This window comes from Mesorhizobium sp. M7A.F.Ce.TU.012.03.2.1, from assembly GCF_004006095.1.
Taxonomy (GTDB): domain Bacteria; phylum Pseudomonadota; class Alphaproteobacteria; order Rhizobiales; family Rhizobiaceae; genus Mesorhizobium.
Genome location: NZ_CP034779.1, coordinates 1 through 82,548 on the forward strand (window position 1 = coordinate 1; position 82,548 = coordinate 82,548).

82 protein-coding genes and 1 pseudogene are annotated in these 82,548 nt (G+C 60.6%); 30 read left to right on the forward strand and 53 right to left on the reverse strand.

Annotated elements, in window-relative coordinates; translation table 11 throughout:
- Positions 1-936 precede the first annotated feature (936 nt).
- From EJ079_RS00005 to EJ079_RS00050, 10 genes are read left to right on the forward strand one after another with little or no spacing between them, the layout of a single operon-like run.
- A complete protein-coding gene (locus EJ079_RS00005; RefSeq protein ID WP_127811240.1) occupies positions 937-1,641 on the forward strand; it encodes a heme-binding protein in 705 nt (234 codons plus the stop codon).
- Positions 1,638-3,518, forward strand: a complete 1,881-nt coding sequence (locus tag EJ079_RS00010) for a methanol/ethanol family PQQ-dependent dehydrogenase (protein ID WP_127807723.1) — start codon at positions 1,638-1,640, stop codon at positions 3,516-3,518. Before EJ079_RS00005 ends, EJ079_RS00010 begins: the two co-directional genes overlap by 4 nt.
- Positions 3,499-4,368 (forward strand): substrate-binding domain-containing protein, encoded by an 870-nt coding sequence (locus EJ079_RS00015; RefSeq protein WP_127807724.1) that lies wholly within the window; start codon positions 3,499-3,501, stop codon positions 4,366-4,368. The genes EJ079_RS00010 and EJ079_RS00015 overlap by 20 nt, the downstream gene beginning before the upstream one ends.
- Positions 4,365-4,898 (forward strand): c-type cytochrome, encoded by a 534-nt coding sequence (locus EJ079_RS00020; RefSeq protein WP_127268117.1) that lies wholly within the window; start codon positions 4,365-4,367, stop codon positions 4,896-4,898. The genes EJ079_RS00015 and EJ079_RS00020 overlap by 4 nt, the downstream gene beginning before the upstream one ends.
- A gap of 14 nt (positions 4,899-4,912) precedes the next feature.
- On the forward strand, positions 4,913-5,905 hold the full coding sequence (coxB, locus tag EJ079_RS00025) for a cytochrome c oxidase subunit II (RefSeq protein WP_127807725.1): 993 nt from the start codon (positions 4,913-4,915) through the stop codon (positions 5,903-5,905).
- On the forward strand, positions 5,902-7,872 hold the full coding sequence (gene ctaD, locus EJ079_RS00030) for a cytochrome c oxidase subunit I (protein ID WP_127396340.1): 1,971 nt from the start codon (positions 5,902-5,904) through the stop codon (positions 7,870-7,872). The genes coxB and ctaD overlap by 4 nt, the downstream gene beginning before the upstream one ends.
- On the forward strand, positions 7,869-8,474 hold the full coding sequence (locus tag EJ079_RS00035) for a cytochrome c oxidase subunit 3 (protein WP_127331648.1): 606 nt from the start codon (positions 7,869-7,871) through the stop codon (positions 8,472-8,474). The genes ctaD and EJ079_RS00035 overlap by 4 nt, the downstream gene beginning before the upstream one ends.
- Before the next feature lies 1 nt (position 8,475).
- Positions 8,476-8,817, forward strand: coding sequence for a hypothetical protein (locus EJ079_RS00040; protein WP_127396341.1), 342 nt, complete (start codon positions 8,476-8,478; stop codon positions 8,815-8,817).
- The gene (locus EJ079_RS00045) at positions 8,814-9,692 is read left to right on the forward strand and encodes a cytochrome c oxidase assembly protein (RefSeq protein ID WP_127807726.1); all 879 of its coding nucleotides are present in this window, start codon (positions 8,814-8,816) and stop codon (positions 9,690-9,692) included. Before EJ079_RS00040 ends, EJ079_RS00045 begins: the two co-directional genes overlap by 4 nt.
- Entirely contained in the window at positions 9,673-10,089 is a 417-nt protein-coding gene (locus tag EJ079_RS00050) for a c-type cytochrome (protein ID WP_127318947.1), read from the forward strand. Before EJ079_RS00045 ends, EJ079_RS00050 begins: the two co-directional genes overlap by 20 nt.
- 78 nt (positions 10,090-10,167) lie before the next feature.
- On the opposite strand, the gene EJ079_RS00055 is transcribed toward EJ079_RS00050, so the two are convergent.
- From EJ079_RS00055 to EJ079_RS00070, 4 genes are all read right to left on the reverse strand, one after another.
- Positions 10,168-11,007: a DUF3618 domain-containing protein gene (locus EJ079_RS00055; protein ID WP_127807727.1), complete on the reverse strand. Its 840-nt coding sequence runs from the start codon at positions 11,005-11,007 to the stop codon at positions 10,168-10,170.
- On the reverse strand, positions 11,004-11,396 hold the full coding sequence (locus EJ079_RS00060) for a phage holin family protein (protein WP_127396344.1): 393 nt from the start codon (positions 11,394-11,396) through the stop codon (positions 11,004-11,006). Before EJ079_RS00060 ends, EJ079_RS00055 begins: the two co-directional genes overlap by 4 nt.
- The gene (locus EJ079_RS00065) at positions 11,393-12,001 is read right to left on the reverse strand and encodes a DUF1206 domain-containing protein (protein WP_127396345.1); all 609 of its coding nucleotides are present in this window, start codon (positions 11,999-12,001) and stop codon (positions 11,393-11,395) included. The genes EJ079_RS00060 and EJ079_RS00065 overlap by 4 nt, the downstream gene beginning before the upstream one ends.
- A 548-nt stretch (positions 12,002-12,549) precedes the next feature.
- Positions 12,550-13,467, reverse strand: a complete 918-nt coding sequence (locus tag EJ079_RS00070) for a hypothetical protein (RefSeq protein ID WP_164873692.1) — start codon at positions 13,465-13,467, stop codon at positions 12,550-12,552.
- A 356-nt stretch (positions 13,468-13,823) separates the two neighbouring features.
- Between EJ079_RS00070 and EJ079_RS00075 the strand changes: the two genes are divergently transcribed.
- Positions 13,824-14,996: a glycosyltransferase family 1 protein gene (locus EJ079_RS00075; protein ID WP_127807728.1), complete on the forward strand. Its 1,173-nt coding sequence runs from the start codon at positions 13,824-13,826 to the stop codon at positions 14,994-14,996.
- Positions 14,997-14,998: 2 nt separating this feature from the next.
- Positions 14,999-16,141 carry a UDP-galactopyranose mutase gene (gene glf / locus EJ079_RS00080; RefSeq protein ID WP_127807729.1) on the forward strand — a complete coding sequence of 381 codons (1,143 nt, stop codon included), beginning with the start codon at positions 14,999-15,001 and terminating at the stop codon, positions 16,139-16,141.
- A gap of 72 nt (positions 16,142-16,213) precedes the next feature.
- Here the strand turns inward: glf and EJ079_RS00085 are convergent, their stop codons facing one another.
- On the reverse strand, positions 16,214-17,380 hold the full coding sequence (locus EJ079_RS00085) for a beta-glucosidase (protein ID WP_127807730.1): 1,167 nt from the start codon (positions 17,378-17,380) through the stop codon (positions 16,214-16,216).
- 466 nt (positions 17,381-17,846) lie between these two features.
- Here EJ079_RS00085 and EJ079_RS00090 point away from each other — a divergent pair, with 466 nt between their 5' ends.
- Positions 17,847-18,227 (forward strand): hypothetical protein, encoded by a 381-nt coding sequence (locus tag EJ079_RS00090; RefSeq protein ID WP_164873693.1) that lies wholly within the window; start codon positions 17,847-17,849, stop codon positions 18,225-18,227.
- Positions 18,228-18,368: 141 nt separating this feature from the next.
- On the opposite strand, the gene EJ079_RS00095 is transcribed toward EJ079_RS00090, so the two are convergent.
- From EJ079_RS00095 to EJ079_RS00110, 4 genes are all read right to left on the reverse strand, one after another.
- The gene (locus tag EJ079_RS00095; RefSeq protein ID WP_127807731.1) at positions 18,369-19,202 is read right to left on the reverse strand and encodes a Ku protein; all 834 of its coding nucleotides are present in this window, start codon (positions 19,200-19,202) and stop codon (positions 18,369-18,371) included.
- Positions 19,203-19,775: 573 nt separating this feature from the next.
- Entirely contained in the window at positions 19,776-19,985 is a 210-nt protein-coding gene (locus EJ079_RS00100; protein WP_127807732.1) for a hypothetical protein, read from the reverse strand.
- A gap of 139 nt (positions 19,986-20,124) precedes the next feature.
- Positions 20,125-20,298: a hypothetical protein gene (locus tag EJ079_RS00105; protein ID WP_127266475.1), complete on the reverse strand. Its 174-nt coding sequence runs from the start codon at positions 20,296-20,298 to the stop codon at positions 20,125-20,127.
- A gap of 339 nt (positions 20,299-20,637) precedes the next feature.
- Complete coding sequence (locus EJ079_RS00110; protein WP_127807733.1) at positions 20,638-20,943, reverse strand: hypothetical protein; 306 nt, start codon at positions 20,941-20,943, stop codon at positions 20,638-20,640.
- 1,107 nt (positions 20,944-22,050) lie between these two features.
- Here EJ079_RS00110 and EJ079_RS00115 point away from each other — a divergent pair.
- From EJ079_RS00115 to EJ079_RS00125, 3 genes are all read left to right on the forward strand, one after another.
- On the forward strand, positions 22,051-22,785 hold the full coding sequence (locus EJ079_RS00115) for a Crp/Fnr family transcriptional regulator (protein ID WP_127807734.1): 735 nt from the start codon (positions 22,051-22,053) through the stop codon (positions 22,783-22,785).
- Positions 22,786-22,804: 19 nt separating this feature from the next.
- Positions 22,805-23,041 carry a hypothetical protein gene (locus EJ079_RS00120; protein WP_127395628.1) on the forward strand — a complete coding sequence of 79 codons (237 nt, stop codon included), beginning with the start codon at positions 22,805-22,807 and terminating at the stop codon, positions 23,039-23,041.
- 231 nt (positions 23,042-23,272) lie between these two features.
- Positions 23,273-23,512 carry a hypothetical protein gene (locus EJ079_RS00125; RefSeq protein WP_164873685.1) on the forward strand — a complete coding sequence of 80 codons (240 nt, stop codon included), beginning with the start codon at positions 23,273-23,275 and terminating at the stop codon, positions 23,510-23,512.
- Between the two features lie 3 nt (positions 23,513-23,515).
- Here the strand turns inward: EJ079_RS00125 and EJ079_RS00130 are convergent, their stop codons facing one another.
- The 7 genes from EJ079_RS00130 to EJ079_RS00170 form a co-directional block, all read right to left on the reverse strand.
- Positions 23,516-23,704: a hypothetical protein gene (locus EJ079_RS00130; RefSeq protein ID WP_127296097.1), complete on the reverse strand. Its 189-nt coding sequence runs from the start codon at positions 23,702-23,704 to the stop codon at positions 23,516-23,518.
- A gap of 607 nt (positions 23,705-24,311) precedes the next feature.
- Positions 24,312-25,268, reverse strand: a complete 957-nt coding sequence (locus EJ079_RS00135) for an NAD(P)/FAD-dependent oxidoreductase (protein WP_245481776.1) — start codon at positions 25,266-25,268, stop codon at positions 24,312-24,314.
- Between the two features lie 97 nt (positions 25,269-25,365).
- Complete coding sequence (locus EJ079_RS00140; protein ID WP_127395629.1) at positions 25,366-25,650, reverse strand: hypothetical protein; 285 nt, start codon at positions 25,648-25,650, stop codon at positions 25,366-25,368.
- Between the two features lie 298 nt (positions 25,651-25,948).
- Positions 25,949-26,182, reverse strand: coding sequence for a hypothetical protein (locus tag EJ079_RS00145; RefSeq protein WP_127395630.1), 234 nt, complete (start codon positions 26,180-26,182; stop codon positions 25,949-25,951).
- A gap of 485 nt (positions 26,183-26,667) precedes the next feature.
- Complete coding sequence (locus tag EJ079_RS00155) at positions 26,668-26,868, reverse strand: hypothetical protein (RefSeq protein ID WP_127395631.1); 201 nt, start codon at positions 26,866-26,868, stop codon at positions 26,668-26,670.
- Positions 26,869-27,592: 724 nt separating this feature from the next.
- Positions 27,593-28,084 carry a hypothetical protein gene (locus EJ079_RS33630; RefSeq protein ID WP_245463550.1) on the reverse strand — a complete coding sequence of 164 codons (492 nt, stop codon included), beginning with the start codon at positions 28,082-28,084 and terminating at the stop codon, positions 27,593-27,595.
- Positions 28,085-28,168: 84 nt separating this feature from the next.
- Positions 28,169-28,414 (reverse strand): hypothetical protein, encoded by a 246-nt coding sequence (locus tag EJ079_RS00170; protein WP_127331622.1) that lies wholly within the window; start codon positions 28,412-28,414, stop codon positions 28,169-28,171.
- A 723-nt stretch (positions 28,415-29,137) separates the two neighbouring features.
- Here EJ079_RS00170 and EJ079_RS00180 point away from each other — a divergent pair.
- On the forward strand, positions 29,138-29,647 hold the full coding sequence (locus tag EJ079_RS00180) for a DUF892 family protein (protein WP_127395633.1): 510 nt from the start codon (positions 29,138-29,140) through the stop codon (positions 29,645-29,647).
- A gap of 245 nt (positions 29,648-29,892) precedes the next feature.
- Here the strand turns inward: EJ079_RS00180 and EJ079_RS00185 are convergent, their stop codons facing one another.
- Together EJ079_RS00185 and EJ079_RS00190 are read right to left on the reverse strand one after the other, a co-directional pair.
- A complete protein-coding gene (locus EJ079_RS00185) occupies positions 29,893-30,738 on the reverse strand; it encodes an SIR2 family protein (RefSeq protein WP_127266463.1) in 846 nt (281 codons plus the stop codon).
- Between the two features lie 41 nt (positions 30,739-30,779).
- Positions 30,780-31,088: a hypothetical protein gene (locus tag EJ079_RS00190; protein ID WP_127266462.1), complete on the reverse strand. Its 309-nt coding sequence runs from the start codon at positions 31,086-31,088 to the stop codon at positions 30,780-30,782.
- Between the two features lie 592 nt (positions 31,089-31,680).
- Here EJ079_RS00190 and EJ079_RS00195 point away from each other — a divergent pair.
- Together EJ079_RS00195 and EJ079_RS00200 are read left to right on the forward strand one after the other, a co-directional pair.
- Positions 31,681-31,854: a hypothetical protein gene (locus EJ079_RS00195; protein ID WP_127395634.1), complete on the forward strand. Its 174-nt coding sequence runs from the start codon at positions 31,681-31,683 to the stop codon at positions 31,852-31,854.
- Positions 31,855-31,893: 39 nt separating this feature from the next.
- Positions 31,894-32,391, forward strand: coding sequence for a metallophosphoesterase family protein (locus tag EJ079_RS00200; RefSeq protein ID WP_127266460.1), 498 nt, complete (start codon positions 31,894-31,896; stop codon positions 32,389-32,391).
- A 259-nt stretch (positions 32,392-32,650) separates the two neighbouring features.
- On the opposite strand, the gene EJ079_RS00205 is transcribed toward EJ079_RS00200, so the two are convergent.
- Positions 32,651-33,082, reverse strand: a complete 432-nt coding sequence (locus EJ079_RS00205; protein ID WP_127807737.1) for a hypothetical protein — start codon at positions 33,080-33,082, stop codon at positions 32,651-32,653.
- Positions 33,083-33,367: 285 nt separating this feature from the next.
- Between EJ079_RS00205 and EJ079_RS00210 the strand changes: the two genes are divergently transcribed.
- The 3 genes from EJ079_RS00210 to EJ079_RS00220 are packed head-to-tail and all read left to right on the forward strand — an operon-like array spanning position 33,368 to position 35,514.
- Positions 33,368-34,405 (forward strand): glycosyltransferase family 2 protein, encoded by a 1,038-nt coding sequence (locus EJ079_RS00210; protein WP_164873906.1) that lies wholly within the window; start codon positions 33,368-33,370, stop codon positions 34,403-34,405.
- The gene (locus EJ079_RS00215; protein ID WP_127396519.1) at positions 34,380-35,072 is read left to right on the forward strand and encodes a class I SAM-dependent methyltransferase; all 693 of its coding nucleotides are present in this window, start codon (positions 34,380-34,382) and stop codon (positions 35,070-35,072) included. Before EJ079_RS00210 ends, EJ079_RS00215 begins: the two co-directional genes overlap by 26 nt.
- Positions 35,050-35,514 carry a GtrA family protein gene (locus tag EJ079_RS00220; RefSeq protein ID WP_127396518.1) on the forward strand — a complete coding sequence of 155 codons (465 nt, stop codon included), beginning with the start codon at positions 35,050-35,052 and terminating at the stop codon, positions 35,512-35,514. Before EJ079_RS00215 ends, EJ079_RS00220 begins: the two co-directional genes overlap by 23 nt.
- 4 nt (positions 35,515-35,518) lie before the next feature.
- Here EJ079_RS00220 and EJ079_RS00225 read toward each other — a convergent pair whose 3' ends face one another.
- The 4 genes from EJ079_RS00225 to EJ079_RS33635 all read right to left on the reverse strand — a co-directional run bounded on the left by EJ079_RS00225 (position 35,519) and on the right by EJ079_RS33635 (position 38,444).
- Positions 35,519-36,064 (reverse strand): hypothetical protein, encoded by a 546-nt coding sequence (locus tag EJ079_RS00225; protein WP_245481777.1) that lies wholly within the window; start codon positions 36,062-36,064, stop codon positions 35,519-35,521.
- 64 nt (positions 36,065-36,128) lie between these two features.
- Positions 36,129-37,376, reverse strand: a complete 1,248-nt coding sequence (locus tag EJ079_RS00230; RefSeq protein ID WP_127396516.1) for a hypothetical protein — start codon at positions 37,374-37,376, stop codon at positions 36,129-36,131.
- Positions 37,373-37,660: a hypothetical protein gene (locus tag EJ079_RS00235; protein ID WP_127807738.1), complete on the reverse strand. Its 288-nt coding sequence runs from the start codon at positions 37,658-37,660 to the stop codon at positions 37,373-37,375. The genes EJ079_RS00230 and EJ079_RS00235 overlap by 4 nt, the downstream gene beginning before the upstream one ends.
- Before the next feature lie 223 nt (positions 37,661-37,883).
- The gene (locus EJ079_RS33635) at positions 37,884-38,444 is read right to left on the reverse strand and encodes a hypothetical protein (protein WP_245481778.1); all 561 of its coding nucleotides are present in this window, start codon (positions 38,442-38,444) and stop codon (positions 37,884-37,886) included.
- Between the two features lie 606 nt (positions 38,445-39,050).
- Here EJ079_RS33635 and EJ079_RS00245 point away from each other — a divergent pair.
- Positions 39,051-40,169, forward strand: coding sequence for an aldehyde reductase (locus tag EJ079_RS00245; protein ID WP_127807739.1), 1,119 nt, complete (start codon positions 39,051-39,053; stop codon positions 40,167-40,169).
- Here the strand turns inward: EJ079_RS00245 and EJ079_RS00250 are convergent.
- From EJ079_RS00250 to EJ079_RS00285, 8 genes and pseudogenes are all read right to left on the reverse strand, one after another.
- On the reverse strand, positions 40,067-40,579 hold the full coding sequence (locus EJ079_RS00250; RefSeq protein WP_127807740.1) for an OmpA family protein: 513 nt from the start codon (positions 40,577-40,579) through the stop codon (positions 40,067-40,069). The two genes, EJ079_RS00245 and EJ079_RS00250, sit on opposite strands and share 103 nt — an antisense overlap.
- Before the next feature lie 10 nt (positions 40,580-40,589).
- On the reverse strand, positions 40,590-41,249 hold the full coding sequence (locus tag EJ079_RS00255) for a L,D-transpeptidase (RefSeq protein WP_127807741.1): 660 nt from the start codon (positions 41,247-41,249) through the stop codon (positions 40,590-40,592).
- Positions 41,250-41,421: 172 nt separating this feature from the next.
- Positions 41,422-41,925, reverse strand: coding sequence for a hypothetical protein (locus EJ079_RS00260; protein ID WP_127807742.1), 504 nt, complete (start codon positions 41,923-41,925; stop codon positions 41,422-41,424).
- 285 nt (positions 41,926-42,210) lie between these two features.
- A pseudogene (locus EJ079_RS33640) lies at positions 42,211-42,309 on the reverse strand (integrase); the annotation flags it as partial.
- 260 nt (positions 42,310-42,569) lie between these two features.
- Positions 42,570-44,513 carry an adenylate/guanylate cyclase domain-containing protein gene (locus EJ079_RS00270; RefSeq protein WP_164873694.1) on the reverse strand — a complete coding sequence of 648 codons (1,944 nt, stop codon included), beginning with the start codon at positions 44,511-44,513 and terminating at the stop codon, positions 42,570-42,572.
- 87 nt (positions 44,514-44,600) lie between these two features.
- The gene (locus tag EJ079_RS00275) at positions 44,601-45,326 is read right to left on the reverse strand and encodes a FecR domain-containing protein (protein WP_164873695.1); all 726 of its coding nucleotides are present in this window, start codon (positions 45,324-45,326) and stop codon (positions 44,601-44,603) included.
- A gap of 89 nt (positions 45,327-45,415) precedes the next feature.
- Positions 45,416-46,630, reverse strand: coding sequence for a tetratricopeptide repeat protein (locus EJ079_RS00280; RefSeq protein ID WP_164873696.1), 1,215 nt, complete (start codon positions 46,628-46,630; stop codon positions 45,416-45,418).
- Between the two features lie 521 nt (positions 46,631-47,151).
- Positions 47,152-48,339, reverse strand: a complete 1,188-nt coding sequence (locus EJ079_RS00285; RefSeq protein ID WP_127332122.1) for a magnesium transporter — start codon at positions 48,337-48,339, stop codon at positions 47,152-47,154.
- 795 nt (positions 48,340-49,134) lie between these two features.
- Between EJ079_RS00285 and EJ079_RS00290 the strand changes: the two genes are divergently transcribed.
- Positions 49,135-50,196 carry an aromatic ring-hydroxylating dioxygenase subunit alpha gene (locus EJ079_RS00290; protein ID WP_127807746.1) on the forward strand — a complete coding sequence of 354 codons (1,062 nt, stop codon included), beginning with the start codon at positions 49,135-49,137 and terminating at the stop codon, positions 50,194-50,196.
- Between the two features lie 455 nt (positions 50,197-50,651).
- Here EJ079_RS00290 and EJ079_RS00295 read toward each other — a convergent pair whose 3' ends face one another.
- The 4 genes from EJ079_RS00295 to EJ079_RS00310 all read right to left on the reverse strand — a co-directional run bounded on the left by EJ079_RS00295 (position 50,652) and on the right by EJ079_RS00310 (position 53,128).
- Positions 50,652-51,560, reverse strand: coding sequence for a LysR family transcriptional regulator (locus EJ079_RS00295; RefSeq protein ID WP_127322614.1), 909 nt, complete (start codon positions 51,558-51,560; stop codon positions 50,652-50,654).
- Positions 51,561-51,575: 15 nt separating this feature from the next.
- On the reverse strand, positions 51,576-51,758 hold the full coding sequence (locus tag EJ079_RS00300; RefSeq protein WP_127322615.1) for a hypothetical protein: 183 nt from the start codon (positions 51,756-51,758) through the stop codon (positions 51,576-51,578).
- 477 nt (positions 51,759-52,235) lie between these two features.
- Positions 52,236-52,664, reverse strand: coding sequence for a hypothetical protein (locus tag EJ079_RS00305; protein ID WP_245466439.1), 429 nt, complete (start codon positions 52,662-52,664; stop codon positions 52,236-52,238).
- 275 nt (positions 52,665-52,939) lie between these two features.
- The gene (locus EJ079_RS00310) at positions 52,940-53,128 is read right to left on the reverse strand and encodes a hypothetical protein (protein WP_127322616.1); all 189 of its coding nucleotides are present in this window, start codon (positions 53,126-53,128) and stop codon (positions 52,940-52,942) included.
- Between the two features lie 437 nt (positions 53,129-53,565).
- Here EJ079_RS00310 and EJ079_RS00315 point away from each other — a divergent pair, with 437 nt between their 5' ends.
- The gene (locus EJ079_RS00315) at positions 53,566-55,290 is read left to right on the forward strand and encodes a hypothetical protein (RefSeq protein ID WP_127807747.1); all 1,725 of its coding nucleotides are present in this window, start codon (positions 53,566-53,568) and stop codon (positions 55,288-55,290) included.
- Positions 55,291-55,516: 226 nt separating this feature from the next.
- Here EJ079_RS00315 and atzF read toward each other — a convergent pair whose 3' ends face one another.
- From atzF to EJ079_RS00355, 8 genes are read right to left on the reverse strand one after another with little or no spacing between them, the layout of a single operon-like run.
- Positions 55,517-57,379 carry an allophanate hydrolase gene (atzF, locus tag EJ079_RS00320; protein WP_127807748.1) on the reverse strand — a complete coding sequence of 621 codons (1,863 nt, stop codon included), beginning with the start codon at positions 57,377-57,379 and terminating at the stop codon, positions 55,517-55,519.
- Complete coding sequence (locus EJ079_RS00325; RefSeq protein WP_127399298.1) at positions 57,376-57,726, reverse strand: cupin domain-containing protein; 351 nt, start codon at positions 57,724-57,726, stop codon at positions 57,376-57,378. The genes atzF and EJ079_RS00325 overlap by 4 nt, the downstream gene beginning before the upstream one ends.
- On the reverse strand, positions 57,719-58,387 hold the full coding sequence (locus EJ079_RS00330) for an isochorismatase family cysteine hydrolase (RefSeq protein ID WP_127807749.1): 669 nt from the start codon (positions 58,385-58,387) through the stop codon (positions 57,719-57,721). The genes EJ079_RS00325 and EJ079_RS00330 overlap by 8 nt, the downstream gene beginning before the upstream one ends.
- A complete protein-coding gene (locus EJ079_RS00335; protein WP_127807750.1) occupies positions 58,387-59,910 on the reverse strand; it encodes an ABC transporter ATP-binding protein in 1,524 nt (507 codons plus the stop codon). The genes EJ079_RS00330 and EJ079_RS00335 overlap by 1 nt, the downstream gene beginning before the upstream one ends.
- Before the next feature lie 10 nt (positions 59,911-59,920).
- A complete protein-coding gene (locus EJ079_RS00340) occupies positions 59,921-60,622 on the reverse strand; it encodes an isochorismatase family cysteine hydrolase (RefSeq protein ID WP_127321989.1) in 702 nt (233 codons plus the stop codon).
- A gap of 14 nt (positions 60,623-60,636) precedes the next feature.
- Positions 60,637-61,563: an ABC transporter permease gene (locus EJ079_RS00345; RefSeq protein WP_127321988.1), complete on the reverse strand. Its 927-nt coding sequence runs from the start codon at positions 61,561-61,563 to the stop codon at positions 60,637-60,639.
- Positions 61,563-62,693, reverse strand: coding sequence for an ABC transporter permease (locus EJ079_RS00350; RefSeq protein WP_127395364.1), 1,131 nt, complete (start codon positions 62,691-62,693; stop codon positions 61,563-61,565). The genes EJ079_RS00345 and EJ079_RS00350 overlap by 1 nt, the downstream gene beginning before the upstream one ends.
- A 29-nt stretch (positions 62,694-62,722) precedes the next feature.
- Positions 62,723-63,850, reverse strand: coding sequence for a BMP family ABC transporter substrate-binding protein (locus EJ079_RS00355; protein ID WP_127807751.1), 1,128 nt, complete (start codon positions 63,848-63,850; stop codon positions 62,723-62,725).
- 288 nt (positions 63,851-64,138) lie between these two features.
- Here EJ079_RS00355 and EJ079_RS00360 point away from each other — a divergent pair, with 288 nt between their 5' ends.
- The gene (locus EJ079_RS00360) at positions 64,139-64,813 is read left to right on the forward strand and encodes a GntR family transcriptional regulator (RefSeq protein ID WP_127323185.1); all 675 of its coding nucleotides are present in this window, start codon (positions 64,139-64,141) and stop codon (positions 64,811-64,813) included.
- A gap of 332 nt (positions 64,814-65,145) precedes the next feature.
- Positions 65,146-66,237: an IS481 family transposase gene (locus EJ079_RS00365; RefSeq protein ID WP_245481779.1), complete on the forward strand. Its 1,092-nt coding sequence runs from the start codon at positions 65,146-65,148 to the stop codon at positions 66,235-66,237.
- 172 nt (positions 66,238-66,409) lie between these two features.
- Here the strand turns inward: EJ079_RS00365 and guaA are convergent, their stop codons facing one another.
- The 4 genes from guaA to EJ079_RS00390 all read right to left on the reverse strand — a co-directional run bounded on the left by guaA (position 66,410) and on the right by EJ079_RS00390 (position 70,718).
- Positions 66,410-67,972, reverse strand: coding sequence for a glutamine-hydrolyzing GMP synthase (guaA, locus tag EJ079_RS00370; protein WP_023809008.1), 1,563 nt, complete (start codon positions 67,970-67,972; stop codon positions 66,410-66,412).
- A 55-nt stretch (positions 67,973-68,027) separates the two neighbouring features.
- Positions 68,028-68,696: a 5'-methylthioadenosine/S-adenosylhomocysteine nucleosidase gene (locus EJ079_RS00375; protein WP_127807752.1), complete on the reverse strand. Its 669-nt coding sequence runs from the start codon at positions 68,694-68,696 to the stop codon at positions 68,028-68,030.
- A gap of 147 nt (positions 68,697-68,843) precedes the next feature.
- Complete coding sequence (locus EJ079_RS00380; RefSeq protein ID WP_013530371.1) at positions 68,844-69,302, reverse strand: PaaI family thioesterase; 459 nt, start codon at positions 69,300-69,302, stop codon at positions 68,844-68,846.
- Between the two features lie 126 nt (positions 69,303-69,428).
- Positions 69,429-70,718, reverse strand: coding sequence for an RsmB/NOP family class I SAM-dependent RNA methyltransferase (locus tag EJ079_RS00390; RefSeq protein WP_127807753.1), 1,290 nt, complete (start codon positions 70,716-70,718; stop codon positions 69,429-69,431).
- A gap of 180 nt (positions 70,719-70,898) precedes the next feature.
- On the opposite strand from EJ079_RS00390, the gene EJ079_RS00395 reads away from it, so the two are divergent.
- Positions 70,899-71,576, forward strand: coding sequence for an MIP family channel protein (locus tag EJ079_RS00395; protein WP_013530368.1), 678 nt, complete (start codon positions 70,899-70,901; stop codon positions 71,574-71,576).
- A gap of 341 nt (positions 71,577-71,917) precedes the next feature.
- On the opposite strand, the gene EJ079_RS00400 is transcribed toward EJ079_RS00395, so the two are convergent.
- Positions 71,918-72,922, reverse strand: a complete 1,005-nt coding sequence (locus EJ079_RS00400; protein ID WP_127807754.1) for an acyltransferase — start codon at positions 72,920-72,922, stop codon at positions 71,918-71,920.
- Positions 72,923-73,151: 229 nt separating this feature from the next.
- Here EJ079_RS00400 and EJ079_RS00405 point away from each other — a divergent pair, with 229 nt between their 5' ends.
- The gene (locus tag EJ079_RS00405) at positions 73,152-74,792 is read left to right on the forward strand and encodes a sulfatase-like hydrolase/transferase (RefSeq protein ID WP_127807755.1); all 1,641 of its coding nucleotides are present in this window, start codon (positions 73,152-73,154) and stop codon (positions 74,790-74,792) included.
- 317 nt (positions 74,793-75,109) lie between these two features.
- Positions 75,110-75,478 carry a LysR family transcriptional regulator gene (locus EJ079_RS00410; RefSeq protein WP_127807756.1) on the forward strand — a complete coding sequence of 123 codons (369 nt, stop codon included), beginning with the start codon at positions 75,110-75,112 and terminating at the stop codon, positions 75,476-75,478.
- 22 nt (positions 75,479-75,500) lie between these two features.
- Here the strand turns inward: EJ079_RS00410 and EJ079_RS00415 are convergent, their stop codons facing one another.
- The 5 genes from EJ079_RS00415 to hisS all read right to left on the reverse strand — a co-directional run bounded on the left by EJ079_RS00415 (position 75,501) and on the right by hisS (position 82,157).
- Entirely contained in the window at positions 75,501-76,604 is a 1,104-nt protein-coding gene (locus tag EJ079_RS00415; protein ID WP_127807757.1) for a calcium:proton antiporter, read from the reverse strand.
- A 69-nt stretch (positions 76,605-76,673) separates the two neighbouring features.
- Positions 76,674-78,446 (reverse strand): AMP-binding protein, encoded by a 1,773-nt coding sequence (locus tag EJ079_RS00420; RefSeq protein WP_127807758.1) that lies wholly within the window; start codon positions 78,444-78,446, stop codon positions 76,674-76,676.
- A gap of 331 nt (positions 78,447-78,777) precedes the next feature.
- Positions 78,778-79,476, reverse strand: coding sequence for an ATP phosphoribosyltransferase (gene hisG, locus EJ079_RS00425; protein ID WP_127272183.1), 699 nt, complete (start codon positions 79,474-79,476; stop codon positions 78,778-78,780).
- Positions 79,473-80,594, reverse strand: a complete 1,122-nt coding sequence (locus tag EJ079_RS00430; RefSeq protein ID WP_127318596.1) for an ATP phosphoribosyltransferase regulatory subunit — start codon at positions 80,592-80,594, stop codon at positions 79,473-79,475. The genes hisG and EJ079_RS00430 overlap by 4 nt, the downstream gene beginning before the upstream one ends.
- A 60-nt stretch (positions 80,595-80,654) precedes the next feature.
- Positions 80,655-82,157: a histidine--tRNA ligase gene (gene hisS, locus EJ079_RS00435; protein WP_127396370.1), complete on the reverse strand. Its 1,503-nt coding sequence runs from the start codon at positions 82,155-82,157 to the stop codon at positions 80,655-80,657.
- Positions 82,158-82,548 lie beyond the last annotated feature (391 nt).

An 82,548-nucleotide genomic window follows, 5' to 3' on the forward strand; every position in this document is an offset into this window, starting at 1 on the left:
GTCCCAACAAACCCGCCACAGGCGCCGGCCACCCTCGCCTCGGTCGCCTCCGAGATGTGCAGTGTTGAGTGGATGCGTCGTCGCGTCGAGGGCTCGTGGCCTCGCCTCTCGGATCGCTCGCAAGGTCGCATGGCGTAGTTTGTCCTCGCGCTTGAAGGTCTTCACGCGGCCGATAAGGCTGCCGCTGCTCGGGCACTCCAACTTCGATGAGGCGTATAAGGTCGCGCTCGCGGGCGCAGTTCGCGGAGCGGGGATGGGGTCTATTGCGTGCGTCACCGGCTAGTCCGCCGAATGACTTTATCGCCGTAGCTTCCCTCACTCCCACTCGATTGTTCAAACAGCGTATAACCCGTTGAAATCGCTGTCAAATGTTTTCCAGAACTGCTAAAATTCCGACACTAGAACCGTCAAAAATTTACGCTTTTGATTTTAAAGGGAAAATCGCCAAAAAAATATTTCGAGGTTCCACCAACTATCGGGACCATCCGGGCAATTTTCGAATTTTATGGCGTCCACCAGCGTGCCCAAGTCGCCTCAAAAAGTACCGTCGCCTTCTCAACTAAGGCATTTTTCATCGCAAAATGAACGTTGTCGCGAGTCCGGGTGGATCGTCCGTATGGTCCCGCAACCGCTCCGCTTCTCCGATAATGCCAAGTGCTTACTAGATGCGATGAGCCGGCGGGACAGACGGCAACCTTGCCATTCACCGGACGGGAACTGTGCATTTTTTCCAAAAGCAGGAACATACCTGCATCGCCCAAGTTAGACATCGACGGCATTGGATCACGGATTCTTTCTCGCATTCTCCAGTCTGACAGAGTGCTCCATGATTCTTTGATGCTCGAACCAATGGGCAGGACAATGTACCGCTGTCAGCTTTTCTTATCTGCCTTTGGCCTGGTGTTGGCGGGTGGCCTGTCCCCACAGGGCCAAGCCATGGCACAGGCGCCCTGCCCGGCCCACCACGATAAGCTGCTCGCTGTCCTCAAGGCCAATGTGAAAGCGAGCGGCGGACCTGCCAACGGAGGCTTTGAGACCAACGAATGGGCGGCTGTCGTTGCCCGCGACGGCGCCGTGTGCGCGATCGCTTTCAGCGGTCCGACCGCCGATTCCCAATGGCCAGGCAGTCGCCTCGTCGCGGCAGAGAAGGCCAATACGGCCAATGGGCTCAGCTTGGCGCAAATGGCCCTATCGACGGCCAATCTCTACGCGGGGGCGCAACCTGGCGGGCCGCTTTTCGGCTTGCAGGAGACCAATCCGGTCAACCAGGCCGCAGCCTATGCGGGCGATCCCAAAACGTTCGGAAGCGCCAGCGATCCGCTCGTCGGCAAGCCGATTGGAGGCGTCGTTGTGTTTGGCGGCGGGCTTGCCCTCTATGACGGAAAGAGCATCGTCGGAGGCATCGGGGTCTCCGGAGATTCCTCATGCGCCGATCACAATGTCGCCTGGCGTGTTCGCGCGGCGCTCGGCCTCGACAAAGTTCCCGCCGGAGTCAATCCCAATCGCAAGGACGCCATCGTCTACGATCTGGATCCCGGCGGCAAAAGCGCCTCGGGCTGGGGCCATCCGCTTTGTGCCGGCACCGAGGCTGACATCGCGGCGGAGCTCGGCGCCGGCGTGGGAGGCTCGATCCACAAATGAAAGGCATGCTGCACCCGGCACAGGCGCGCGTTAACGAAGGACGAGGCGCCCGCGCATCGGCGACCGAGAATTCTTTTCGCACTTGCATAGTCTCGGTGATGCTGCTGGCATGCGGCCCATTCCTGAGCGGTGCCTCGGAGCCGCCATCGGCGGCGGCTATTGCGCCGCCCGCCGCCGCCGCGCCACCCGATGACGGGCAATGGACAATGCCGGCCAAGAACTACGCGTCGACCCGCTTCAGCGACCTGACCGAGATCAACGAAGGCAACGTCAAGAACCTGCAGGTCGCCTTCACCTTCTCCACCGGCGTGAACAAGGGCCAGGAAGCAGCGCCGCTGGTTGTCGGCAACACCATGTATATCGTCACGCCCTTTCCCAACATCGTCTACGCGCTCGACCTTTCCAGGCCCGGCGCGCCGATGAAGTGGAAGTACGAGCCCAACCCCGAGCCGGCGGCACAAGGGGTGGCCTGCTGCGATGTCGTCAACCGCGGCGCGGCCTTCGCCGACGAGCGCATCTTCTTCAACACGCTGGACGGCCACACGATCGCCCTCGACGCCAACACAGGCAAACCGATCTGGAACGCTCATATCGGCAACATCAACATCGGCGAGACCATCACCATGGCTCCGCTGGTGGTGAAGGGCAAAGTTTTGGTCGGCAATTCCGGCGGCGAAATGGGCGTCCGCGGCTGGGTCAAGGCGCTGGATGCCGGAGACGGGCATGTTGTCTGGACGGCTTATGGCACTGGACCCGACAAGGATGTGCTGATCGGCCCGGACTTCAAGCCCCACTATGACATGGACAAGGGCACAGACCTTGGCGTGACGACATGGCCGCCCGAAGCCTGGAAGATCGGCGGCGGCAATATGTGGGGCTGGATCTCCTACGATCCGGACTTGAACTTGATCTTCCACGGCACAGGCAATCCAGGACCGTGGAATCCGGATTTGCGGCCCGGCGACAACAAATGGACGTCCGGTATTTTCGCGCGTGATCCCGATACCGGAGCGGCGAAGTGGTTCTATCAGTGGAGCCCGCATGACCTCCATGACTATGACGGGATCAACGAGCAGATCCTTCTGGACATGACCTGGCAAGGCAAGCCGCGCAAGGTCCTCGTCCGACCGGAACGCAACGGCTACCTCTATATCCTCGATCGGACCACTGGCGAGGTGCTGTCGGCCACAGCCTATGGCCCGGTCAATTCCAGCAAGGGCGTCGACCTGAAGACCGGCCGCCTGATTGCAAACCCCGACAAGAGAACCGGCACCGGCAAGGTGGTGCGAGACATTTGCCCGACAGCGTCCGGCCTCAAGGACTGGCAGCCATCGGCCTTTTCGCCGAGGACCGGCCTGCTCTACATCCCCCACAACAATCTCTGCATGGATGAAGAAGGCGTCGAGGTAAACTACATCGCAGGCACGCCCTATGTCGGCATGAACGTACGCATGATCCCCGGGCCGGGCGGCAATCGTGGTGCCTTCACCGCCTGGGATGTTGCCGCCGCCAAGCCGGCCTGGGTCCTGAAGGAGAACTTTCCGGTGTGGAGCGGCACCGTCGTCACTGCCGGCGATCTCGTCTTTTACGGCACCATGGAAGGCTGGTTCAAGGCGGTCAGCGCCAGGACTGGCGATCTCCTTTGGCAATTCAAGACATCGTCCGGCATCATCGGCCAGCCGATAACCTATCGCGGCCCCGATGGGCACCAATATGTCGCAATTCTGTCAGGCGTCGGTGGCTGGGCCGGTGCCATCGTTTCCGGCGACCTCGACCCACGCGATGCCACCGCGGCACTTGGCTTCGTCAACGCGATGAAGGATCTAAAGAACGCTACCACGGTGGGAGGCACGCTTTATGTGTTCCGGCTGCCTTGATGGATTGGACTTGACCGTACGTCCGGCGCGAAAGGCGTTCCAACGGGTGGCGATCGGCATGGCCGGGCTCGCCTTGTTGCTCTTGCCGGCTATTGCCAGTCCACGTGAGTTGAGAGTGTGCGCCGACCCGAACAACATGCCGTTTTCCAACGCGGCCGGTCAAGGCTTCGAGAACAGGATCGCGGAAATTATCGCCACTGATCTCGGCGCCAAGCTGACGTATACTTGGTGGGCGCAGCGCCGTGGCTTCATCCGCAACACGCTGAAGGCAGGCCTTTGCGATCTCGTGCCCGGCACGCCTGCCAATCTCGAAATGCTGCGCACGACCACGCCTTATTACCGTTCGTCCTATGTCTTCGTGACCCGCCAGGACGGCCCGGACGTGGCCTCCTTCAACGACCCGCGGTTGCAAGGATTGCGTATCGGTGTTCAGCTCATCGGCGACGATGGCGCCAACTCGCCGCCTGTCCAGGCGCTTGGCCGCCGCGGCATCGTCGGGCACCTCATCGGCTACCCCGTCTATGGCGACTACTCCGCTCCCAACCCTCCGGCGCGCATCGTCGAAGCTGTTGCGAACGGCGAGATCGATCTTGCCGTGGTCTGGGGTCCGCTCGCCGGCTATTTCGCCCAGAGGCAAAAGGTGTCGCTCCGGATCACGCCGGTCACGCCCCGCATCGACGGACCGCAACTGCCGCTAATGTACGACATCTCGATGGGTGTTCGGCGCGAGGACGATGCGCTGCGTGGCGATGTGAATAGCGCGCTTGCCAGACACAAGGCCGAGATCGACGCGGTTCTGGCGCAATACGGCGTACCGCGTCTGGACATGGCCGGGAGTCCGGCGCGATGAGGCAGGCTCTGGCGATGTTACTGCCCTTGACGCTGGCCCTGGTCGCCTGCCAGCGCGAGGAGCGCGACACGCGACCGCAATCGGCGCTCGGCTCAGGTGAGCAGCCGACGCCCGTGACCACGTTGGAGCCGGGCGGACAGCGACCCTCCCCCACCGATAACAAGGCGGCGAGCTTCGAGGCCAACGCCTTCCACATGAGCGAGGGCAAACGCCTGTTCGGCTGGTTCAACTGCTCGGGCTGCCATGCCAATGGCGGTGGCGGCATGGGCCCGGCGCTGATGGACGAGAAGTGGCTCTACGGCAGCTCGATCGAAAGCATCCACGCCACGATCCGCGACGGCAGGCCGAACGGGATGCCGAGCTTCGGCCAGAAGATACCCGACGACCAGATATGGGAGCTGGCGGCATATGTGCGTGCACTGGGCGGCAACGCGCCCTCCTCCGCCGCGCCGCAACGCAATGACGGCATGATGGTGCATCCCTCGGAAAACCGCCTGCCGGATGCCGCGACACTGGGCAAATCACCGTGAGGCGCCCGGCTTCGATGACCTTCGCCCTCTGTGTCCTGCTTCTGCAGGGATGCGCAGGCTGGCAGTCGGCGCTGGATCCGAAAGGCCCCGCAGCCGGCGAGTTGGCTTGGCTGATCTGGTTCTTCACCGCGCTTTGCGCGGTTGTGTGGGTGCTGGTGATGATCGCGCTCGCAGCACCGCTGGTTATGCGATCGCGTCCCGGCGATGAACCCCTCTTACTCGACGAAGCGGCCGAACGCCGCAAGATGCGCGTGGTCGCGTCCGCCGTCGGACTGACCGCCATCATCCTGATCGGACTGACGCTGCTAAGCTTTTTCGCCAACAGGACGCTGGCTGCGATCGGCTCGGAGGCTGTGCTGACAATCAGGGTGACCGGGCACCAGTGGTGGTGGGAGTTGCGCTACGAGGATGCTACGCCGAGCCGCATCCTGACGACGGCAAACGAGATTCATATCCCTGCCGGCGAGCCGGTGCGGCTGCTATTGACCTCGACCGATGTGATCCATTCCTTCTGGATCCCAAGCTTGGCCGGCAAACTCGATCTTATCCCCGGCCACATGAACGTGCTGGACATCAAGGCGGACAAGCCGGGCGTCTACCGTGGTCAATGCGCTGAATTCTGCGGTGCGCAGCACGCCAATATGGGCACCTTCATCATCGCCGAGCCGCGCCCGAAATTCGATGCGTGGCTGAACGACCAGTTGCAGCCGGCCGACGCGCCGGCGAGCGGCGAAGCCAAGGCCGGCGCAGACCTGTTCCTCAAACGCCCCTGCGTGATGTGCCACAGGATCGGGGGAACGCCGGCCGGCGGAACGGTGGCTCCCGACCTCACCCACATCGCCAGCCGGAAAACATTGGCGGCCGGAACGCTGACGATGAGCCGCGGCAATCTCGCCGCCTGGATAGCCGACCCGCAAGGCATCAAGCCGGGTTCCCACATGCCAGTGGTAGATCTCAACGGCGACGAGCTCAACGCAATCGTCGCTTATCTCGAGGGTCTGAAATGAGCAGCGCCGATGTCACAGGCGACCGCCACATCCCGGAACCAGACCCCGCCAAAGGCGACCTTGCTCCCGAACGTGACGGCCCCCGCGATACGGGCATGGATGATGCCAGCCTGCATCGCTGGCTCGAGCGCACCTGGCGGACGCCGTCCGGCATCGTCGGAGCGCTCTCGAGCGTCGACCACAAGGTGATCGCACGACGCTATTTGATCACCGCTTTCGTCTTCCTTGGTCTTGGCGGTCTCAACGCTGTCGCCATGCGTATCCAGCTTTCGGGACCGCAACGCGGCCTGATCGGGCCCGACCTCTACAACCAGCTGTTCACCATGCATGGCGTTACGATGATGTTTCTGTTCGCCGTGCCCATCGTGCAGGCGACCGGGATCTACCTGGTGCCGCTGATGGTGGGCACCCGCAACATCGCGTTTCCGCGCCTGAACGCGTTCAGCTATTGGATCTACGTCTCGGGCGGCGCTTTCGCCTGGGTGTCCTTTGCCCTCAACATGGCTCCTGATGTGGGCTGGTTCGCTTACGTGCCGCTGTCCGGCCCCGAATTCGCACCGGGCAAGCGCGCCGATGTCTGGGCGCAGATGATCACCTATACCGAAGTGTCGTCACTGGCCGTCGCGGTTGCGACCATCGTCACGGTGTTCAAGCAGCGGGCCCCCGGCATGTCGCTGGACAAGATCCCGCTCTATGTCTGGGCGATGCTGGTCACTTCTTTCGTCGTCATCTTCGCGATGCCGGCGGTGATGATCACCTCGACTTTCCTGATCCTTGACCGCCTGGTCGGCACGCACATCTTCAACCCGGCGGAAGGTGGGGATGCTCTGCTGTTCCAACATCTCTTCTGGTTCTTCGGCCATCCGGAAGTTTACATCATCTTCCTGCCGGCGACGGGCATGGTGTCCTCGATCATTCCTGTTTTCGCCAGGCGACCGACATTCGGTCATCTCGGGCTGGTCCTGTCGCTGATCGCAGTCGGCTTCCTGTCGTTCGGGCTCTGGGTTCACCACATGTTCGCCACGGGATTGCCTAAGCTCGGCGCCAGTTTCTTCACCGCATCCAGCATGCTGATCGCCATTCCAAACGGCGTGCAGATCTTCTGCTGGCTTGCAACACTTTGGGACGGCCGGCCGGTGATCCGGACGCCATTGCTGTTCGTCTTCGGCTTCTTCTTCATCTTCGTCATCGGCGGGCTAACCGGCGTCATGCTCGCCTCGGTGCCATTGGATCTTCAGGTGCACGACACCTATTTCGTCGTCGCGCATTTCCATTACGTGCTGATCGGCGGCTCGGTGTTCCCGCTGCTTGGCGCGGCTTATTTCTGGTTCCCGAAGATCACCGGCCGCATGATGAGCGAACGCCTTGGGCGGTGGCATTTCTGGCTGGCCTTCATCGGGTTCAATGCGGCCTTTTTCCCGATGCATCTCGTCGGCCTATGGGGCATGCCACGACGGGTCTACACCTATCCGGCCGAGCTTGGCTGGGGCAACATCAACCTTTTCATCTCTGCCGGGGCGCTGCTCTTCTTCCTGAGCTTTGTCCTGTTCACTTTCAATCTGGTGCATGGCGCGTTGAAAGGCACCTCGGCCGGCAACAATCCGTGGGACGCAGGAACCTTGGAGTGGGCAACGTCCTCGCCACCGCCGAGCTATAATTTCGCACGCATTCCCATGGTTACCCATATCGAGCCGCTCTGGGCCGAGCGCGAGGCGCTACCTGTAGCGACCGGGCTCCGCGTCGATGCGCGCGAACTCCTCATCTCTACCGTGGCCGAAGCTTATCCCGATATTCGCGAGAAATCGGCCACACCGTCGATCTGGCCGCTTTTTGCGGCGCTCGCCGTAGGCGGCACGTTTCTCTATTCGATCTTCACGCCCTGGGCGATCGTCTGGGGCGCCGCGCCGATCGCCATCACGTTGATCGGTTGGTTCTGGCCGAAGGGCCATCCGGAGGACCAGGAATGAAGCAGCGCGCCGCCGCCGATCTTTCTGGCCTGCCGACCTTCGGGCACGGTCCGCGCAGCCCCACCTGGTGGGGCACGCTCGGCTTCATGGCGTTGGAAGGTACGGGTTTTGCGCTGGCAGCGGGCGCATATCTCTACCTTGCGCTGTCGTGGCCAGCATGGCGGCTTAGCGCACCGCAGCCGAACCATTGGCCCGGAACGATCGTGACGATTTTGTTTGTCGTCAGCCTTGTGCCCAACCACGTCCTCCACCGCCACGCCAAGCAATGCTCCATGGTTCCGGTGCGGATCGGCCTGGTGGTCATGTCGCTGCTCGGCATCGCTCCGCTCGTCGTGCGCTGGTTCGAATTCCCCGCCCTCAACATCTATTGGGACACCAACGCCTACGGATCGATGCTCTGGGTGCTGCTTGGCCTGCACACCACGCACCTCATAACCGATGTCGGCGACACCATCGTGCTGACAGTGCTGATGTTCACGCGCCACGGCTATAGCGGCCGGCGCTTCGGCGATGTCGGCGACAATGTCTTCTACTGGGATTTCGTGGTCCTGACCTGGATCCCGATCTACGTGCTCATCTATTGGGCGCCGAGGCTAGGCTGAGATGCGAGCGCTGCGGTTGGGAACGTCTTGGGGTGGTCTTCTGTCAGGTCCGCTGGCCTGGGCGGTCTCGACACAGCTGAATTATGCGCTGGTGCCTTGGCAATGCAACCGCCAGGTGCCGGTCGTGCTTCCCGTGGCGCTGCTGCTCGTCTTGTTGTCGCTGCTCGGCGGGGCGCTGTCGTGGCGGGCGAAGCGGCGAGGCGGTGCCGCATTCAAGCCGGAGCGTACGCGCCGCACAGAGCGCTTCGTCGCCAATCTCGGGATGTTGTCGGCGTTGCTGTTTGCGCTTGTGATCCTCATGCAAGGCAGCGCGGCGCTGATCCTGGATGAGTGCCTGCGATGAACCTGGACGCGCTGTTCCCTACTTCCATCTGCTACGGCGCCGGCGCGCCCGGGGCCGGGTGGACGCTCGCGCTGCCCATCACCCTGCCACTCGCCGTGGTTGCCCTGATATATGTCGTTGGTGCTGGCCGGCTTTGGCGGCGCAGCAGCCGCGGCAGGACGTTGCGGATGCGCCAGGCTCTGCTGTTCACGGCCGGATGGAGCGTGTTGACAGCCGCATTGGTCAGCCCGATTCATGTGCTCGGCGAGCAGGTCTTTGCGGCGCATATGATCGAGCATGAACTGCTGATGGCCGTGGCGGCGCCGCTGTTGGTCTCTGCCTGCCCGGCTGCGGCCTTGATGTGGGGCCTACCCATCCGGTTCCGGCGCATCCTGGGAATTGCCGGACACGTCAATTGGCTGAGGGTGGTCTGGGCCTTCGCAACGCGGCCGATCAGCGCGACCATTATCCACGGCATTGCTATATGGATTTGGCACATTCCGGTGTTGTTCGAGGCCGCGCTCGAACGCGGCGTACTGCACTATGCACAGCACGCGAGCTTCTTCGGAACAGGGCTGCTGTTCTGGTGGGTCCTCTTGCCGCGTCCCGGCCGCCAGCATGCTTATGGGAGCGCAGTGATGCACCTCTTTGTCACCTCGCTGCATACCGGGCTGCTCGGCGTTCTCCTGTTGCTCTCGCCACGCCTCTGGTACCCGGAGAACGCCGTGGGAGCGGCACTGTGGAATTTGAGCCCCCTGGAGGACCAGCAACTTGCCGGACTGGTGATGTGGGTTCCGGCTGGATTGATATATGGCGGCGCAGCGCTGCTGCTGGTCGCGTTGTGGATCAAGGCGAGCGGAAGGAGGGAGGCGGCGCATGCGTACGAGCTTGTCTAAACTGCTTGCCGCCGTCATCGCCGCGCTGGTGCTGCTCGTCGCGGCCGTGGCCGGAATGACCTGGTGGTCCGATCGGGCCGCGCGCGTCCGCCACGAGGCGGAGGCGGCCACGGGCGGTGACACTGCGAGGGCCTTGCCGATCATGACTGCGAATGGCTGTTCCGGCTGCCATACGATTACGGGCGTGCCGGGCGCTCAAGGGCAGGTCGGTCCTCGCCTGGATGCCAGTCTTGCTGGCCGCATCTTTATCGGTGGCGGGCTGGCCAACAATCCAGAGAACCTGATCCGCTGGATACGATCGGCCAGGGAAGTCGATCCGCACACGGCCATGCCATCGACACGGATCACGGAGCAGCAGGCGCGCGATATCGCGGCTTACCTCTACGCTCTGAAATGACTCGAGCGGTTCACCGTTTGAACAACAACGCCGGCCTTCTGAAGAGACCGACTATCGTTGATGCCGGATCATCTCAAGCTAGGTTTGACGCTGAGACGGATCGGAGATCCGGTCGCGCACGGCATGTTCGGTTTTGTCTGCTGTGGACTTCACGACCTCGCCGAGCTGATCGGCCATTGTGCCTGCTTCCATATGTTGCCGGCCAGCTTCCTGCTTAATGGTCTCATAGGCGTCGGCGGCGACCTGCTTGGCTTCATCCAGACCCCTGTCGAGCATGGTTTCGGCGGTGTCGCGAAGCTTGTCGCCATAGGCGCCTAGTTGCTCATCCTCCGTTGCGGTATGGGGCAGCATTGCACCTATGGCGGCGCCGATGGCGAGACCGGCGGCCGCTACGGCCAAAGGTTGGTTCTCAAACAGTTCTTGGGCAGAGCGGGCGGTTTTCGCCGCCATGTCGCCGGTCACCGATCTTGCAGTGGCCGTGCTGCCCGTCAAACCCTCGGCGGCGTTGCTTACCGCGCTCGAAACGGTACCGCTGACGCTGGTAGCAGCCGACGACAGCGATGAGGCGGCATCGGAGAGCGTGCCGCCGAAGCCGCCGCGCTCCCCTTCATCATGTCTTCCCGGCGCTGAAGGCAATGGGTAGCCAGCCGAACCGTGGGCCGTGTTTGAGGTACCGCTGCCGAACATCAGCCAAGCAAGACCCGCGCCGACCATGGTGACCGGCAAAGGATTGTCTCGGACCTGCGTTCTGAGATTGCTGAGCATGGCCGAGCTCTCCCCTCCCGAGAACAGCCCGGTGAACTCATCAAGCAATTGTCCGGGCGTCATCTTGCCTCGAATGGATTCGGCGGTCTCCATCACCCGGGCGCGGGCTGCCTCGGCCTCGCGTTCAAGTTCGGCTGCGGATTTCTCAGTCATCTCACTTGTTCCTTGATCACGCTCGCGTCGCGCTTGAGCTGTTCCTGGGTCCGGTCGGGGGTAAGTTCCGAAGGCGCCATGCTGGCCATCCCGGTCCGCAGCAGGATGACGCCGAGGATCGCCACGACCACACCGACCAGCAGGGAAGACCACCCCGCGCCGAGCCCTGCCCGCGTCAGTGCGATAACGAGTGCCTGCAGCAACACCAATAATGCCGCGAGCAGGCAGATCGCGCCGCCGAGCACTTCAGCGGCACCTGCTCCGGCTTTGGTGAGCTTTTCAGATAGCTCGGCCCGAAACAGCCTGGCTTCGGTTTGCACCAGTGTGGTGACATTCTGGGCCAAGTCGGTGATCAGTCCGGTAAGGCTGGGATTGTCCTGGGTGTTCATCTGTCCTGCTCCGCGTTCTGCGTGGCCCCATCATCGCCGACGAGGCCCGAATCCTGCGAACGATCAACGGACCAACCCTGTGCCTGATCGGTGTGTGATCTGAAGTCTCCAGGATCATCCTGAAATTCGGGCCTTGTCGGCGGAGAAGCCTTGATGAATCGCCCGAGAGCCAATCCGGCCAATACCGACCCGGCAAGCAAGACACCGGGATTTTGCCGGCCAAAGGACTGCACGTCCTCAAGGACCTGGCCGAACGGTTTCTGTTTCAATGACGATGAAAGCCGCTCCAAGCCACCGGCGGCATCCAATGCGAACTTCGATGCGTTCCTTTCATCGTTGTTGGCCAGATGGTCACTGGCCGCGCGCAGTGCGCCGCCCAGCGCCGCCAGACTCGATCCGATGTCGCGCTGAGCTTCCTCCGCCTTGTCGGAAATGACCTCCTTGGCTTCAGATGCATAATCGCCAGCCTTACGGGTCACCGTGTCACGCGCGTCGTGAAGCAACTCGCTGGCACGTTCTTGTTCCTGGCGAAGCCTGTCGGAAACGTCGCTTTTCGCCTTGTCGAAATCGGTGGGCTGTCCGCCCTGATCGTTCTCATGCTGCATGGGCCACCTAGTGAAGACCGAGGAAGGAGAGGACCGCGAGCACGACAACGATAAGGCCGATAAGATAGATGACACTGTTCATGTGCACGTCCTCCGTGGCTTCCCAACTTCGTGGAACCTCCGATGTTCCACTAGGTGAAAGCATTTATGATCAGGCTGAAACGGAGAGCTCGTCCGGGACGCAACAATCACGAATGAGCTGAGCTGCCCCTCGTGCGGAGCTTCAGTGGCTCGAGTACAAACCTTGTGCTCCCGACTGCGCACGGGTCGAGCGGAAGGCCGCCGGTTGCCTCGGCTTTGGCTGACCTTTGTCTATTCGGCTGTCCGCCTGTCGATCATCTGCTCGCTCTGGACGCCCGGCACGTCCCTGCGCTGTTGGACGCCTTCAACGAAGCGAGGATGAAGGCATAGAATACGTGCTGATGCTTCATTCTCCTGCGGGAAGGAGCAGAGATATTCAGTTCGCCCATGTCTTCGAACGCCGCGACTGCTGCATGGTGTCGTGTGCACGCGCTCCGACGGATTGTTCCGTCCGAGCAACACCTAATTCATGCAACCTTGGAAAACAGGGCGACGTCGCATCTGGCCAAGCCGTAGCGCCACCGATGATCGGTCGTGGCGACCCGGCTTTGGTAAAACAGCGAAAGTTGGCCCCCTTCGATCATCACGGTCGAGTGGCCGTTCTCTCCCGGCTGGCCTGGTTCCAGCACCGGTCCCATCGACACATAAGGTCCAGCAACATCATCGGCGATGGCAAAAAACACGCGTTGCCGGTTTCCCCGAAGGCCATTCGGGAGAAAGCAAGTGGCATTGAGAAGCACGCGGCCATCCGGCAATTCGACCAGTTGTGCGCCCTCTATCCCCCATTCGTAGTCGGGATCCTCTCTCGTGTTGTGGTGAGGAACTTCATTATGGTCGAGGATCTTGCCGATCCGCTTCCAGGGACCGAACCATGAATCGGATTGGCTACGCGCGAGATAGATGTCGGGCTGTGGCACCCTGGTGAATTTTGGCATGGCGGAATAGACGAGGTAGCGCCTGCCGCCAATAACTGCGGGATGCGGATCGTAAATGCCATCTTCCTCCGTGTCCGGGATGGCGAGGATTGCCGGGCTAAGAACCACCCAATGGAACCCGTCATTGGAAACCGCATGCTCGCAGCGGCCACCAGACTTCATGAACTCGGTCTGGATGAACATGTGAAAGACGCCACTTTCGTGAATGACCCCCGGAGCCGCAACACCACTCCCATTGATAGGAAGCTCGATCGACTGATGCTCGGTCCACGGCCCATAAAGTTCCGGCGCCGTGGCATGCAGGATCCTCCACGTCTCGCTGGTCACCGTGCCGCTCGAGCCGAAGACGTGCCACAGGCTGCCATCAAAGACGGGGCAAGGGTCTTTGAGATCATCCACGCTTTGCGGATGAAACAGCGGAAAAACATTGGTTGAAAAGTCGATCTTCATATCAGCCCCGGAATTCGCCTGGCACGGACTCGCCAGTGATGCGGGCGAATCAACTTGATGTCCTGCACATTTTATAACCAGCGACTTAAACGCAAATACGGCAGGTCAGTTCTCCACCGACATTCCCCCGTCGCTCACGCTTTCAAAGCCCGGCGACGCGTGGTGGCCATTCTCAGCTCCGCGGAAATATCGTCGCATCCGTCATCCGAGCGGTGACTGAGAGCTCTTCACTTCACCTTGGAACAACTCACGCGATGGAAAGTTAGGAGCTGGTACCGAAGTCTATTTCTCCTCCATCTGCGATTAACAAATGTTAGTCGCAGCATAAATTAAAGATTACAGGAAGGAAAATCTCAATGGAAGCAGCCTTGGGCAGGGTGTCCGCCAGTAAACACGCTGGCAGGGAAAATCTACTGGTTTGCTTCTCCCACTTGCGTTGGAATTTCGTCCATCAACGCCCGCAGCATATTCTCACTCTTGCATCCATGCAGCAGAGAGTGATCTACTTTGAAGAGCCTGTTTTTGAAGAACTGCCACAGCCGCTGATGCGGACGAGCGAGGCATCGCCAAACATTCTAATTGTGACACCAGTGCTTCCGCTCGGCGCGTCGGCCGCGAAATCAGATGCCGTCCAGCGGAGATTTGTTCAGCGGATTATAGCTTCAATGCCGCACAGCCGGCTGATCGCCTGGTACTACACGCCGATGGCTCTTCGCTTCACGGAGTTCCTTGACCCAGACATATGCGTCTACGACTGCATGGACGAACTCTCCGCCTTCAAGAATGCGCCGCCCGAACTGGCGCGGATGGAAAAGGAACTTCTGCGCCGCGCCGATCTCGTTTTCACCGGTGGCCTGAGCCTGTTCGAGACCAAGCGCCGCCTGCATCAGGCCATTTACCCCTTTCCGAGCAGCATCGATGTGAAACACTTTCACAAGGCAAGGCTGCCAGGAAAGGACCCCATCGATCAGGCCGGCATTCCTCACCCGAGGGTGGGGTATTTCGGCGTCATCGACGAGCGGCTGGACGTCGACCTCGTGGCGCTAGCAGCGCGGACCATGCCGGACGTGCATTTCGTCATGATCGGCCCCGTTGTCAAAATCGATCCTGCAATCCTGCCGAAGGCCGACAACCTGCATTGGTTGGACGCGAAGGCCTACTGCGACCTGCCCGATTATCTTCGCCATTGGGATGCCGGGTGGATGCCGTTTGCGCTCAACGAAGCGACCCGGTTCATCAGCCCAACCAAGACGCCAGAGTTTCTGGCGGCGGGTCTGCCGGTGATCTCGACGGCAATCGTTGACGTTGTGCGCAGCTACGGCGCTGCTGGGCTGGTGGAGATCGCCGACGGTGACGACTTGGACAGCAAGCTGCGCTCCCTGCTTTTGCGACCGCGCGAGATGCTGCTGCCGCAAGTCGATGCCTATCTGGCTGACATGTCGTGGGAAAGAACATGGAAGGCCATGGCCGCTCACATTGAGGGCGCCTACCGACGCAAGAAGGTCGTCCCGCTCCGCAGGAGCGCATAGCCATGTTCGATTGGCTGATCGTGGGCGCGGGGTTTGCCGGCAGCGTTCTTGCTGAAAGGATAGCCTCCCAGCGTCATGAAAGCGTTCTCCTGGTCGACCGCCGCAGCCATGTCGGCGGCAACGCCTACGATTGCTACAATGAAGCCGGCATCCTCATCCATCGTTACGGGCCTCATATTTTTCACACCAACAGCCAGTCGATCGTGGACTACCTCTCGCAGTTCACCCAATGGCGCACATACGAGCACAGGGTTCTGGCGGCGGTCGACGGGAAACTGCTTCCCATCCCGATCAATCTCGACACGATAAACCGCCTTTATGGCCTCGAGTTGAATTCCGCACAGTTGGAGGAGTTCTTCGCATCGCGGCGCGAGACGGTAGAGGACGTGCGAACGGCCGAGGATGTTGTCGTCAGCACCGTGGGACGCGAGCTCTACGAGAAGTTCTTCCGTGGCTATACAAGGAAGCAATGGGGCGTCGATCCGAACCAGCTGAGCAAATCAGTGACGGCACGAGTGCCGACCAGGACCAACCGCGATGACCGCTATTTCAGCGACAGCTTCCAGAAGATGCCTGCCGGCGGATACACGAGGATGTTCGAGCGCATGCTCGATCACCCGAACATCAAGGTCATGCTGCAGACCGACTTCCGCGAAATTCGTGACAAGATACCATTCAACCGCCTGATCTATACCGGCCCGATCGACGAATATTTCGGCTGGCAGCTAGGGCGTCTTCCTTATCGTTCGCTCCGTTTCGAGCACGTCACACTCGACCAAGAGCAGTTTCAGCCGGTTGCCGTCGTCAACTACCCCCAGACGGAAGATTACACACGCATCACCGAGTACAAACATTTGACCGGCCAACGGAGCGTGCGGACCAGCCTGACATACGAATATCCCACCGATATCGGGGACCCGTACTATCCGGTGCCGCGGGCCGAAAACGAAGAACTCTACAAGCGCTACGAAGCGCTCGCCGCAACCTGCCCCGACGTGTGGTTTGTCGGCCGCCTGGCAACCTACCGCTACTACAACATGGATCAGGTGGTCGGGCAGGCCCTGGCAACCTTCGCACGCATTCAAAAGAGCGTCCCGGAATGGGCGGGCGTGGTGAATGCGTCGTTGGTCGAAGGGGCGCTGTAGCTCCCCCACCTGGACCCGGGAGCATCGGCGGGCCGACAGGCGCTCGCGCAGTCCCTCGTGCAGCTCATGTGTTTAACGCGTCGGGTTCGCCGCGAACAAAGCTTGCTGGCGGGCCAATTCGTCCGCGACGGGCTTGCGGATGTGTCGGCTGCCGTCCGCCTGGACGACTGAAAACAATCCCACTTCCGCATGCCGCGAATTGTCCCAGCCCGGATAGGCGGTTACCGGGTAAAGGCAAATACCTTCGATCGGGGCTTTGAGGCTTTCTGCGGCACGCACCTCGTCGCAGACATAATGGAGCCAAGCCGGCCCGCCAGACCCCTCGGAGCCAGTCTCGGCGATGAACATAGGCTTGCTATATCGATGCGCGACTTCGATCAGCATCTCCGATAGGGCACGGTACTCGTGATGCCCCATCGGAATCGTCGGCCCGTTTAGGTACCACTGATTGTGTGGATAGAAATTCAAGCCAACGACGTCGACGACATCTTCGCTCCCACCCAGCTCAGGTTCGGCTTGGCCCAGCAGCATGTCGTAAGCTTCGAACTGTCCCTGACGGGCATTTTCGGCCCGGCGCCGTTCGGTGCGGGTCCGGTCGCGAGGAGCGATGTGGATAAGCGGCTCGGCCCAGACAAATCTGCAAGCGGGATCGACCTCCCGCATCGCGCGAACGCCGGCTATTGCTGCTTTCACGAGGTGCCGCTTGAACCATCCCCGCTTCTTCGGGCCGACGCGCGGGAAATAGCCGACCTCAACAGCCCAGGCGAAAAACGAAATTTCGTTGATCGGGCACAACAGAGGCGCTGTACCGGCGATTGAACGATGAACCCTCACAGCTTCCGCGGCGAACGAGGCATAGGCATCGATGAAATGCATCGATCCCTGATCAACATGGTCTGGAGATCCGTAGTGGAAGATGTCCCAGATGATCCGGACACCTGCCGATTGCGCTGCTTCGACCATCGGCGTCCAGCTTGACCAGTCATAGGTTCCAGGAGCGGTTTCGATGAGGTGCCAGCGCAAACCGTCGCGGATGGTACGAAGACCGAGTTCGGCGCAACCGCGGTAGTCGCCCAGGGCATGCAAATAATGCGACGTCGCGCGGATAAGATCGAGGCGAACGCCGTCCTTGCGCCGGTGCGACGAGCACTCGAAGCCAGCCATGAAAAAACTGGCGAACGGCGACGTGCCCGCAATCGAAGTCACCTCATTGCCTGCGCTGTGTCCTGCTTCGCTCATGCGAAGTCTCCTTAGGGCATTTGGGCTCAATCTCGGCTGCCGAATGCAGATCGGGAACAGCCATAGCAATCCGGCAGCCGTCTCTCATCCGCCAGGCTGCACATTGGTCCTGTGCTTAACGGGATGGTTCCAAACCGGATGGTCGAGCCTTTGTTCCCGATCGAACCCAACCGGAGGGCAGACAGCAGCCAGGGAAGAAGCTGCGCAAGGCAAGTCGGGGGCGAGGCACACAGCCGTCATCGGATCTTCCACCCCTCCAACGAAGGCAGGGAACAGTACGTTCAAATACGACTTTCCGGCATCGATCATGCCAGGCGAGAGGATCGCAGCGATGTCGACTGGAGTAACGCATGAGCCGCTCCGCCGATCTTTCCCGGTAAGCCCGCCATTCGCTTCAAGCGGGAACATTGGTTGCCTCAACAAGTTTGATCGCCATAGCAATGGGCCGCAGCGGGCGGGCGCACAGATGAGACATCTGGTCAAAGATATCCTGATCGAGATCGCTGAAATGCTTCCGGCCATCACTCAAAAGGGCGAAAATTCGGCCGAAGCACTGCCCGTCCATGCGCCGAACTTCCCGCACGATCTGGAGCCGGTGATCCGGGCAGACCCTTCCTACCAAGTGCCATCGCAACGCACCGACGATCGGCATGAATCCGTCGCAGTCCCGAGCAAGCTGCAAGCTGTATGGAGGGATATGGCGCCGGAGGTGATGATCGTACCTTTGCCAGTCACTGTAGATGAAGGCACGGTCAAGGCTCACGCCTCCGACGGGCAGCATGCACGGCGTCGAGTGCCGAGCGAACGGCTTCAACGTTTGAGGCGTGAGGCTGGGCTCACGGCCTGAAGATCAGCGGCGTTGGCCCTGCGCCACTTCATCGCGCATTGCTTCGGCGCCGACATCGACTTTGCTCACAGCCAGTTCCGTCGCCTCTAACCTAACACTGCAATTGCACTGGTTCTTTGAGCACCGCAGCGATGGTGATCGCTATCTTTGACTATGCTGATTTGCGGCTCTTGGTTTTTGGTCGGGCTGGGCGATGCCTTCCTTCGCAAGGCTCTTTCGGAGAACTGAGGCCAAGTCGACCACGTTCTCCTTGGGTTTCGGCGCTGGTTTCGGCGGTTTTTTGCCCTTGCGCTTGGCGTCGATCATGGCAATCAACGCATCCTCGTAGGTGTCCTCGAATTTCGAAGGATCGAACTTCGTTACCTTCTTGTCGATGAGAAGCTCCGCGATTTCCAGCAAATCCGAATCGAATTTTGGGCTTTTCACGTCATTGAAGACGGTGTCTTCCGATGTCATCTCATTGTGGGTCCGTAGCTCGGTCAGCAACATCCCTTTTCCAAGGGGCTGTATCAACACTTCGCGCCCGCGCTGATAGAGTACGACGCAGGAGCGTGCCGCAACGCGCTTCTTGGCCATCGCATCGCGCAGGACGGCAAAGGCCTCCAGAGAGGCACCGTCTGCCGGGATCAAATAGTATGGTTTCTCCAGAAAACGTGTGTCGATCTCGGCAACCGGAACGAAGGAATCGACGTCAAGTGTATGCTGCGACGTCAGTTTCAGTTTCTTTATCTCGTCCGGCTCGACGTGAATGAAATCACCCTTGTCCGCCTCATACCCTTTGATCTGATCCTCGGCTTCGACAACATCGCCGGTCTCTTCATCGACATAGGCGCTTTTGACGGGTAAACCGTCCTTGCGGTTCAAAATCTTGAAGTGGATCTTGGATGCCTCACTTGTGGCACCAACTATCTTCACCCCGCATGACACGGAACCGACCCTCAGAAAGCCCTTCCACACCGCGCGTGGCGCAACCATGCCGTTTCTCCTAGACCTCGATCTCGGCACAACGTCAGGCACACGGTTCTGTTCCGCGACGTGCGCCGGCATCTTTCCACCCGATCGCAGGAGCAGACGTCGCTTTCGCAAGCACACGAGGTGCTTAAGGGTGCTTCAAATGCATCGGAGCTCTGGCTCAGTGCGACAAAAAGCGTTCGCGTAAGGGAGTCGGCAGGATCAAGCGGACCAAGCTCGGGTTGAGTGACCGTGCCGACCTTAACTGGACACAAGCGTGGGCCGAATGACCTGACGCATACGCTACCGGCACAAGGGAAATGCTACAATTAAGACTGGAGGACTTGTTGTGAACATGGCGCTATTTATACCCGAGTTGCAACGGTAATCACGTTCCGGACCGAATAGTATCACGGCGAAGCCGTGCTACTCTGGCGTCCCAAGCCCTGCCAACTATTCCCCGTAGGCCATCGGCCGATTCCTCCAAGACATAGCAACTCAGTCGACATTCCGCCCGCAGGATCTCCCCTTGCGCAGAAAGCTCCTTGTGCTGGCGAATAAGATCATCCAGGCGGTCCAGATAAGGTGCGCGGCTCATCAGCCTTCACCCCGCAACATCTCTTCGAAAGTAGCTTCATCGAAGTAGGCTCCGGAGTGCTGGAACAGCCACATCAGACGGGCGCTCAGTGCCTCGGCCTCGACGCTGCCTTCTGCTAGCGCACGCTCTTTGCAGGCCCGCTGAAACACCTGCTGTAGGAGGGCGAGTTCTTCGTGATTTGCAACGCCGATGGTAGCGGGAGCGGTCATGGCTTCCTCCGTTGGGGCGGAAGCATGTTCTTCGCTCACAGCCGGCGGTGCCCTGAAACTACCGCCGATGAGAGTAGACTACGCTCATATTGGCGAGAGTCGATTGAATAATAATTTAGTCACGACAGGCAGGAGCATTCTAATGCCGCTCTTTCAAAAAACGGGCTTCACGAAGCAGCGAATTCCAATCCGTGCCGATAAGCTTGATCAGACCGCGCGCATCCGGCTCCGAAATGCCGACTTCTTCAGACAAACGTCGGGCAAGCAATTGCTCATTGCCCTTCTTCACACGGCCGTCGCCATCCTTTTTCATTGGTTCCTCCTTGGGAAGCCAACTTACGGAATGACCTTTCGTTTCATGGAATAAGAAAAAAGCCCGCCGTCCCATTAGCGGCAGCGGCGGGCCGTCCCTGGGATAACGGGACTCGCTGGGGTGTTGGTTTCCCCTGCTGTCGCGGGCGGTGCAAAGCAGGTGCCACCTAGGGTGAACCAACACGGCACACCTCGCGTGCGACTCGCCGCGAAACGACAAGACCTTGGTCTGGTATCGACCCGCCGTGCCGACCTAGCACGACGGGCGTTCGAGAGCGGCTACACCTGAGAGTCGACCCCTTTGCATCAATCTGGAACAGGGCAACAGTTCCAAGACACGTCAGCAGCCTTCCGTGGTCTTTTTCATCTGGCCAGGAGCAGCCGAGTTAGCATCGGTATCCTGTTGACCTGGCGCGGCCTGCTTGGCGCTGCCAGTTTGTTGACCTGGAGCGCAGTCCTTGGCGGAGTTCGAGTTAGAGTTCGTTCCACTCGTGGCGGTCGAATCCGTTCCCTGATCGGTCGTAGTGCTCGGCGTTGTCTGGGTCGTCGAGGTCGACGATCCGCCTGTGGTCGTGGTGGTCGATTGCGCAACAGCGAGGCCAGTTGACAGTACCATAATGGCTGAAGCCAAAAGAACCTGTTTCATGATCAACTCCATATTGGAATGTCCCTTCGGTACCGAACTTCGCTGCGAAAAGACGGTTCCAAGAAAAAATTCGCAATCGCATGCACCTCACGTTTGGACGGGCCCGCACCACTTGCGCGCGTCGGGGCGAGCGTCAGCGGGTAAGCGACCTAGCCCTTGGATCGACCTTTCTTGAATGATTGCGAAGCCTTGGCTTCGGCAGCAAGGCGTTGTTCTCGAAGTCGCGCAGTTTTTGTATCTCGCGCCTCTCTCTCGGCCGCGTTAGCAATCTTTGCCTCACGGTCTGCGCGCTCCAATCGGTCTTTGTCGACGCTTCGCCGGGACACATTGGCCTCCTACCAGAAGACCGTTGAATTTACAGTTTGCTAAAATGTTCCCCGCGATACGGCATGTTCCACGCAATGTGGCGGACTTCCCGGCCCTTCCGGGGAACCAGCAATGCAAAAGCCCGCTACCGGGAGCCAGGGGCCTTGAGAGACAGGCAACTTGGAGAAGGGCCGGCCCCAACAAGCTTCCTTTTGTAGTACCAATCAGTACGGCCTTTAGTCAGTCGGCCCCGAGCTGAGGGGCGATGAACTGGGCGAAGCCCTCGCCGCCGACAGTCGCTCACGCTTGTCAAAATGAGCCTCCTGATAGGTCTTCTTTCATTCGATATCTCCCTTCGGCTATCGCATAATCACATACCGCGTCGCCTCGGCTTGGGTGCGCGTCAATCGCATGCCAAACGCGATGGCCAAGGGATTATCACCCCTTTCTGGCCTGCCGCTTTCTTTCTTGCGGCTTGTGCGGAATTCGGGCGGGCTCAACGGAGCTTGAGCCCCTGATGTGACGTCAAAATTCGAACCCAGCCTATGTCATAGGTTGCTGCACGGCCTAGGCGGCTCCCTTAAGGGTGCGGCTTATTCACGTCGGGAGCGTTGCCGCACCCCAAGCGAGCAACCCAACGTGGCCTCTTCTACCGCTGGGCACTGAGGTCCCAACCAGGGGTCCTGGGTGCGTTCGCGTCTTTCCCAACTGCCGACCCATCAGTCCGGCGCCTCTTTACGGCTACCCGGAACTTTTGAAGCGAATGCAAGTTCGATAATCAACATCAGCTAGGTAGCCAATTTGTCACCCACCTCATCCTTGGATGTCCTTATTCGCAAGCTCCAGAGCATCTCGGATCTCCGAGAGGCCGATGTCGAGGTTTTGAAAGGCATCCAAATTCAGGAGAAGGATTTTTTGGCCAACTACGACCTCGTGCGTGAGGGTGACCGCCCTGTCAATTCGTTCGTGGTTTTGGATGGCCTGCTCGGTTCCACCAAACTTACCGGCGACGGCAAACGGCAGATTACATCCTTCTTTGTGGCTGGGGATATTCCCGATCTGCACGGACTGCATCTGTCGGTCATGGATTGCAATTTTACGACCCTGACAGCAGCCAGACTGGGCTTCATGCGACATGACGCTCTTCGCACCATTTGCGAACAGCATCCTCGAATCGCGACGGCTTTTTGGCGGTCGACGCTGATCGATGCAGCGATTTACAGAGAATGGGTAACGAATGTGGGAAGACGCGAGGCATACACGCGCATGGCTCACATCTTGTGCGAACTGATCTTTCGCTTGCGCTCGGTTGGACGCATCCAGGATCACGTCGCGGATCTTCCGATTACCCAGGCAGCACTTGGCGATGCATTGGGCTTGTCTACAGTCCACGTCAACCGAATGCTTCAGGAACTTCGACGCAGGGGCCTCATCGCCACGACGGGGTCAAGAGTGCATGTTCTTGATTGGCCCGGCCTCACTCGTGCAGGTGATTTCGACACGACCTACCTGCACCAAAGGAACCCCGCAGCTTAGTGGTGACGGAAGCTCTCGGATGGCACGATTTTTCTTTGATAGTGGCGATCACGACGTGGTCGTCGAGGACGTAATCGGCATCGAATGTGCCGATCTGGAGGAGGTGCGCCGCGCGGGCTTCGAGGGCCTTATCGACCTTACGAGAGATGTGCTTACCGAGGTGGACGGGCAGCAAGTATTTGTTGAAGTGCGGAACGAAAACGGCGACAGGATTCTGAGGCTGAGCATCTCGCTTCAGATCAAGTTGATGAGATAACGTGCCTGACTTGCTGCGTCAGAATGCTGCCGAGTGCCGGCACATCGAATGGCATGAGCGGCGAGGAACGCCGCGTGATCGGACTATCGCCCGAAGATGCCGCCGCCATTTCGACCGGCGAACAAGCTCGGGTTCCCCCACATGGAAAAAAAACGGTAAGGCACAGCAGCAGGTCATGGCCCGTCTCATACATGGCCCATCCGACCGATTTTTAATCGGTGTCGCGTATTTTTGTATGAAGTTCTGGAACGCGCATTCTCAGCGCTCGTTCATGTTGTCTCAGCAGTGGGTGTCGACGTGCAAAGAAAAGCGAACAAAGCAAGCCGGGTTGCGAAAGGCCAGGAGCTTGAGGTCGAACATCTTGTCGAGGTCACGGAAATTGACCCCGAGCAGGCCCGAACGCTTCGCAAGCATGGAGCCGATTGGCCGAAGCTCAAAGACGAGGCTGAAGCTCTGAAGAAGGAAGACTAGTCGTCACCTTCCCAGCGGTTGGCGAGAAAGCTGTTCCAGCTCATCCTCATCCGTGATTCCCGCCTGGTAGTAAGCCAGAATGCGTGATGCGCGCCGTTCCCTCTCGGTTGCGGTTTCGTTTTTAATTTTGCTGCGTGCGAAGACGCGACTGAGCAGGGCAAGTTCTGATGGGGTGAAGGCGTCTCTGTGCATCGCATCTCAACTCCCGTGCGTCACCGTCTCTGGAGGGGCCGAGGCGCGCTGAAGCTTGATTGCAGCGCCGGCCAGCAAGAGATCGCAGAACGGGTCGTCCGGCGCGCGCTAACGCTGGACCAGAAAGAATGTTCCGCGCGTTTTTCGGACACTGAACAAAAAGGCCCATCCGGCCCCGAGCCAGCAACGGCCTTTTACCGGTCTACGTGTGATCTCCTTCAACCATATCCGGAAAGCCTCTTCCTTGACGGGAATTTCTGGCCTTGGCTGTGCGTTTAAAGTTGAGAAATGGCAGTTATGATCTTGGACAGAAAGAATGGCTTGGCGCGCCGAGTTGCCAGAGCCACGAAAGCCCGCCCCAGACAAAGCCGAGACGGGCCGAAGCTGCTTCGACAGCCTCAAGGCCCAGACAATGAGGGAGGATTGTAGGCCTGCAGCCAAACCTCGTACCGCAGTGAATGTTCCGCGGCTGTAAACTGTCGCTGGGAATATCATGATCTTTCGGGGATCGACATTCTCGGCCAGTTACGGCAACTCCTTGTCGGCCGGGTCGAGACGTTGATACGCGCCATCTAGGCAGCCAAGAGCTCGATCAGCCGCGTGATCTTCATGTCCGTTGAGAAGGCTGATCTGCAAATCCAGTCCGCTCGGCGCTCTCAAGCTCTCTATGGGCATGCGACGCGGCAATGGCAGCCTGTCCAAAAGCGACGGCTATCTGGTTCAACGCTTTGACAACGTCACCAATGGCGTACATGCCTTGGATGGAAGTCTGCTGATGCTCGTCGACTGTGACATAGCCCTCTTCACAACATCTTGCGCCTACCGCCTCGGCGAGTTGAGAACGTACCTTGCACCCCAGTGCCAGATAAATGGCATCGAAGCGGGATGACGTCCCATCTTTTAAAATCGCCTCGCAACCGTCTGCTGTCGGGCAGAGCGTATCGAGAGCGTCACCGATGACTATGCCTCTTGCCCTCGCCGCACGACGAGTGCTGGGCGAAAAGTCGGATGCGTCGCTCCCAAGCATCGTTATGAGCGGTGTAAACCGACTGAGGAAAATGGCCTCTTTAAAGGCTCTCTCGTCGTGCCCGACGACCGCAATCTTCTGGTCGATCGCCTCATACCCGTCGCATACAGGGCAGAGTCGAACGACACCTGCGGCAATTGCCTCGCGCAGACGCGGAATGACAGGTGTCGTATCGATGATCCCTGTCGCCACAAACACCTTGCGTGTCCGGATTGCGCCGATCGAGGTCTCAGCGACGAACCCCCGATAGGCAGCGGCGAGGGAATGGACCTGCCCTCCAACCAGAGTGGCTCCATACAAGGTGGCGTGACGTCGAAGGCGATCCAGAATTTCGGCTCCACTTATCCCTTCGGGAAAGCCAGGGCAGTTATGGCTCGTTGGGATCAAGGCGGCACGAGGATCGCCGGCATCGATCACCAGCACGCGATGGCGGAAACGGGCGAGATATTGAGCGGCGGTCAATCCCGCCGGCCCGCCTCCGACGATCAGGACATCTTCGGTCTCGGCGGTCGGTCGGCTGACGTGGCTGTCGTGCATGGTGCGACGCATCACCGGCGAACGATTTGGTTCGTGCAATGTTCAAAGGGCGGTCTTCGGGACATCTGCTCGATGGCAACAGCGTAGAAACCAGGCTTCAACCCGATCGCAGGACGCCAGGCTCCTCTGTTTCCTTGAGCTCTTCCGTATCCTTGGGCGCGGAGACCAGATCCTGGAATCCGAGAGTAGCGACGAGATAGCCTGCCTCATCATAAACCTTCGTCACCCAACTGGTCGGGTCCACGCCCTCGACAATTCCGTCGAGCATGGCCTCCTTGGCGGTGCGCTTCGCCTCTCTGACAGCCTCATCTCGATCAGCCATATCGGCAAAGATTGCAGGCTGCGACATGCCCTCGATAAACTCGAAGCGAAATTTCGGCATTAGCCGCTCCAGTCATTGTGCCAGCGGATCAAACATTTCTGGCAGGTTTGACCTCAACGCGGCGGTGTCGAAAAGGATGCAGCGGGTGTGCGCGTGACCATCAAACCTCAGGCAGCGTTGCTGCCTCCCATCTCCCACTCGTGCTACTTTGCCAGCACGCTACGCTCGCAGCTCTGACGATGGCGAGGTGGCGGAGATGCAGAAGTCTCCGCGAGATCGTGCGGCATCGTACGCTGAAGACGCTCGCAAGTCGCCGTTGAACGCCGCGCCGTGGATCGTGGACTGACGGTAAGAAGGACTAGCCGACCGCCAAGACCGGCCTCTTTCGCAGCCGCGCCCGCATGATGACAAGCAGAACCGTTTCGTCTTTCATGCCACTCTGGAATAATTTTATAAGCTCGGCCGCAATCTGCTCGGCGTTGTAAGAGATCAGTTGAATCTCCGCTTCCTTGCAAAGCTTCTTGAGGACCGATTCCAGCAATCTCAACCCTTCAGGATAGATAGGTTGATCACCGGCGGTGTCGTAGGTCATGTACGCCCCTTTGACTAGGACTTAATTCAAGGCCGCAGATGCTGGGCGGCAAGCCCATGCATGACTCGTTTCAGGGAAGAGGTCATTAACCTATGCAAGTTCGAACAGGGCGCCGGATTCACCAACTGCAGGGGGATGTACAACAAAGGGAGCATGTGCACGGATCGAGCTGGGCAAGTCGTGAAAGCCCCTGCCGCCAGGCCTGTTAAGTCCCGACGGTGTTCCTGCATGGTGCTGTAGGCGAGCGAGAGAGCCTAAAAGAATTCACTCACCTTACGGCTTCTCTTTTTGAGAGCCGGGATGGGTTCGCGATGCATTTGCGGCTGCGCCGGCGGTGACTTCACCGGATGCTGTGCAAGCCTTGCTTGTCTCAGCCGCGCCGTCTTCTCAGCGCGTTCGGCTCGTTCAGCGTCCAGCATCTCTTGGCTGATACGTTTGGCGCGGTCGTATCTTTCCTAGTCGTGATTGCGAGTCACGGACACCTCCTAGCCAGCAACAAAAATCCTGCGAACCTTTTTGGTGACACGCGGCTTGCGTTGGCTGGGACCGGGCGTGATGGCTTGTGCGAGGCGAGCCTCCTTCAACCGCGCCGTCTTGGCGGCGCGCTCAGCACGTTCCTTGTCGATAATGATTGCTGCAGCTGATGTGGTATTCTCGTTGCGACCGTCATCATTGATCCGCGGCATCTCAGTGCCTCGCCCCGATTCTTGTCGCCCATAGTGCCATTTTGCACCTGCGTCCCGCCCTGAACTGGTCTATTGCCGCTTTGAGTGAGAATTCGGTTGCATGTTCCGGTTTCTCGCCCGGCTGGTGGTTGTCGTTGGCAGCTTGTGTGATGGCCATCTTTGTTCTCCTACGAGGCCGAACTTCGATATGACACAAGTGTTCCAAGGCAACTCGCAAGCTGCAGGGCTATTTTCGATGTAGGGGCACGCGCGGATGCTCAGGCGCGTGATCGGAGCATTGTGTTGGAGGGCCGTAGCTGGAACTATGAGAGCGCAGATAGCGTGGTCGCCTGAACATGAACGGCGGCCTTCCCCCCCTCTCGCAAAAAGCTGTCAGCGCGATATTGTTACCAGGAGCAAAGGAGCCTGGTGTCGACGAGAACTTTTCTCGCGACGAGATCGTTCAGACTTTGCTGCAGCACAGGGCCCCCGCAAGCGCATCAGCTCGGTATTGTAGGGAATTCGGGCGTTAGGGCCGTTGAACCGCTACGGGTGTGTCAGTAGCAAACTTACAGACAGCCGCAGGTCCAAACGAGCAGCACCGTTCCAAGCGCATACGGGACCAGAAGCAAACCTATCGTCACCCAGAAAGCTGGCTCTGCCAAGGCGGCCATGTCCTTGCGAAACTGCTCCATAGGGCTACCCCGGCAACTTCGACAAACGAATAGAGCTAATCTGGTAAGGCCTACGGCCCGCTTTTGGCATCTTCGACCTCCAGCGCATCCATGAGGGCTGCCACGTCGGTGGGTTCGCCATCGGCGTCACCATGCACGCCAGTCCGGGCGTTCTTTAGCGCTTGCTCGATCGCATCTTCAATGTTTCCGAGCTCGTCCTCACGCACCTCGCGACCATAACCGGCCGCTTCGGCATCCTGCTCGAATTGCTGGACCAGCACGGCGAAGCTCACTTCCTCTTTGCCAGCAAGAGTGCCGACATTCTCCTGCAGCCAGGTTTCAAAAAACTCTTTGGTCGCGTTCATCGGATCACTCCTTCGCCGGATTAAGCGCGGCGGCGATCCGAAGTTCCGCAATGCCGTCACTTTCCCAATCAGCAAGGGGATATGCTCATGGTGGGCTTGGCTGATAATCCCGAAAATTCGTCTGCGCGGTGCTGGCTCCGTACCGGGAGCAAGGCCGCCGGATGAGTTCACGCCCACCGAGCGCTCGTCGATCCGCATGCTCTTCGATCGGTCTGCATGGAACTATTGCCCGCTCGGTTGCGCAAGGCTGCCCCGGCGGTGGTTGTTCGCCTTCCCGCTATTCTATCCCGACATTCCGGATTGAATCACCTCATCGGCTGACAACCGGTCGGACATCGCTGCACTGTTGGTCTGGTCCATCCCGAACTGAGCGACCTGAATCATCATAGCCTTGGCCTTTGCAATGAGTTGGTCGTCGGGAAGAGTATGCCCGGCCTGCAGGGTGACTGTAATACACTCGCCTCCCTCTCCGCGGAATTCCACGATCGGAGCCTGGTCTCGGCTGACGACAATTCCCATCATCTGCATAAGAACCTCCTTCGACTGCAGCGGGCAGCCGAAACTCAACCCAGCTCGGCCGTCTAATCCTTGACATAAGCCCCAGGCTGACGACCGCCTCTGGGCGCCTTGGCGTCTTTCGAATGCTCGGCCATCGCAGGGCCTGCTCCGGAGACTTTCTCTGCGGCCGGTGACGGTGTCGCCGGCTTAGACGAGGTCCTGCCGCCCGATTTTTCGGGGCGTGGTGATATGTCAGTTGAAGAATTGTCTGAAGAAGTCATGGCTCGTTTCCTTAGCTGCGAAACTTCCTTACCAACCTCCGAAATGCCCTGACGTTCCATTGCGATCCCTTCGTGAGATAAGATCTCCGCAGGTGAACATGCCTCGTCCCTGGACGCGCATCAGGTAGGGGTTGATTTCGCAAGCGAACGGTAAAATGCGAAGCCGCTCCGGCGAGATACAGCTTAGCCCTACATGGCAGCGCGGGCATCGGAATACGAGCCGAGGCGAAACAGAGGTCCATCCGTCGCCGAACCCGCGACAGGCAGCAGGTTCGGTCATTTCTGCAGAAATGCGTTTGCCAGCTTGGACACAGCGGCAGTGCCCGTACCGCGCTATTCTCTCCTGGTGCCGAGAGCCTGATTGCAGCGCCGACTGGGAAAAGCCTGCGACACAGGCTGACTCCGCAGGTCAAACTATGAGGAACAATATCTCCCTTTGAAAGTTCTGGCCGACCCATGAAGGAGATATGAAATGTCAGAATCGCGCGAATGGCTTGTCCAATGGCTCAGGGATGCTCACGCCATGGAAGAGCAGGCCGAGACCATGTTGAATGGGCAGTTGAACCGAATTGAGAACTATCCTGAGCTCAGCGAACGGATTCGCCAGCACGTCCAGGAGACCAGGCAGCAGGCTGCTCGGCTGAAAACCTGTCTCGACCGCATCGGACAAGGATCTTCCACACTGAAGGATGCCGGCGGCAAGCTGACGGCAATGGCGCAGTCGCTCAGCGGTGTCTTCGCCGGTGACGAAGTGATGAAAGGATCGCTTGCAAGCTACACGTTCGAGCACATGGAAATCGCCTCCTACACAATCCTTATCGCCGCTGCCAAATCGCTGGGTGAAGCAGAGGTCGCCCAGGTCTGCGAAGAGAACCTGCGTGAGGAAGTCGCAATGGCGGACTGGTTGAAAAGCCATATTCCAACGACAACCGAGCAGTTCCTGGCGCGGGCCGACTCGGAGAGTGAAAACGCCAAGCGTTGATCAGCCGGTAGCGTATCGCTAAACAAGCTCGCCCCTTGCGCCGAAGCTCGGCGCAAGGCGCATCGAGGTTGAGCCGTTACCGCTGAAAGGCACTTCAAAGTAGGCAGTGCGTGAGTAAGTTTCCGATTAGCTCTCCGTGCCGCGATAGTATCCTTGACGCCAATTGAACTTGAAATTCCGGACGGAATTCTCTGCCATGTGCCGCTCCTTGAGAGCCCGCCGAACTGCCCATCATACGGATGTTGCTATCGCCCACTTTTTGGCGACAGTTCCCCATCCCCAACCATCTCCGCCAGCCGGCTGAGGAAGTCCACCAAAGCAGCTTGCGGCTCGTCGATTTCGCCGACCACGACCGAAATGCCCCAACGTCCAAGCACGGCCTCCTCCACAGGGTTTCGGCTGGTCATGAAGATGAACGAGGGCGGGCGATCTTTCTCATAGCCGGACCGATGCCACGTCTGCCAGAGACGGTGCAGCAACAACCGAATGTTTGGGTCGGAAAGGCTATAGCCAATGAAGAGGATCGTGCTGCCGAGCGCATCCGAGCGAAAACGCACGTCCAGCGGAGAATTGAAGGAGAGACGATCGAGGTAGTCCGTTTCGGTGAGGACGAGGGACGAATCCTCGTCGAAATCACCATGGAACTTGACGATGTGGGTAATGCCTTGGCGGGCCTGCGCCACATCGCGTGCATTGGCCACTTTCACGTAGTCCCGACCGTATATCTCATAAGCCAGTTCCAGATTCCGATCATAGTTAGTTGTGTAGATGACAGGGAAGTCGAGCCTCACGATGAGACGATGCAACTCGGATTTCTCGATCCGGTCCTTGGGGACGGACCAGTTTCTGTCCATCCAACTGCGAAGTGGCCCGATGCTGCCATGCTTGATGCGATAGTACTCGGCCAGGGTTTGAAAACGATCGCGTCTCGTGGAAAATTCGTCGTCGACGCCGAGCTCCTTTGCCATTCGCTCTATCAGCTTCTCCCAGGAGGGTAATCCAACGCTGATCGAAACCCCTGCCCCAACAAACAGAATTGCGCTGCGATGCCGAATTGCGTTGGCGAGCGAATCTACAGGGTCATCGTTCATCACGTCTTTCGAGGCCACCCGCGCAGGTCGACCTTCCTCCCTCACATCTGGTCGTTATTAGGCTCCTTGGTGATCCCCACCTGCCTGGCCAGCTCGGAAAACGGTGGCACACTCGCTTCGAACTGCTCGGTGTTAGCCAGCCGCAAAAGCCGCAAAGGGAAACACACTGCGTCGCGGTTAGCCGGCGACATATCCTCGAAGAGGCGCTCATCAACCGTGAAGGAGGCTTCCGCGTTTTTCAACGCCGTGTCGATATCATCGACCGAGAGAAGGCCTCTGCGGACCAAGGCGTTATTGACGGCCGCGACCGCCATAAGCAAACCTTCCAATTGCAGGTTGGCGACGTTCATGGGCCATTGTCCTTCATACCATTGGGAGCCCGTCGATAGATAATCCTGCTCCGGAGGCCTTGTGCCGTGCCGGTGATGGAGTTGCCGGCTTGCTAGAGCGTTTCGGCTGCGCGGCGACGCCGGGATTGGCATCTGGTGGCGCCATGGCTTGAATCTCCGCTGGGCTGCTGGACAACTCTCCACATGCCTCGAGGTTCCGGATCGCCATGGCAACCTTGCAAAGGCATAGGCAAGGCTTCTCGCTGTCCTACCGTCGGGCGCACCAGGTGATCGCGGTTGGGTCTTCAGACTGCGATTCAAAAAGCGCGTTGCATGGTTCCTCCGCGAGCGCGAGCCGCCTTCGGCAGTAGATGCCTGCCGCGCCCGCTCGTAGCCAAAAGCAACCGCCGCAAAGCGTTCGGCAACTTTAGAGCTCCGACAGTGCCTCCCAGACGGGCCACATAGAAACGACCAAGCTGATGCCTGCTACAGGTCTCGGGATCTCGTTTATCGGCGACATCAGGCAGCGGCGCTCCGCAGGTCAGCAGATCCGATGGATGGGAACAACCCGGCACCGTGATGGTTCGGTGGCATCAAAAGGTGATAGAGAACGATGGGTGAAAAGCTTAAACAGCACACAGAAGCCACAGATCGTGAAAAGGCGATCGAAGCTCTCTACTTTGCGCGCAAGTGCGGCCTCACCAAGGAAGAGGCACTCAAGATGCTCAGGGAAGCCCAAATCAGGATCGATGATGGACCCAAAAGCCGCTCCGGCAACCGAACTTAAAAGCGTCCGTTGAGCGCTCATCTCAGCCAGCGGCGGCGCATGATCTTCTTCACCTCCGACACGCATTTCAACGATCCCCGCATTCTGCGGCTCGACCCCCGCCCCTTCAGTTCATTGGTGGCGCACGACCAGGCACTGACTGAACTTTGGAACGAGACTGTTGCTCCAAATGACGAGGTTTGGCACCTCGGCGACTTCGCCAAGGGATCGGCCGAGACAGTGTCTTCGCTGCTGTCCTGCCTCCACGGCACCAAACACCTGATCATCGGCAACAACGACGGCATGGTAACGCTCCGCGCTTCGGCTTGGGCTAGCGTGCAACACTACAAGGAGCTAACTGTCGAGGGCAGTTTCTTGGTTCTTTGCCACTACCCGTTCCGCACCTGGAACAAGATCGGCAAGAAATCGATAAACCTGCACGGCCATTCTCATGGCCGGCTGAAGCCAATGACGCGCCAGCACGACGTCGGCGTCGACGCCTGGGATTTTCGCCCAGTCACCTTTGCTGCCATACAGGCCAGGCGCCGCCGAGATTGAGGTTAGCGCAGCAGATGGCGAACGATCGATGTCTTCACGTGGTGATGCTAGCCGCAAACAGGATTCCAGAATCCTGCCCCTGGAGTATTGCAGCCATGCTGGAACGCACCGCGAGTAAACTGGGACCGAGGAGCGCCCCACCCATCTGCACAGCCGTGGGACAGGCGCCGACCCCCGTCGTCAACACGGCGCTCCACTGGCGCCCCAATCGTTCATCCACCTCGCTTGAAACGAGCTTCAATCGCCGTCCTTGGCGACCTCAGTGCCACACACTCTCTCTAAGCCACTTAAGAAACCTGTTCCCTCCGATTGCCCGGCGGACTCTAGCGGCAGCCCACTGCCCTCTGAACGTGGTTCCGACATGGCAACTGCAGACGATGTCATGCAACTCCCCGTCAGACAGTTCGAAGAAGCGCTTTGCTGCCCCATAGGTGTCATCCTTCAGGCCTAACGCACGCAGTAGCGGGTCCTCGAAGGCCACAGTAATTGGCGAGCCCTCACCGCGCGCTGCGTCGCGAGCTTCCCGCTTCAGATACTCAGTGCCGGTAAGCGCTGTCAGGCGTCGCTCGGGATGTTGTTCCAGCAACTCTGCCCAGCGCTCAATGCGCTGTTGCCGGGTCATGATCGGGTATGTCGACAGGGGTTCTACTTCTGCAATTGTCTGCAGTTGGCTTAAAGTTTGGTGTTCCATCGTCGGCTCCTTTGGTCGAAGTCCCTTCCCCTCAAAAATTATCGCGCGCCGACGCGCTGACAAGAGCTGGCAAGGCGGCCACTTGCCCGACAATGATTGCGAAACAGCGCATTGCTCCGCCGGCGCGCGAAACGATATCTCATCCCAAATCAGACCGAAGCCGTTCAGAACGAACAGCTCGCCACCCGCCTGCAACAACAAATTAAATTAGTAATGCCTTATGGAACTTTGAGGCTGGCGTTTCATTTGATCGGCATGGAGGCCTCTGTAATCCAAAGTGCCGGGATGAGAGCGAACGTGTCGCTGCGCTACTCGCTGGTTCTGCCGATATACAACGAGGAACAAGTGCTGCCTCGTCTGATCGAGCGGATCAGGTTGCTAATCCACCAGCTGGACGGTGAGACAGAGGCTATTTTCGTCGATGACGGAAGCAGCGATGGCAGCGTCACTTACCTTCGGCGTGTGGTCGCCGCCGAGCCTCGTTTTCGGCTAATCGAGCTTTCCCGCAATTTTGGGCACCAGATAGCAATCACAGCCGGTATGGACGCCGCCCAGGGGGATGCCGTCATCGTCATGGATGCCGATCTCCAAGACCCACCCGAGGTGGTTCTCGATCTGGTGGCGAAGTGGAAAGAAGGTTTCGAAATTGTCTATGCCCGGCGCGTCAAACGCGAGGGCGAATCCTGGTTCAAGCGCTTCACGGCAAGTCTCTTCTATCGCTTGCTGGAAAGGATGACGACCGTTGACATTCCGCGCGATGTTGGAGATTTCCGGTTGGTCGGTCCCAAAGCGCTGAGAACTTTTAGGCAGATGCCCGAACACGATCGCTTCGTCAGGGGCATGTTTGGCTGGATGGGATTCAAGCAGGCGTCGGTGCCTTTCGAGCGCCCGGCACGAACCCATGGCCAGACCAAATACCCATTCTGGAAGATGGTGCATCTTGCTGCGCACGCCATCGTCAGCTTCTCGGAACAGCCGCTGCGCCTGGCGCTCTGGGGTGGCTTGGCCATTTCTGCGCTGGCCGTAGCCTTCGGTGCCTACGCCATCTACGCCTGGGCCTTTGAAACAGGCATTGTTGCCGGCTGGACATCCACCGTGATGATCGTGTCGCTCCTGTGCGGCATCAACCTCTTCATGACCGGCGTTGTCGGATTGTATGTCGGCAGCATCCACGCCGAAGTAAAACGGCGCCCGCTTTACGTGATCGATCGCCTCACCGGCTTCGACCGGCCGATGCCAGCCGTCCCGGGCAAGAGCCGCCGCTCGCCTCGAAAATCCCGGCTTGGAGTCCCGGCCAATGTCCGAACCCTTCGACAGCTATAGATTCAATTATGGTGAGACGGTCCAGGGATCGATCCGCTTTTCAGGGCTTAAGCACGACTTCTTTCTCATGGCGAAGGCCGAGTTGCTGCGACGCGTTGTGGTCGAGCGGGGGCTTCGTCATGCCGGCCCGGATTTGCGGGTGCTTGATGTCGGCTGCGGCGTAGGTGTGCTCCATCCCTATCTCAAAGGCGCCTTCGAGTGCCTGGAGGGCTGTGACATCTCGCAGGAATCCATCTTGCGTGCCAGCCAGGAGAATCCGAGCGTCACCTACACGGTCTGCACCACGCCGAACCTGCCATACGACAATGGCGTCTTCGATCTGGCCTTCGCCAGCTGCGTCGTCCATCATGTTCCGCCCGCTTCCTGGCTCGGGTTCGTTCGCGAGATGCGGCGCGTCGTACGCCCAGGCGGTGCCGCCTGCATCATCGAGCACAATCCCTATAATCCGCTGACGCGTCTGGCTGTGTTCCGGTGTCCCTTCGACCATGACGCGGTGCTGCTCAGCGCAGCCAAAACAGCGTCCCTCCTTCAAGAAGCAGGCTTCAGCAACATCCGATCCGAGCACTTCCTGCTGCTGCCGTCGGGCGGGCCCTTGGCCCGAAAAGTCGAGCGCGCGCTCGCCCCCCTGCCGCTGGGGGCACAGTATGCGTGTAGTGCGCATGCATGAGCATCGGCCTGCCGGCGACGACGCCCTGAAGCTACTGGCACGCTTCGGCCTGGTCGGCATCGCTGCCACACTTCTGTATGCCGCTTTGGTTGCTGTTTTTTCCAAATCGGAATGGCTCGGTTTAACGCCCATCCATGCCTCGCTTGGGGCATATGCCGCAGCCACCCTGTTTTCGTATCTGGCTCACAAATCCCTGACGTTCGTGTCGGGCCGATCGCATCGAACTGAAGCTCCGCGTTTTCTCCTGCTGGCGGCAACAGGCTTGGCCATTGCCTATGGGGCGCCGGCGTTGCTGACGGTAAAGCTGGGCTTGCCGCTCATCATTCCCGTGCTGATTACGTGCTTGCTTGTCCCCGGCATCAATTTCTTCGTGCTTGACCGGTGGGTTTTTGCCGGACGCATTCCCGGTCGGCACGGCAATCGCTCCCGCCAGAGGCAATAATGCTCTAAATGGCGTCCAGTCGAAACGACACCAATTTGATGGAGCGCTTATAAATGTCGCTGGCGGCCTGGCTGGGCGGGATCCCGTCAAGATAGTCAAAGGTCATTTCGAACGTGCTGGCGTCCGAAAAAGCTGCGTGCGGAATGACGAACGAGACGGTTATCGGTTGCTTGCCCGACAGTGTGACCTTATGCACGGACACGCCATGCACCGAGATTATCACCCTCTGCGTCATCTGTGGCGGACGAATGACAGCGGCCATTTGTAGCGTTGCCTTAAGGCCGTCGCGAAGTGGCGGTATCTGCAGGCGAAGCCGCGAGGTCTCGCCCAGCGAATGCGTGCCGTCGGCTACCGGCCCCGACCAGCCACAAACTTTCATGCCGGCTACCCGTTTGGCGCCATCGGACCGGAAGGACACTGTCTGGCCGAGTGAGTAGCTGCCAATGGCATCGCGGTTGAGGCATGTCGTCGTGCGGTCGATGTAATAGGCACGATAGTCGGCGTGGACATTCGGATGGAGGGCCAGCGCAAGGATGGCGAGTTCGGACACGGCCAGAACCGCGGCGAGCGCGTAAGCGCCAAGCGAGATAGCGCGTCCATGGGGGTTGAGGGTGTCAGACCAAAGCAAGGTAGCCCCCAATCCATGCCACCGTCATGAAATAGCAGGCGACCAGGAAGAGAACCAAAGCGGCCAGCCAGGTCAGTTTCGACGCCGACAACAGGACGGCCATCAACATTATCAGAGGCGCCAGCCCAATGACGTATCTGACCATGGAGGCCAGATTCGTTATCAATGGCACGAGAATGCAGATCGCGCAGAAGACCCCAGCGCCATATTGCTTGCGAGCCACCAGCACGACTGATAGCGCCAGCCCGATGATCGCTGCGAGCGCACTCCATTGCGGCGCCGTGGGCAGCCACCCGGTCTTGGGAAATGCTGAGAGTCCGTCCCATAGAAACAGGAGCGGGTTCCCAGCCACTCGTCCAAAGGCGCGTTGGACGTGCAGAAATGCAAAGCCGTCGCCGACAGTGACATACAAAAACAGGATGTAGGCAAACAAGCCGGCAGGCGAGATAAAGATAGCGACGAGCAGATCCGGTCGACCGAGCACCCAACGCGGAAAGGAGAGTGGTGAGCCGCCCCGTTCGCGATGCTGCTGGAACATTTGAATGACGGTCGCAAAGACGACGAGGACCCCAACGAGCCTCGTTGCCGAGAGGAGCGCTGACGAGATGCCAGCGACGGGATAGCTGGAACGTTTGAGTGCCAGGAAGACAATCGAGGTCAGGAGCACGAAAAGAGATTCGGAAAGGAAAGTTGTGAAGTGGAAGGATAACGGGCCGCTAAGCAGAAAAGCGCAGTACAGTACATAGGCCCGCATGTTCTTCTCCAGCAGCGGCCATGCCACCAGACACGCGGTGTAGCTGCATGCAATCGAAGTGATCGTCGCGACCAGTATCGTGGCGAAGGGGAAAATCGCCCGGATCACCGCTACCAGCATCGGATAGAATGGAAAGAAGCCCCATCGTCCGACGTTGCTTTGGTTTGGGATGGGAAAGCGCTCGTAGCCGCGTTCGGAAATATCCAGATACCAGTGGCAATCCCATCGGCAGAGCGCACGAGCATAAGACTCGAAGCCTGGTTCCGCCAACGTTGAAGCAACAGCGGCATAACGAATAGCAAGGCCAGTGAAACCGAACAGGAGCGGGACTGTCACGACCGCTGCCGCTACCATGTGGCGCTTGTTGATCGTCGGGCCGTAGTCGGGGAAAATCTCGAACTGCTCTGCGCCCTTCATCGACGGCGCATCGCCGGGGCTCTTGATGGCCGGGACGAGATTGTCAGTCCCGGATTTTCTCATCGCGGAGCACCGGCGCGGCGAGTTTCCACCCCCTGATGGGAGCCCGCTTCGACTGTGACCAAACCGCCGACCGTGGCCTTGCCAGCTTCATAATCGACCGCCCTGGCGTGGCCGATGAGGTTCAACTTGTCCGGCGCCTTTGCCTTCTTCGGCGTGTCGATCGAGAAGAGGAAGTTGTAGGTCGCAACGCTGACGCTGGCCCGACGGTCGTCGAGCAGTTCCAGATGGGTGACGCCTATCGTCACCTCGTGGCCAAAGCCGATGCCAGTCTGTTCCCGCACCATGTGAGGGATTCTGGAGCGCGGCTGGCGATCGTCAAGAGGTTGCTAATATTCGAGCGGCGAAGGGCAACAAATCTTTGGCCCTGCTTCTAAGCGAGCGTTTGGAGAATACCCGCGGTGCGTGGAAGGCGCCTTTGAAGCGCGTCGAGAACACGATAATCATGCATGCCTCGGCGGCCGGACGAGCTATTGCGCAGCCTTGACACCGGGATGGTCGCCCGACAAATCAAAGGTCCGTACCGAATGCTCCTTCTGTGCGACGTCGAATGCCCACGGGCGGAGGCGCAAACACCGAGATCGCCTTTGCGTGGACCTTGAAATGAGCTGGTGTCGAGGTGACGATCTCACCATCGGTGTTGACCGGCATCGGCTTCTCCGTCTCGATGTCGAACTCGACGCACCTAGCCGTCCGAACCTCTCGCCAGGCGCCATGCGTTCCAGAACGGAAGGAGCGGAGCATCAGCGCCAGTTTCCAGAGGTTCGTCATTTCCAAGCTATAGAGATCGAGATGTCCGTCATCGATCTCGGCCGTCTCTTCCACCACGTTGCCGCCCCCGTAGTGACGACCGTTTCCCACCAAAAATTCCATAGCGTTGTTCGCCTGCGCCGCTGCATCTCCATCAACCCTGTGGGGGAAGTCTGCCAGCGCGATGACATAAAGAGCGGCTGCGAGAACGAGGACGCAGCCAACGGCAATCATCTTGGCGAGTGGGCGAGAAGTGCTGCAAGATGGCAAACGGAACGGTTCGCGCACAGCGAACACAATCACGATGGCGAGAATATGCATCGCCAACCGCTATTGCGGGAGCACCCGCCGGGTTCAAGTGAACGGAAACTTGCCCGATGACCAGGCATGCTAACGCTCCAACTACCCCGCTGGCACTAAGATTCATCGCCTGACGGGCGGCCGTGTTGTGTCGAGCAAAGCGCCTGCGCTTGCCATCCGCGGGCCCCCCCAACGCCATCGTCACCCTCTCAAAAAGTCCGACTGCCCAGTTTGTCACCCCTTCGCCGGATACGCAAGAAGGCCGTTCGCCGCGCAATGACGCCACCATTCTCGAGGCGCAAAGCCTATCATGGCTCGAACCGAACTGTCGTTACGCGAAGGTCCGGAAAAGCGATTGAGTGCGGGCATTTGAAGCGGTCCAAGCATTCCAGCCGCTTTGCGCCCGCGCGCGGTGCGATGATTCGGCGCGCCTGCATTTGATCAGCTTGAGGAAATAGCGCCGGTCGGTTTGCTCTCAGATGGGGAGGAGGTGGACGTGGTTTGACCCACTCTGCATAGTCGTCGGGCAGCATGTCTTCCAGCTATATGAGATTGTGCTTTTCCGGGGAGAGGACCAAGTTATCGGGAAAGGGCGTGGTCGGCTATCGAATCAGTGCTTAAACTGCGATGGAAATCCCGCAACTTCAGATGCCGATGATCAGACCTCTCAAACGTTCTACGCAATCCCAACAAGTGCTGGTTACGGGAGGTTCCGGCTTCCTCGGTATGTACTGTATTTTGCAGCTGCTCGATCTTGGATACCGGGTTAGATGCACTGTACGCTCGCTGACACGCGAACCAGAAGTTCGTCGTACACTCGAGCAGATGGGCGCATCATCAATTGGCGCTTCTCTTTCCTTCATCGAGGCAGATTTGAGTGCCGATCCCGGTTGGGATGATGCCGCCGCCGGTAGCTCCTACGTGCTACATGTCGCCTCTCCATTTGCCGTTGGACAAAAGGGTGGCAATATTGACACCATCGGCATCGCCAGATCTGGCACACTACGAGTGTTGCGAGCAGCACATGAAGCGAAGGTTAAACGGCTGGTGATCACATCGTCATTCGTTGCCATGAGTTACGCTCGCGATATGGACACCGCTGAATTCACTGAGGCCGATTGGAGTGACTTGAGCATTCCCACTCTCACCGCCTACGTCAGATCGAAGACGTTAGCCGAAAAAGATGCCTGGGATTTTGTGAGGCGAAAAGGTGGGCCAGAGCTTACAGCAGTAAACCCGACGGTGATATTGGGGCCGGTCATGTGCCCCGACTATTCTCCGTCAATTTCACTCATCCAACGTATGCTGGACGGAAATCTGCCGTTAGCTCCGAAGCTTTCCTACGGGATCGTGGACGTCCGCGACGTCGCCGATCTACACATTCGCGCTATGACCGATCCTGCAGCAAATGGCGAGCGGTTCGTTGCAATAGCGGGTGAAACGATGAGCATATACGAGATAGCCCGGGTGCTCAGGTCGCGGCTGGGTGCTCATGGAGCAAAAGCGCCGCGATTTGAGATGCCAAACTGGGCGATGCGACTTCTCGCTTTGGTCAGTCCTGCGGCAAGTGCTATCGTCGGCATGTCTGCTTTACGGGGACAAAGCTGCCTACGGCCTCCGATGACAAGCAAAACTGCTGCCACCTACGACTCGTCCCTCTCATCGCGCAAATTAGACACAACGCGGCGGTTCTGCGACCTGCAGGCGGCGTCGGGGCAGTCGCGGACGAGCCTCTCCTTGCCGTAGCCCTTGGCCCACATGCGATTGCGGTCTATGCCGCCCGCGGCGAGGTAGTCCATCACCGCATCGGCGCGCTGCTGCGACAGCGCCGTTTCACTTGCGCCGGGATCGTCGGCGAAACCCTGCAGCTTGAGCAGCCAGCGCGGATGCTTTGCTAACCAGGCGATCTGGGTGTCGAGGGTGGCCTTGGCGACAGAATCGAGCGCAACCGAACCTTGTGTGAAATAGGTGCGGCGGCCGACATTGAGGATAAAATCCTCCTCGCTGCCCGGCTGCACGTTCTGGAAGCCGGCAATCTCGGCGTTGGTGACGTCTGGCGTGGAAGGGGCCAGCGTGTTGCTGGTCGAGCAGGATGCGACAAACACCAGCAGGCTGGCAGCGAGCAGCCGGCGCGTGTTTTCAATCATGCGGTTCATCAGGCGCCAATCATTCGACAGTTGTGGAAGCGGGCGCCTGGTCGGCGATGTGCGGCAGCACCTCCACCGCGGTGCCGATCGGGCACCGCTGGTAGAGGTCGATGATGTCTTCCGGGAACATGCGGATGCAGCCGCTGGAAGCGTCGGTGCCGATGCTCCATGGCTCCAGGGTGCCATGCAGGCGGTAGCCGATGTCGGCGCCGTCGCGGTACAGATAGAGCGCGCGCGGCCCGAGCGGATTGTTGGACGCGCCGCCTGCGACCATCGGCGGTAGGTCCGGCTTGCGCTTACGCATTTCGGGGGGCGGGACCCATCGTGGCCACAGCGCGCGGCGGTCGATCGTCGCGCGGCCGTACCATTTGAAGCCGTCCTTGCCTACGCCGACGCCGTAGCGGATGGCGGTCTTGTTTTCCATGATGAGGTAGAGGAAGTGGTGGCGGGTATCGACCACGACAGTGCCGACCGGCTCGCTGCTGAAATACTTCACGATCTGGCGATGCCATCTCTTGTCGATCTTGGCGAAGTTGGTCTTGCGATAGACAAAATTGTTGTCGCTGGCGTCACCGGCGAAAAAGGATTTTGCCGTCGCGGCTAGAACGATATTGCCGGTTGCACCGACCGCGACCAGCGCCAGGCCGCCGATCACGACTCCCCTGCGTGATAAAACCATCGGCAATCCCCCATGCCTTAAGTCTGGCAGACCATAGTCGAGAATGATTTCGCCTCAAAGTGGAAAATGCTGCAGCGGGCCGGATGCGACCCGAAGCCGGACCTTCGATACGCCTCGGATTCACGGGCCGAAGCCAATCCTTGCGACTTCGAGCCTCGAACCTGCCACGCATTCAGAAGCCGTATAAAGCGATGGCGATTCCGAAGACGATGACGACCAAAATGCCGATGAAGGTCGGTGCTGTTACGATGAAAGCTGCCGGGACCAGGTATAGGTTGCGCCAAGCTAGCGTTGCCGTAACGATCGCGATGATGGGGGAGACCACGAAATAGACCGGGGTACCCCAGTCGTCACCGCCAAAGTCGAGCCCTTGCTCAGCGACCGAAGGCAGCATCGAAAACCAGCCCAGCATGATGCTGCCGACTAACGCCAGGTTAGTGCCGCGAAGATCGCCTCGAAGAGCCAGCACAAAGGCCGCCATGGCCGCAATCGTCTGGAGCCCGCCTGTCATGGCCGCTGTCCATCCGGCCATCCCGGAGCCCGGGTTTGACACGCCCATGAACACATAGGCTACCAACGACAGACCCAGATACGCCTGCAGCGCCGCCGTTAGAAAGAGAAGCGGCCATACTGCCTTTTCCGCCGCTGATTTGTCTTGCTGCTCCCCGCTTGCCATGTTCTGGTCTCCAAATTCTGGGGCTGCCTCGCCTATCCTGCGGCCTGGTCGGAGCCTGTCTGAAGAAGCGGCTCTCTGCGGGGAGTTCTCACCCGGAGGAGGCGTTTTGCAACCTCACTCCCACGCGAGTCTGGTTCAAAGCGTCTTCAGCAACTATGTCCACATATGGGATCGCAGGAGTTCGCCTCAACGACCGAAACAAGGCGCTTAGCATACGCGGCTCCACTCGGAAATGGAGCTGCATCTGTAGGTTTCCGTAGCCTCAGCAGTTCCAGGGCATCTTCTACCGCGTCGCTCCAGCCATGCGAGAAGGCTGGAGCGTGCGTCGCTCATCAACTCGAACTGAACAGGTCGGCCGGTGTTCTGTTGGATGACCGCTGCGCGCCGGCAGACGGTTGATGAGCGTGGGGCCGCAACTAGAATGGCAGCTTTCAGGAATAGATGGGCTACTTTCAGCTCCGGTATTTTGCGGCCGACCAAATTGGCCTAATCCTGCAGGCGTGCGAGACGCCCGCCGTCAAAAACAACGGCTGCGCAGGCCGGATGCCGCCTGATGGCACCTAGGTCCTCCCCAGCGGTCTTAGTTCACGATGCAGGACGGCACCCCTGCGATCGGCTGAATCCGGTCAGCGTGTGCTTCGGGTTCAGGGCGCAACATCAGGCGGTGTCATTTGCACGGATGGCGGCGAACCAACCACCGCGCCAGGGGCGCCAGATTGTTGGATCTCTACTTCGCGGCTCACACCTTGGTGAGCAGCTTGCATCTCCGGAACAGTGAAAACCGGCACCTCGCCCTTGAAACCCTGGAGCTCAAAGGCGCCCGCCTGGACGACCGGCATCGATGCTCCTGCCGCAAAGCCGGGTCCGAGCACCAGGGGGATGCCCAGCTTCTTGGTCGTGGACTCGAGACGTGCCACGCGGTTCACCGGGGAGCCGATTGCGGTGTAATCGAAGCGTCGTTGGGAGCCGAAATTGCCTACCGAGCAGATGCCGGTCTCGATGGCGACGCCGATTTCGATCGAGCGATGGCCATCCGCAGTGAAGGCGGCATCTTCGCGCTTCACCCGCTCGATCAGGGCAAGACCCGCGTCGAGCGCACGCTCGCGATGATCGGGTTGATCAAGCGGCGCGTTCCAGAAGGCCAGCACCGCATCGCCCATGAACTTGTCGATGGTGCCGTCGCGCTTGAGTATCTCATCGGTCGCAATACCAAGGAAATGGTTGACTACCTTGGCGATCTCATGGGTATCGAGCTGTTCGCTCATCGTCGTGAAGCCGCGTATGTCGCTGATCAGGATTGTGATCTCGCGCTTCTCGCCAGACAGGATTGCCTCGGTGTCCGAGCTTGCGAGGCGCTGCACCACGGAGGGCGACAGATATTGGGAGAACTGTCGCGCCAAGGTGGACCGGCGCTGCTCGCTGCGCCTGTAGAGGACATAGCCTTCGAAGCCCGCAACCATGATCGTTGCAAGCGCCGGCTGCAGCGGGTCATAGAGTGCACCCTGCATGCTGTACTCGAGAGCGCCGAACACAAACGGCGTGACGGCCAGCAGCGCCAGTGCGAGGGCGCCAAGCACGACACGCCCGGCGAGCACTCCGGACAGCCCGATGAAAACGACGGCACTGAGGAGAAACCAGAGCCGCTCGAGCATACGCGCGTGCGTTGGCTCGGCCAGGTAGCTCCCGGCAAGCATCTGGCCAACCGCGTCGGCGTGGATGTCCGCTCCTGATCGTGCTGGACTCCTTGGCGTGGGCAGGTACTGCGTCAGTCCCACAGCCGACAGGTCGACAATGGCGATGGCGTCGCGCAGCCGCGGATCGCCATGGCGCGAAAGGATAGTGCTGGCAGACAGGCGGGGCGCATCGGTGGCGGTTTGCCAGAGGCGGATGCTCCCCTCCGGCTCGAGCGGCACAATGGCGCCGGCCATCCTGAGTGCGTCGAACCCGGCTGCATTCATCCGGGCTATGTACCCGTCCTGTCCAGCGTAAAGGCGCAGGAGCTCGAGTGCGAAGGACGGCCACAGCTGCACGCCTTGAGCGGTGTTGCGAAGCCAGAGCAGCGGCACATGGCGCAGTACGCCGTCGGGATCGGGCAAGGTGCGAATCACTCCAAGGCCCGCGGCAGTGTTCGAGAATTCGGCAAGCGAGCCGGTCAAGCCGGTGAAGCCGGGAAGTGTATCGGGTACTTGCCCGACGATCGACCAGCCGGCTTTGGGTTCTGCTTCTGAAACTGTCGCCTCATTGCCTAGGCTGACGGCAAGCGCCGTTCGATTTTTGGCCAGCGCCGCTGCTAAGTGCTTGTCTCCGGCGATGCCTTCAGGCGAGTTGTCGGCCTCGGGGAGTACCAGCGCAAGCCCGACCACCGCCGCGCCGGATTCGGTGATGCCATCGACCAGATCGGCCAAGAGGCCACGATTCCAAGGCCATCGCCCATGTGCCTTGAGGCTGGCGTCATCTATCGAGACGATCACGACAGGATTGCTCGTCGCCTGGCGTGGGGCGAGAAACTGATAGAAGTCGTACGTCCGCTCACGCAGACGCGACAACGGTGCGTCAAAAGCCAAATGGCAAGCGAGCAGCAGGAGCACGACCACAAGGCCGGATATTTTGCGCCTGCCAGCTTGCCGCCAATCAGCCCAGGGACTACCGACCAAGCGGCTCATCGTGGGGCCAGTCTAATCGCAGTAGTAACAGCAACGCTCACCCTCACACTCGCCCCTCCGCCCCCCGCTGCCCGCAGGTGGCATTGGGCTGTCAGGGAATTCCAAGATCACTCCTGGCAATGCGCCGTCCGTGGACCCGCAGACTTCGAGCGAGCCGCCGAGTGCCGATGCACAAATTGCGCTTACGTCCAACCCAGGACCCGGTGCCCCTGGCAGGCCGGTGCCCGCTATCCGGTCAATACTGTCCAATATCGGGAAGGTGTCGATGCCACCGTAGCCGGTCAGCAGCTTGCCATCTTCCGACGTGCAGGCGTAGCCCGGGTTTGTGATGACCAGTCGTTTGCCATTGATCGTGCAGGTCATGCGGCCGGCGCGCAATATGCCGACAGTTTGGCCGGCTGCCACCAGCACTTCGATGATGCCGCCTCTCGCCCCGAGCACCATGTGCGGCGTCGCAACCTGCATGACGCCCCCTTTAGAAACTTGGCCGCCATAAAAACGTGCCAGGCCGCTGTTCATCCCGATATCGATCTTTCCGGAACTGGAGCCCGGATTGTAGACGAATTCATCGATTGTCAGGCTGGTGTTCGGACCAATCTTGGCGCTCGATTCATCCCGGAACACCAGCATTCCAAGACCGGTGGGGTCACTGCGCAACTGGTCGCCGAGTTCGACGCCAGCACCAACGTTCATTGTCCCATCGTTGTTGCGGACGATGTTGGTCTGATAGGCTGTCATCGACCCGACTGTCTCAGCGGCGGATGGTACCGTGAAAGCAAGGCAGGCGATAAAAAGAGCGATCTGACGGTACCTCATCGAGGCCTCTTTCAATTGAGCGTCAACGTATAGCTCATGAGCATTTCGAACGATTTTCGGTCGCGGTTGGCGATGGCGAAGGTGGTTTCTCGACAGGCGAGATCAACGCTGATCTTCTGGGCTTCCGTCAGCTGAAAATCGCTTTCCGAGGCAATGCGCCAGAAGTCGCTCTTAATATTTGTGCCGATGCCGACCGAGAGATCGGGAATGTCGCTGTGGCCGGCTGAGAAGGCGATCTGGTGTGACCATGCGAAAAGATCCGGTACGTTCATCAACAGGCCGCCATAGCGGACCTCGCCTGAGTAGCTGCGGCCGATTTCTCCAGATCCGGAAGCGAAGTCATTCGAGCCGACAAAGCGCAGTCCGAGCGCCTGGCCATTGCGGAAGCGGTAGCTGCCGCCTGCCTCATAGAAGACCCTGCTGTCGGCGAAAATGCCTTGCGAGGCGCTTAGATCGATGTAGCCGCCACCGGCGAAGAGCGTCGTTTCGACCGTCGGTCGAACGAGGAAACGTCCACCAAGGCCAATGCCGGTTTCCTGAATATCGCTGTCGAAACGGTCTGTAACGGTAAACGCGGAGAGCAGCAGGCGAAGCGAATCGATCCCACTATTGGGCAGCCCCTTGTCCCAGGTAATCGCTGCGTTGCCGTGGACAAAAGTCTTATCGCTGCCCGGAACCGACAGGTCTTCCGTGAAAAAACGCTCTGTCGCCGTCAACGACCCTGAAAGCACCAGCGCGTCGGCACTTGGCGTGCCGAGGTCCCACCGGACAAAGCCTTCCGCCCGCCCGTAGGGCGAGACGAAGCTTTCCTCGTCCTGCGCCCCGCCCGGCGCAAAATCGGTGAATGCGCTGAATACGCCGCCGGTCAGGGCGAGTTCCCAGGTGACGCCACGCAACGCACGATCGATCCGGCCGAGGAGGCGAACAGCTTCCTGCTGCTCACCCGCTGTCAGACCGCCGACTTCGATGCCGTACTGCACCTGCCGCCGGGCCAATTCATAGGAGCCGACATGATAGTACAACCGGCTGGCCGCAAGCCGGGCGCGCGCATCGCGGGGGTATTGGATCAGATACTGCTCGATTGAGGAGATCGCCTGATCGTATTGGCCCGCGTTGACCGCAACCGTGACGAATTGGGCGAGCGTTCCATTGTCGGCCGGACTGGCGATGCGGGCCGAAAACGCATCGTCATAGGCCGTAAAAAGACCTTGTGCGCCGGCCGGCAATACCCCGCTAAAAAGCAGCGCTGCGGCGAAGCCGAAAATCGTGCGAGACGAAGATTGCATGCCGAGAACCCACCCCGACCGGACTAGTGCGAAGGAATCGCATGACTACAAGAAAAAAGGCGACTGAACTGCCACCAGATCATGCGAGCCTCAGCAGCTGTTGCAGCTGCGCAACAGGCTTATTTCCTATTTTTGGCTGCGCTGGTCGCAAAAACGTCTGCTTGGAGTTGCTGGACGTAATTGAAATATTCGGCACCAGCGGCAAACAACCAGATCCTGAATGGCGGATCGCAAACCGACGAGGTTAATATTGCTTGCGCGATTCTGCGCGTGTTCTGGTCACTGAATAGGCTTCAAGGTCATCCACGGCCTATCCAAAGGTCTTCCGGCGCGTTGCGCAAGGGGTCAGAGAGCTACCGGAGGGTGCTTCTCACGATGCGTGCGCGATGCGGCCTGGCTCTCGCAATTCGCTGAACGCGACGAGATCAGCTTGTTGCCCCAATTCCCAGGGACGTACCTCGCTACAGCACGAGTATGGTGGCCAGCCCCAGCATCAGGCCCATGCCTACAATATCGGTCAAGGTGGTGAGGAAGATCGCCGAAGCGACCGCCGGGTCGGCGCCGACCCGGCGCAGGCCCAACGGGATCAGCACGCCGGAGATTCCAGACATGAGGCACGATCCGGACATGGCAAGCAGGATCACAAGTGCTAACATGGGCGCTTGGGCCGCCGACTCCGGTTGCCTCGAGGCGTAGAACCACATCGCCGCAGCCGCAAGAAGGCCGACAAGCAAGCCGTTGGCGATCCCGAGCGCGCCCTCTCTCACCACCAAGTGCAGCTTCGGTCGTTTGTCCACATCCCCCAGCGCAAGGCCACGCAGCGTCATAGCCAGTGCTTGGCAGCCCGTGTTTCCGCTCTGCCCGGCCAAGACCGGGAGGAATGCCGCCAGCGTGACGATCTTCTCGATGGTTCCTGTGAACGAACTGACCACGAATGCGGCCATGAAGGCCGTCAGGAGGTTCAACTGCAGCCACGGATGACGCTTCAAGAAGGCTGAAAACAGCGGCGTGAAAGAGCGCTCCTCCTTCTGGACACCTACCATTTGGCCAGACTGAGCGGAAATCTCAATGACTTGCTGCTCGAACAAGCGCCAGCCGCGAACCTGCCCGAGCAGCCGGTTCTCCGCGTCCACCACCGGATAGACAGGGTAGTGACGCCGTACCGCTGCCTTGCAGGCGTTGCTCAAAGAGAGACCTACATCAAGAGCGAACGGCTTGGGCAGCATGATCTGGTCGACAATGGCGTCCGGTTCGCTCAGCATCAGATCGCGCAGGACCACCAGGCCAACCAGTTTATTGCCCTCGTCCGTGACGTAGAGATAAGTGAGTTCGGTCGGCACCTGGGCGCGTCTGACAGCTTCCACCGAGGCAGCAACCGTCGTCCCGACAGGAACGCTGGCGGAAATCGGGTCCATTACCTCGACAAGCGACTCGGGGATCGCGAAATCCTCGCCATCGTCAGGGGGCCTGATGGGCCGCATATGCGATGGCAAATGCTCGGCCACCTTGCGGGCGTGCCCCTCTGGCAACAGCTCTAGTGTGTCGCGGATGAACTCGGGAGACTCTCTGGCCAGCAATTCAGCTGCGTCGTCGGGTGCTCGGGCACGCAGTGTGCGCACCAACTTCTGAACGCCGGTCTCATCTTTCATTCGCTATAACCCCCAGTTGAAGGTCACATAATATGTTAAGTACCGGATCGCACCAATGTGGAAATACTCAGCTTCTTCCTGCCCCAGCAGTCCGCCTTGGCTCTCGAAGTTACTGCGGCCTAAAACGAGTTGACATACGCCGCCTGACGCATGCGTCGACCCGGCAGACGCCATCTCACCTGGGTGATCCGGACCGGTCCGGAATTCCTGCCTGAGCGATCAATGGCCGTCTTGGGAAATGCATGTGGGCAATGGCGGGTTGGAGAGTCTGATATCGTTGCGCATCGAGAGCTATGGCGCGGTCACTGATGTCTGCTTCTTGGAAGCGGCTGCTAATATCTCAATGACCGAGACGAAGCGCAAAGACGCCATTCGCAAAAGTCTGGTCAGACTGAATGTCTGAGATACGCTTAAGCCAACATCAGGATTCGGCGTGCCGAACGCTCGGCGGTAAGCTGCCGTTCTAGCTTGGCGTCCTCGGGCAAAGTTTCTCTCGTCAGCTCACGACTCCATCCCCCGTCGTTCGCGAGCGAACGGCACTATTCTGATACCCGCCGTCCACCAGGCGGACGACGAACTGGGCTCGAAGTCGACCTGGGACCTGTGCTGCGGTTAAGCATCCCACGTGATGATCGCGGTCGACAACTAGGTCGGCGAATTGGAAACGACCGCCACTCCAGCAAATCTGCTTTAGAGCAAAATTGCACGCCGGCTTACAGGCTGTGCGCAGCAGAGCCAATTCTCTTGCGATGCCGCCCCGCTTACGACAGGATTGCCGCAACTGGAGGTTAGCCTATGACGCCAGACCCCTTGCGGCCCGACCAGCTGCCACTCGACACTCCGCCTGTGCAATACCTGAACCTGGACCCGTCGCTTTATGTACGCGATGATATCTGGCAGCAGGAACGGTGCAGCATCTTCGCGCACACCTGGCAGTTCATGGGGCCTGTCGCCTCGGTCGCGACGTCCGGTCAATACCTTGCCATCGACATCGCCGGCACGCCGATCTTCGCCATCCGGGGCCGGGACGGGACCTTGCGCGGATTTAAGAACGTCTGCCGCCACCGGGGGGCGAAACTTCTGGCCGATGGCGCGGGCAAATGTGGGCTGATCGTTTGCCCCTATCACAAATGGTCCTTTGCCGACACCGGACGGCTGGTGCAGGCCCCATGGTATGGCAAGGATCCCGCGATCATCGCCGAAGACTGGCCGCTGGAGACGGTGCACTTGTCGGAATGGCGCGGGCTGCTCTTCGCGGCACTCGACCCGAAGGAAAGTCTTCTGGATCAACTTGGCTCTCTGCCCGACGAACTGGCGGACGAGCCGTTGGAGACCTATGCCGCCACCGATCAGGCCACCGTCAGCTTTACGGCGAACTGGAAGATCTACACCGACAATTTCGTCGAAGGCTACCACATCCCTGGCACACATCCCTCGTTCTACGCTGCCATCGACTTCGAAGCTTTCCAGACCACCGCCCATCCCGGTTATGTCCGGATGACCGCACCGCCGAAAGACGGTCTGTTCTATCGCGGCAAATGGCTTTGGATGTGGCCGAACTGGACGCTATCGCTTTTCGATGGCGGCATGAACGTTAGCCGGATCAACCCGACCTCACCGCATCACACAGACCAGCATTACCATTTCTTCTTTGCCGATATCGCTGCAGAAGCATCCGAGAGCAGGGCGAAATCTGTGCAAGGCACTCTGGCCGTGGTACGCGAGGACTACGCCATCTGCGCCGATACGCATCGCAACTATGCCGCAGGAGCCTATAGCTCCGGCCCGCTCTCGGGGCGGCATGAGCGGGGAGTGCAGTATTTCCAGGAACGTGTCGCTGCGGCACTGGGGCTGTGAGCGCCCCTGGCGTCCTTGTCCGCCGGATAGCTCGGCGCCGGCACGAGAGCCCTCCGGCCAGTCGAATAGGGCGGGCACGGTAAGACGAGTTACGAGCGTCGTGGCAATCGGAGCTCGCTCAATGCGGAGAGCAGATCGGCGCACGCGGCTTTGACGACCAAGTTTAGCAGGCTGGAGCTGATTGGCCCGATCGGCACTGATCGCAGGTTCTCTGCCCGTGAGGCGCGGCTGCTGCTCCGGCAACGCCTGCGTCAGCCCAGTCGCACGGCCGGCCGAGCACAGCTATCCGGTCATCTTCTGGCCCCGCGCGATCAAGGTTTCGTGGTAAGCGACCAAGGACTTGGCATGAAGTCGCGTGCGATAGCGTTCCGAGAATAGGCGTCATTCGATTGCATTCATTTGATAGGATGCAAGATGCCCGGCACTGCTCTTGTTCTGACCCCTAATAGGCGCCATCACGAGACCTCATACTGCTGCGCCAGCGAAGCGGAAAGCTGGTCGGCGAAACGTGCAGCGGCCACCGGTAGGGTGCGGCCCTTGAGTTGGCCGACATAGAGCATGCCAGCGGGCACGTCGCGCAAGTCGAGCGGCCGGGAGATCATGTCACCGGTCATCGTCTGGTGGGATAGGCCAATCGGGAAATGGAAGGTGATGATATCCTCTGAGATAGCGTGGTTGCGCAGGAATTCGAAGCTGTCTGACTGAATCACCGGCTCCAGCTGCAGCGATGACGATTGCGCCCCGATGTCGAGCAGGTAGCGCACACCGTAACTTGATGTGGGAAGCGCGATTGGATAGTCGAGGCAAGCGCGCAAGCGCACCGTCTCGTGAGAAGCCAGCGGATGATGGGGCCGCATAACCGCATGCACCGGCTGGTGCACCCGTATTAGTGTCATGAAGGCAGCCAGCCGGGTTGGCTCGTAGACGATGGCAATGTCGGCCGTGTGATCGACCAAGGCACGCTCGGCCTCCTCCCGGTCGCGCAGGTGCACTCCGAAGGTCACATTCGGATGTTCCTTGCGGTAGAGTGAGATCTGCATCGGCAGATGGTAGGGCAATAGCGCCTGGCTGCAGGCGATCGCCACATGGCCGCGCCGGGCGCCAGCAAGGTCTGCAATCTGCGATTTCACGTGCTCCATATCGGATAACTGGTTGCGCATGTGCTGCACTAGAAGTTCGCCGGCGCTGGACAATCGCACGCCGTGAGGCAGTCGCTCGAAAATGGCAACGCCGAGTTCGGCCTCCATCGCCAATATACGCCGATTGAGCGCCGTCGAGGTTATGGCGAGCAATTCCGCGGCGGCGCGGATCGAACCGGTCTTGGCCACCACATCGATATAGTGAGCGGAGTTCAGGTAACGCATCGGCAGCCCCCGGCATCACCGCTGCAATTCTTGCAGCAGGCTGAACAAAACATAGCACAAGACAGCAGCGCCGTCATCGAGGATAATTAATCCTGTCGAAGAAGCATCTTCAAGCGACATTGATTTTTTAAAGACAATGAAAGATGGAATAATGTTTGTTCCACTTTCTTCAACTAATTCATCGATCGAATGGAGCAATCATGCGCCACATATCAATTGTAATATTAGCTTCTATCGGTCTTGTCGCCCTTGCAAATGTATCGGCGATCGCCGTCGAACAATGTGGCGACGCGACCGCGTCATCTGGCCTGCCAGGTTATAATCATCAATGTGGTGTGACCTCTAAGGACAGCATCGATGAAAGCGCTCTAGCGGACGTAGGCGAGCATAAAAGCTGCGGTTCGGATTGTGCGCAAGTCTACAGTCTTTGTAATACCAGCAGGGGTAGAGACTGTCGCCAAGAGTACAAAATCTGTTCTTGGAACTGCGTCTTTGGTGCGGCAATGACGATTCGCTAGTAAAGAAACCCGACATTTGAAATTGCGCCGGAGTAGGGTACCAACCCGCATACGTGCGCTGGAGATATCGTGGGGCCACACCCTTACGCTGAGGCCCCGGCGCCTGGCCCGCCCATTGAGGTGGCTCCTTGTGTCAAACGCGCCAACACGTTTCGTTTCAAAGAAGGTTAGCAAGCAGGCGCGCGGCTGCACCATGGTAACTAACGCAGACCTGTTTAGCCATCGGTAGCGAACACCAAGCAGTAAGTTCGGCAACGAGAATGTCGTCGTTCCCATTCACCGGCGTGGTGCTAAGTTGTCCCTGCTTGTTCATCATGATCGCTACGGTTCCGTTTGCGCCATAACCGATAGCTGCCATCCTTTGAATGCGAGTGTCGTCCTCGACGCGAATATCGAACAGAACAGAGCCACCAGTCTTTTCCGCGACGTCAGCCACTCGATCGGCAAACGGCCGATTGATATTGGCGAAAGACTGCTCGAACAAAACCAGTTCAACATACTCCGCCTTCATTGCGTGAGAGTGCGCGGCATGACGCGCAGAACCAATAGGCCATGCACGTCTTATCCACACAAAAACGACCGCCACTGAGGGTGGCCTCTTCCACAGAAAACAACATAATCACCACCCAAACACCTTCGCGCGACAACGCGTTTAGGCCAGAGATGAGACGTCCTCTTCATTAGGCCTGGAACCACTGGTTTCAGCGCCAGGGTTTCTGTATTGCGGAAATTGTACCCTGAATCGGCTGCGACATCAGAGCTATCTGGTCCAGCCTCGTTCCCGAGGCCAGCTGGGGCGCAATCAGTCGCAGACAACCGTGGGCGAGATTTGGTTCGGTCAGCGCTGGAATGACGCTGCTGTCACTGTTCCCGCTTTAGAGGAAATGTGGCGTCGCCATCCTTCTCGCCTGATAAAACGCGCGGATTGGCGCTTGAGACACCGTCGTTCTTTCCGCCTTTGTGGTGCTCTTCTGATTGGCCTCGCGCGTCTGCTTCAAGCTCCTTGCCGGGGCGCTTGCCAACTTTCTTGTCGACCGATTTTTCCACCATCAGCCTCTCCTTTGTGAAGCAATGGCAACTCTTCGATCGGCCTGAGGTTCCGGGACAATCGGCCATCGGACCTCTGCCGCCCAAAGGCGATTTCGGTCTTCGCGTCCTCCGACCCTGGGCATTTCAGGTCGTGGCAAAGTTGGACTTCAACGGCCGACATGAGGCGCATTGGAGTCCGGCAGCTTTGGGGCCGTCTGCTGTCCTTCCGGTTTGGGCGCGATGGGCTAGAAGCTGGCGTTCCCCTTGCGACCCGAGTCGGTCATGTGATGTGGGCGCCAGAACCCCCAAAGGCGGACGGTCGACAGCCTTTTGAGGTGAGCGTAACGAGATCCCGTCAACGGGTGGATGCCGAAAGACGGCACCGACCCGAGATCAGTAGCTTTATCATTTTTTGAATTCTGCGCGGTAAGGTTCCGCGCATGTGGTTGAAGACTTACTTGATCATCACCGGCGTCGGCGCGTTCGTGGCGCTGACAATGCCATGGCTGGTCATCATCGGCAGTTTCCTGATCATCCCGGGGCTCATCCTCGGGTCGATGCCAACGGCCTTCATGTATGGCATCGCTTTCGCGCTGTTCTGCTTGCTGCTCGGAAGTTTCCTTTCAGGCGTTCCTCTGAACGTCATGTCGGGCGCCGCGACGCTGGCACTGTTTTGGACCATCCCCCAGCCAGGCCTCACCTGGGCGAGGGGCATGCTGGCCAGCCTGGAGGAGCCGGACATTCAGTCGAACGCACCGATTGCGCTCAAGGGCGATATTCTCCTCGCCCGCCCGTTCGAGGGCCGTTGCGATGCATTGTGCGCGGCCTTGCTCAAGACCCCGGGCGTCACTTCGGTCCGCGTCCAGACCCTTCGCGGTCATTCCTATACCTACCGCGTCGTGCCAGACTCGACGCCCGGAAAACGAAGCACCGTCATCGGGCATGGCCTGCTGGAAGAGCGGCGCTACGATGCCTCCGATCCGCTCGCCCCTCAGCGCGCGCTGGAATCCGAATGGAACCTGATGATGTCAGAGGGCAAGGCGCTGCTGCAAAGCGACGACGCCCCCGAACCCGACTTCACCATCGCTATCGAGGACGGCCCTGCCGCGCCCGATTCCAAGCCCCGATCGGGACGGTTGGATTGGTCGCTCGAACCCTCCGCACCCCACCGCAAGGCGCTCACCATCACCGACGCCGGTGAACAGGTGCTGCTGCGGCAGTCGATCCTGTCGATCTTTGCCCCGGCGGCGCCGTTGCTGATCGGGACTTCGGGCGGGATCGAGAACTTCCGGTTCGGCTGGGCGCGTCTGCGGCTCGGTGACGGAAGGATGTACGCCGAGGTTCCGGTCAACCGGCTGCTGCTCGACCACACCAGCGTTTCGCGCGGCGTGAATATGGAAGCGGCGAAAGCGAGAACGCGCGAGGAACTTGCCAGAGCGCTCGACGATCCGCGTAAGCCGGTGAGCGGTCCCGTGTTCGCGCTCGCCAATCAATGGATGGACTCGTTCCGCGCGAACGACCAGCCGCTCGGCGAAAGCGACCGGCGCCTGCTGGTTCGCGTCTTGGAGGACCCACGGGTGCGATCCCCAGACGGGCTGTGGGCGATCATCAAACAGGTCGATGGCGACTCCGCCGATCTGCGGCGGCTCGCCGCCCGCCGCTACCTCGCGGCCACCGACAAGAAGGAGGCGCGCCACTGGATCAATGCCCTGGCCGGCCTCCCTGTGGGTGCATACACCGATCCTCTGCCCGAAGAGCGCGCGATTCTCGCAGATCCGGCGGTCAGCCGCTTTGCCACCGACCTGATCAAGCGCCAGGGGGACCGCGGCGTCGATGCCGTGCCCGACCTGTTGCGGCTGCTGCGCGAGTACTCCGTCTACGATCCGGGCAAGTATGGCTTCAGCGACCTGACCGCGGCTACCGATGCCGTGCGTAGCGGCTTTCGCCGCATTGGCCCTGCGGCCTCTTTCGCGCGGCCTGAGATCGAGCAGCTCTTGGCTTCGCCGGGTCTGAAGTACCGCTACAAGACGCTCGGCCAGGAAGAATGGGACACGCTGCTGGTCGTCCTCGGGAAGCCTGTCGAAACGCTTACCAAGCCGGAAAACCGAAGTGGAACCGACGCGAGGTACCGCGAGCGCGTCGCTAAACGGGCCGCCAAGCCTTACGAACCACGCCGGGATTGATCGCCGAAACGGGACGAAGAATCTTCGCGGGCAGAGCTAGCCGCTTCGTCCTACCGGTCTTTCCGATATTCCATGGTGTGCGACCGTGCGGCGGGATCAAATCGAGTAACCCGTCGTGTTACTCCTCCGGTTTTGATTGGCCACTCGAGAAACGAGAGATGAAGGCAGAAGCGGGGCCGATAGCGAAACGGCAGCTTCCGGCTTCGCGATCAAGGATATAACAAGTTTAACCGCCGCGGGCGGTGTCGCCACCTGCTCTTGCCTCCGCATATTCCGTTGACGAAGTGTTCAAGCGGGAACGATCTGACAGAAAGCGGCGCCAGCCCCCAAATGACGAGATATCAAAAGCGCCCAGCAAGCCCACGGATTCCACTAGAAAACCTTTGGCGGTGCTGCCGTCATCAAGCTCTATATTGCCAATGCCCAGGGGCGACGGGATGGCGGCCACAAAGTGGCCGAATGCGTCGGCAGGTAGCCGCCAAACCTCTACCTCGATCGCAGTGCCGCCGTTTTCAACACGGACCAGTCCCGGCTTAGGCGTGGTCTGGCCCGCGAGCTCATATAGCTTGTATGAAGATGCCGTCCTCATCGCCCGGCAGAACCGGGCACCAGCCTCCTTGAGATGGCCATTGAGCGGCATTCCCGAGAGGTGAGCGCCGACCACCACCAACTCGATAGTGCCATCTTCGACTGATGCGCCGACAGGCTGCGCGCTCGGCTGCCGCCAGCCAGTCGCGCCGAGGGTGGGACTGCTCGCGGCATGGAGATCGCGCGCGACGGATGCTACAAGGCCGTCCGCTCCGGCGGCCGCAAGCAGCGTCACGCTCATCGGCAGCCCGTCGTCGCGCTTGCCGGTCGGCACGGCGATGCCGCACATGTCCAGAAGATTGACGAAATTGGTGTAGGTGCCGAGCCGGCTGTTGGTCTCGACGGGATCGGTGAGCACGGTAGCAGTGGTATAGTGCGTTGGGGCGGTCGGCACGCAGAACAGGTCGACCGAGGCGATGACCGGGGCGAGCTTCGCCTTGTAGGCCTGCAAGGCGTAGAGGCCGCAAAAGGCGTCTGCCGCCGACAGGTTACTGGCGCCGCCGATGATCTTGCGCGTCACCGGATGCAAGGCGGCTTCGTTGGCTTCCATGAAATCGCGGATCGCCGCATAGCGCTCGGCCACCCAGGCACCCTCATAGAGTAGGTTGGCGGTAGCGTAGAAATCGCCGAAGGGGATTTCGACCAGCCGGCAGCCAAGCCGCGACAGAATGGCAAGCGAAGCTTCGAAACCAGTCTGCATGGCCGTATCGCCGAAGAATTTGAGCTCCGCTTTTACAGGCACGCCGACGGTCAGCACCGGTTGGCGCGCGGCGAGCGGCTGGACGGCGATGTCACGCGAATAAGGATCGGCAGCGTCGCGCGCGGCGGCAACGGAGAACACCCCATACGCATCATCGACGGTCAGCGCGAACACCGAGACGCAATCGAGCGTGCGGCAGGCCGGCACGACGCCGGCGGCCGACAACGCGCCGACCGTCGGCTTCAGCCCGACGATGTTGTTGAGGCCGGCCGGAATGCGGCCGGAGCCGGCGGTGTCGGTGCCAAGCGCGAAGGAGACGATGCCGCGCGCCGTCGCCACCGCCGACCCCGAGGAGGAGCCGCCTGGCACAAGCGCCTCGTCGATGGCATTGCGCGGGATCGGCCAGGGCGTGCGCACGCCGACGAGGCCGGTGGCGAACTGGTCGAGATTGGTCTTGCCGACGACCAACGCACCGGCCGCTTTCAGCCGCGCCACAACGGTGGCGTCTTTCTCGGGCCAATAGGTGTATTCGGCGCAGGCGGCCGTCGTGGGCATGCCGGCGACGTCGATGTTGTCCTTGACGGCGAAGGGAATGCCCCAGAGCGGCTTTGTCGCCGGGTCGAACGGACCGAGTGCCGCGGCCTGGGCTAGGAGATCCGCCTTGGCGGTGAGATGGATGAAGATGCCCGGGTCGTCGGCCGCTTCGATGCGGGTGAAGATCGTCGCGATCACATCGCCAACGGCGAGGCCTCCCCGATAGGCTGCGTGAAGGCTCGCTATGTCGAAATGGATATCGCTCATTTCGTCTTCTCCAGAATGATCACCGGCAGGTCCCACTGGATCAGCACGACGCAACCGTCCTTCGTCCACACCGAATGCTCGGTGCCGACCGGGTTCAGGATGACGCTGCCAACGGGATAGTCGCCGTTCTCGTCGCTCTGGGTGCCTTCCAGCACGACGATGGTTTCCAGCCCGACATGTCGGTGTCGCGGCACGCTGGCGCCGGACCGGTATTTCAGGATCGCGACCGACGGCTCGACCGGCCCGCCCTTCAGCAGCCAGTGCACGCTGATGCCGTCGCGGAAATATTCGAACGCGAGATCGCGCCAGCCGCCGTCGAGCAGGCCGGCAAAGGCAAAATTAGGCATTGGCAATTCCCTCGAGCACCTGGTCGGTCGTTGCCGTCCAGCCGACGATGGCGCCCTGCGCCCGGATCATGGCTAGTGCCGCCGCCTTGAATTCGGGAAAATAGCTTTCCGTCGCGTCTTCGGCGAGCAGGCACTCATAGCCGCGATCGTTGGCCTCGCGCATCGTCGTCTGCACGCAGACCTCGGTGGTGACGCCGGCGAAAACCAGCTGCTGTGCGCCGAGCCGCTTCAGCTCGCCACCGAAGCTGGTCGCGTAGAAGGCGCCCTTGCCGGGCTTTTCGATGACGATCTCGCCCGGCAGCGGCGCAAGCTCGTCGAGGATTGCGGTGCCCGGCTCGCCGACGATCAGCACGCGGCCCATCGGCCCGACATCGCCGATGCGGATCGCCGGATTGCCGCGATTGCGCTTGGCCGGCGGCAGGTCCGACAGGTCGGCGCGGTGGCACTCCATGGTGTGGATCACCGGCAGGCCGGCGGCGCGAAAACCTTCGATCAGTTTCTTCACCGTCGGCACGATCGCGGCCACCCGGCTGACGTCGTTGCCAAGGCTGGCGCCGAAGCCGCCGGGCTCGGCGAAATCGCGCTGCATGTCGATGACGACCAGCGCCATCGTCTGCGGCTTGAAGGAGAAGGCGAACGGCTGCGCATCAATCTCCGCCATCAGTGATGTCCCGCCATATGCTCGCCGATGGTCTGCACGCTCGCTTGCGCGATCGGCGTCTCGTAGACCAGCGCGCCGTCCGACATGACGAAAATGCGGTCGGACAGTTCCAAAAGCTCGTCGATGTCCTCCGACATCAGCAGCACTGCCGCACCCGCATTGCGCGCCTTCATGATGCGGGCGCGGATTTCGGCCACCGCCGAGAAGTCGAGGCCGAAGCACGGGTTGGAGACGATCAGCAGGTCGACCTCGCCGGTCAGTTCGCGCGCCAGCACGGCGCGCTGCACATTGCCGCCCGACAGCGAGGCGATGGGCGAGGATAGCGAGGCGGTCTTGACCTTGAACTGCTCGACCAGCTTGGCGCTGAACGCGCGTATGGCGCTGGCGCTGATCCAGTTCACCGGCCTGCCGTTGCCGTCGATGTCGAAGGTGCGGAAGGAGATGTTCTCGGCCACCGTCATTTTTGGCGCGCAGGCATTCTTCAGCGGCTCTTCCGGGATGAGCCGCACATTGAGCGCGCGCGCCTCGGCCCGCGTCGCCGCATAGGCGGAGCCGCGTACCAGCACCTCGCCACCGTCGCGCGGCCGCTGGCCGGCCAGGACCTCGAGGAATTCCTTCTGGCCATTGCCGGAAATGCCGGCGATGCCGACGATCTCGCCCGAACGCACGCCGAGATTCTCGATGCGGATCGACTTCAGCCCGGTGCGGTCCGGCGCCTTCAGCGATTTGACCTTGAGCACGATCTCGGCATCGGGTTTCGGCGCCGCGCGACTGTCGAGCGCGGCGATCGGCTGGTCGCCGATCATCATCGCCGCCATCGCCTTGTGGTCGAGGTCGGCGACGCGGCCGGTTCCCGTCAGCCTGCCCTTGCGCAGCACGCTGACATCGTCGGCGAAGGCGGTGACCTCATGGAATTTGTGCGAAATCATCAGCACGGTGAGGTCGCCGGCCTTGGTCATGTCGCGCACCAGCCCCAGCACCTCCTGCGCCTCACCGGGCGTCAGCACCGAGGTTGGCTCGTCCAGCACTAGAAAGCTGCGGCCAAGATAGAGCTGCTTGATGATTTCGAGCTTCTGCTTTTCGCCGGCGGCGAGTTCCGCCACCTTAACGTCGAGCGGCAGCTTGAACGGCATGCGCTCCATGAACACGGCAAGGTCGGCTCGTTCCCTACGCCAATCGATAATGCCCGGAACCTTCTCGCGCGAGATGACGAGGTTTTCCGCACCGGTCAGCGACGGCACCAGCGTAAAATGCTGATAGACCATACCGAGCCCGAGCGCCGAGGCGTCGCGCGGACTAGCGATCGCCACCTCGCGGCCATCGACCAGCAGGTCGCCTGATGTCGGGTGATAAAAACCCATCATGCATTTGACCAGCGTCGACTTGCCGGCGCCGTTCTCGCCGAGCAGCGCGTGGAAGGAGCCCGCCGGCACCTTCACCGACACGGCATCCAGCGCCGTGAAGGCGCCGAAGCGCATGGTCATGCCGATGGTCTCGACGCCGACCGCTTTCCTGTCATTCATCGCGGCCTCCTCATGGCAACTGCGCGACAAGCGCCTTGGAATTCGACACCGTGCCGAAGACGCCGCCCTGCATCTTGATCATCTTGATCGCCGCCAGATGGTTGTCGTAGTCGGTCGCCCCGCAGCAATCCTCCAGCATCATGCATTCATAGCCGCGGTCGTTGGCCTCGCGCATGGTGGTGTGCACGCAGACATCCGTGGTGATGCCGGTCAGCACGATGTTCTCGATGCCGCGCTGATTGAGGATGAGCTCCAGGTCGGTGGCGCAGAACGAGCCCTTGCCGGGCTTATCGATGATCGGCTCGCCCTCGGTCGGGTAAAGGTCGGGGATGATGTCCCAGCCCGGCTCGCCGCGCACCAGGATGCGCCCGCACGGGCCAGGGTCGCCGATGCCGGCATTGATGCGGCGCGAGCGCCAGCGCTTGTTGGCCGGCAGGTCGGCGAGATCGGGCCTGTGCCCCTCGCGCGTGTGGATGATGGTGTAGCCCTTGGCTCGCATCGTCGACAGCACCAGCTTGATCGGCTCGATCGGTGCGCGCACCAGCGACAGATCGTAGCCCATATGGTCGACATAGCCGCCCGGCCCGCAGAAATCGGTCTGCATGTCGATGATGATCAGCGCCGTGTTGTCGGGCCGCAGGTCGCCATTGTAGGGCCAAGGATAAGGCTCGGCGTCGATCGTATGCTGAGTGACTTCGGCTCTGGCGTTCATCGGCAAAACTCCAGTCATTTGGTGATCGACAATTCGCCCGGCGCGCCCGCAAGCGTTCGTGTCGGCGACGAGGTGGCGATCATGATGATGAGGGTGAGGATGTAGGGAGCGGCGTAGAACATGTAGTAGCCCTGCGTGACGCCGACCGATTGAAGCGCCGGGCCGAGAGCTCCCGCCCCGCCGAACAAAAGCGCTGCAGCAAAGCAGCCGAGCGGGTTCCAGCGCGCGAAGATGACCAGCGCCACCGCCATCAGGCCCTGGCCCGACGAGATGCGTTCGGTCCAGCTGCCGGGATAGTAGAGCGACAGGTAGGCGCCGCCGATGCCGGCCAGCGCGCCACCGACACCGGTGGCGAGCAGCCGCACCGTATCGGGGTTGAGGCCCATGGCGCGTGCCGCGTCCGAACTGTCGCCGACGACGCGCACGATGAGGCCGGCGCGGGTGTTGCGGAACGCCCACCACAGGATGACCGACAGCACCGCGCCGATCAGGAACAGCACGTTGACGTCGAGTGCGGCTTGCACCTGCGGAATGTCGGACCAGCCGCCGAAGGGAATGGCCGGCAGATTGGGCGCCTTCGGCTTGATAAACGGCTTGCCGAAGAAGAAGGCGAGACCCGAGCCGAACAGCATCAGCGCGATGCCGACGGCGATGTCGTTGACTTTCGGGAATCTGCAGATCCAGCCATGGAACAGGCCGAAGCACAGGCCGGCGAAGGCGGCGGCGATGAGGCCGAGCCATGGCGAGCCCGTCATCACCGCCACCGCATAGGCGGTCATCGCACCGAAGACCAGCGTGCCTTCGAGCCCCAAATTGATGCGACCCGAACGCTCGGTGATCGCCTCGCCCAGCGAGACGAAGATGAAGGGCGTCGACACGCGGATGGCGCCGCCGAGCACGGCCAGCGGCACGCCCCAGAGGCCGATCTCGGTCGCGTCCATCAGGCGGCTCCCTTCACGAGATCGGGTCTTTTCCAAAGATCGGGATTGAAGGCCTTGAAGCGGCCGTAGAGGGTTTCGCTGAACAGGATGACGATGAAGATCATGCCTTGCAGCACCAGCACCGTGGCGTCGGGCAGGTCCATGCGGCGCTGTATCAGCCCGCCCGAGGCGTCGATGCCGCCAAGCAGGATGGCGAACGGAATGATGGCCAGCGGATTGTGGCGGGCCAGGAAGGCGACAAGGATGCCGGTGTAACCATAGCCGGCGGAAAGCGAGGCGTTGGCGCTCCCCTGCACGGCGGCGACCTCCAGCATGCCGGCAAGCCCGGCAAAGCCGCCAGCGAGCGCGGTGAAGCCGACGATCAGCGGCCCGACGGCCAGCCCCTGTACCTGTGCTGCCCGCACATTGCCGCCGGCGATGCGCGCGGCAAAACCCCAGCGGGTCTTTTCGATGAGCAACCAGGAGAGGATGCAAGCGACGACACCGACAACCAGCCCCCAATGCACGTCCATGCCCGGAATGTTGCCGATGCGGTAGATGTCCGCCAGCGGCTGCGTTGACGGCTTGTTGAGCGAGGCCGGGTCGCGCAACGGCCCTTCCACCAGCTGGTTCATCAGCGCGATGGCGATGTAGGCCATCAGCAGGCTGGAAATGGTTTCGTTGACGGCCCGGTAATGGCGCAGCGCGCCGACGGCACCGATCCAGATGCCGCCGGCGGCCATGCCCGCCACGCCCATGGCAAGAATGACGATTGACGATGGCCCGCCGCTGAGCGCAGTGCCGGCTGCCGCAGCGGCGACGCCGCCGAGCACGATTGCACCCTCGCCGCCGATGACGACGAGGCCGAGCCGGGCCGGCAGGGCCACGCAGAGCGCGGCCAGCAGCAGGGGAGCGGCGCGCGACAGCGAGTTCTGGACCGAGAACCAGGAGCCGAAGCCGCCGCGCCACATGGTCTGGTAGAGCAGGATCGGCGACTTGCCGACGAGCACAATGAACAGGCTGAACAGCGCCATGCCGACGATCAGCGCCGCGAGCGGAATGACCAAAGCCTCCGCCCGCCGCGCAATCCATTCCACCGCCGCCGAATAGGCCTTGGCGCTGAAGAGTGCCGGCATGCCGGCCCCTGTCATCGTGTCCGTCATCGCCCCACCCCCTCAGATCAGGCGGTCGAACCGACGACGCCCTCGACCAGATAATCCATGCTTTCGAGCTCGATCGCGGTCTCCGGGAATGCTTGGCTCGCGGTGGCGACGACAGCCCCCTTGTTGCTCTTCAGCGGTCCCTTGATGACGGCGAAGCCGCCGTTCATCATTTCGGCCAGCGTGGCGTCGAACTGCTTGCGCGTCGGCTCGCCGACGGCGGGACCGAGCGGGCTCATCTTGACGAAGCCGTCGGCCAGGCCACCGCGCGTGAAGTTGGGCAGTGGCGTGCCGGCGACGAGGTCGTCGACGAACATCTTGTAGACCTTGGCCCAGTTCCACTCGGCCCCGGTGAGGTATTTTTCCGGCGCCAGCGGGCTCTGGTTGGCGTGATAGCCGCACACGAAGGCCCCACGGCCGGCGGTCGTCTCGACCACCACTTTCGGGCTATCGACATGGCAGCTAATAACGTCGGCGCCCTGGTCGACCAGTGCGTTGGTGGCTTCCGCTTCCTTGACCGCCAGCGACCATTCGCCGGTGAAAATGACCTGGCAAGTGATGGTCGGATCAACCGAGCGCGCGCCGAGCAGGAAGGAATTGATGTTGAGCAGCACCTGCGGGATCGGCTTGGCGGCGACGAAGCCGAGCTTCTTCGTCTTGGAAGTGTGGCCGGCGACAACGCCGTTGAGATACTGGCCCATACCGATATAGCCGAAATAGGAGCCGGCATTCATCGGGTGCTTGGCCTTGTCCCACATGCCACCGCAATGGCGGAACTGCACGTCGGGGAATTTCGTGCACATGGCCAGCATGTGGGGGTCGAAATAGCCGAACGAGGTCGGGAAGATCAGCGAGGCGCCGTCGAGATTGATCATCGATTCCATCGTCTTCTGGACGTCGACCGTCTCCGGCACGTTCTCCTCCTCGACGATGGAGATGCCCTCGATACCCTTCAACGCCGCCGCCCCTTCGGCATGCGCCTGGTTGTAGCCGTAGTCGTCCTTCGGCCCGACATAGATGAAGCCGACGGTGGCGGCAGCGGCAAAGGCCCTGCTGATGGGGAAGGCAGCGGACGCAAGCCCGAGTGCGGCTCCAGCGGCGGAGGTCTTGAGTAGCTCGCGGCGGTTAAGCGTGAATCTCGCGGTCATTGTGAATGCTCCCCTGTAGGACCCTTTCCGGGCCGGTTAACATGCCGTCAACAAAGTGCATGCAATCGCCATGCCAGTTTCTTTGGCGAAATTAATTAATGGAATCAGTCGTACATTTAAAAGAGCCTGCTTATGTAGCGGGCAATTGCATGCACTTCTTGCCTTGAAAACAGCCAATTTGACAGGCAGATTAAAATAGAGGCATACAGGGGTATGTTGAGTCGATGGGCCGCTGCGTCGACCCTCCACAAGAAGACGGGCGGAGGAGATTTGTCGGGGAAGCGCAACTTGATCAGGTCGGGCAAGACCGTGGATCAGATGGTGAGGGCGATCGGGGACCGGATCGTCACCGGCTACCTACGCCCCGGCGAAAAGCTCGACGAGACCTCCCTCGCCGCCCGCTTCGACGTATCACGCACCCCGGTCAGGGAGGCGCTCGGCCACCTCAGCGCCATGGGGCTGGTCGAAAGGCGGCCCAACCGGGGTGCTATCGTGGCTGTCGTGACGCAAGAGCATCTCGCCTCGATGTTCGAGAGCATGGCCGAACTGGAGGCGATCTGCGCGCGCTTCTCGGCCGAGCGCATGACCAGTGCCGAGCGCCGCTCGCTCGAAATCGAGCATCAGGCTTCGGCGCGGATGGTGCAACTGGGCGCCGAGGAGGACTACGAGTATTTCAATACCGAGTTCCACACCCGGCTCTATCGTGGTGCCCACAACCCGCATATCCACGATCTCACCGTGATGACCCGCAGCCGGTTGGCACCCTTCCGGCGCGCTCAGTTCATGCTGCCCGGACGGTTGGCCAAATCCTGGCAGGAACACGAGTTAATCGTCACCGCAATCATGCGCGGAGACGGCGCTGCTGCGGGCAAGGCCGCCAGGGATCATGTCTCTATCGTCAGCGAGGCGAGCGCGGTGTTCGCGGCTGATGGCGGCAAGCCAGTTCGGCGGGACGTGGCCTGAAAATTCCGAACATCCCGAATCTCGGGACGATGTCTGCTTCCAGGCGGCGCACAGTATCGCGCAACGGCTGATATGAGGCGCTACGCTGCTCGGCAGCAAGGCTTTGAAGCAGCATGGTCAACCAGACCGATATACGTGCCCCAGTTGGTATTCTACGTCGAGGCGTGAGCGATGAGGGACTAGATGTTTGATCCCAGATTTTGATGGGCATCCTTGTCCTCCGAATCAAGGGATGCGCTATGGGCCAGGTTCTTCATGGGAGCGCCACGACGACAGAGGCGGTCCGTCGAGCGATACNGGGCATCCTTGTCCTCCGAATCAAGGGATGCGCTATGGGCCAGGTTCTTCATGGGAGCGCCACGACGACAGAGGCGGTCCGTCGAGCGATACAGCATAGTCAAGAGAGCCTGAGGGCGCTGGCGAAGCGCTACGGGGTCAACCAAAAGACTGTTGCCAAATGGCGGGAACGGACCTCGGTGGCAGATTTGCCGACCGGTCCGAGAGAGCCTAGATCGACAGTGCTCTTGCCCGARGAGGAGGCCGTCATAGTCGCCTTCCGGCGCTACACTCTGTTGCCACTCGATGACTGCCTCTATGCCTTACAACCGACGATCCCACACCTGACGCGCTCATCACTGCATCGCTGCCTGCAGCGCCACGGCATCAGCCGCCTGCCGGACGTAGAAGGCGACAAGCCGGCGAAGAAGAAGTTCAAGAGCTATCCGATCGGCTACTTCCACATCGACGTCGCCGAGGTGCGCACAGAACAGGGCAAGCTGCACATGTTCGTCGCTATCGACCGCACCTCGAAATTCGCCTTCGTCGAACTGCATGAGAAGGCCACCACCGCCATATCGAGAGACTTCCTACTGCGCCTGATCGCGGCCGTGCCCTACAAGGTCCACACTGTCCTCACCGACAACGGTATCCAGTTCACGACGCCCGGCGCCGGCGGTTCGGCCGTGCCATTGATCAAGGAGGCCATCGCAAACGGCGAACGCTTCTGGGYCCATGCCTTCGAATACGCTTGCGCCACGAACGACATCGAGCACCGAACGACCAAGGCAAGGCATCCGTGGACCAACGGCCAGGTCGAGAGGATGAACCGGACTATCAAGGATGCAACCGTCAGGCGTTTCTATTACGAGAGCCACGACCAACTCCGCCAGCACCTTGCCGACTTSATCTCGGCCTACAACTTCGGTCGCAGGCTCAAGACCCTCAAAGGCCTTACGCCCTACGAGTTCATCTGCAAGGCGTGGGCGTCACAACCGGAACGCTTCAAACTCGATCCCAACTTCGGTCGCAGGCTCAAGACCCTCAAAGGCCTTACGCCCTACGAGTTCATCTGCAAGGCGTGGGCGTCACAACCGGAACGCTTCAAACTCGATCCGCTCCAGCAAATGCCGGGACTAAACAGCTAGAGCACTCCCGCCCTCTAAAGCGATTTTACATCATCCGGAAACTGGGCGCAGATCGAACCACCGAGGCAGAAACGGAGAACGCCAGCTCTGCGGAGTAAGGTACGGACTGCAACAACATTGCGCGACGGCGAAATTCGCCGCCGAAACTACGCTATTGCCGCCGTTTGTACCCTCACTCCCACTCGATTGTTCCCGGCGGCTTCGACGTCACGTCGTAGACGACACGGTTGATGCCGCGGACTTCGTTGATGATGCGGGTGGCGGCGGCGCCGAGGAAGGCCATGTCGTAGTGGTAGAAATCCGCCGTCATGCCGTCGACCGAGGTGACGGCACGCAGCGCGCAGACGAACTCGTAGGTGCGGCCATCGCCCATCACGCCGACCGTCTGCACCGGCAGCAGCACGGCAAAGGCCTGCCAGATGGCGTCGTACAGGCCGGCCTTGCGGATCTCGTCGAGATAGATGGCGTCGGCCTCGCGCAGGATCTCCAGCTTTTCGCGGGTGATCCCGCCTGGGCAGCGGATGGCGAGGCCCGGGCCGGGGAATGGATGGCGGCCGATAAAGCTTTCGGGCAGGCCGAGCTCCTTGCCGAGCGCCCTCACCTCGTCCTTGAACAGTTCGCGCAGCGGCTCGACCAGCTGCATGTTCATGCGCGCGGGCAGGCCGCCGACATTGTGGTGCGACTTGATCGTCACGGACGGGCCGCCGGTGAAGGAGACGCTTTCAATGACGTCGGGATAGAGCGTGCCCTGCGCCAGGAATTCGGCGCCGCCGAGTTTCTTGGCCTCTTCCTCGAACACCTCGATGAACAGCCGGCCGATGGTCTTGCGTTTTTTTTCCGGGTCCGACTCGCCCTCGAGGGCGTCGATGAAACGGTCCGAAGCGTTCACCAGAATGAGCGGCAAATTGTAATGCTCGCGGAACATCGCCACCACGCCCGCGGCCTCGTCCTTGCGCATCAGGCCGTGGTCGACAAGGATGCAGGTCAGCTGGTCGCCGACCGCTTCGTGGATCAACAGCGCCGCAACGGAAGAATCGACGCCGCCCGACAGCGCGCAGATGACCTTGCCCTTGCCGACCTGCTTGCGGATCGTCTCGACCGCGTGCTCGCGGTAGGCGCGCATGGTCCAGTCGCCCTCGATGCCGGCGATGTTGTGGACGAAATTCCTGAGCAGCCGGGCGCCGTCGGGCGTATGCACCACCTCGGGATGGAACATGATGCCGTACATCTTGCGCTCGATGTTGCCGAAGATGGCGAAGGGCGAGCCCTCGGACTTGCCAAACACTTCGAAGCCCTTGGGCAAGGAGATGACGCGGTCGCCATGGCTCATCCACACCTGATGGCGCTGGCCGGGCGCCCACAGGCCCTCGAACAGCGGGCTGTCCTTTTGTATCTCGACGAAGGCGCGGCCGAACTCGCGATGGTCGGAGCTTTCGGCGACGCCGCCCATCTGCACGCACATGGCCATCTGGCCGTAGCAGATGCCGAGCACCGGCACGCCGGAATCGAAGACGATCTGCGGCGCGCGCGGGCTGCCGATATCGCCGGTAGAAGCCGGGCCGCCGGAGAGGATCACGGCTTTCGGATTGATGCGCTTGAATGCCGCTTCGGCCGACTGGAACGGCACGATCTCGGAAAACACGCCGGCCTCGCGGATGCGGCGGGCGATGAGCTGGGTGAACTGGCTGCCGAAATCGACAATCAGGACGGTGTCGGGATGATTGGCTGTTTTCATGGCGAGCGTTTAGAGAAAGAAACGAGTCGACGCAATGGGTTGCTTAGCCCGACTTTCAGGCTGTTCCGGCATCTTCATGGGGTGGTTCCGTCCGGAGGGCGCCGTCGCCGATCGCCTGTTCGAGCCGCATGACGGCGTCGGCCAGCTTCTCGTCGATGACTTCAAGATATTCGGTCCAGTCGCCGACATGCCTGAGATCCGCCGCCCCGTCGGAAATGCCGCGCAGACCGATCAGCGGAATGTCGAACAGCTGGCAGGCGCGCAGGCAGGCGAAGGTCTCCATGTCGACCATGTCGGCGGCAACAGCATCATAGGCCGCGCCAGTGATGATCGCGCCGCCGGTCGACAGGGTCGCCTGCTTGATGTCCGGTATCTTGAAGGGCAATGGCACGGTTACCGGCAGGTCGAGGAAGGGGGTGGCGCCCTTCTCGAAGCCGAGCGGCGAAGCGTCGATGTCACGGTAGCTGACCGAAACCGCCTGGTAGATTTCCGTCTGCTGCAGCGTCCGGCTGCCGGCTGAACCGAGCGAAACAACGAGATCCGGCAGTGCTTTTTGCGATTTCAGCCAGGAGAGTTCAGCACCCAGCCTGACGCCGGCCTCGACCGGACCGACACCGGTCATCAGCGGCGTGAACAGCTGCTTGAGGTGCGGGCCGTATTCGGCCTGCGCCGCCATAACGAAGAGGACGTCCTTGCCCGACAGGCGCGACACTTTACCGGTCATGATCTATTCCTCTCTACCCAATCACCTACACTGGAGGTCAGAACGGCGACGTGCCCTCACCGGCGCCCAGCCCTCCGCTATGGCTCCGGGCGTTCGTTGCTCGGAAAGCCCATTTGGGGGCTTTCCGTCCGCTTCGCGGACGGCTCCTCACCCTTCTATGCCATCACGCCCGACCACCGTCATCATGGTGCCGGTCATGGTGGCGATCAGCTTGGCCTCGCCGTCGGCGGCAAAGGCGTAGGCCTGGCCGTCGGCGACGATGATGGTGCGGCCTGGCTTGGTCACCGAGCCGCGGAACAGGAAGCGCTCGCCCCTGCCCGGCGCCAGGAGGTTGACCTTGAACTCGATGGTCAGCACGCCGGAATTTTCCGGCATCAGCGAAAAGGCGGCATAGCCGCAGGCCGAGTCCAGCGCCGTCGAAATGACACCGGCATGGAGGAAGCCGTGCTGCTGGGTCAATGCCGCCGAATAGGGCATCTCGATCTCGATGATACCGGGCGTCACCAGCGTCAGTTCGGCGCCGATCGTGGCCATCGCCTTCTGACGCGCGAAGGAGGTCCTGACGCGATCCTCATAGTCCGGGGCGGGTACGATCTTTGCTGCCATTGCCGCTGCCTTCCTTTACGCGGATAAGCTTATTGCAGAGGCATGGACGGCAGGCAAATGCTTTTGCTGCACTGCACAATCGACCTGGCCTGCCGGCCGGCGCAACGCATCCGTCGGGAATTGGATTCAGGCCGATCTGCGTAACGCACAGAGATAAAACCCATCGGTGCCGCTGAGCGCCGGCGACAGCGAGATGTCGCCTTTGGCGCCGATACGTGCGGCTGCCTCATGGCCGGGAAAACGGCTGTCCCAGAGCTGGCGGTGGTCGACGGAAACAAAGCCGCTGTTACGGTTCCGAAAGGCCGCGATCTGCTCACCGTTTTCCTCATCAAACACCGAGCAGGTGATGTAGACCAGCAGGCCGCCTGGTTTGACATAGACTTTGGCCGCATCGAGGATCGCCGACTGCTCGCCCTTGCGTGCATCGAGCTGCCTTTGCGTCAGCCGCCATTTGGCATCGGGACGGCGCCGCCAGGTGCCGCTGCCGGTGCAAGGCGCGTCGACCAGCACGATGTCCATGTGGTTGCCGAGCGGCGCGAGTTCGGCCGGCTTGGTGACGATCTGGACATTGCGGTTTTCAGAGCGGCGGATGCGGTCGAAGATGGGCGCCAGCCGTGCTTTTTCGGCATCATGGGCAAAGATCTGGCCGCGATTTTCCATCGAAGCCGACAGTGCCAGCGTCTTGCCGCCGGCGCCGGCGCAAAAATCCAGCACCTGCATGCCGGCTTCGGCCCCGGCAAGGGCGGCCGCGATCTGCGAGCCTTCGTCCTGGACCTCGAACCAGCCCTTCTGGAAAGCCGGCTCGGCCTGCACGTTCGGGTGCCGGCCGTCGCCGTCGATCGGCGGGATGCGGATGCCGTGTGGCGCGATTGCCGAGGGTTTCGCGCCGGTTCCCGTCAGTTCGGCCAGTACCTTGTCGCGGTTGGCCTGCAAGGTGTTGACCCTGAGGTCGAGCGGCGGGCGCGTTGCCAGCGCGGCGCCCTCGTCGGCCCAGGTCGAGCCAAAGGCTCGCTCGAAAAGCGGCGCGCACCAGTCCGGAACATCCGCCCGCACCGCGGCCGGCGCATCGTCAAGCCGGCGTTCGGCGATGGCCTGAAGCTCGGCGGCGGTCAGCAGCGGCGGTGCGAACTTGTCGCCATCGAGCGCCTCGTTGAGCGATTGTGCCGTCTGGCGCCATTCGAGCAGCAGCGCGCCGAAGCCGATGGCGCGCGGCGTGTCCTGCCCCAGCAGCCAGCCGGCGGAACGCTTGTGGCGCAAGGCGTCATAGACGATGTTGCCGATCGCCGCACGGTCGCCGCCGCCGGCGAAGCGATGCGACAGGCCCCAATCCTTCAGCGCGTCCGCCACCGGCCGGTGGCGCCGGCCGATGTCTTCCAGCACTTCGATGGCCGCAGCCAGTCGTCCGCCCAGTCGCATGGTCTTGTTCCGTCACGCAGAAAATTATTCCGGCCCTGCTCTAGAGCGCGCAACCGGCGCGCACAAGCAGGTCGGCCTGCACAACCGCTCTGCTTTCCAAGTTTTCTGGTTGCGAATACTCTTCCGGTTGTGATTCGCGGCGCGCAAGGTGGACCGGCGGATCGACACGAGGAGAGGGCAATGAAGACTTATCTGGCGGAAGTTCTAGGCACATTTCTATTGGTGTTCATCGGTACGGCTTCTGTGGTGACGGGCGGCTTCGGCGGCGCGCTGCCGCTCGGCCAGGAAGGCATCGGTCTGGCGTTCGGCATCGGCCTCATCGCGGCGGCCTATGCGATCGGCCCCATTTCGGGCGCGCATCTCAATCCGGCGGTGACGCTCGGCGTCTTCCTTGCCGGCCGGCTGCCGGCCAAGGACGTGATCCCCTACTGGATCGCGCAGGTCATCGGCGGCGTCCTTGCTTCGCTGGCGTTGTGGATCATCGTTTCCGGCCAGGTTGGCGGACACACCACCGGCTTCGGCGCCAATGGCTGGGATGTGACGAAATGGGGTGTCAGCTCGGCATTCCTGTGGGAAGTGATCGGCACCTTCACCTTCGTCACCGTGATCCTTGGCGTCACGGCGGAAAAGCACTCGACGGCGTTCGCCGGACTGGTCATCGGCCTGACGCTGGCAGGATTGCACTTCGCCATCATCCCGGTGACCGGCACCTCGCTCAACCCGGCCCGCTCGATCGGTCCGGCACTGTTTTCGGGAACTGCCGCGATCGGCCAGCTCTGGCTGTTCATCGTTGCACCGCTGATCGGCGGCGCCATTGCCGGTGTCGTCGCCAAGGCGCGCATCTTCGAGAAGGACTGAGCTCTTCGGAAGGCTGAATATGAAAAGGCGCGGGCCATGGCCCGCGCCTTCGTGCTTGGCATAATGGAACCGCCAAGTCTTCTATTCCCCAATGACGACTTAAATAGGCTCGGCCTTAGATGGCAACTTTGTGCAGCATCGCTGACGTTGCGACCAGCTTTGCCATTTCTTGAACCGGCCATTGCATGAGTGCCGCAGATTGATTGGGACCGTAGACGGGCGCTGAGCTTGCTCGGATGCTCGGTTGCAGTCGTGTATGTGCTTTTCCGTGATCGCGTAAGTGAAGCTCCGGATTTTCAGGTGTTGAAGCCGCATTTGCGTAGGGCGACGGATAAGCCGGATTAGGCCATTGCGAAGCGATTTCGCCGCCATGACTGAAACGGCTTTTCGAGGAAGGTCCAAGACAGTGCGGCGATCGCAAGCGAAAGTACAAGCGTCACGACAAGGACCATGCGCCAGTCGTTGGTGTACATCAACGCCGCTCTGGAAATCGGATAGTGCCATAGATAGACCGAATACGAGATGATGCCGATATAGACGATCGGCCTCCATGCAAAAGCACGGGCTATCATCGTTTCATTGTTGAGCAGCGACACGACGAGGCCGGCCGACGCCATGTCGATAAGCGGTTGCAGATAGGCGGTCGATACAGGCTCTTGTGTTGCCACGAACGCAAGAACCACAAGCGCACCCAAAGACGACAGCCCTACGATATTGGCGTGCCGACCCTTGAGGCTGATGCCCGAAACAGACACTAATGCGCCCAACAGCAGACCAGAGAGCCGAGTGTCGAAACGGAAAGCAGTCATCTCGAACTCGGTGTAGTGATAAGCATTGCCCAGCCGCCAAAGCGTTGCCACGACGAACGCTATCGCAAGCGCCTTGATCCTTGACCTTTGGGCGAGCTTTGCCAGCCCCAGCACCGCCATCGGCCAGATCAGGTAGAAATGCTCCTCGACCGCAAGCGACCATGTGTGACCAAGCAGGGGAATGACGCCATGGAGCGCACTTACATAGTCCGCGAGATACAGAATCGAGATAGCGACGATCAGCCCAATAGGGACGTCCGGCCAGAATAGCGGCCCGATTATCAGGGCTGCGGCAAGCAACATAACAAGGGGCGGCATCAGCCTAACTGAGCGGCGCAGCAGAAACGCTCCGATCGCGATGGTGCCCGTACTGTCGGCCTCTCGCATCAAGAGCGACGTGATCAAAAATCCGCTCAAGACAAAGAAGATGTCAACGCCGATGAAGCCGCCAGGCATCCATGGGCTCTGGGAGTGATGCACGACAACCAGCATCGCGGCGAGTGCCCTGACGCCGTCTAAAGCTGGATTTCGTATCACTCAAGCATTACTCCCGCCAAGAAGACTTTAATCCTACCTTAGAACATCACGGCGGACCAGCCTTCTATGGCTGTCCGGCACCCTAAAAGGCAGGTTGCTTTCGCCCTACGACATTAGCTTTTTCTAACTTAACAGATCGTTCAATGAGGAAAAATTTTCTGCATCTCCTTAGTATAGTTTTAAATGGTTCTCGATATTCACTTCGGACATCACCGTTCGAGTGCAAGGCATGCGCGGAATTCCTGCGGTTTCTTCCAGGCCAATCGCATCATTGGTTAGCGCAGCGACGGTGGGCTCGCTCACCTGGCTCGTATCGCTAATCAATCTCTCGGAGAAAAGGCTGCTTGTCATCCTTGGCCTTTGCGCTCTGTGGGCGCTTCTGTTGCTGGATTGTCAGCAAGGCGCCAAGACAGATCAGCCAAGACGCAGGTGGTTCAGCATCTATCTATCGCTCATCCCCTGCTTCCTGTTTCTTTTCTATGTCTATCTTGAAAGCGTTTTCGGCTATTTCGATTGGGCCGCGATGTTCATGCATGTCGGTGCCGGGGTTCTTACCCCCGGCGTCGTTCTTGAATGTTTGATGAACACCGGAAACACGATACTGGTCATCTTGGTCGTGCTTCTCGGTCTCGGCGCGCTAAAGGCGCGCGGCACACTGACAAGGAGATTAGACGTCGCCCTGATGGCGTTCTTCCTGGCGGCAAACCCGATGCTGACGCGCCCGATCGCGGCGGCGGTCCATCTCAACCCGCTGCATGATTTCCTGTCCAAGCACTTCGTCGATATTACCTCGTTGACGAAACCGGCCGCGGGGGCGTCCGTGACCGCCGTGCCGAAGAACCTCATACATATCTTCATCGAGAGCGCCGAACGCACCTACATGAACGAGGCGACGTTTGGCGATGTCATGGGTCCGCTGCTCGAATTCGACAGGCGTAGCCTCTCAGCGACCAACATGGTGCAGCTGGCCTACACCAACAATTCCATCGCGGGCATGGTCGCCGCGAATTGTGGAACGCCGCTGCTGATGTCGTATTTCACAACCCGCGAGTATCTGGAGGAGAATTCGCAGTTCCTGCCAGGCTTGACCTGCTTGGGCGACGTCCTGAAGTCGCGGGGCTATCGGCAGAGCTTCGTTTCCGGTTGGCCACTCGGCTTCACCGGTCAGGGGGCATTCTATGCCACCCATGGCTACTCATCGCTTTTTGGGGGATCGGAAGTCGTCGCTGCCGTCGCCGGGTCTGGCAGCACTTTTGGCGCCAGCGACGCCCAGGTTCTGGATATGAGTTTCGACATTTTGCGGCGCGCGCAGCGAGACGGCAAACCGCTCGCGCTGACGATCGCCGTCAGTGGTGGGCACGCGATGGACGGCTATCTGACGGACAAATGCATCGGCAAGACCGGACTTTCTCCGCAAGCCCCCAATATTCTCCATGCCGTCAAATGCACGAACATGCTCATCGCGGACTTCATTCACAAAGCCGAGGCAGAAGGGCTGATGGCGAATACCGTTCTGGTGCTGCAAAGCGATCACCTCAGCGCGCCGAGCACGGTGACGGATCAGTTGAACAGGTTTGAAAGACGCAACTTTTTCTCCCTGTCGGGCGATGGCATTCGCCCCCGCACATATACCGGACTTTCGAGCGTGGTCGATATATTCCCGACTATTTTGGACGCTCTAGGCGTGCCGCTCCCGAATGGCAAGGCTGCATTTGGCGTCTCGCTGCTCGGGGATCGACCGACAATGGTCCAAGCGCTTGGGCAGTCCCAATTCGATGACGCGATCTATGCCGACGATGTTCTCGTCAGATCATTCTGGCAACTGAAGCCGGCACGGACGGCTGCGGCGTCCGAGGCTGAACCTCGCTAATGCGAAGCACATGCCGGCTGAGCACTCGACATCGGTTCGCCTCTTAGTGCTCCCCGTATTGAAACCGGACGTTCCACGATGTGCATCCAGCCGTCGGCATCATCCCCTCGCGGGTCTTGTTGTCGTCAAGGCTACCCGGACCAGCCGTCCCGATTGCCGTCACCTCAGTAACCCGACCGCGCGGGAAAGGAACTTCGAAGCCATTGCAGGATTGACTGGAGCCGCATGTCCTTCAGTCTCCGGAACCGTGCTAGAGATTGCTACCGATTGAATAGCGCCTGCTGTTTCGAGGTCCCCCCTGCTGGTTCGAGGTCCCATTGACGAAACGGTTATCGGATTTCGACATTGGCTTGCTGCTGACACTCGACGCGCTGTTGAAGCACCAGAACGTCACCCATGCGGCGTCGAGATTGAACATTACCCAATCGGCCTTGTCGGCCCGCCTGACGCGTCTGCGTCAATTGCTGAACGACCCCCTCTTCACAACGGCGGCGTCTGGACGGGGAATGATCCCGACGCCTCACGCTCCTAGGAACTTCAGCGGCTTGCCGGTCACCGTCACCGGCAATTCGGCGCGGAAGCGGAAACGTCATCTCAGGCAAAGGGCGGTCGTCTGCAGCTCGCTGTCGGCTTCCAGGCTGATGAACCCAAGCAGTCCGTTGGCGGCTGCCTCGTGCCGCATCTAATTACCAGCCTGGGCCAAAGTTTTCATGGTACAAATATAAGAAATATATATGTAAGAAATACCACGATATGGACAGCGCCCGTCAAGAATGTTGTTCTTTCAGTGCTAAAACTCACATTGCATATGAAGAGCGCTAAAAACAAAAGCACTGTGTCAGTCGCTGGAAGCCCCAGGGTTAACCCTCTTCCCGTCAGCAGGCTGGCGGCTGCGACCGCCGGTATGGTCAAACCAATTGTGGCGCAAGCGGAACCCATCGCGACATTCAAACCGCGTTGCAGCTCATTGTTGAGTGAAGCGCGAACCGCGGAAATTGCCTCTGGCATCAAAACCAGCCCGGCGATCAATGCCCCCACAATGCTGTCAGCCTGTGTCACCTGATAGGCAACGAGCGTATCCTCGACGCTTGCGGCGACCTGCTCGGCGAGCATGACAATGCCAATCAGCCCGATCAAAAGCAGCAATGCGCCGGCAAAGACGCTTTCGTGAGGGGCAGTCCGCAGCGAAACACCGTGGGCCTGCCCTTCGACAAAGTCTTCTCGGTGGCGGACAGTCTGCGCGAACACAAAACTTGCATAAAGCAGCACCGAAAGCACGCTCACAAAGCCAAGTTGAGCTGCCGAAAATGTGCCCGGCCCCGTAGCTTGTGTGTAGGTTGGCAGAATAAGCGTCATGATGGTCAGCGCGATCAGAACCGCGAGATATGCGCTGGTCCCTTGTCGAACAATTGCCTGCTTGCGATGACGCCAGCCGCCAAGCGCGAGACAGGTGCCGACGACGCCGGTGGATGCAATCATCACTGTTGAAAAGACAGACTCACGTGCAAGCGTAGGGTTGTTCTCTCCATGCAGCATCATGGAAACGATGATCGACACCTCGATTGCCGTCACGGCAAAAGTCAGCACCAATGTGCCGTAGGGCTCTCCTACACGCCGAGCCACCGCCTCGGCGTGGTCGAGGACCACGAAAATGGTGGTGAACATAATCGCACTCGAAAGCGCTCCGACGAGTATCCTGGCGCTCAGCGAACCTTCGTCTGCCGACAGCCCGCCGGCTCTGACGGCGACAGCCATCACCAAAGCGGCCAGCGGCATCGCATATGAAGTCATCGAACGTCCGAAACCGCTCATGCAAGCCCCTGCGCGCTGCTGCGAACCGTGGCTGCATTCGCGCACCGACAGATCGAAGCGTTCACCCGTTCACGCCGTCTTCTGCGTCACCAACCCCAGCTCCTCCACCATCGCCTCGCGCATCAAAAACTTCTGCGGCTTGCCGGTCACCGTCATCGGCAATTCGGTGCGAAAGCGTATGTGGCGCGGGATCTTGTAGTGGGCGATCTGGCCGGCGCAGAAGTTCTTGACCTCCTGCTCGGTGGCAATCTGGCCGGGCTTGAGTACGATCCAGGCGCACAGCTCCTCGCCATATTTGGCGTCGGGAATGCCGAACACCTGCACCTCCTTGACCTTTGGATGGCGGTAGAGGAATTCCTCCACCTCTCTGGGATAGACGTTCTCGCCGCCGCGGATGACCATGTCCTTGACCCGGCCGACGATGTTGCAATAGCCCTCGGCGTCGATGGTGGCGAGGTCGCCGGTGTGCATCCAGCCGTCGCTGTCGACCGCCTCGCGGGTCTTGTCGTCGTCGTCCCAGTAACCGTTCATCACCGAATAACCGCGCGTGCAAAGCTCACCCGGTACGCCGACCGCAACGGTAGCGCCATCGGCATCGACCGCCTTGACCTCGACATGGGGGTGAATGCGCCCGACGGTCGAGACGCGCTTTTCCAAGGGGTCGTCGACGCCGCTCTGGAACGACACCGGGCTGGTCTCGGTCATGCCGTAGGCGATGGTCACCTGTTCCATATGCATCAGCGACACCACCTTCTTCATCACCTCGATCGGGCATGGCGAGCCGGCCATGATGCCGGTGCGCAGGCTGGAGAGATCGAAGGCGGAAAAATCCGGATGATCCAACAGGGCGACGAACATGGTCGGCACGCCGTAGAGCCCGGTGCAGCGTTCCTGAGCCACTGCCTTCAGCGTGGCGCCGGCGTCGAACCCTTCTCCCGGGAAAACCATGGTGGCGCCTTTCGAGACGCAACCCATCGTGCCCATCGACATGCCGAAGCAGTGGTAAAGCGGCACCGGGATGCACAGCCGGTCGTCGACGGTCAGCTTGATCGCCGAAGTGACGAAATTGCCGTTGTTGATGATGTTGTTGTGGGTCAGCGTCGCGCCCTTGGGGGCTCCCGTGGTGCCTGAGGTGAACTGGATGTTGATGGCCTCGCCCGGCTTCAGCTTCTCCGAGATGCGGTCGAGGCTGTCATGCTCGTCACGCCCGGCCATGGCCAGCACGTCGCCGAAATTGAACATGCCGGGCGAATTCTCATCACCCATGCGGATGACGATCTTCAACGCCGGCAGTTTTTGCGCCTTGAGCTTGCCCGGCGTGGCCTTCGCGATCTCGGGTGCCAGCGTCTCGATCATGCCGAGATAGTCTGACGTCTTGAACTTGGCAGCGGTGACCAGCGCCTTGCAGCCGACCTTGTTCAGCGCATAGTCGAGCTCGGTCAACCGATAGGCGGGGTTGATGTTGACCAGGATCAGGCCGATGCGGGCGGTGGCGAACTGCGTCACCAGCCATTCCCAGCGGTTGGGCGACCAGATGCCGACGCGATCGCCCTTTGCCAACCCCAGTGCCAGGAAGCCGGCAGCCAGCGCGTCCACCGTGTCCGACAGTTCGCTCCAGGTGAAGCGCTTGTCCTGATCGACGAAGACAGCGGCGTCGAGCGTGCCGTATTTGCTGACGGTGTCGGAAAACAGCGCGGGGATGGTCTTGTCGAGCAGCGGCACGCTGCGTTCTCCAGAGACATGCGCCCTGTTGTCGACGGGTGCGACGAAGACACCGCCAGCGCGCGCTCCGGGTCCACGCAAATTGCTGGCGTTCTTCAGCTCGTCGAGATTGACCGGCATCGCTCTCTCCTCCCGGGACTAAGTGCGTCGCGCTGAAACAGAATCATGCGACGCGTTCTAGGTCCTTGCTTTTATGCATGTCGTTCTCCCAAAACCGAGATCACTTTGGGCGACATGCATTAGCCGAGCCTATCAGCCTGCCGGAGTGGAGGAAATCCCGCCGATAGTCGAGGCAGGGCAACGATCCGGTCAACGATGCTCCGGAGCTTCGCGTTGGCTGACGAAGCGCGCCAAAACGAAAAAACCCGCCTGGGCGGCGGGTCACCGGCGCAAATCAGCACCATGGGCAAAAATGTAGCATAGCTGCCCTCACCGGTCAAGGAAATAATTCCTATCCGACCGCAGCCGCCATCTTCGCCGCGATGTCGCGCAGGACCGCTTCATCGGCCGCCGCCCGTGTCTTCTTCGACGCCACCAGACAGGCCTGCGAGCGCAGGACGAGGCCGTCGCCCAGCACCTTGAGATGATTGGCGCGCAGCGTCGAGCCGGTGGTTGTGATGTCGACGATGACATCGGCCAGACCGGCCGCCGGCGCGCCTTCGGTAGCGCCGAGGCTTTCGACGATGCGATAGACCTGGATGCCGTGCTTCTGCGAGAAGAATTGCTGGGTCAGCCGCCAGTATTTGGTGGCAATGCGCAGCCGCCGGCCATGGCGCTGGCGGAAATCGGCGGCGACGTCGTCGAGATCGGCCATGGTGTCGACGTCGAGCCAGATGTCCGGCACAGCCACCACCACATCGGCATTGCCGAAGCCGAGACGGGCGACGATTTCGGCGCGGCTTTCCCAATCGGCGAGGTTTTCACGCACCAGATCCTCGCCGGTGATGCCGAGATCGACGGCGCCCTGGCCGATCTCGCCTGATATTTCGGAAGCCGACAGGAACACCACTTCGACATCATCCAGACCCTCGACGCGGGCGTGGTATTTGCGCTCGTCGCCGGGCAGGCTGACGGCGAGGCCGGCTTTGGCCAGTACTTCCAGCGCCTGTTCTTTCAGTCGGCCTTTCGACGGGATTGCCAGCGTGATCATGGGGCCGTCTCCCGCAATGCCTCGATGCGATCGAGCCAGACAGAAAAGCCGACGCCGGGGATAGGCGTCTTCGCGCCAAGCAAGGTCAGCAGTCGGTCATAGCGGCCGCCGCCGACCAGCGGCCTGTCGCCATTGTCGGCCGCGATTTCGAAAACCAGGCCGGTGTAGTAATCGAGCGGGCGACCGAAGGCGGCGTCATAGCGGATTTTTTCGGCCGGCAAGCCATGCGCTTCGATCGCCTTGGCGCGGGCAGCGAACTTTTCCAGCGCAACATCGAGCGACAGCCCGGCGCCGGTGGCGAAGGTCTCCAGTGCCTGGGCCGCGCTATTGAGCGGCACGTCGATCGCCAGAAAATCCTTCAGCGCGGAAAAGGCCTCGCTCGACAACCGAACGCTGCGCAACTCGGCTTTCTCGATCAGCCGCCGGGCAATGTCGGACGGCGCGCGTCCGGCGGACGCCGACAGGCCCGCCTCTTCCATGCCGCTGGCGATATGGGCGGAAAGACCGTCCAGATCACCGTCGAGGACGAGGGCGGCGACTGGACCGGAGAGCTGGCTGTTGCGCGGCGGGTTGGCGAGATCGGCGAGAGCCGCCTCAAGCATCGGCGCCGAGCCGAACGCACGGGCAAGGCGCATGCGCCAGCCGCGCGGCAGCCCGAGAGCAGCCAGAACCGCCTCAAAAATGGTCTGGTCGCCGAGCGTGATCGCCAGCGCCTGGCCGGGCAGCACCAGCGACAGCAGCGCATGCGCATCGGCCACCGAGCGGGCATCGGCTCCAGCGGTATCGCGGTCACCGAGATCCTCAATGCCGGCCTGGAAGAACTCGTTGCCGCCTTCGCGGCGCTGTCGAAACACCTCGCCCAGATAGGAATAACGGCGCGGCGTGCCGGCCTGCGAACTTATGTGATCAAGGCAGACCGGAATGGTGAATTCCGGCCGCAGGCACAATGTCTGGCCGGTCTCGCTTTCGGTGAGGAAGATGCGGCGGCGCAAATCCTCGCCGGCCATGTCGAGGAAGGGGTCCGCCGGCTGCAATATGGCGACCTCGACGGCGTGCGTGTTGCGCGTGGCGAAGAGGTTGGTGATGTCGGTGGAGATGGCGGGGGTGCGGGAGGTCAACTTGCTGACCTCAGTGCTGCACGACCCTCTGGTCCCAAACCAGAGGCGCCAACGCGACCTCTACTCGCCACGTGCCCTCTCCTCGGCCTGCGCCGCCAAAATCTTCCTCACTTCAGCGACCAGCTCGCCTTCCGCCACCGTCACCTGCGCCGGGCGGGCGGCGCGCCATTCGGCGTTATCGGTGATTTCGGCAGACATGCGCGCGCCTTCGATCAGGTCCTTGATCTGCAGCTCGCCCTTGGCGCGCTCGTCGCCGCCCTGGATGATGGCGACCGGGCAGCCGCGCCGGTCGGCATATTTGAGCTGCGCCTTCATGCCGGCGCCGCCGAGATACATTTCGGAACGGATGCCGGCGGCGCGCAGCTCCGCCACCATCTTCTGGTAGCGGCCGAGGCTGTCGGTGTCCTTGTCCATGACCAGCACGACGACAGGCGCGATCACGTCCGAGGCGTCGAGCTTGCCGAGGTTCTTCAGCGCGGTCATCAACCTGGAGACGCCGATGGAAAAGCCGGTCGCCGGCACAGGCTCTCCACGAAAGCGCGACACCAGGCCATCATAGCGCCCGCCGCCACCGACCGAACCGAAGCGCACGATCTGGCCGTCTTCGTTGGGGATTTCGGCCAGAAGCTCGGCTTCGAGGACGGGGCCGGTGTAGTATTCGAGGCCGCGCACGACGGAGCGGTCCATGGCAATACGGTCCTCGCCATATCCTGCCGCCCTGACCAGCGCTTCAATCGTGGCGAGTTCGCCGACGCCTTCCTGGTAGATGGCGTTCGAACTGACCATGGAATCCTGGCCGGCCTGTATAGTCCTCGCGGTCGCGAGAAGAACCGCCTCGGCCTGCCCGTTGTTCAACCCGGCGCCCTTGGCGAAGTCGCCCTCGCCCTCCTTGCCGCCGTCCCAGCGGCCCGGGCCAAGCAAAAGCTTCACGCCTTCCGGCCCGAGCTTGTCCAGCTTGTCGATCGCGCGCAGGACCGTCAGCCGGCGGCCGCCATTCTCCTCACCGCCAAGGCCGATCGCCTCCAACACGCCGTCCAGAACCTTGCGGTTGTTGACGCGGATGACGTAGTCGCCGCGCTTGATGCCGAGCGCTTCCATGACGTCGGCCATCATCATCGCCATCTCGGCGTCGGCGGCCACGCCCGGCGTGCCGATCGTGTCGGCGTCGAACTGCATGAACTGGCGGAAGCGGCCGGGGCCTGGCTTCTCGTTGCGGAACACCCAGCCGGAGCGATAGCTGCGGTAAGGCTTGGGCAGGCGCTCGTAATTCTCGGCGACGAAACGGGCCGTCGGCGCGGTCAGGTCGTAGCGCAGCGACAGCCACTGGTCGTCGTCATCCTGGAAGGAGAACACGCCTTCGTTCGGCCGGTCCTGGTCGGGCAGGAATTTTCCGAGCGCGTCGGTGTATTCGATCAGCGGCTGGTCGGCCGGTTCGAAGCCATAAAGCTCATAGACCGAGCGGATCGTCGCCATCATCTTCTCGACTGCGCGGATGTCCTCGGCGCTGCGGTCGGCAAAACCGCGCGGCAGTCGCGCTTTCGTCTTTTCCGATTTATCGGCCATGGGCTGGGGTCTTTTTTGCTAAGTAATCGATGACATATTGCGAGTGGGCGTGTCCTAACCGAAGCGGCGAGGACCAGCAAGGGTTTGCACCCTCTCTACGAGGTGGCTAGGAACAGTTCGATAGCTTTGCAAGCACAGCGCCGCCCCTCATCCGCCTGCCGGCACCTTCTCCCCGTATAGTGACGGGGAGAAGAGAGCTGAACGCGGACTCGGGCATTCTCTTGCAACCTGGACGACTGGCGAAACCATCGACGAGGGCGTCCTTCTCCCCGTCGCTATACGGGGAGAAGTGCCCGGTGTCCGAACCGGATAGATAGGTAACAGAATGGACTGATTAGATGGGTGACAGTTTTCTTGTCCGCCGGGAGGACCGGCGATGGTTTGGCGAGAG

Coding starts and splice junctions, on each gene's coding strand:
- EJ079_RS00005 (WP_127811240.1), top strand. CDS start 937: ATGGCACAGGCGCCCTGCCCGGCCCACCACGATAAGCTGCTCGCTGTC.
- EJ079_RS00010 (WP_127807723.1), top strand. CDS start 1,638: ATGAAAGGCATGCTGCACCCGGCACAGGCGCGCGTTAACGAAGGACGA.
- EJ079_RS00015 (WP_127807724.1), top strand. CDS start 3,499: ATGTGTTCCGGCTGCCTTGATGGATTGGACTTGACCGTACGTCCGGCG.
- EJ079_RS00020 (WP_127268117.1), top strand. CDS start 4,365: ATGAGGCAGGCTCTGGCGATGTTACTGCCCTTGACGCTGGCCCTGGTC.
- coxB (WP_127807725.1), top strand. CDS start 4,913: ATGACCTTCGCCCTCTGTGTCCTGCTTCTGCAGGGATGCGCAGGCTGG.
- ctaD (WP_127396340.1), top strand. CDS start 5,902: ATGAGCAGCGCCGATGTCACAGGCGACCGCCACATCCCGGAACCAGAC.
- EJ079_RS00035 (WP_127331648.1), top strand. CDS start 7,869: ATGAAGCAGCGCGCCGCCGCCGATCTTTCTGGCCTGCCGACCTTCGGG.
- EJ079_RS00040 (WP_127396341.1), top strand. CDS start 8,476: ATGCGAGCGCTGCGGTTGGGAACGTCTTGGGGTGGTCTTCTGTCAGGT.
- EJ079_RS00045 (WP_127807726.1), top strand. CDS start 8,814: ATGAACCTGGACGCGCTGTTCCCTACTTCCATCTGCTACGGCGCCGGC.
- EJ079_RS00050 (WP_127318947.1), top strand. CDS start 9,673: ATGCGTACGAGCTTGTCTAAACTGCTTGCCGCCGTCATCGCCGCGCTG.
- EJ079_RS00055 (WP_127807727.1), bottom strand. CDS start 11,007: ATGACTGAGAAATCCGCAGCCGAACTTGAACGCGAGGCCGAGGCAGCC.
- EJ079_RS00060 (WP_127396344.1), bottom strand. CDS start 11,396: ATGAACACCCAGGACAATCCCAGCCTTACCGGACTGATCACCGACTTG.
- EJ079_RS00065 (WP_127396345.1), bottom strand. CDS start 12,001: ATGCAGCATGAGAACGATCAGGGCGGACAGCCCACCGATTTCGACAAG.
- EJ079_RS00070 (WP_164873692.1), bottom strand. CDS start 13,467: ATGAAGATCGACTTTTCAACCAATGTTTTTCCGCTGTTTCATCCGCAA.
- EJ079_RS00075 (WP_127807728.1), top strand. CDS start 13,824: ATGGAAGCAGCCTTGGGCAGGGTGTCCGCCAGTAAACACGCTGGCAGG.
- glf (WP_127807729.1), top strand. CDS start 14,999: ATGTTCGATTGGCTGATCGTGGGCGCGGGGTTTGCCGGCAGCGTTCTT.
- EJ079_RS00085 (WP_127807730.1), bottom strand. CDS start 17,380: ATGAGCGAAGCAGGACACAGCGCAGGCAATGAGGTGACTTCGATTGCG.
- EJ079_RS00090 (WP_164873693.1), top strand. CDS start 17,847: ATGAGACATCTGGTCAAAGATATCCTGATCGAGATCGCTGAAATGCTT.
- EJ079_RS00095 (WP_127807731.1), bottom strand. CDS start 19,202: ATGGTTGCGCCACGCGCGGTGTGGAAGGGCTTTCTGAGGGTCGGTTCC.
- EJ079_RS00100 (WP_127807732.1), bottom strand. CDS start 19,985: ATGACCGCTCCCGCTACCATCGGCGTTGCAAATCACGAAGAACTCGCC.
- EJ079_RS00105 (WP_127266475.1), bottom strand. CDS start 20,298: ATGAAAAAGGATGGCGACGGCCGTGTGAAGAAGGGCAATGAGCAATTG.
- EJ079_RS00110 (WP_127807733.1), bottom strand. CDS start 20,943: ATGAAACAGGTTCTTTTGGCTTCAGCCATTATGGTACTGTCAACTGGC.
- EJ079_RS00120 (WP_127395628.1), top strand. CDS start 22,805: ATGGCACGATTTTTCTTTGATAGTGGCGATCACGACGTGGTCGTCGAG.
- EJ079_RS00130 (WP_127296097.1), bottom strand. CDS start 23,704: ATGCACAGAGACGCCTTCACCCCATCAGAACTTGCCCTGCTCAGTCGC.
- EJ079_RS00135 (WP_245481776.1), bottom strand. CDS start 25,268: ATGCACGACAGCCACGTCAGCCGACCGACCGCCGAGACCGAAGATGTC.
- EJ079_RS00140 (WP_127395629.1), bottom strand. CDS start 25,650: ATGCCGAAATTTCGCTTCGAGTTTATCGAGGGCATGTCGCAGCCTGCA.
- EJ079_RS00145 (WP_127395630.1), bottom strand. CDS start 26,182: ATGACCTACGACACCGCCGGTGATCAACCTATCTATCCTGAAGGGTTG.
- EJ079_RS00155 (WP_127395631.1), bottom strand. CDS start 26,868: ATGCCGCGGATCAATGATGACGGTCGCAACGAGAATACCACATCAGCT.
- EJ079_RS33630 (WP_245463550.1), bottom strand. CDS start 28,084: ATGCGGATCGACGAGCGCTCGGTGGGCGTGAACTCATCCGGCGGCCTT.
- EJ079_RS00170 (WP_127331622.1), bottom strand. CDS start 28,414: ATGCAGATGATGGGAATTGTCGTCAGCCGAGACCAGGCTCCGATCGTG.
- EJ079_RS00180 (WP_127395633.1), top strand. CDS start 29,138: ATGTCAGAATCGCGCGAATGGCTTGTCCAATGGCTCAGGGATGCTCAC.
- EJ079_RS00185 (WP_127266463.1), bottom strand. CDS start 30,738: ATGAACGATGACCCTGTAGATTCGCTCGCCAACGCAATTCGGCATCGC.
- EJ079_RS00190 (WP_127266462.1), bottom strand. CDS start 31,088: ATGAACGTCGCCAACCTGCAATTGGAAGGTTTGCTTATGGCGGTCGCG.
- EJ079_RS00195 (WP_127395634.1), top strand. CDS start 31,681: ATGGGTGAAAAGCTTAAACAGCACACAGAAGCCACAGATCGTGAAAAG.
- EJ079_RS00200 (WP_127266460.1), top strand. CDS start 31,894: ATGATCTTCTTCACCTCCGACACGCATTTCAACGATCCCCGCATTCTG.
- EJ079_RS00205 (WP_127807737.1), bottom strand. CDS start 33,082: ATGGAACACCAAACTTTAAGCCAACTGCAGACAATTGCAGAAGTAGAA.
- EJ079_RS00210 (WP_164873906.1), top strand. CDS start 33,368: ATGAGAGCGAACGTGTCGCTGCGCTACTCGCTGGTTCTGCCGATATAC.
- EJ079_RS00215 (WP_127396519.1), top strand. CDS start 34,380: ATGTCCGAACCCTTCGACAGCTATAGATTCAATTATGGTGAGACGGTC.
- EJ079_RS00220 (WP_127396518.1), top strand. CDS start 35,050: ATGCGTGTAGTGCGCATGCATGAGCATCGGCCTGCCGGCGACGACGCC.
- EJ079_RS00230 (WP_127396516.1), bottom strand. CDS start 37,376: ATGAGAAAATCCGGGACTGACAATCTCGTCCCGGCCATCAAGAGCCCC.
- EJ079_RS00235 (WP_127807738.1), bottom strand. CDS start 37,660: ATGGTGCGGGAACAGACTGGCATCGGCTTTGGCCACGAGGTGACGATA.
- EJ079_RS33635 (WP_245481778.1), bottom strand. CDS start 38,444: ATGCATATTCTCGCCATCGTGATTGTGTTCGCTGTGCGCGAACCGTTC.
- EJ079_RS00245 (WP_127807739.1), top strand. CDS start 39,051: ATGGAAATCCCGCAACTTCAGATGCCGATGATCAGACCTCTCAAACGT.
- EJ079_RS00250 (WP_127807740.1), bottom strand. CDS start 40,579: ATGAACCGCATGATTGAAAACACGCGCCGGCTGCTCGCTGCCAGCCTG.
- EJ079_RS00255 (WP_127807741.1), bottom strand. CDS start 41,249: ATGGTTTTATCACGCAGGGGAGTCGTGATCGGCGGCCTGGCGCTGGTC.
- EJ079_RS00260 (WP_127807742.1), bottom strand. CDS start 41,925: ATGGCAAGCGGGGAGCAGCAAGACAAATCAGCGGCGGAAAAGGCAGTA.
- EJ079_RS00275 (WP_164873695.1), bottom strand. CDS start 45,326: ATGACAGCCTATCAGACCAACATCGTCCGCAACAACGATGGGACAATG.
- EJ079_RS00285 (WP_127332122.1), bottom strand. CDS start 48,339: ATGAAAGATGAGACCGGCGTTCAGAAGTTGGTGCGCACACTGCGTGCC.
- EJ079_RS00290 (WP_127807746.1), top strand. CDS start 49,135: ATGACGCCAGACCCCTTGCGGCCCGACCAGCTGCCACTCGACACTCCG.
- EJ079_RS00295 (WP_127322614.1), bottom strand. CDS start 51,560: ATGCGTTACCTGAACTCCGCTCACTATATCGATGTGGTGGCCAAGACC.
- EJ079_RS00310 (WP_127322616.1), bottom strand. CDS start 53,128: ATGGTGGAAAAATCGGTCGACAAGAAAGTTGGCAAGCGCCCCGGCAAG.
- atzF (WP_127807748.1), bottom strand. CDS start 57,379: ATGAGCGATATCCATTTCGACATAGCGAGCCTTCACGCAGCCTATCGG.
- EJ079_RS00325 (WP_127399298.1), bottom strand. CDS start 57,726: ATGCCTAATTTTGCCTTTGCCGGCCTGCTCGACGGCGGCTGGCGCGAT.
- EJ079_RS00330 (WP_127807749.1), bottom strand. CDS start 58,387: ATGGCGGAGATTGATGCGCAGCCGTTCGCCTTCTCCTTCAAGCCGCAG.
- EJ079_RS00335 (WP_127807750.1), bottom strand. CDS start 59,910: ATGAATGACAGGAAAGCGGTCGGCGTCGAGACCATCGGCATGACCATG.
- EJ079_RS00340 (WP_127321989.1), bottom strand. CDS start 60,622: ATGAACGCCAGAGCCGAAGTCACTCAGCATACGATCGACGCCGAGCCT.
- EJ079_RS00345 (WP_127321988.1), bottom strand. CDS start 61,563: ATGGACGCGACCGAGATCGGCCTCTGGGGCGTGCCGCTGGCCGTGCTC.
- EJ079_RS00350 (WP_127395364.1), bottom strand. CDS start 62,693: ATGACAGGGGCCGGCATGCCGGCACTCTTCAGCGCCAAGGCCTATTCG.
- EJ079_RS00355 (WP_127807751.1), bottom strand. CDS start 63,850: ATGACCGCGAGATTCACGCTTAACCGCCGCGAGCTACTCAAGACCTCC.
- guaA (WP_023809008.1), bottom strand. CDS start 67,972: ATGAAAACAGCCAATCATCCCGACACCGTCCTGATTGTCGATTTCGGC.
- EJ079_RS00375 (WP_127807752.1), bottom strand. CDS start 68,696: ATGACCGGTAAAGTGTCGCGCCTGTCGGGCAAGGACGTCCTCTTCGTT.
- EJ079_RS00380 (WP_013530371.1), bottom strand. CDS start 69,302: ATGGCAGCAAAGATCGTACCCGCCCCGGACTATGAGGATCGCGTCAGG.
- EJ079_RS00390 (WP_127807753.1), bottom strand. CDS start 70,718: ATGCGACTGGGCGGACGACTGGCTGCGGCCATCGAAGTGCTGGAAGAC.
- EJ079_RS00395 (WP_013530368.1), top strand. CDS start 70,899: ATGAAGACTTATCTGGCGGAAGTTCTAGGCACATTTCTATTGGTGTTC.
- EJ079_RS00405 (WP_127807755.1), top strand. CDS start 73,152: ATGCGCGGAATTCCTGCGGTTTCTTCCAGGCCAATCGCATCATTGGTT.
- EJ079_RS00415 (WP_127807757.1), bottom strand. CDS start 76,604: ATGAGCGGTTTCGGACGTTCGATGACTTCATATGCGATGCCGCTGGCC.
- EJ079_RS00420 (WP_127807758.1), bottom strand. CDS start 78,446: ATGCCGGTCAATCTCGACGAGCTGAAGAACGCCAGCAATTTGCGTGGA.
- hisG (WP_127272183.1), bottom strand. CDS start 79,476: ATGATCACGCTGGCAATCCCGTCGAAAGGCCGACTGAAAGAACAGGCG.
- hisS (WP_127396370.1), bottom strand. CDS start 82,157: ATGGCCGATAAATCGGAAAAGACGAAAGCGCGACTGCCGCGCGGTTTT.